Source organism: Sphingomonas sp. PAMC 26605, assembly GCF_000241485.1.
Taxonomy (GTDB): domain Bacteria; phylum Pseudomonadota; class Alphaproteobacteria; order Sphingomonadales; family Sphingomonadaceae; genus Sphingomonas.
In genome coordinates, this window is record NZ_JH584241.1 from 3,154,210 (window position 1) to 3,268,352 (window position 114,143).

The 114,143-nt window shown below is 67.4% G+C and carries 101 protein-coding genes (1 of these 101 running past the window's edge); 57 read left to right on the plus strand and 44 right to left on the minus strand.

Annotated features, from left to right (window positions below; genetic code table 11):
- The first annotated feature begins 71 nt into the window (after positions 1-71).
- The gene (locus tag RH90_RS14655) at positions 72-1,391 is read left to right on the plus strand and encodes a M28 family peptidase (RefSeq protein ID WP_010186541.1); all 1,320 of its coding nucleotides are present in this window, start codon (positions 72-74) and stop codon (positions 1,389-1,391) included.
- A 7-nt stretch (positions 1,392-1,398) separates the two neighbouring features.
- Here RH90_RS14655 and RH90_RS14660 read toward each other — a convergent pair whose 3' ends face one another.
- Together RH90_RS14660 and RH90_RS14665 are read right to left on the minus strand one after the other, a co-directional pair.
- Positions 1,399-2,244 carry an RcnB family protein gene (locus tag RH90_RS14660; protein ID WP_010186543.1) on the minus strand — a complete coding sequence of 282 codons (846 nt, stop codon included), beginning with the start codon at positions 2,242-2,244 and terminating at the stop codon, positions 1,399-1,401.
- 109 nt (positions 2,245-2,353) lie between these two features.
- Positions 2,354-2,839 carry a GAF domain-containing protein gene (locus RH90_RS14665; protein WP_010186545.1) on the minus strand — a complete coding sequence of 162 codons (486 nt, stop codon included), beginning with the start codon at positions 2,837-2,839 and terminating at the stop codon, positions 2,354-2,356.
- A gap of 86 nt (positions 2,840-2,925) precedes the next feature.
- Between RH90_RS14665 and arfB the strand changes: the two genes are divergently transcribed.
- Positions 2,926-3,348, plus strand: coding sequence for an alternative ribosome rescue aminoacyl-tRNA hydrolase ArfB (gene arfB, locus RH90_RS14670; RefSeq protein WP_010186547.1), 423 nt, complete (start codon positions 2,926-2,928; stop codon positions 3,346-3,348).
- Here the strand turns inward: arfB and RH90_RS14675 are convergent.
- Positions 3,345-5,834, minus strand: a complete 2,490-nt coding sequence (locus RH90_RS14675; RefSeq protein ID WP_010186548.1) for an ABC transporter permease — start codon at positions 5,832-5,834, stop codon at positions 3,345-3,347. The two genes, arfB and RH90_RS14675, sit on opposite strands and share 4 nt — an antisense overlap.
- Positions 5,831-6,532 (minus strand): ABC transporter ATP-binding protein, encoded by a 702-nt coding sequence (locus tag RH90_RS14680; protein ID WP_010186550.1) that lies wholly within the window; start codon positions 6,530-6,532, stop codon positions 5,831-5,833. Before RH90_RS14680 ends, RH90_RS14675 begins: the two co-directional genes overlap by 4 nt.
- Here RH90_RS14680 and RH90_RS14685 point away from each other — a divergent pair.
- On the plus strand, positions 6,523-7,203 hold the full coding sequence (locus RH90_RS14685; protein WP_081476949.1) for an arylesterase: 681 nt from the start codon (positions 6,523-6,525) through the stop codon (positions 7,201-7,203). The two genes, RH90_RS14680 and RH90_RS14685, sit on opposite strands and share 10 nt — an antisense overlap.
- On the plus strand, positions 7,200-7,457 hold the full coding sequence (locus tag RH90_RS14690; protein ID WP_010186552.1) for a hypothetical protein: 258 nt from the start codon (positions 7,200-7,202) through the stop codon (positions 7,455-7,457). Before RH90_RS14685 ends, RH90_RS14690 begins: the two co-directional genes overlap by 4 nt.
- A gap of 18 nt (positions 7,458-7,475) precedes the next feature.
- On the opposite strand, the gene RH90_RS14695 is transcribed toward RH90_RS14690, so the two are convergent.
- Positions 7,476-7,775: a putative quinol monooxygenase gene (locus RH90_RS14695; protein ID WP_010186553.1), complete on the minus strand. Its 300-nt coding sequence runs from the start codon at positions 7,773-7,775 to the stop codon at positions 7,476-7,478.
- Positions 7,776-7,923: 148 nt separating this feature from the next.
- Here RH90_RS14695 and RH90_RS14700 point away from each other — a divergent pair, with 148 nt between their 5' ends.
- The 3 genes from RH90_RS14700 to RH90_RS14710 all read left to right on the plus strand — a co-directional run bounded on the left by RH90_RS14700 (position 7,924) and on the right by RH90_RS14710 (position 9,584).
- A complete protein-coding gene (locus RH90_RS14700) occupies positions 7,924-8,949 on the plus strand; it encodes an alpha/beta fold hydrolase (protein WP_010186554.1) in 1,026 nt (341 codons plus the stop codon).
- Positions 8,950-9,048: 99 nt separating this feature from the next.
- A complete protein-coding gene (locus tag RH90_RS14705) occupies positions 9,049-9,270 on the plus strand; it encodes a hypothetical protein (protein ID WP_010186555.1) in 222 nt (73 codons plus the stop codon).
- 38 nt (positions 9,271-9,308) lie between these two features.
- A complete protein-coding gene (locus tag RH90_RS14710) occupies positions 9,309-9,584 on the plus strand; it encodes a hypothetical protein (protein ID WP_010186556.1) in 276 nt (91 codons plus the stop codon).
- On the opposite strand, the gene xth is transcribed toward RH90_RS14710, so the two are convergent.
- Genes xth through RH90_RS14730 form a run of 4 tightly spaced genes read right to left on the minus strand, consistent with a single transcriptional unit; the run spans position 9,577 to position 12,629 of the window.
- Entirely contained in the window at positions 9,577-10,377 is an 801-nt protein-coding gene (gene xth, locus RH90_RS14715) for an exodeoxyribonuclease III (protein WP_010186557.1), read from the minus strand. The genes RH90_RS14710 and xth overlap by 8 nt on opposite strands.
- Positions 10,374-11,741, minus strand: a complete 1,368-nt coding sequence (locus tag RH90_RS14720) for an ABC1 kinase family protein (protein WP_010186558.1) — start codon at positions 11,739-11,741, stop codon at positions 10,374-10,376. Before RH90_RS14720 ends, xth begins: the two co-directional genes overlap by 4 nt.
- 10 nt (positions 11,742-11,751) lie before the next feature.
- Positions 11,752-12,246 (minus strand): DUF427 domain-containing protein, encoded by a 495-nt coding sequence (locus RH90_RS14725; protein WP_010186559.1) that lies wholly within the window; start codon positions 12,244-12,246, stop codon positions 11,752-11,754.
- A complete protein-coding gene (locus RH90_RS14730) occupies positions 12,243-12,629 on the minus strand; it encodes a thiol-disulfide oxidoreductase DCC family protein (protein WP_010186560.1) in 387 nt (128 codons plus the stop codon). The genes RH90_RS14725 and RH90_RS14730 overlap by 4 nt, the downstream gene beginning before the upstream one ends.
- Before the next feature lie 172 nt (positions 12,630-12,801).
- Here RH90_RS14730 and RH90_RS14735 point away from each other — a divergent pair, with 172 nt between their 5' ends.
- The 4 genes from RH90_RS14735 to RH90_RS14750 all read left to right on the plus strand — a co-directional run bounded on the left by RH90_RS14735 (position 12,802) and on the right by RH90_RS14750 (position 18,326).
- Positions 12,802-13,761, plus strand: a complete 960-nt coding sequence (locus tag RH90_RS14735) for an SDR family oxidoreductase (protein WP_051124817.1) — start codon at positions 12,802-12,804, stop codon at positions 13,759-13,761.
- A gap of 14 nt (positions 13,762-13,775) precedes the next feature.
- Positions 13,776-14,300 carry a DUF4142 domain-containing protein gene (locus RH90_RS14740; protein WP_010186562.1) on the plus strand — a complete coding sequence of 175 codons (525 nt, stop codon included), beginning with the start codon at positions 13,776-13,778 and terminating at the stop codon, positions 14,298-14,300.
- A gap of 475 nt (positions 14,301-14,775) precedes the next feature.
- Entirely contained in the window at positions 14,776-17,355 is a 2,580-nt protein-coding gene (locus RH90_RS14745) for an HWE histidine kinase domain-containing protein (protein ID WP_010186563.1), read from the plus strand.
- A gap of 80 nt (positions 17,356-17,435) precedes the next feature.
- Positions 17,436-18,326, plus strand: a complete 891-nt coding sequence (locus RH90_RS14750) for a transporter (protein ID WP_157134604.1) — start codon at positions 17,436-17,438, stop codon at positions 18,324-18,326.
- On the opposite strand, the gene RH90_RS14755 is transcribed toward RH90_RS14750, so the two are convergent.
- Together RH90_RS14755 and mgtA are read right to left on the minus strand one after the other, a co-directional pair.
- Positions 18,323-20,761 carry a hybrid sensor histidine kinase/response regulator gene (locus RH90_RS14755; protein WP_010186567.1) on the minus strand — a complete coding sequence of 813 codons (2,439 nt, stop codon included), beginning with the start codon at positions 20,759-20,761 and terminating at the stop codon, positions 18,323-18,325. The genes RH90_RS14750 and RH90_RS14755 overlap by 4 nt on opposite strands.
- A 133-nt stretch (positions 20,762-20,894) precedes the next feature.
- On the minus strand, positions 20,895-23,459 hold the full coding sequence (mgtA, locus tag RH90_RS14760; RefSeq protein ID WP_051124819.1) for a magnesium-translocating P-type ATPase: 2,565 nt from the start codon (positions 23,457-23,459) through the stop codon (positions 20,895-20,897).
- Between the two features lie 225 nt (positions 23,460-23,684).
- On the opposite strand from mgtA, the gene RH90_RS14765 reads away from it, so the two are divergent.
- On the plus strand, positions 23,685-26,045 hold the full coding sequence (locus tag RH90_RS14765; RefSeq protein WP_010186570.1) for a phosphoketolase family protein: 2,361 nt from the start codon (positions 23,685-23,687) through the stop codon (positions 26,043-26,045).
- Positions 26,042-27,232, plus strand: a complete 1,191-nt coding sequence (locus RH90_RS14770; RefSeq protein ID WP_010186573.1) for an acetate/propionate family kinase — start codon at positions 26,042-26,044, stop codon at positions 27,230-27,232. The genes RH90_RS14765 and RH90_RS14770 overlap by 4 nt, the downstream gene beginning before the upstream one ends.
- 12 nt (positions 27,233-27,244) lie before the next feature.
- On the opposite strand, the gene RH90_RS14775 is transcribed toward RH90_RS14770, so the two are convergent.
- From RH90_RS14775 to cydD, 4 genes are all read right to left on the minus strand, one after another.
- Positions 27,245-27,898 carry an NAD(P)H-dependent oxidoreductase gene (locus RH90_RS14775; RefSeq protein WP_010186575.1) on the minus strand — a complete coding sequence of 218 codons (654 nt, stop codon included), beginning with the start codon at positions 27,896-27,898 and terminating at the stop codon, positions 27,245-27,247.
- Between the two features lie 72 nt (positions 27,899-27,970).
- Complete coding sequence (locus RH90_RS14780; protein WP_010186577.1) at positions 27,971-28,765, minus strand: universal stress protein; 795 nt, start codon at positions 28,763-28,765, stop codon at positions 27,971-27,973.
- A gap of 61 nt (positions 28,766-28,826) precedes the next feature.
- Positions 28,827-30,518 (minus strand): amino acid ABC transporter ATP-binding/permease protein, encoded by a 1,692-nt coding sequence (locus RH90_RS14785; RefSeq protein WP_010186579.1) that lies wholly within the window; start codon positions 30,516-30,518, stop codon positions 28,827-28,829.
- The gene (cydD, locus tag RH90_RS14790; RefSeq protein WP_010186581.1) at positions 30,515-32,173 is read right to left on the minus strand and encodes a thiol reductant ABC exporter subunit CydD; all 1,659 of its coding nucleotides are present in this window, start codon (positions 32,171-32,173) and stop codon (positions 30,515-30,517) included. Before cydD ends, RH90_RS14785 begins: the two co-directional genes overlap by 4 nt.
- A gap of 221 nt (positions 32,174-32,394) precedes the next feature.
- On the opposite strand from cydD, the gene RH90_RS14795 reads away from it, so the two are divergent.
- Both RH90_RS14795 and RH90_RS14800 read left to right on the plus strand, forming a co-directional pair.
- Positions 32,395-33,081: an NAD(P)H-dependent oxidoreductase gene (locus RH90_RS14795; protein ID WP_010186583.1), complete on the plus strand. Its 687-nt coding sequence runs from the start codon at positions 32,395-32,397 to the stop codon at positions 33,079-33,081.
- Positions 33,082-33,254: 173 nt separating this feature from the next.
- Positions 33,255-33,878, plus strand: coding sequence for a response regulator transcription factor (locus RH90_RS14800; RefSeq protein ID WP_010186586.1), 624 nt, complete (start codon positions 33,255-33,257; stop codon positions 33,876-33,878).
- A gap of 12 nt (positions 33,879-33,890) precedes the next feature.
- Here the strand turns inward: RH90_RS14800 and RH90_RS14805 are convergent, their stop codons facing one another.
- Complete coding sequence (locus RH90_RS14805; RefSeq protein WP_051124821.1) at positions 33,891-35,381, minus strand: hypothetical protein; 1,491 nt, start codon at positions 35,379-35,381, stop codon at positions 33,891-33,893.
- 147 nt (positions 35,382-35,528) lie between these two features.
- On the opposite strand from RH90_RS14805, the gene RH90_RS14810 reads away from it, so the two are divergent.
- From RH90_RS14810 to RH90_RS14825, 4 genes are all read left to right on the plus strand, one after another.
- The gene (locus RH90_RS14810) at positions 35,529-37,913 is read left to right on the plus strand and encodes a hypothetical protein (protein ID WP_029625345.1); all 2,385 of its coding nucleotides are present in this window, start codon (positions 35,529-35,531) and stop codon (positions 37,911-37,913) included.
- Positions 37,914-38,091: 178 nt separating this feature from the next.
- Positions 38,092-39,249: an HlyD family secretion protein gene (locus tag RH90_RS14815; protein ID WP_010186594.1), complete on the plus strand. Its 1,158-nt coding sequence runs from the start codon at positions 38,092-38,094 to the stop codon at positions 39,247-39,249.
- The gene (locus RH90_RS14820) at positions 39,246-40,763 is read left to right on the plus strand and encodes a DHA2 family efflux MFS transporter permease subunit (RefSeq protein ID WP_010186597.1); all 1,518 of its coding nucleotides are present in this window, start codon (positions 39,246-39,248) and stop codon (positions 40,761-40,763) included. Before RH90_RS14815 ends, RH90_RS14820 begins: the two co-directional genes overlap by 4 nt.
- A gap of 5 nt (positions 40,764-40,768) precedes the next feature.
- Positions 40,769-42,235: an efflux transporter outer membrane subunit gene (locus RH90_RS14825; protein ID WP_010186599.1), complete on the plus strand. Its 1,467-nt coding sequence runs from the start codon at positions 40,769-40,771 to the stop codon at positions 42,233-42,235.
- Positions 42,236-42,334: 99 nt separating this feature from the next.
- On the opposite strand, the gene RH90_RS23530 is transcribed toward RH90_RS14825, so the two are convergent.
- From RH90_RS23530 to RH90_RS14865, 8 genes are all read right to left on the minus strand, one after another.
- Positions 42,335-42,865, minus strand: a complete 531-nt coding sequence (locus RH90_RS23530) for a hypothetical protein (RefSeq protein ID WP_010186602.1) — start codon at positions 42,863-42,865, stop codon at positions 42,335-42,337.
- A 100-nt stretch (positions 42,866-42,965) separates the two neighbouring features.
- Entirely contained in the window at positions 42,966-44,267 is a 1,302-nt protein-coding gene (locus RH90_RS14835; protein ID WP_010186603.1) for an ABC transporter ATP-binding protein, read from the minus strand.
- A 10-nt stretch (positions 44,268-44,277) separates the two neighbouring features.
- Positions 44,278-45,012, minus strand: a complete 735-nt coding sequence (locus RH90_RS24310) for an ABC transporter permease subunit (RefSeq protein WP_037492824.1) — start codon at positions 45,010-45,012, stop codon at positions 44,278-44,280.
- A complete protein-coding gene (locus RH90_RS24315; protein WP_081476952.1) occupies positions 44,982-46,025 on the minus strand; it encodes an ABC transporter permease subunit in 1,044 nt (347 codons plus the stop codon). Before RH90_RS24315 ends, RH90_RS24310 begins: the two co-directional genes overlap by 31 nt.
- A 1-nt stretch (position 46,026) precedes the next feature.
- Positions 46,027-47,403 carry a carbohydrate porin gene (locus tag RH90_RS14850; protein WP_010186605.1) on the minus strand — a complete coding sequence of 459 codons (1,377 nt, stop codon included), beginning with the start codon at positions 47,401-47,403 and terminating at the stop codon, positions 46,027-46,029.
- A gap of 384 nt (positions 47,404-47,787) precedes the next feature.
- Positions 47,788-50,367, minus strand: coding sequence for an HWE histidine kinase domain-containing protein (locus RH90_RS14855; RefSeq protein WP_010186607.1), 2,580 nt, complete (start codon positions 50,365-50,367; stop codon positions 47,788-47,790).
- The gene (locus RH90_RS14860) at positions 50,360-50,917 is read right to left on the minus strand and encodes a biliverdin-producing heme oxygenase (protein WP_029625346.1); all 558 of its coding nucleotides are present in this window, start codon (positions 50,915-50,917) and stop codon (positions 50,360-50,362) included. Before RH90_RS14860 ends, RH90_RS14855 begins: the two co-directional genes overlap by 8 nt.
- Before the next feature lie 82 nt (positions 50,918-50,999).
- A complete protein-coding gene (locus RH90_RS14865; RefSeq protein ID WP_010186610.1) occupies positions 51,000-51,557 on the minus strand; it encodes a DNA-3-methyladenine glycosylase in 558 nt (185 codons plus the stop codon).
- 196 nt (positions 51,558-51,753) lie between these two features.
- Here RH90_RS14865 and RH90_RS14870 point away from each other — a divergent pair, with 196 nt between their 5' ends.
- Positions 51,754-52,956, plus strand: coding sequence for an MFS transporter (locus RH90_RS14870; RefSeq protein ID WP_010186612.1), 1,203 nt, complete (start codon positions 51,754-51,756; stop codon positions 52,954-52,956).
- A 9-nt stretch (positions 52,957-52,965) separates the two neighbouring features.
- Here the strand turns inward: RH90_RS14870 and RH90_RS14875 are convergent, their stop codons facing one another.
- From RH90_RS14875 to RH90_RS14890, 4 genes are read right to left on the minus strand one after another with little or no spacing between them, the layout of a single operon-like run.
- Positions 52,966-54,510 carry a DHA2 family efflux MFS transporter permease subunit gene (locus tag RH90_RS14875; RefSeq protein WP_010186614.1) on the minus strand — a complete coding sequence of 515 codons (1,545 nt, stop codon included), beginning with the start codon at positions 54,508-54,510 and terminating at the stop codon, positions 52,966-52,968.
- A gap of 43 nt (positions 54,511-54,553) precedes the next feature.
- The gene (locus tag RH90_RS14880) at positions 54,554-55,783 is read right to left on the minus strand and encodes an efflux RND transporter periplasmic adaptor subunit (RefSeq protein WP_010186617.1); all 1,230 of its coding nucleotides are present in this window, start codon (positions 55,781-55,783) and stop codon (positions 54,554-54,556) included.
- A complete protein-coding gene (locus tag RH90_RS14885; RefSeq protein WP_010186618.1) occupies positions 55,780-57,207 on the minus strand; it encodes an efflux transporter outer membrane subunit in 1,428 nt (475 codons plus the stop codon). Before RH90_RS14885 ends, RH90_RS14880 begins: the two co-directional genes overlap by 4 nt.
- A complete protein-coding gene (locus RH90_RS14890) occupies positions 57,204-57,776 on the minus strand; it encodes a MarR family winged helix-turn-helix transcriptional regulator (protein WP_232280367.1) in 573 nt (190 codons plus the stop codon). Before RH90_RS14890 ends, RH90_RS14885 begins: the two co-directional genes overlap by 4 nt.
- A 27-nt stretch (positions 57,777-57,803) precedes the next feature.
- Here RH90_RS14890 and RH90_RS14895 point away from each other — a divergent pair, with 27 nt between their 5' ends.
- The 5 genes from RH90_RS14895 (at position 57,804) to RH90_RS24320 (ending at position 63,433) form a co-directional block, all read left to right on the plus strand.
- Complete coding sequence (locus tag RH90_RS14895) at positions 57,804-59,057, plus strand: MFS transporter (protein WP_010186622.1); 1,254 nt, start codon at positions 57,804-57,806, stop codon at positions 59,055-59,057.
- A 163-nt stretch (positions 59,058-59,220) separates the two neighbouring features.
- Positions 59,221-60,264, plus strand: coding sequence for a rod shape-determining protein (locus RH90_RS14900; RefSeq protein WP_010186624.1), 1,044 nt, complete (start codon positions 59,221-59,223; stop codon positions 60,262-60,264).
- A gap of 84 nt (positions 60,265-60,348) precedes the next feature.
- Positions 60,349-60,621 (plus strand): DUF1488 family protein, encoded by a 273-nt coding sequence (locus RH90_RS14905; RefSeq protein WP_010186626.1) that lies wholly within the window; start codon positions 60,349-60,351, stop codon positions 60,619-60,621.
- A 110-nt stretch (positions 60,622-60,731) separates the two neighbouring features.
- Positions 60,732-63,038 (plus strand): M1 family metallopeptidase, encoded by a 2,307-nt coding sequence (locus RH90_RS14910; protein ID WP_232280368.1) that lies wholly within the window; start codon positions 60,732-60,734, stop codon positions 63,036-63,038.
- Positions 62,999-63,433, plus strand: coding sequence for a hypothetical protein (locus RH90_RS24320; protein WP_232280369.1), 435 nt, complete (start codon positions 62,999-63,001; stop codon positions 63,431-63,433). The genes RH90_RS14910 and RH90_RS24320 overlap by 40 nt, the downstream gene beginning before the upstream one ends.
- Before the next feature lie 75 nt (positions 63,434-63,508).
- On the opposite strand, the gene RH90_RS14915 is transcribed toward RH90_RS24320, so the two are convergent.
- The gene (locus tag RH90_RS14915; protein WP_010186628.1) at positions 63,509-64,828 is read right to left on the minus strand and encodes an MFS transporter; all 1,320 of its coding nucleotides are present in this window, start codon (positions 64,826-64,828) and stop codon (positions 63,509-63,511) included.
- A 122-nt stretch (positions 64,829-64,950) separates the two neighbouring features.
- On the opposite strand from RH90_RS14915, the gene cyoA reads away from it, so the two are divergent.
- The 20 genes from cyoA (at position 64,951) to RH90_RS15015 (ending at position 87,893) form a co-directional block, all read left to right on the plus strand.
- Complete coding sequence (gene cyoA, locus RH90_RS14920) at positions 64,951-66,063, plus strand: ubiquinol oxidase subunit II (protein WP_010186630.1); 1,113 nt, start codon at positions 64,951-64,953, stop codon at positions 66,061-66,063.
- Between the two features lie 13 nt (positions 66,064-66,076).
- Entirely contained in the window at positions 66,077-68,095 is a 2,019-nt protein-coding gene (cyoB, locus tag RH90_RS14925) for a cytochrome o ubiquinol oxidase subunit I (protein ID WP_029625347.1), read from the plus strand.
- Positions 68,092-68,730: a cytochrome o ubiquinol oxidase subunit III gene (cyoC, locus tag RH90_RS14930; RefSeq protein ID WP_010186633.1), complete on the plus strand. Its 639-nt coding sequence runs from the start codon at positions 68,092-68,094 to the stop codon at positions 68,728-68,730. Before cyoB ends, cyoC begins: the two co-directional genes overlap by 4 nt.
- Positions 68,727-69,143: a cytochrome o ubiquinol oxidase subunit IV gene (gene cyoD, locus RH90_RS14935; RefSeq protein ID WP_010186635.1), complete on the plus strand. Its 417-nt coding sequence runs from the start codon at positions 68,727-68,729 to the stop codon at positions 69,141-69,143. The genes cyoC and cyoD overlap by 4 nt, the downstream gene beginning before the upstream one ends.
- Positions 69,140-69,835 carry an SURF1 family protein gene (locus RH90_RS14940; RefSeq protein WP_010186637.1) on the plus strand — a complete coding sequence of 232 codons (696 nt, stop codon included), beginning with the start codon at positions 69,140-69,142 and terminating at the stop codon, positions 69,833-69,835. Before cyoD ends, RH90_RS14940 begins: the two co-directional genes overlap by 4 nt.
- Positions 69,832-71,115: an ATP-binding protein gene (locus RH90_RS14945; protein WP_010186639.1), complete on the plus strand. Its 1,284-nt coding sequence runs from the start codon at positions 69,832-69,834 to the stop codon at positions 71,113-71,115. Before RH90_RS14940 ends, RH90_RS14945 begins: the two co-directional genes overlap by 4 nt.
- Positions 71,112-71,654: a response regulator transcription factor gene (locus tag RH90_RS14950; RefSeq protein WP_010186641.1), complete on the plus strand. Its 543-nt coding sequence runs from the start codon at positions 71,112-71,114 to the stop codon at positions 71,652-71,654. The genes RH90_RS14945 and RH90_RS14950 overlap by 4 nt, the downstream gene beginning before the upstream one ends.
- Positions 71,655-71,727: 73 nt before the next feature.
- Complete coding sequence (locus tag RH90_RS14955) at positions 71,728-72,840, plus strand: NADH:flavin oxidoreductase/NADH oxidase (RefSeq protein WP_029625349.1); 1,113 nt, start codon at positions 71,728-71,730, stop codon at positions 72,838-72,840.
- A 55-nt stretch (positions 72,841-72,895) separates the two neighbouring features.
- Positions 72,896-74,305 (plus strand): alginate export family protein, encoded by a 1,410-nt coding sequence (locus RH90_RS14960; RefSeq protein WP_010186645.1) that lies wholly within the window; start codon positions 72,896-72,898, stop codon positions 74,303-74,305.
- Between the two features lie 98 nt (positions 74,306-74,403).
- Positions 74,404-75,018, plus strand: coding sequence for a TetR/AcrR family transcriptional regulator (locus RH90_RS14965; protein ID WP_010186646.1), 615 nt, complete (start codon positions 74,404-74,406; stop codon positions 75,016-75,018).
- Between the two features lie 321 nt (positions 75,019-75,339).
- Positions 75,340-75,735: a hypothetical protein gene (locus RH90_RS14970; RefSeq protein ID WP_010186647.1), complete on the plus strand. Its 396-nt coding sequence runs from the start codon at positions 75,340-75,342 to the stop codon at positions 75,733-75,735.
- A complete protein-coding gene (locus tag RH90_RS14975) occupies positions 75,732-77,003 on the plus strand; it encodes an efflux RND transporter periplasmic adaptor subunit (protein ID WP_010186648.1) in 1,272 nt (423 codons plus the stop codon). Before RH90_RS14970 ends, RH90_RS14975 begins: the two co-directional genes overlap by 4 nt.
- Before the next feature lie 217 nt (positions 77,004-77,220).
- The gene (locus RH90_RS14980; RefSeq protein WP_010186649.1) at positions 77,221-80,418 is read left to right on the plus strand and encodes an efflux RND transporter permease subunit; all 3,198 of its coding nucleotides are present in this window, start codon (positions 77,221-77,223) and stop codon (positions 80,416-80,418) included.
- A gap of 9 nt (positions 80,419-80,427) precedes the next feature.
- Entirely contained in the window at positions 80,428-81,831 is a 1,404-nt protein-coding gene (locus tag RH90_RS14985) for an efflux transporter outer membrane subunit (protein WP_010186650.1), read from the plus strand.
- Positions 81,832-82,067: 236 nt separating this feature from the next.
- The gene (locus RH90_RS14990; RefSeq protein ID WP_029625350.1) at positions 82,068-82,517 is read left to right on the plus strand and encodes a MarR family winged helix-turn-helix transcriptional regulator; all 450 of its coding nucleotides are present in this window, start codon (positions 82,068-82,070) and stop codon (positions 82,515-82,517) included.
- On the plus strand, positions 82,514-84,559 hold the full coding sequence (locus RH90_RS14995) for an FUSC family protein (RefSeq protein ID WP_010186654.1): 2,046 nt from the start codon (positions 82,514-82,516) through the stop codon (positions 84,557-84,559). The genes RH90_RS14990 and RH90_RS14995 overlap by 4 nt, the downstream gene beginning before the upstream one ends.
- Entirely contained in the window at positions 84,556-84,762 is a 207-nt protein-coding gene (locus RH90_RS15000; RefSeq protein WP_010186655.1) for a DUF1656 domain-containing protein, read from the plus strand. The genes RH90_RS14995 and RH90_RS15000 overlap by 4 nt, the downstream gene beginning before the upstream one ends.
- Entirely contained in the window at positions 84,759-85,643 is an 885-nt protein-coding gene (locus tag RH90_RS15005) for an efflux RND transporter periplasmic adaptor subunit (RefSeq protein ID WP_010186657.1), read from the plus strand. The genes RH90_RS15000 and RH90_RS15005 overlap by 4 nt, the downstream gene beginning before the upstream one ends.
- Positions 85,640-87,043: an efflux transporter outer membrane subunit gene (locus RH90_RS15010; protein ID WP_010186659.1), complete on the plus strand. Its 1,404-nt coding sequence runs from the start codon at positions 85,640-85,642 to the stop codon at positions 87,041-87,043. Before RH90_RS15005 ends, RH90_RS15010 begins: the two co-directional genes overlap by 4 nt.
- A 19-nt stretch (positions 87,044-87,062) precedes the next feature.
- The gene (locus RH90_RS15015; protein ID WP_029625351.1) at positions 87,063-87,893 is read left to right on the plus strand and encodes an aldo/keto reductase; all 831 of its coding nucleotides are present in this window, start codon (positions 87,063-87,065) and stop codon (positions 87,891-87,893) included.
- Here the strand turns inward: RH90_RS15015 and RH90_RS15020 are convergent.
- The 4 genes from RH90_RS15020 to RH90_RS15035 all read right to left on the minus strand — a co-directional run bounded on the left by RH90_RS15020 (position 87,890) and on the right by RH90_RS15035 (position 91,360).
- Positions 87,890-88,753 carry an exonuclease domain-containing protein gene (locus RH90_RS15020; protein WP_010186662.1) on the minus strand — a complete coding sequence of 288 codons (864 nt, stop codon included), beginning with the start codon at positions 88,751-88,753 and terminating at the stop codon, positions 87,890-87,892. The two genes, RH90_RS15015 and RH90_RS15020, sit on opposite strands and share 4 nt — an antisense overlap.
- A gap of 31 nt (positions 88,754-88,784) precedes the next feature.
- Positions 88,785-89,375, minus strand: a complete 591-nt coding sequence (locus RH90_RS15025) for an alpha-ketoglutarate-dependent dioxygenase AlkB (RefSeq protein WP_010186664.1) — start codon at positions 89,373-89,375, stop codon at positions 88,785-88,787.
- A 222-nt stretch (positions 89,376-89,597) separates the two neighbouring features.
- Positions 89,598-90,902: an OmpP1/FadL family transporter gene (locus RH90_RS15030; RefSeq protein ID WP_010186665.1), complete on the minus strand. Its 1,305-nt coding sequence runs from the start codon at positions 90,900-90,902 to the stop codon at positions 89,598-89,600.
- A 47-nt stretch (positions 90,903-90,949) separates the two neighbouring features.
- Complete coding sequence (locus tag RH90_RS15035) at positions 90,950-91,360, minus strand: DUF2147 domain-containing protein (RefSeq protein WP_010186667.1); 411 nt, start codon at positions 91,358-91,360, stop codon at positions 90,950-90,952.
- A gap of 348 nt (positions 91,361-91,708) precedes the next feature.
- On the opposite strand from RH90_RS15035, the gene RH90_RS15040 reads away from it, so the two are divergent.
- Complete coding sequence (locus RH90_RS15040; protein WP_010186671.1) at positions 91,709-92,143, plus strand: MerR family transcriptional regulator; 435 nt, start codon at positions 91,709-91,711, stop codon at positions 92,141-92,143.
- A 119-nt stretch (positions 92,144-92,262) separates the two neighbouring features.
- Here the strand turns inward: RH90_RS15040 and RH90_RS15045 are convergent, their stop codons facing one another.
- The 3 genes from RH90_RS15045 to RH90_RS15055 are packed head-to-tail and all read right to left on the minus strand — an operon-like array spanning position 92,263 to position 94,657.
- Positions 92,263-92,901, minus strand: coding sequence for a 2-dehydro-3-deoxy-6-phosphogalactonate aldolase (locus RH90_RS15045; protein ID WP_010186673.1), 639 nt, complete (start codon positions 92,899-92,901; stop codon positions 92,263-92,265).
- Positions 92,898-93,800 carry a 2-dehydro-3-deoxygalactonokinase gene (locus RH90_RS15050; protein WP_010186675.1) on the minus strand — a complete coding sequence of 301 codons (903 nt, stop codon included), beginning with the start codon at positions 93,798-93,800 and terminating at the stop codon, positions 92,898-92,900. The genes RH90_RS15045 and RH90_RS15050 overlap by 4 nt, the downstream gene beginning before the upstream one ends.
- On the minus strand, positions 93,797-94,657 hold the full coding sequence (locus RH90_RS15055; protein ID WP_198283414.1) for an SMP-30/gluconolactonase/LRE family protein: 861 nt from the start codon (positions 94,655-94,657) through the stop codon (positions 93,797-93,799). The genes RH90_RS15050 and RH90_RS15055 overlap by 4 nt, the downstream gene beginning before the upstream one ends.
- Before the next feature lie 250 nt (positions 94,658-94,907).
- On the opposite strand from RH90_RS15055, the gene RH90_RS15060 reads away from it, so the two are divergent.
- From RH90_RS15060 to RH90_RS15075, 4 genes are all read left to right on the plus strand, one after another.
- Entirely contained in the window at positions 94,908-95,645 is a 738-nt protein-coding gene (locus RH90_RS15060) for a glycosyltransferase family 2 protein (RefSeq protein WP_010186677.1), read from the plus strand.
- 73 nt (positions 95,646-95,718) lie between these two features.
- Positions 95,719-96,165, plus strand: a complete 447-nt coding sequence (locus RH90_RS15065; RefSeq protein ID WP_010186678.1) for a potassium channel family protein — start codon at positions 95,719-95,721, stop codon at positions 96,163-96,165.
- A 32-nt stretch (positions 96,166-96,197) separates the two neighbouring features.
- On the plus strand, positions 96,198-97,682 hold the full coding sequence (locus RH90_RS15070; RefSeq protein WP_010186679.1) for a PAS domain-containing sensor histidine kinase: 1,485 nt from the start codon (positions 96,198-96,200) through the stop codon (positions 97,680-97,682).
- 54 nt (positions 97,683-97,736) lie between these two features.
- The gene (locus tag RH90_RS15075; protein ID WP_010186680.1) at positions 97,737-98,123 is read left to right on the plus strand and encodes a response regulator; all 387 of its coding nucleotides are present in this window, start codon (positions 97,737-97,739) and stop codon (positions 98,121-98,123) included.
- A gap of 25 nt (positions 98,124-98,148) precedes the next feature.
- Here RH90_RS15075 and RH90_RS15080 read toward each other — a convergent pair whose 3' ends face one another.
- Complete coding sequence (locus tag RH90_RS15080; RefSeq protein ID WP_010186682.1) at positions 98,149-99,048, minus strand: LysR substrate-binding domain-containing protein; 900 nt, start codon at positions 99,046-99,048, stop codon at positions 98,149-98,151.
- 221 nt (positions 99,049-99,269) lie between these two features.
- Between RH90_RS15080 and RH90_RS15085 the strand changes: the two genes are divergently transcribed.
- The 6 genes from RH90_RS15085 (at position 99,270) to RH90_RS15110 (ending at position 107,954) form a co-directional block, all read left to right on the plus strand.
- A complete protein-coding gene (locus RH90_RS15085; RefSeq protein ID WP_010186684.1) occupies positions 99,270-101,996 on the plus strand; it encodes a TonB-dependent receptor in 2,727 nt (908 codons plus the stop codon).
- A gap of 65 nt (positions 101,997-102,061) precedes the next feature.
- Positions 102,062-104,074 carry a tetratricopeptide repeat-containing sulfotransferase family protein gene (locus RH90_RS15090; RefSeq protein ID WP_010186686.1) on the plus strand — a complete coding sequence of 671 codons (2,013 nt, stop codon included), beginning with the start codon at positions 102,062-102,064 and terminating at the stop codon, positions 104,072-104,074.
- An 85-nt stretch (positions 104,075-104,159) separates the two neighbouring features.
- Positions 104,160-105,293, plus strand: a complete 1,134-nt coding sequence (locus tag RH90_RS15095; protein ID WP_010186690.1) for a TIGR03364 family FAD-dependent oxidoreductase — start codon at positions 104,160-104,162, stop codon at positions 105,291-105,293.
- Positions 105,290-106,102 carry a phosphonoacetaldehyde hydrolase gene (phnX, locus tag RH90_RS15100; protein ID WP_010186691.1) on the plus strand — a complete coding sequence of 271 codons (813 nt, stop codon included), beginning with the start codon at positions 105,290-105,292 and terminating at the stop codon, positions 106,100-106,102. Before RH90_RS15095 ends, phnX begins: the two co-directional genes overlap by 4 nt.
- Positions 106,099-107,421 carry a DUF5690 family protein gene (locus RH90_RS15105; protein ID WP_010186692.1) on the plus strand — a complete coding sequence of 441 codons (1,323 nt, stop codon included), beginning with the start codon at positions 106,099-106,101 and terminating at the stop codon, positions 107,419-107,421. Before phnX ends, RH90_RS15105 begins: the two co-directional genes overlap by 4 nt.
- Positions 107,406-107,954, plus strand: coding sequence for an HD domain-containing protein (locus tag RH90_RS15110; protein ID WP_010186693.1), 549 nt, complete (start codon positions 107,406-107,408; stop codon positions 107,952-107,954). The genes RH90_RS15105 and RH90_RS15110 overlap by 16 nt, the downstream gene beginning before the upstream one ends.
- 1 nt (position 107,955) lies before the next feature.
- On the opposite strand, the gene RH90_RS15115 is transcribed toward RH90_RS15110, so the two are convergent.
- Complete coding sequence (locus tag RH90_RS15115) at positions 107,956-108,837, minus strand: aldo/keto reductase family oxidoreductase (RefSeq protein ID WP_010186694.1); 882 nt, start codon at positions 108,835-108,837, stop codon at positions 107,956-107,958.
- Positions 108,838-108,933: 96 nt separating this feature from the next.
- On the opposite strand from RH90_RS15115, the gene RH90_RS15120 reads away from it, so the two are divergent.
- The gene (locus RH90_RS15120; RefSeq protein WP_010186702.1) at positions 108,934-109,833 is read left to right on the plus strand and encodes a LysR substrate-binding domain-containing protein; all 900 of its coding nucleotides are present in this window, start codon (positions 108,934-108,936) and stop codon (positions 109,831-109,833) included.
- Positions 109,834-111,250: 1,417 nt separating this feature from the next.
- Here RH90_RS15120 and RH90_RS15130 read toward each other — a convergent pair.
- The 6 genes from RH90_RS15130 to bamA form a co-directional block, all read right to left on the minus strand.
- Positions 111,251-111,577, minus strand: coding sequence for a PilZ domain-containing protein (locus RH90_RS15130; protein WP_010186704.1), 327 nt, complete (start codon positions 111,575-111,577; stop codon positions 111,251-111,253).
- Positions 111,578-111,757: 180 nt separating this feature from the next.
- On the minus strand, positions 111,758-111,991 hold the full coding sequence (gene rpmE, locus RH90_RS15135) for a 50S ribosomal protein L31 (RefSeq protein ID WP_010186706.1): 234 nt from the start codon (positions 111,989-111,991) through the stop codon (positions 111,758-111,760).
- Positions 111,992-112,073: 82 nt separating this feature from the next.
- On the minus strand, positions 112,074-112,292 hold the full coding sequence (locus RH90_RS15140; protein ID WP_010186711.1) for a hypothetical protein: 219 nt from the start codon (positions 112,290-112,292) through the stop codon (positions 112,074-112,076).
- Entirely contained in the window at positions 112,292-112,768 is a 477-nt protein-coding gene (fabZ, locus tag RH90_RS15145; RefSeq protein WP_010186713.1) for a 3-hydroxyacyl-ACP dehydratase FabZ, read from the minus strand. The genes RH90_RS15140 and fabZ overlap by 1 nt, the downstream gene beginning before the upstream one ends.
- 8 nt (positions 112,769-112,776) lie before the next feature.
- On the minus strand, positions 112,777-113,508 hold the full coding sequence (locus RH90_RS15150; RefSeq protein WP_010186716.1) for an OmpH family outer membrane protein: 732 nt from the start codon (positions 113,506-113,508) through the stop codon (positions 112,777-112,779).
- Positions 113,508-114,143 carry the 3' end of an outer membrane protein assembly factor BamA gene (gene bamA / locus RH90_RS15155; RefSeq protein ID WP_010186717.1) on the minus strand. The gene runs 2,154 nt beyond the window's last position, so the window shows 636 of its 2,790 coding nt (coding positions 2,155-2,790); its start codon lies off the right edge, out of view — the gene reads right to left on this strand; it ends in the stop codon at positions 113,508-113,510. Before bamA ends, RH90_RS15150 begins: the two co-directional genes overlap by 1 nt.

Genomic DNA, 114,143 nt, shown 5'->3' on the forward strand with positions numbered 1-114,143 from the left:
CCCCCCAGCCCCTCCCTTTCAGGGAGGGGAGGCAACTTGCGTCGCGCCTTGTATCGCGCCACGATGCCGCGATGCGCACTCTCCCCACCGTCGCCGCGATGCTCGCGATCCTTGCCACCCCCGCTATCGCCAAGGACGCCGCCCAGCCCGCGCCCGATCCGGCCCGCCTCAAGGCAACCGTCGAGAAGCTTGTCAGCTTCGGCACGCGCCACACGCTATCCTCGCCTGACGACCCCGTCCGCGGAATCGGCGCCGCGCGCTCCTGGGTCGGCGGCGAGATGACGCGGATCGCCGATGCGTGCGACGGCTGCATCACCGTCGCCAATATCGCGCGCACCTTCACCAACGCGCGCGCGCCGGACGGAGTGAATGTGGTCGACGTGCTCGGCTTCCAGCAGGGGCTCGACCCCAAGCGTGTGATCATCGTCGGCGCGCATATCGACAGCCGGATCAGCAATGAGATGGATGCGACGCACGACGCCCCCGGCGCGAACGACGACGGATCGGGCGTCGCGCTGGTGCTCGAGACGGCACGGATCCTGTCGAAGCAGAAATTCCGCGCGACGATCGTTTACGCGGTCTTTTCGGGCGAGGAGCAGGGGCTGTTCGGCGGAACGCTGCTCGCCGACACCGCCAAGGCGCGCGGCTGGACGGTCTCGGCGATGCTCAACAACGACATCGTCGGCAATACCATGGGCCAGAACGGCGTGCGAGTCGCTAACCGGGTGCGGGTCTTTTCCGAAGGAATCCGCGCGATCGAGGACGGCCCCGCACAGCTGGCGCGGCGCGGCAATGGCGGCGAGGATGACGGCCCGTCGCGCAGCCTCGCCAAGGCGATCGACGGCGTCGCGGCCACGATCCCCGGCGGGCTCGACGTGTTCGTCGATCGCCGGCCCGATCGCTTCGGACGCGGCGGCGATCACGAGCCGTTCCTCAAGCTCGGCTATCCCGCGGTGCGCTTCTCGGTCGGCGCGGAGAATTGGACGCAGCAGCATCAGGATGTGCGCGTCGAGAACGGAATCCCGTATGGCGACACGATCGACAAGATGGACTTCCCCTATCTCGCCAAGGTCACCGCGATCAACGTGGCGACGATCCGCCGCCTCGCCGCCGCTCCCGCCGCACCCGACGGCGTGACGGTCGCCGGCGCGCTGAGCTTCGACACGACGGTCAAGTGGGAGCCGGTTGCCGGCGCGACCGCCTATCGCATCCACTGGCGCCGCAACGACACGCAGGACTGGCAGAAATCGCTCGATGTCTCCGCCGCCGCGACGAGCACGGTGCTCAAGGACATCAGCGTCGACGATCATTTCGTCGGTGTCAGCGCGGTCGGTGCGGACGGGTCGGAAAGCCTGGTGAGCTTCGCCGGACCCGAGCCGCGCCGCAAGTGAAACGCGCTTAGCTTCCGAGGACCGGCTGCTCGACCGGACGGCAGATCGGCTTGCGCCGGACCGGACGGTAATACCGCTTGCGCGCCGCATGATAGACCTGCCGCTCGCGCACCGTCTCGACATATTCGGTCGTCGTCGTGGTCACGACCGGCGCCGACTGGATCGTCACGACCGTGGTGGTCGCGCCGGGATAAGCGTAGCCATAGCCGCCGGCGTAACCCGACGTGGTCGAATAGGTCGTCACATTGCCGTTCTGCACGACCGGCGGCAGCGGCGCGGGATAGGGCTGCGGGGGATAGGGGCGTCCATAGCCGCCAGCCTGATCATAACCCCCAGAACCGTAGCCACGATCGTCATAGCCGCCGTTCCAATCGAGCCCGTCGATCGAATCGTACACGCGACCGCGCGAATCCAGCAGCACGGCATCGTCATAATAGCGATACCAGCCATAGCCCGCCGGCGGCGCGGACAGGCCGTAGCCGGCATAGTCGCCGATGAAGAAGTTGGGCGAGAACCAATAGCCGGGCATGCGATAGCCGCGCGACGGCCGGTGATAGGCGTTCCAGCCGCCCGGCGCGTTGAGACCGCCCTGCCAGCGACCGCCGATCGAGCCGCCCCAGCGATGGCGATCGGGCTGACTGACGGGGCGCTGGCCCGGATAGGGACGGCCGGGGGCGGGCATCGGCGGGCGCTGCATTTGCCCCTGCGGAGGCGGAGGTGCGGGCATGGTGTTGCCCGGGACGGGATAGGACGCGCCGGGGGCCGAGCCACCGCCGCGATACCGCTGCGCATCGGCCTGCCCCGCACCGAACGCAGTGACCAGCGTGAGAGTGGCCAAGATCAAGGGTCGCATCGTCAAGCCTCCGCAAACGGCACCGTACACAAAGGGTGTACGCCGCGTTAACCCGTCAGCTACCATTTCGATCGATGCGATTCTAGATTAACGGCTGTCCCGTTTCGGATCAGCCCGCGATGCGTGGCGCGAGCACCGCGACCAGCGCTTCGCAGCCCGCGGCATCGGCGGCATCGAAACGCGCCGGGCTCGGGCTGTCGAGGTCGAGCACGGCGATCAGCCGACCGGCATGGACGATCGGCACGACCAGCTCCGACCGACTCGCTGCATCGCAGGCGATATGGCCGGGAAAGGCGTGGACGTCCTCGACCAGCTGCGTGGTGCGCGTCCGCGCCGCCGCACCGCATACCCCGTCACCGATCGCAATCCGGATGCACGCCGGCTTGCCCAGAAAAGGCCCGACGACGAGCGTTTCGTCGATCAGCCGGTAGAACCCCGCCCAGTTGAGATCGGGGAGATATTGCCAGATCAACGCAGCGGCGTTCGCCATATTGGCAATCGCGTCGTGCTCGCCGTCGGTGAGCGCGTCGAGCGCGGCATGAAGGTCGCGATAGAGCTCGGTCTTCGAGCTTTGGTCGATCGTAAAGTCGTACATGCCCCGCCCCTACCCCGTTCGGCAGCGCGACGAAAGCGCCCGCCTGCGTGATCGACCGCGGCGCGCTAATCTTTTAGGGAAATCCGATGGCCGCCATCCCGATCACCCGCTCGATCAGCATCGACAGCGACGAACTGCAGGAATCGTTCACCCGCGCCGGCGGTCCGGGTGGGCAGCATGTCAACACGACCGACAGCGCCGTATTGCTGCGCTTCGACGTCGCGAACTCGCCGTCTTTGCCCGACGCGGTCAAAAACCGGCTCGCCGTCCTGGCAGGATCGCGGCTGACGCGCGAGGGTGTGCTCGTGCTGCGCAGCGAAGGCGCGCGCTCGCAACTGCTCAACCGGCAGGAGGTGCGGGAGCGCCTGATCGCGTTGCTCCGCGAGGCGACGATCGTTCCCAAGCGGCGTCGACCGACCAAACCCTCCAAGGCCGCCAAGGCCAAACGGCTCGACGGCAAGACCAAGCGCTCGACGGTCAAGTCGCTGCGCGGCAAGGTAACCGACTAAAGATCGCGCAAGGCGCTGGCGGGGCGCGCGCGGAGCGCCGGCAGGCTCCCGGCCAGCCCGGTTCCGAGCGTCAGCGCGACGCCCGCGCCGAGCGTCGCACCGACCACATCCCAGCGCGGCGCCCAGCCGATCTTGAAGATCTGCGTGACGACGTACCAGCCCGCCGCGGACCCCATCGCCAACGCCACCGCGACGAGCACCAGCGACAGGATCGCGTATTCGAGCGCCTGCGCGCCGAGCACCTGACGGCGGCTCCCGCCGAGCAGCTTGAGGATCACCGCGTCGTAGCGCCGGCTCGATCCCGAGGCCGCGACTGCGCCGATCAGCACCGCGACGCCCGCCGCGACCGTCACCGCCGCCGCCGCCCGGATCGCGAGCGCGACTTGCTGGAGCACGGCGCTGATCTGGCCGATGACGTCGCCGACACGGATCAGCGTGACCGACGGCAGGGCCGCCGCGACTTGCCGCGCGATCGCGCCGTCACTTGCGGGCGCGGCATAGACGCTGGCGAGCAGGCCATGCGGCGCTTCCTCGATATAGCCGGGCGAGAAGACGATCGCGAAATTGAGCCCGAGCCCGCCCCAGTCGATCTTGCGCAGCGCCGCGATCCGCGCCGGGACGTCGACGCCGAGCACCGACACCGTGATCATGTCGCCGACGTGCAGTCCGAGCGCCACCGCAGCCTTGTCCTCGAGCGAGACGAGCGGGGGCCCGTGATAGTTGGCCGGCCACCATCGCCCGGCGACGACGGCATTGCGTGGCGGCAAACGCGCAGCCCAAGTGATCGTCCGGTCGCCGCGCAGCACCCAGGCGTCGGCCGGCAGCGTCTTGATCGCGCTTACCGGCACACCGCGCAGTGCGACGATCGATCCGCGCAACGACGGCAGCGCCTCGATCGTCGCCATCGGCGCGGCGCTGCGCACGGCGCGGGCGAAGGTCACGGCGTCATCAGGCTGCAGGTCGATCGCGAAGAAGCGCGGCGCCTTCGCGGGCGCGGCGCCGTTGAGCTCTGCGCCCAGGCTCGAGTCGATCACCGCCAGCGCGACGAAGAGCGAGAAACCGAGCCCCAATGCGACGACGAGCCGATCGGTCTGCGCCCCGGGCCGGTGAAGATTGGCGACCGCAAGCCGCAGCAACGGACGGCGTGAACGCGGCAGCCGCGCCGCGATCGCCCGGATCGCGATGCCACATCCCCATAGGACGGCGATCAGCGCGAGGATCGCGCCGACAAAACCCAGCGCCAGCAGTCGGTCGGACGCGGTCCCGACGGCGAGGGCAATCAGCGCGCCGATCAACGCCACCATCCCGCCAAGCACGCCGGCTTGCGGCGGTCGTCGCGGCGCCAGCGTGTCGCGCAGCAGCGTCGCCGCCGGGACCGCGCGGGCGCGTGCAAGCGCAGGCAGAGCGAACAGCAGGGCGACGAGTACCGCAAGCCCCGCTGCGGTCGCCAGCGGTGCGGGATACAGCGCCAGCCGCGGCGGAACCGGCAAGGCCGCACCCGCGACTTCGGTGACGACCCATGGGAACGCCGCGCCGACGATGAGCCCGGCGCCGATGCCACCCACCGCAACGACGCCCAACTGGGCAAGGAAGATCGCGGCGATCGTTCCCGAGCGCGCACCAAGCACCTTCAATGTCGCGATGATCTTCGCTTTGCCAGCGAGATAGGCGGCGACTCCGCTGCCGACCCCTACCCCGGCTATCGCCAGCGCGGCGAGCCCGACCAGCAACAGGAACTGGCCAAGCTGCGCAATGCCGCGCCGCGCGCCACCCGCGGCCTCGCCGCGCATCTTGGCCGACCAACCCGCGCCGCGGAATGTGCGCAGCACGCCGTCACGCGCCGCGGCCGCGGCTTCGGGATGCGCGAGGAGCAGGCGGTAATGGCTTTCATACAGGCTGCCCGGCTGCACCAGAGCGGTGGCGTCGAGCCCGGCAAGATCGACCAGCACCGGCGGACCCAGCGCGAATCCGGCCCCAAGGCGGTCGGGCTCGTTGGCGATCACACCAATGATGCGCAGCCGTGCCTGCCCGAGGGTCAGCGTGTCGCCCGGCTTGACGCCAAGCCGATCGGCCAACGCTGGCGCGATCGCGATCTCACGCCCCGTCGGCCGTGTCGCCAGCGCGCCGGGCGCGAGGCGGAAGCGCCCGACCAACGGCCAGGCCGGATCGGTCGCGCGCAGGTCGACCAACGCCGGTGCGCCGCCCGCGCTTGCCATGCCGCGCAGCGAGACCGTTTCCGACACGCGCCCGAGCCGCGCGAAGGCGGCGAGCTCGTCGACCGTCGCGCGCCGCTGCGAGACGCTGAACTCGAGATCGCCGCCGAGGATTTGCCGGGCATCGCCATCGAGTGACGCGATCATGCTCGCCGCGAGACTGCCGATCCCGGCGAGCCCCGCCGTGCCGAGAAACAGGCAGATCGCGAGCAGCACCAGCCCCCGCCCGCCCCGCCGCAGATCGCGCAGCGCCAGCCGCCACACGATCGTCATGCGCCGCGGCGCTCCGCGACGATCCGCCCGTCGCCGAGCTCGATGACGCGCGCGCAGCGGGCCGCCAGCGCAGGATCATGGGTGATGATGAACAGCGTCGTCATGCGCGCACGATGCCGCGCGAAAAGCAGGTCCATGATCGCGGCGCCGGTCGTCGTGTCGAGATTGCCGGTCGGTTCGTCGGCGAAGATCAGCGCCGGGCGCCCGACCAGCGCGCGCGCGATCGCGACGCGCTGTTGTTCACCGCCCGACAGCTGCGCGGGATAGTGGCCAATCCGGTGCCCCAGCCCGACGGCGTCCAGTTCCGCCGCGGCGCGCGCGAAGGCGTCGCCGTCTCCTGCGAGCTCCAGCGGCACCGCGACATTTTCGAGCGCCGTCATCGTCGGGAGCAAGTGAAACGCCTGGAGCACGATCCCGATCCGGCCGCGTCGCGCCACCGCGAGCGCATCCTCGTCAAGCGCGGTGAAATCGAGCCCGGCGACGCGCACGCTGCCCCCGCTCGGGCGTTCCAGTCCGGCGAGCACAGCCATCAACGACGATTTTCCCGATCCTGATGGCCCGAGGAGCGCGACGCTGTCGCCCACAGCCACGGCGAGATCGATCCCGCGCAGGATCTCGACCCGCGCGGGCACGCGGCCGAGGGCCAGCGAAACATTGCGCGCGACGATCAGCGCGCTATCGACGGAGGATGGCATCATCTTTCTTCCTTGGGCGATATCGCTGGCGACGGCAAATCGCCGCGGCCGGGCTCGCCGTGTTCTGTGCTGTCGCGCCGGCCGGTCTGGCCGCCTCTCCCGAGGCGCCGCTGATCTGGGCGTTCGGCGACAGTCTCAGCGCGGGGTACGGCCTGCCCCCGGAGGCGGGCTTCACCACCAAGCTGGAGACCGCGCTGCGCCGCGCGGGGATCGCGGCGACGGTGCGCAACGGCGGGGTCGCCGGTGACACCGCGGCGCAGGCACGCGCGCGACTGCGCTGGGGGCTGCGCGGGCTCGGCGCGACGCCCGATCTGGTGATCGTCGAACTCGGCGCGAACGACATGCTGCGCGGCCTTCCCGTCGCGCAGGCCCAGGCGAACCTCGACGCGATCCTCACCGAATTGCGGGCGCGGCGCATTCCCGTGCTGCTCGCCGGGATGCGCGCCGCGCCCAATCTCGGCCCCGACTATGGCCGCGCCTTCGACGCGCTGTACCCCGCGCTCGCGAAAGCCCATGGCGTCCCGCGCTATCCCTTTTTCCTCGAGGGCGTCGCGGGCAACCGCGCCTTGCTCCAGGCCGACGGGATGCACCCCAATGCGCGCGGGGTCGATATCGTTGTCGGGCGGATCCTGCCAAGCGTGCGCAGCGCGCTCGCCCGGAGGCCAAGCCATTGAAGCTCGAAGACCAGTTCCTTCGCTATTTCGGCAGCAGTGATCTCGCCGCGGTCACTCTGGCAGCGCTCGAGGCCGGGATCGACCATATGCGCGTCGATTTCGGCCTTGAGCGTGACCACGACAGACGCTTCGGCCTGTGGACGCTGCTCCACATGCTCGGCGCTGCGCCCGACCTCGACATTGCTTTCGCGAGCGATACCGACCGAACCGCGGCACGGCGCTTCATCGAAATGACCGAACGCCACGAGGCGTGAAGCGCCGCGTCGCGGGGATCAGTCCGCCACGTCGATCGCACGGGTCACGATGATCTCGGGCCGCGCAGTCGCGGTCTCACGCGCGGCGACGCCGAGCGCCTTGAAATGGTCGGACGCCATGTGCTGCGCGACGGCTGCATCATCGGTATAGAGTTCGTTGAACACGAAGCGCTGCGCGCCTTCGGTCTCGCGCCACAATTCGTAGTGCAGCACGCCCGGCTCGGCGCGCGACGCGGCGACGCAGGTGCGCGCGGCAGCGATGAAGGCATCCTCCGCGCCCGGCTTGACGGTGACGAACGCGACGATCTTGACGGCCATGACTGCACTCCTGTGTCGAACCCGCGAGGTGGGGGCTCGCAGCGGGCAAAGCAAGCGCGCTCTAGTGCCGGAGCGGATCGCCGGCGGAACCTGCGGCGGCCCGGTTCATTGGACAGCAACCCGCTGCTCGCCAGGCCAGGAATTCCCCATGCGCCGTATTACCTCGCTCCTTGCGCTGCTCGCCGTGTCCGCATCGCCCGCCCTCGCGCGGCCGGCCGCGTCGCCAGAGCAGACCACCGCGCCGCTCGGCGCCGATCTCGAGCGCTTCGCCTATCCTTTCCCGGTGCATTGGTACGAAACCGAATCGCAGGGCATGCCGGTACGGATGGCCTATCTCGACGTCGCACCGACCGGCCCGGCAAAAAATCGGACGGTCGTCTTGCTTCACGGCAAGAACTTCTGCTCGGCGACCTGGCAGGACACGATCACCGCCCTCGCGGCGCAAGGGTATCGCGTCATCGCGCCCGACCAGATCGGTTTCTGCAAATCGTCGAAGCCTGCGGGCTATCAGTACAGCGTTGCCGCGCTCGCGACGTTGACGCGCGGCCTGCTCGATCGGGTCGGGGCGCATAAGGTGCTGCTGGTCGGGCATTCGACCGGCGGGGTGATCGCGCTGCGGTTCGCGCTGCTCTACCCGAAGAGCATCGATCGGCTCGTGCTGGTCAATCCGCTGGGGCTCAACGACACGCTCGCGCAAGGCGTGCCCTATACCGAGCTAGGCGCGCTGCGGGCGGAAGAGGCCAAGACCGATGCCGCATCGATCAAGGCCTATCAGCTCCGCAATTATTATCACGGAGAATGGCGTCCCGCTTATGATCGCTGGGTGGCGATGCTCGCCGGGCAATATGCCGGCCCCGATGGCGATCGCGTGCGCGACGCGCAGGCGCGCCTGTCGGACATGCTCGAGACACAACCCGTCGCCGCCGAGCTCGATCGGGTCAGCACGCCGGTGTCGCTGCTGATCGGTCAGCGCGACCGCACCGCGTTTCGTGCGAATAGCGCGCCCGAGTCGGTGCGCGGGCTGGTCCAGACCGTGCCGCAGGCGGCCGAGGCTGCGGTCCATCGCTTCCGCGAAGCCCGGCTCGTTCGCATCCCCGATGCGGGCCACGCGCCGCAAGTCGAGGATCCTGAAGCATTTGCGGCCCTGTTGCTGACCGAGCTTGCCCGGCCATGACCCCGAATAGGTCCAAAGCGTGACGATAATTTCACGCGACACCCCGTGCGCCGCACGGCAGAACGATCGATCCCAGTTCCGCTGTAAGGACCTTATCGCATGCGTATCATCTCCCTCCTCGCCGTCTCCGCCGCGCTCGCGTCGGCCTCGCCGGTTCTCGCCACGGGCTGCATCCGCGGCGCTGCGGCGGGCGGTGTCGCCGGGCATTTCGTCGGCAAGGGCCATGCCGTGATGGGCGCCGTCGCCGGCTGCGCGATCGCGCATCATCACTATGCCAAGCAGGCGCGCGCGCAAAAGGCCGCCGCGCGCGCGCAGCACTGAACGACCATCCCACCACCCCCGACGGGCGCTATTTCGTGGTGCGCGGGCGGCTGTGGCGACGGAGCAATCCGGCGCTCGACGCAGCGACGCGCACCACGCTCGTCGGCGCTTTGATGGATGCGCGTCGGGCGGTCGGCGTGGCGCTCCGCCTCAAGGACGAAGCCGCCGAGGAAAGCGCGCGGGCGTCGGTCGATGCCGCCAAGCGGGCGCTCGGCGAACGCGGCCCGGTGTGGTGGGACGACGGCGCGCCCGATTACACGCGGCATATGGCGCGCAACACGCCATATGCCGCGTGGTTCGAGGCGATCAGCTAGCGCGCGGCTTGGCTTTGGGCATGTCGGCAAGCTCGATCCACACCGGCGCGTGATCGCTCGTCTTGTCCCAGCCACGCACAGCGCGATCGACCTGCGCATCGACCAATCGCGCGGCAAGCGCCGGACTGAGCAGCAGATGGTCGATCCGCAGTCCGGCATCGCGCGCATAGGCGTTCCGGAAATAATCCCAGAAGGTATACATCGTCGCGTCGGGATGGAGCGAGCGCAGCGCATCGGTCCACCCTTGCCCGGTCAGCCGCGCGAACGCCGCGCGGATCTCGGGTGCGAAGAGTGCGTCATCGACCCAGCGTTCGGGTTTATAGACGTCGCGTTCGGTCGGCATGACGTTGAAATCGCCGGCGAGCAGGACCGGCAGGCCCGACTCGAGCAGGTCCGCGGCATGCGCGATGAGCGCGTCGAACCAGCGCAGCTTATAGTCGAACTTGGGCCCGGGCCGCGGATTGCCGTTGGGGAGGTACAGCCCGCCGATCAGCACGCCGTTGACCGCCGCTTCGATATACCGGCTCTGCCCGGGGTCGGGATCGTTCGGCAGGCCGCGGCGTGTTTCGTGGATTTCCCCGACCCGGCTGAGCAGAGCGACGCCGTTCCAGCTCTTCTGTCCGTGCCAGATCGCGTCATAGCCAAGTGCGCGGATCGCTGCTTTGGGGAATTTGTCCTGCGGCGCCTTGAGTTCCTGCAGCACGACGACGTCGGGCGTGCTTTCCTCGAGCCAGCGCAGCAGCACCGGCAAGCGCCCATTGACCCCGTTGACGTTGTAGGTCGCGATTTTCACGCCGCCTCGCTCGATGGGCGGTGCGCCCCGCCCTGCACCGCTCCCGCCAGGGCGCGGACGACCATGGCGTGGACATCGACCCGCGCCTTCAGTCGCGCGGCGAGCAAGGCGGTGCCGCTGATCTTGCGCTGGACGAACAGCGTATCGACCGGCGGCACGTGCCAGGTGTCGCGGTCCGCCGCCATCGCCATCCCCTGCTCGCGCAAGACCCCGACAAAGGCGCGATCGCCGAAATCGAACGGCCCCGTCCGGTTGAGTTCGACCAGGATCACGTCGATCATACGATCGACCAGCGCGCCATGCCGCGCCACCGCCGCCGCGCCGAGAAACCCCGCGGCGACGGCAGCTTCGCGCACCGCAGCACGGTCGCCCGCGAGCCCCGCTTCGAGCAATCGCCGGTACCCTTGCGCCGTCTCGCGTGCGACCGCGCGCGTCGCCCCGAAATCGAGCAGCACGAGCTTTCCCGACGCCGGCTGATAGCGATAATTCGCGAAGTTCGGGTCGGTCTGCATCAGCCCGAACGCGAACAATTCGCGCAATACCAGCGCGATCAGCGATTCCACCGCCGCGTCGCGGATCGCCTGATCGGACTCGACGAGCGACTCGATCGCCACCCCTTCCTCGAAGCTCATCGCCAGCACGTCGGACCCGCTGAATTCGCGGTCGAGCACCGGCACGACATAGGCAGGGCTATCCGCGAGCAGCGCGCCGAACCGCGCGAGCTGCTCGCCTTCGCGGATATAGTCCGCCTCTTCGTGGAGCTGCCGCTTCGCCTCGGCGAGCAACGGCGCGATATCGATCGTCTTGGGAAGCGCGCCCGAGACCCGCAGCAACGTCGCGACATTGTCGACATCTGCATCGATGCTGTCGCGGACACCGGGATATTGCACCTTGACCGCGAGATCGCGCCCGTCGGGAGTGCGCGCACGGTGCACCTGTCCGATCGACGCGGCGGCGAGCGGCCCCGCGTCGAACCGCGCGAAGCGGCGGCGCCAGTCCTTGCCCCAATGGCGCGCGAGCACTTGCTGGAGTTGGGCGGGGGGCATGTGGTGCGCATTGTTGCGCAAGCGCGCGAGGATCTGCGCCAGTTCGGGCGGAAGGAAATCGCCCGAATCCATCGATATCATCTGCCCGAGCTTCATCGCCGCGCCGCGCAGATGCGACAATTGATCGGCGACGCGCCCGATATTGGCGGGGGTGAGCAGCAAATCGCTCATCCGTGGTCGCTGCCCGTCGGCGATCCGCCGCGCGCCCTCGGCGATCACCCCGCCCGCGACCCCGCCGGCCAGACGCCCGAACACGCCGAGGCGCGCGATCCGCCCGCTCGGTACCGCTTTCCCGCGGGACGCTCGATCGTCGCTCATGCCGCTGCCCTTACCAAAATCTGCTGCCCGGCACGCCTTTGAACGGACCGGCGACGGCGGAGGTGATCCAACCGCCATAAAAGCCGCCCGGCTGCGGAACGACCGTCTCGCCGTCGACGCTGCAGCGGTCGAACGGCGCGGCATAGAAGGCGATATGATCGGCGAGCGCGGCGAAGGCGCTGGTCGGGCGCGGATAGCTCCAGCCGACCGCGGGTAGGACGGTGTCGTCGAGCACCACGTCCCAATAGGTCGCATCGCCCTTCCATTCGCAGAACGAGCTGCCCCGGCCGGGCCGCAGCGCGCTTTCGCGAATATCGCGTCGCGGGATGTAATAGCTCGGCGGATGGCTCGTCTCGAGTGTCCGGACGCTGGCGCGCGTGTCGGCGAGGATGATGCCGCGATGCGCGATCACGATATGCGCGGCACTCGGTTGCGCGATTGCCGGCCGCGGAAACGCCCAGACGCTCTCCTGTCCGGGCCGAGGCGGTATCGGATCGGGCTTCATCGACGTTCCCACCGCAAGACGAGACGCTGCAGCCGAGGCCGAATGCGCAGGAACAGACGATAGCCCGCTTCGAACCCCGCGAGCACCCCGCGATTGCGAGCGATCAGCCCGAGCGGACGCAGCAACGGGATCGCCCGCCACATCGCCGCGAACGCGGCTGCGCCCGAGAGCAGGGCACCGTTCTCGCGCGCATGGAAGCGTGCGAGCAGATCGGCCCGGTCGATCGGACAGGATGCAGGGGCACCGGCCGCGACATCGACGAAATCGATCCGGCGCGCGCGGTCAAGCCGGCGCAACCAGGCGATCTCGCGGGCGCACAGCGGGCATCCGCCGTCGTACCAGACGGTGACGCAGTGGGCGCGCGAGGGAGCGGAGGCGGTCATCTGGAGTGCCTAACGCCGATCCTGCCCGTCCGGGTGCAACGATGCGGCCGGCCGATGCGGGATGCTTGATGCAAATCTAGAAGAAAAACCTGATCGGCAGTGGCACCTCCATGAATTCCGCGGGTTACAGCCGACAAGGAGACCTGCTTTGACCGAGACGACGCGCCGCCAGATGCTTACCGCCGCAACGCTGGGAACGGCGGCCGTCCTCGGGACGAGCCCGGCGATCGCCGCCGAGGCGCAACCCGCAAAGCCCAAACAGAACCCGCGCGACAAATACCCCAAGCCGCCGTTCGAGGCGCAGCACCAGCCTTGGCCAGGCCTGGCCAGCCGCATGACCCCGCGCCCCGATCATGGCGAGACGAGTTATGTCGGCAGCGGCCGGTTGCGCGGTCGCAAGGCGCTGATCACCGGTGGCGACTCCGGCATGGGGCGTGCCGCCGCGATCGCCTTCGCGCGCGAGGGGGCCGATGTCGCGATCAACTATCTTCCCGCCGAGGAACCCGATGCGCGCGAAGTGATCGACCTGATCCACCGCGCCGGCCAGAAAGCCGTTCCGCTGCCCGGCGATCTCCGTTCCGCGCCTTTCTGTCGGCAGTTGGTCGATCGTGCGGTCAGCGCGCTGGGCGGGCTCGATATTCTCGTGTGCAATGCCGGCCGCCAACAGTCGATCGCCTCGATCCTCGACGTCACCGACGAGGAATTCGACGCGACGATGAAGACCAACATCTATGCCCCGTTCTGGACGATCAAGGCCGCCGTCCCGCATATGGAGCCGGGCTCGGTGATCATCGGGACCACATCCGAACAAGCCTATGATCCCTCGCCCGATCTTTACGCCTATGCGCAGACCAAGGCGGCGACGATGAATTACGTCAAGTCGCTCGCCAAGCAGCTCGGTGCCAAGGGCATTCGCGTGAATGGTGTCGCGCCGGGGCCGATCTGGACGCCGCTCCAGATCTCGGGCGGCGCATCGCAAGGCAAGGTCGTGACGTTCGGCGCGACCACCCCGCTCGGCCGTCCGGGTCAGCCCGCCGAGCTCGCCGGCATCTACGTTCGGCTGGCCGAAGATGACGGCAGCTTCACCACCGGCAACATCTACGGCGCCGGCGGCGGTCAGGGGCAACCATGAGGCGCGGTGCGGTGATGAACCGAATCCACCGATATGCCCTCGCAACCGCGATGCTGAGCGCGGCGACGCTCGGACCGGCGCTGGCGCAGGAGCCTGGCTCGCGGCAGACCCGCGACTTTGTCGACGCCATGGCGCATGCCGACGCGTTCGAGATCCTCGAGGCGCAGACCGCGCTCGCCCAAAGCGCGGACCCCGACGTCCGGGCATTCGCCACGAAGATGCTCGGCGACCATGTCGCGCTCGATCGTGCGCTTGCCGACGCGGCGGCCAAGGCGGGGCTGCGCCCGCCCGCCAAGGGTGTCGGTGCCGATCAGGCGCCGCTGCTGAACGGTCTCCAGAGCCTGACCGGTGCCGCGTTCGACCGGACCTATCTGCAGCACCAGCGGCAGGCGCATCAAGCTGCGCTGACCGAAGCCCAGGCCTATGCCGCATCGGGCGACGATCCCGATGTTCGGGCTTTGGCCGCACGCGCGGTTCAGACGATCGCCGCGCACCGCGCCATGGCCGAGCAGATGAGCGGTCAAACCCCCGCCCCCTGACCCGCGCGAGCGCGGTGAGATGCTTCCGATGCGGGCCGCGCGGACGATTCATTCGCCGCCCGCCCGGATCGCGGCGGAAAGCGCGCTACCTGTTCCATGCCAGCGGACTCCTTCCTAGTAGAAGTCCTTTTGAGCAAAATCCGGCGTCGCCGCTTATCCCCACAGGTGATTACCGAGCGTAAAAGACCGTTATACTTGCGCATAATATGCTATGATCGTGCGATGAACAGCGACACTGCTCTGCCGCTACGGCCCCGTCATCTCGCGAGGACTCCGGTAAAACGCGGCAACATCTTGTATTATGTCGATTTACTGCGATGTGCCGGATCGTTCGGCGTCGTTCGCGCGGTCGGCGGATCGCAGGTGTCGATAGCGCGAGAGTGTATCCGAGTCGCAGGCCTTCGCGCGGGTCGGGTGACGGCTCCGTCATTTGCCCCGATCGACCTTCTCCGGAAAGGGTGAGACGGGCAGCATCATGTCGGACAATCGCAATCTCCAAAACGATCTGACGGAGTGCGACCGCGAGCCGATCACGCGGCTCGATCAGATACAAGATTTCGCATTTCTGGTCGCGATGACGAACGACTGGACGATCGTCCGCGTTTCACAAAACGTGCAATCCTTCCTCCAGGTCGCGCCGGCCCAATTGCTGGGCTCGCGCTTCGACGTGTGGATCAGCAAGGCGGCGCTGCACGCGATACGGACGCGTCTGGCGACGCTCGCATCGAGCGGAAGCGAGCGTCTGTTCGATCTCGATCTCGTCGAAGGCGTACCTCCGCTCGATCTCGCCATTCATTTTCAGAACGATCTGCTGATCATCGAAGGCGAGTTCTCGCAAAAGGCTGGCGGTTTCGACGTCGCGCCGATGACCCGGGCGATGGTGGCACGCCTCGCCAAGGCGCCGAGTATCGAGCGGCTCCACACCGATGCCGCGCGTCAGGTGCTCGCGGTCACCGGCTTCGACCGGGTGATGATCTATCGCTTCGACGAACGCGGCGATGGCGAGGTCATCGCCGAATCGACCCGTGCGGGGGTCGAGAGCTTTCTCGGGCTGCATTATCCGGCGACCGACATCCCGCAACAAGCGCGTGCACTCTATCTGCTCAACCCCTTCCGCATCATCGCCGACGTGGCCGCCCCGCCGGTCGCGTTGCTTCCCCCGATCGATGCGGTGACGCCGCCGCTCGATCTGACGATGGCGATCAGCCGCTCGGTGTCGCCGGTACACCTCGAATATCTCGTCAACATGGATGTCGCTGCGTCGCTGTCGATCTCGATCGTCGTCGATGGTCAACTCTGGGGGCTCATCGCTTGCCACGCCGCCGCGCCGCGCCTGCCGAGCTTTGCAGTCCGGACCGGGGTCGAGCTGTTCGGCGCGATGTATTCGCTGAAGCTCGAGAGCCGGCTGCGCCGCCGCAACGATGAGGATGAGCAGAAAGGGCGCGGGCTTGCCGACCGCCTGATCACCATGATCGCGGGCGACGAGTCGCTGATGCACAATGCGATGTGGCTGCAGGACATGACGCGCGACATCATCGATTGCGACGGCATCGCGATCTATCGCGGCGGAACCGCCTATCTCCACGGTTCGACCCCGCCGGAGCAGCAGGTCGCGATGCTGGCATTTCATATGAACGCGGCATCACCGAGCCGGGTATTCGTCACCGACTGCCTCGCCGCGATCCACCCGCCGTGCGCGACCACTGCGGAGCGCGCGGCCGGGATGATGTCGATCCCGATTTCGCGCATACCCCGCGATTATATCATGCTGTTTCGCCGCGAGCGGCTCGAGCGGATCCGCTGGGGCGGCAACCCCACGAAAGAGGCGAACGTCGACGCCGGACCGCGCATCTCGCCGCGCAAGAGCTTCGCGGCGTTCGTGCAGGAAATCCGCGGACGCGCGATCGGCTTCTCGGAGCGCGAAGTGCGCATGGGGGAAGCGATCCGCCAGGCGCTGATCGAGGTGATTCTGCGCTATTCGGACGAAGCCGCCGCCGAGCGGCGCCGCGCGGCCGAGCGACAGGAATTGCTCATCGCCGAGCTCAACCACCGCGTGCGCAATATCCTCGCGCTGATCCGCAGCCTGATCACCAAGACCGGAGAGGCGACTCCCGCCGTCGCCAGCTATGTCGAGGCGTTGAGCGGACGCGTGCAGGCGCTTGCGCGCGCGCATGACCGCATCACGCGGCAGGAATGGGGTCCCGCGCCGCTCGCGGGCGTGTTCGAGGACGAAGTCGCCGCGCATCAGGGGACGCGCGAGCGGCTGCGCTTGATCGGCCCGCAGGTGCAGCTCCAGCCGCGCGCGATCTCGACGATGGCGCTCGTCGTCCACGAACTCGTCACCAATTCGTGCAAATATGGCGCGCTCTCGACGGCCGGGCGGATCGAGGTGACGACGCGCGTGGTCGAGGGCGAAGGCGTCTATCTTGAGTGGAAGGAGGTTGGCGGCCCGGCGGTGACGGCACCGACGCGACGCGGCTTTGGCTCGACGATCCTCGAACGCACCGTGCCGTTCGATCTGCAGGGAACCGCCGACCTCCATTATCGTCTTGCCGGGCTTGAAGCCGAATTCTTCATCCCCCAGCATAACGTCTATCTGCCGTCCGAGATTTTCGCGCCGGAGCCGAGCCTGGAACCGCGGTCGGCGCCGATCCACGGTGCTGCTCCTGTCGCTGACAGCGACCAGCCGCTCCGGGGGGCGCTCGTGCTGCTGCTAGAGGACAATATGCTGATCGCGCTCGAAGCCGAGGACATGCTCCGCGCGCTTGGCGCGAAAGACGTGCTCGTCGCCGCGACACTGAGCGACGCCGAGCATTTGATCGCGTCGCATACGTTCCAGTTCGCGATGCTCGATATCAATGTCGGGGGCGGCACCAGCTTCGAACTCGCGACCAAGCTCACCAGCCGGGGGACCCCGTTCATCTTCGCATCGGGCTATGGCGAGGGGCTCGCGCTCGAGCGGCGCGAGGGGAGCGAGATCGTCCTCCAGAAGCCGTATGAGCGCCGACATCTGGAGCGTGCGATCGAGCAGGTGCTGCATCCCGCCGGCGTTTGACCGCGCCGTGCGGCGAGGGATGCGCACACCGGAAGGATTGCGCCCTTGTTCTCGGCGGCGCGCATCGGCATGGAATGGCGATGACGATCCACCGTACCGCAACCGCCGCTTTGCTCCGCCACTGTGCTGTCGTGCTGGTGTCGCTCGCCGCGATCCCGAGCGGTGCGACCGCGCAGGAGCCGGCGCAAGGCGATCCGGCCCAAGGCACCGGCCCGCTTCCCGCCAATGTCGCGCCCGCCCCGACCCCGATCTGCACCGATCGTCCGACCAAGGCGAGCGTCGCCTGCACCGTTCCCGCCGGGGCGTTCCAGCTCGAGACCGACCTGATCGACTGGACGCGGCAGACGCTCGACGGCGTCCGGACCGATACCATCCTATATACCAATCCAACGCTGAAATATGGCGTCGGGCGGCACACCGATGTCGAGGTCAACATCGCGCCGTATGAAACGGTGCGGATGCGGAACGCCGATGGCAGCGTGACGACCGATGGCGGCGTCGGCGATCTGTTCGTGCGGGTGAAGCAGAAGCTGACGATCGACCGTTCGAAGACGCAGGTTTCGATCATCGGCTCGGTCAAGGCGCCGACCGCGGGATCGGTGGTCGGCAACGGCGCGTGGGAGGGCAGCCTCGCGCTCCCGGTCAACATCCCGCTCCCCGCCAAATTCACGCTGACCACCAGCCCCGAACTCGACATCTCGGCAAACCAGGGCGATGTCGACGGCTACCATCTGGAACTGGTCAATCTCATCAATCTGTCGCATCCGCTCGGCAAGGATGCGACGGTCTATGCTGAATTCTGGACCAAGGAGAGTTTCGAGCCGCGTCAGAACGGTCAGCAATATTCCGCCGATCTCGCCGCTTCGTACCAGTTGACCAAGACGCTCCAGCTCGACGCCGCCGCCTATTTCGGGCTCAATCGCGAAACGCCGGGGCTGCAGCTCTACACCGGCGTATCGGCGCGCTTCTAGCGCGCGAGCGTCGCCAGGCTGCGGAACAGCTCGTCGCGGCGAAACGGCTTGGTCAGTCGCGGCAGATCGGGTGCGATCCCTTCGCTTTCGGCATAGCCGGAGATGACGAGAACCGGGAGGCGCGGGTGCTGGCGGTGTACCGCACGGGCGAGATCGGATCCCGTCATGCCCGGCATCAGATGGTCGGTCACGACCAGATCGGGCACCAGCCCCGCGCGCACCAGCGCGAGCGCCGCCTCGGCCGACTCGGCCTCGACCACGTCATAGCCGATCTCCGCGAGCATCGCGGCGGTGCTCAGCCGTACGAACTCTTCGTCATCGACCAGCAAGGCCGTCCCGCGCGCTGCCTCGAGCAGCTCCGGCGTCGCGGCCGGGAGCGGCGCATGCAGGGCGCGACCCTGCGGCAACCACAGCTCGACCTGCGTGCCCGCCCCCGGCTCGCTGCGCAGCCGCAGCGCACCGCCGAGCTGCGACGCAAGGCCATGGACCATCGAGAGCCCGAGCCCGGTCCCCCTCCCCACCCCCTTGGTCGAAAAGAACGGCTCGATCGCGCGCGCCATCGTCTCGGCGCTCATTCCGGTTCCGGTATCGCTGACCGACAGGCAGATATAGCCGCCCGCGGCGAGCTCGGGATCCTGCTCGATCGTGGCGGGGGCTGCGTGGATGCGCAACGTTCCGCCATCGGGCATCGCGTCGCGCGCATTCACGGCCAGGTTGAGCAGCGCCATCTCGAGCTGGTTGGGATCGGCGTTCGCGGTCGGGAGATCCGCCGGCGTCTCGATCACGACGCGGATCTGCGGGCCGATCGTGCTGGCGACAAGGTCGCCCATTCCGCGCACCAAGGCCGCGACATCGACCGCGACCGCCTGGAGCGGTTGCCGACGCGCGAAGGCGAGCAGGCGCTGGACCAGCGTCCGCGCGCGTTCCGCCGACAGTGCCGCGCCTTCGATCAGCCGCTGCTCGCGCTCGCCGCCGATCCCCTTGCGCTGCAAGAGATCGAGCGCGCCGACGATCGGCGTCAGCAGATTGTTGAAATCGTGCGCCACGCCGCCGGTCAGCTGGCCCATCGCCTCCATCTTCTGCGCCTGTCGCAACGCTTCCTGCGCCGCGGTAAGGTCGGCTTGCGCGCGCAGCCGCGCGGTGACGTCGCGCGCATGGTGGAACGCGCCGATGATCCGCCCCTCGCCGTCGCGCAGCGGTGAATATTGAATTTCCCAACTCGGCGCGTCGATCTCCGGATTGCCGAATTCGGCCTCGACCGTAAAGCGCTCGCCCTGGAGAGCGCGCGTCATCAGCGCCTTCATCGCGTCACGCTGCTCGGGAACGAACAGCTCATGGAACACGTCTCCCAGCCGGGTGAAGAAGCCGTTCGCGCGGAAGAAGGCGTCGTTATGCGCCTGGTTGAAGGCGATCAGCCGATAGTCGGTATCGAACGCGCAGATCGCGGTGCTGTCCGATTGGATGATGTTCTCATGCAGCAGCAGCGCCTGGGTGCGCTCGACCACGGTGGCCTCGAGCGTCGCGTTGAGCTTGGCCAGCGCATCACGATCGGCACGGCGTTCGGTCACGTCCTGGACGACGCCCAGCAGCCGTGCGGGCGCGCCGTCCGCGTCATATTCGATTTCGGCGCGCCGCTCGATCCAGCGGATCTGCTGCGTGTCGGCGCGGCGCACGCGATATTCGATCTGCAAGGCCGCAAGCCGCGCCGCGCGATGGTCGGCGGGAGAGCCGACGGCGGCATCCTCGGGCAGGATCAGCGCCTCGATCCGCGACGCATCGACCGTGCCTTCGTTCGGAAGTCCGAACAGATGGTAGAATTCCGCCGAGGCGCTCACCGTGTTGGTTGCGAGATCGACCGCGAACACGCCGATATGCCCCGCTTCCTCGGCGCGGCGCAGGCTTTGCTCGGCTTGCGCCAGCGCGAGATCGACCTGACGCTTCGATTCGGCCTGGACGACGTTGGCGGTGGTCTCGTTGGTTAGGCACAATACCCCGCTAATCGCGCCGGCATCGTCGAACACGGGGGAGAAAGAGAAGGTCCACCACGTCTGTTCTGGGTCGCCCCAGCGCGCCATCGGCACCGGATGATCGACGACGCGATACGCGGTGCCGCCCAACGCGCCGAGAAACATCGGGGCGACCGCGGGATAGGCGTCGGCCCAGAGGGTGGGAAAATGCGCGCCCATCGCACCCGCGATCCGCGGGCCGAGGATCGGGGCGTAAGCGTCGTTGAAGAAGAAGGTCTGGCTATCGCCCCATACGAGGTAGACCGACTCGGGCGAGGACAGCAGAAAATCCAGCATCGTCGTCAACGCGACCGGCCATTCCGCACGCGGACCGAGCGGGTGCGATGCCCAATCGACCTGCGCCAACAACGCCGCAGCCGAAGCCGGTGCGGAGCCGGCGGGGTCGATCGACGAGCTCTCTTCCCTCACGCGTACCAACCGTGCCTCCGACCTTGCCCTGCACCGGCATGCTGTGGGCGACGACGGTTACCGCCGCCGCCGCCCGTCCCGCAACCACTTGTTCGCAAAAGTGAAGCAGAAAGCACCGGATTCCGCGAGTTCGTCACCCCGCCTGCCGCGCAACCGCATCGCGCACAGCGAGCGGCTTGAGCATTTCGGCCACCGCGAGATAGCCCAGGACGAGCGCGGCAAGCGCGCCGCACTCGGCGGCGCTGGGCGGCGCAAAGCCGAGCGCGGCGGCCCCGACGACAAAGGGCAGCATCACCGCCAGCCCGAGCCCAGCGAGCGCCGTCGCGACAAGCGCAGCCTGTGGTCGACTGCGCCACGCGGCACGGCGGGTGCGGATGACGAATACGACGAGGATCTGGGTCGCCATCGATTCGAGGAACCATGCCGCGCGAAAGGTCGGCACATCGACACGATAGACCCATAGCAACAGCGCGAAGGTCGCCACGTCGAAGATCGACGAAAGCGGCCCCATGATCGCGGTGAAGCGCAGCAATCCGGGCATGTCCCAGCCGTGCGGCCGCGCGAGATCGACATCGTCGGCGCGGTCGAACGGGATGCCGATCTGCGAACAGTCGTAGATCAGATTGTTGAGCAGGATTTGCACCGCGGTGAGCGGAAGGAACGGCAGCACGAGCGAGGCGAGCGCCATCGTCAGCATGTTGCCGAAATTCGAGCTCGTCCCCATGCGGATGTATTTGAGGATATTGGCGTAGGTCCGCCGCCCCTCGGCGACGCCATCGGCGAGCACGTCGAGATCGGGCGCGAGCAGGATCATGTCGGCCGCCTCGCGCGCGACATCGGTTGCGCCATCGACCGACAGGCCGACATCGGCAGCCCGGATCGCCGGGGCATCGTTGATCCCGTCACCGAGGAAGCCGACGGTATGCCCTGCGGCCTTCAGCGCGCGGACGATCCGAGTCTTCTGGTCGGGGCTGACGCGGGCGAAGACGTCGACGCTCGCCACCCGCGCGGCAAGCGCGGTATCGGACAGATCGGCGATCTCCTCTCCGGTCAGGACCCCAGCGAACGGAACCGCCAGCGCCGCGACGAGATGCTCGACCACGGCGGCCGCATCGCCCGAGATGACCTTGATGCGGATCCTCGTCGCCTCGAGCCGCGCGATCGCCGCGGCGGCGCTCGCCTTGGGCGGATCGACGAACAGGCAATAGCCGAGGAACACCAGGCCCGCCTCGTCGCGCGCGGCGATCCGCTCCTGGCCGGGTGCCGGCTTCCATGCCACGCCCAACGCGCGCAGCCCCTGCGTCGCCTGATCGCGCTGCATCGCCGCCAGCCGCGTGCGCAGCACCGCATCGAGCGGCACCAGCGCCCCGCTGGGATCCTGCGCGTGCGTGCACAGCGCGAGCAGCGTCTCGGGCGCGCCCTTGACGATCTCGATCCGCGCGCCCGCCTGCTCGGCCAGCACCGAGACGCGGCGGCGCTCGAAATCGAACGGGCATTCGTCGAGCTTGCGCCAACCGGCGATCCGCTCGGGCGTCGCATGGCGCAGCAAGGCGGCGTCGAGCGGGCTCTTCAACCCGGTCTCGAACGCTGCATTGACCGCGGCGAGTTCGACCACGCGCTCGTCGTCCGCCCCATCGATCCCGGGATGGCCGACCAGCGTGATCGAGGCTTCGGTCAGCGTTCCGGTCTTGTCGGTGCATAGAATGTCCATCTGGCCGAGATCGTGGATTGCCGACAGCCGCTTCACGATCACCTTGCGCGCCGCCATGCGCTGCGCGCCGCGCGCGAGCGAGACCGTCACGATCATCGGCAGCAATTCCGGCGTCAGGCCAACCGCGAGCGCGATCGCGAACAGGAACGACTGGAGCGGCGGACGCCCGAGCGCGAGGTGCGCGACCAGCACGAACAGCACGAGGAAGAGCGTCAGCCGCGCGATCAGCAGGCCGAGCTGGTGGATGCCGCGTTCGAACGCGGTCGGCGGTTCGGCGCCGCCAAGCGACGCCGCGATCGCGCCGAACCGCGTCCGCGCGCCCGTCGCGACGACGAGCATCGTCGCGGTGCCGGCGATCAGCGAGGTCCCGTGGAACAGCGCGTTGCTGGCGTCGCCCGGCGCGGTCGCGTCGGGAACGAGCGCGACCTGCTTTTCGACCGGATAGGGCTCGCCGGTGAGCAACGCCTCGTCGACCTGCGCGGCGTTGACCGCGAGCACCACGCCGTCCGCCGGAACCAGATCGCCCGCGCTGAGCAGCACCACGTCGCCCGCAACGATCTCGCTCGCCGGCCGCTCCGCCGCGACCCCGTCGCGCAGCACGTTGGCGTGGAGCGCGATCGAGCGTTTCAGCGCGGCGGCGGTCGCTTCGGCACGGTGTTCCTGCACCATGTCGAGCGCGGTCGAGACGATCACGACCGTGACGATGATCGCAAAGCTCGCCGCATCTCCCGTCGCGCCGGCAACCGCCGCGGCGACCAGCAGGATCGCGATCAACGGGTTGGCGAGCTTGCGAAGCAGGCCGCGCAGAACGCTGCTCCGCGCGGCGGTGCCCAGTTCGTTGCGGCCATCGCGCGCGAGCCGGCTGGCGGCGTCGATGCTGCCGAGCCCGGCGCGGCTGCTCCCGAGGCGCGCGAGCACCGCCTCGGGCGGATCGCGCCAGAAGGGCGGCGCTGCGACGACGGAGGCGATCCCTGGCTTCAGGCCCATTCGCTCGAGTCCTTGCGGTCCGGCCGGCGCGATCGTGCGGTGCGCGGACATTCCCGGGGCTATGCGGCGGATCCGGGCGAAGCGCGCTACGGGTTAGCCCGTATAGCGACGCCGGCCGCAAACCGCGACGAGCGCTGGGCCGGTCGCCGGATCACGCGCGCTTCCGCGCGCCGCCGCCGCCGCACCGGCAATCGGCCCTCCCCCGCGGCCGGCCCGGAGACGCGCATGTCCGATCCCCTTTCCCTCGAGCACGCCGCAGCGCTCGACGCCTATTGGCGCGCGGCGAACTATCTTTCGGTCGGGCAGATCTACCTGCGCGACAATCCGCTGCTCGAGCGGCCGCTCACCCGCGCCGACATCAAGCCGCGGCTGCTCGGCCATTGGGGTACGACCCCCGGGCTAAACTTCGTCTACGCCCATCTCAACCGGCTGATCGTCGCGAACGATCTCGACATGATCTATATCATCGGGCCAGGGCATGGCGGGCCGGGGCTCGTCGCCAACGCCTATCTCGAAGGCTCGTACACCGAACATTATCCCGCGATCGAGCGCAGCCGCAGCGGGATGGAGCGGCTGTTCCGGCAATTTTCCTGGCCGGGTGGCATCCCGAGCCATGTCTCGCCCGAATGCCCGGGCTCGATCCACGAAGGCGGCGAACTCGGCTATTCGCTCGCGCACGCCTATGGTGCGGCGTTCGACAATCCCGATCTGATCGTCGCCTGCGTCGTCGGCGACGGCGAGGCCGAGACCGGCCCGCTCGCGGCAAGCTGGCACAGCAACAAGTTCCTCAATCCCGCGCGCGATGGCGCGGTCCTGCCGATCCTCCATCTCAACGGCTTCAAGATCGCCAATCCGACGATCCTCGCGCGGATCGGTCGCGACGAGCTGACCGATCTGCTGCGCGGCTATGGCCACGAGCCGTATTTCGTCGAGGGCGACGATCCCGCCTTACTCCACCAGCAAATGGCGAGTACGCTCGACACGGTACTGCAGACCATCGAGGCGATTCAGGCGGAGGCCCGTGCCGCGCCCACTTCGCCGCCAAAGCGCCCGCGCTGGCCGATGATCGTGCTCAAGACGCCGAAGGGCTGGACGGGCCCGAAGCGCGTCGATGGCCTGCCGGTCGAAGGCACGTGGCGGGCGCATCAGGTGCCGATCGCCGATTTCGACAAGCCCGAGCATCTCGAACAGCTCGACGCGTGGCTGCGCAGCTACCACCCGGCCGAGCTGTTCGACGCGACCGGCAAGGTCCGTGCTGAAATCGCGGACCTCGCCCCGACCGGGCATCGCCGGATGAGCTCGAACCCGCATGCCAATGGCGGTGCGCTGCTCGAACCGCTGTCGCTCCCCGACTTTCGCGATTTTGCGGTCGGGCTCGACATGCCCGGCGCGGTCGAGGCCGAAGCGACGCGCGTGCTCGGCCACTATCTGCGCGAAGTGATGCGGCTCAACCTGGCGACCAAGAACTTCCGCATGTTCGGTCCCGACGAGACCGCCTCGAACCGGCTCGACTCGGTCTATGAGGTATCGGGCAAGGCGTGGATGGCCGACATCGAACCGGTCGATATCAACCTAAGCCCCGACGGGCGCGTGATGGAAGTGCTGAGCGAGCATCTCTGTCAGGGCTGGCTCGAGGGCTATCTGCTGACCGGGCGGCACGGCTTCTTCTCGTGTTACGAGGCTTTCGCGCACATCGTCGATTCGATGCTCAACCAGCACGCCAAATGGCTCAAGGTCAGCCGCAAGATCGCCTGGCGCCGCCCGATCGCCTCGCTCAACTATCTGCTCACCTCGCATGTCTGGCGTCAGGACCATAATGGCCTGTCGCATCAAGACCCGGGCTTCATCGATCAGGTCGCCAACAAGACCTCGGACATCGCGCGCATCTATCTCCCGCCCGACGCGAACTGTCTCCTGTCGGTGGCCGATCACTGCCTGCGCAGCCACGACTACGTCAATCTGATCGTCGCGGGGAAACAGCCCGAATGGCAATGGCTCGCGATCGACGAGGCGGTGCGGCATTGCACCGCCGGCGCCGGGATCTGGCATTGGGCGGGAGTCGACGACGCGAATCCCGATGTCGTGATGGCCTGCGCCGGCGACGTCCCTACGCTCGAGGCGCTTGCCGCGGTGATGTTGCTACGCGAACAGGTGCCCGACATCCGCATCCGTTTCGTCAACGTCGTCGATCTGATGGTGCTCGAACCGAGCAGCGAACATCCGCACGGGCTCGACGATCACGCCTTCGATGCGCTGTTCACCACCGATACGCCGGTGATCTTCGCCTTTCACGGCTTTCCCGCAACGATCCATACGCTGACCTATCGCCGCACCAACCATCCCAACATCCACGTCCGCGGCTTCAAGCAGGAGGGCACGACGACGACGCCGTTCGACATGGTCGTGCTCAACGATCTCGATCGCTATCGTCTGGCCCTCGACGCGATCGAGCGGATCCCGCGCCTCCACGCCGAGGTGCCCGCGGCGCGCGATCGCTATTGGGCCGCAATCGAGCGGCACAAGCTCCACATCGCCGAGCAGGGCGAGGATCTGCCCGAGATTCGCACCTGGCGCTGGTCGGCATGAGCGCGTCGCGCGTGCCTGCGGGCACGACGATCCTGACCTTCAACGGCGGATCGTCCTCGCTCAAGTTCGGGCTGTTCGACGTTGCCGGCGCATTGGCGGAACCGCTGCTGACGGGCGAAATCGAAACCGCAGGCGGCGGCGCGGTCCGGCTGCACGCGGCCGATCCCGCCGGTCGCGTGCGTGTCGACCATTCGCTGGGCACCGCGGCGCCGGATAGCTGGACGCGCCACGTCGTCGATCTGCTCGATCGCACGGCGCTACCGGCCCCCGCTGTCATCGGGCATCGCCTCGTCCATGGCGGCCCCGAACTGCTCGCGCCGGTCCGGATCGACGCCGCTGTGCTCGGACAGATCCAGGCGGCGGCGCGTTTCGCCCCGCTGCATATCCCCACCGCGCTCGCGACGATCCGCGCGACGCAGCAGCATTTCCCGAACTGTCCGCAGGTCGCCTGCTTCGATACCGGCTTCCACGCGACCATGCCCGCGGTCGCGAGCACGCTGCCGCTCCCCGCGGCGCTGCGCGCCCAGGGTCTAAGGCGCTACGGCTTCCACGGACTGTCGTGCGAGTCGATCGTGCGGCAGCTCGGACACGACGTACCGGAACGGCTGATCATCGCGCATCTCGGCAACGGTGCAAGCGTCACCGCGGTGCGCGCGGGCCGCTCGGTCGATACCAGCATGGGGCTGACCCCGACCGGCGGGTTGATCATGGGGCGCCGCACGGGCGATCTTGACCCCGGCGTCCTGCTTCATCTGCTGCGGAGCTGCGGCTATACCCCCGAAACGCTGGCGACGCTGGTCGATCGCGAAAGCGGGTTGCTCGGCGTGTCGGGAATCGACAGCGATCTGCGTCGGCTCAACGCCGCCGCGGCGACCCAGCCCGCCGCCGCGCTGGCGATCGCGATGTTCTGCCACGCGCTGGTCAAGACGATCGCCGCGATGGCGGGGTCGCTCGGCGGGGTCGACATGATCGTCTTTACCGGCGGGATCGGCGAACACGATCCGGGCGTCAGGGCGACCGCCTGCGCCGCGCTCGGCTGGATGGGCGTCGCGCTCGATCCGACGCGGAATAGGGCGGGCGCCGCCACGATCAGTGGCGACGCGTCACGTGTCGCGGTACGCGTGCTGCCCGCACGCGAAGATCGGGAGATCGCGCTCCACAGCGCCGCTGTGGTGGGGGCCGGATAGCGCCCGGCCTGCTCACTCGTCGGCGAGGACGAGCGGGGTCTTCGCATCGAGCCCCCGGACCATCGCGCGCGCCTGGCCATGAACCTCGTCGAGGTGACGGCGGGCCCAGGCCGGCTCCATGTCGGCGGTGATGTGCCCGAAATGGACATGCTGCGACGGCAGCATCGCGAACGCGCGTTCGATATAATGGTCGAACGCCTGCGTCAGCGCGCGCAGCTGGCCCATTTCATCGAGCCAGATCTCCTTCAACCCCGACGTCGTCAGGCTCAGCATCCGCTTTCCCGCGAGCACGCCCTTGGCGGTCCCGTCATAGACTTGCTGCGGGACAACGCCGCTGCCGAGCACGCGTTCGACATAGCCCTTGAGCATCGCCGGCGGCCCGCCGAACCAGATCGGATAGACCAGCACGAACACATCCGCGTCCTGCAGCACGGCGAGTTCGTCGGCGACATCGGCGAACAGACGTTCACCGGGTCCAGGCCGCTCGGCCGATTTGAGGACGGGATGGAACCCCATCGCGTAGAGATCGCGGACGATCACCTCATGGCCATGCTCGCGCACCGTCGCGCTATAGGCGGCAGCGATCGCCGCGTTGAAGCTGTCTTGCTCGGGATGGCACAGGATGACGACGTGACGCGGGGGCTTGGGCTGCGGGGTAGCGGGCATGAGCGATCTCCTTGCGCAAGGCCTACGCTCGCCTAAGGGACTGCGCGCTCCGTAATTCTACGGAGCGCGGTATCAATGGCTCAGCACCAAGGGGACCGCGCAGCTCGCGAGCATGCGCTTCGTCACCCCGCCAAAAGCCTCGAGCAAGCGACCGTGGGTATAGCCGCCCATCACGATGTAATCGGCGTTGAAGCGCGCGCATTCGGCCTCGATCAGGCGATCGGGCGCGGTCAGCCCGTCGTCGATCGTCCGTACGCTGGCATGAATGCCGTGCCGCGAGAGATATTCGGCTGCCTCGGCGGCTTCGGTGCGTTCGCCGCCGTCGTGCGCCATGAAGATCTCGACCGCACCGGCCAGCTTGAGCAAGGGCACGCAGGCGCGCAACGCCGCGGCAGCGGATGCCTGCCCATCCCAGGCGACGAGCACACGGTCGAACGCGAAGCGTTTGAGCGTTTCGGGTACTGCGACGATCGGGGTATGCGCGTGCATCAGGACGCGGCTCGCCACGTCGCGCATATCGGGGTCGCGATCATCGCTGAGCTTGCGGCTGAGCACGATCAAATCGGCCAGAGCGGCTGCATCGACCACTGAGTCGGCGAGCGTCCCGGTCGCGTCGGTCCAATCCCAGCGGACGTCCTCACGCGCCAGCCGCGACACCAATTCGGTCTTGTTCTCGGCTTCGCGCGTCCGCTCGTCCTCGAGCAGCGCGACCGCAGCGATGCCGTAATAATCGCCGTTGATCGTTGCGGGGATCGCCACGTCGAGGCACGACAGATGCCCGTCGAGCGCGCGGGTCAGATCAAGCGCCGCCTGCAGGCGGGATTCCTGGCCGGTATCGTCATGGACGAGCAAAAGAACGTTTTTCATTACGGCCTCCATCGAGCGTGGCTGGACGCTATCGGAGCGCAATAGCCGGCGGTATCGGGGATCATACGGATAGGGGCAGGCGGTTCGGCCGCTGGCGTGCCGTGGTGGCGTCGGCTGCGTCATCCGCTCCATCGAAGCGCGACACCAGCCAGGGCGAGGATGCGCCACCCACCGTCAGCTGCGTATCGCACGAGGCAGCGAGTGCCGGGCGATGGCTCACCAGCAACAGCCCCTGCCCGGTCGCGGCAAGCCGGTCGGCGAGTCGGCTGACGATCACGCGTTCGGTCGCGGCGTCGAGACCCTCGCTCGGCTCATCGAGCAGCAGCCAGGGCGCCGGACGGAGATAGGCGCGGGCGAGCGCGAGGCGGCGCCGCTCGCCGCCCGACAGGCGCGCGCCATTCTCGCCGATCCAGCAATCGAGCCCGTCCGGAAGCGCACGCACGCGCACGTCGAGCGCGGCATCGTGGAGCGCGCGCCAGAGCAGCGCCGAGTCGGCCTGCGGGCAGCCGAGCAGCAGATTGTCGCGCACGGTTCCGGACAGCAACGCGCTATCCTGCGGCGCCCAGGCGAAAAGCGCGCGCCGCCGGCTCGGCGCGATATCCGCAAGGTCATGGCCGTCGAGCCAGATCTGGCCGATCTCGGCCACTCGCAGCCCGACCAACGTCTCGAGCAGCCGCGTCTTGCCCGCGCCCGAGCAGCCGCCGATCCGCACCCGCGTGCCGGGAAGCAGCGCTTCGGCAGGCGCCTGGGCAAAGGTGATCGTCGCGGGCATGAGCGCAGGCGCTGGCGCCTCGATCGTCTGCGTATGGTCGAGCAACGCGTCGAGCCGGGCCGTCGCCTCGCGCACCGCCCCGCGCTGCGCCAGCCGCCGGACCAATGGGGCGGCGCCATCGAGCGTCATTACCGCCGCAAGCGCCGCAAGCGCCGCAATGGGTGCGCCCTGCCCCCGTGTAACGCCGAGAACCCCGACGGCGACGATCGCCAATGCGACCGCCTGCGCCAGCTCGAACCAGCCCAGCACGCCCGCCTGTGCCATGACTGCGTCCCCCAACGCATCGCTGCGCGCGGCGACGCGTTCCGCCGCCCAGGATTCGAGCCCGTAGCAGCGCAATTCGGCGACCGACGCGCCATGCTCGGCGATCTCGTCCTTCAGCGCGCCGGCCGCGCGCTGCACCGCCCGACCCGGTGCCTCGAGCGCAGTCGCGAGCCGGTCGGCGACGAGCAGCAGCACGGTCAGGCATCCAAGCGTCACGAGCGTTGCGGCCACCCCAGCGAATGCGGTCAGGCCCGCTCCGGCAAAAGCGGCAGCGGCGAGGCCCCATCCCGCGGACCGCATCGCAAAGCGCGTTTCGACCACCGCGACGTCCTGGACGATTCGCGCGGTCGCATCCCCGGTCGCGCAGGCGAGCGCGCGCGTCACGGGGGCCGCGACGATCGCGCGGAACACTGCGGGGCGGACCCGCGCGAGCGCGCCGAACGCGGCTTCATGACTGGCGAGCCGCTCGCCGTACCGCGCGCCGGTCCGCACGATCGCGAGCAAGCGGATCGTCGCGCCCGGCAGCATGTAATTGAATCCCTGCGCGATGATCGGTCCGGCGAGCCCGGCGGCAGCGGCGGCGGTGATGAACCATCCCGACAGACCGAGCAAAGCGACCGAGGCCGCCGCGACCAAGGCGGCATAGCCGGCCGCACGCAGCAACAGCGGCGCCTGGCGTTTGCGCTGCTCGCGCAGCAGGCGTTCGAGCGCGGTCACTCCGGCGCCGCCAGCGATACGCGACGGTCGGCGATCGCGGCGAGCGCGGCGCTGTGCGTGGCGATCAACGTGGTGCGTCCGTTGGCGAGGCGCCGGATCGTCGCGATCAGCGCCGCCTCGGCGTGCGGGTCGAGATGCGCGGTCGGTTCGTCGAGCAACAGGATCGAACTCGGTTTGAGGATCGCGCGGGCGAGCGCGATTCGCCGGATTTCGCCGCCCGACAGCCCACCACCGCGCGCATTGATCGGCGCATCGAGGCCGCGCGTCGCGAGCATTGGCCCCAGTCCGGCACGCTCGGCGGCGGATGCGATGTCGCGATCGGTCGCAGCGGGCCAGGCCAGCGCCAAATTGGCGCGCAGCGTCCCCGCGACCACCAACGGCGTTTGTCCGATCCAGGCCGCGCTTGCCGCGACCGACCCTTGGTCGCTCGGTTCCAGGCCGTCGACCAGGACCCGCCCGCCGCTGAGCGGCGCAAGCCCCAGCAACAGGTGCAACAGGCTGCTCTTTCCGCTCCCTGATGGCCCGACCAGCGCCACGATCGCGCCTGGCGCGAGATCGAACGAGAAATGCCGTACCGGCGGGGCGTCGTCCGTGCTGTAGCGGATCGTGACATCGTCGAACCGGATCCCGGGCGGGCGTTCGAATCTGCGCGCCGGAGCGTGCCCCTGCGGCGGCGCGAAAACGGCCTCGGGCAGGCGGTCGACCGCGGTCTGCGCGGCCTGCTTGTCGTGATAGGCCGCGGCGATCCGCCGCATCGGCAGATAGAATTCGGGCGCGAGCGCCAGAACGAAGAAGCCCCGGGCGAGATCGAGCTTCTCCGGCACGGGAAACGGCAACAGGCCGAGCAGGTTGAAGCCCGCATAGACCGCGACCAGCGCGACCGAAAGCGCCGCGAAGAATTCGAGCGCGCCCGACGACACGAACGCAATACGCAGCACCCGCATCGTCCGCCGCGCAAGTTCGTCCGAGGCGACGCCCAGACGCTCGGCCTCGCGCGCAGCACCGTCGAAGGCGAGCAGGATCGGCAGCGCCCGGATCCGATCCGCGAACAGCCCCGACAGCCGCGACAGCGCGGCGAACTGGCGGCGCGATTGCTCGGCCGCCGCGCCCCCTGCGAGAATCATCGCGGCGACGAACGGGATCAGCGTACCGATCAGGATGCCCGCCGCGATCGGGCTGGCGAGCGCCGTCGCGCCGATCACCAGCAGCGGCGCGAGGCTCGCTGCAGCGCGCGCCGGGAGGAAGCGCGCGACATAGCCGTCGAGCGCCTCGATCTCGTCCACCGCAGCCGCGAGCAGGGCTCCCGTCGTCGCTTGCCCGGCGGGTGCCCGACGCAGGACATGGTCGATCAGCGACGCGCGCACCGCGCACTTCGTGCGCCGCGCCGCGGCCGCCCCGATCCGCGCGGCCGACAGCCCGCAAACCCCGCGCGCAATCCCGGCGGCGAACAGCAGCGCCAGCCACGGTACCAGCGCCGCTCCCCCGGCGGAAAGGTGCACCACCGATCCCGCCAGTCCAGCGGCGAATCCGATTCCGGCGAGCGTATCGCCGAGCAGCAGGCCGCTGGCCGGCCATAGCCGAGCATCGGGGTCGAGCACGCGCTTCAGGCGGCGTGCCGCGCCATGCGGATCGGGGGCGGCAGAAAGCGTGGCCATCGCCGCGGCCTAGGCAGCGGCCGCGCGACGACGAATACGCAATTCCCCGTAGCACCGCGGGCCGTGGCATCCGTATCAATCCGGATAGCGCCGCCGTTGCCGAGCGCGCATCGCCAAGCCGAAAAGGACCATCGCATGGCGTACCCCCCCACCTTCCGGTCACCCGATCCCGCTGCGCGTACGGCGCGCCGCGCCGCCACGGCCTGCGAGCGAGGCGGACGATGACGATCGCGGCCCCCAGCGCGGACCCGTCCGCGATCCGCCACATCATCGTCCTCGGAACGCCGAGCGCGACCAGCTTCACGCATGCCGTTGCGGAGACCTATCGCGATGCGGTGCGCGATTGCGGGCAGCACGCGAGCCTCCGCGATCTCTACGCGATGCGATTCAATCCGCTGCTGGGACCGACCGAACGCCCGACCGTGTCGGGTCACGCGCTGCTCCCCGATGTCGCTGCCGAGCTCGCCTTGCTCGAGGGGGCCGCCGTGATCGCCTTCGTCTATCCGTTATGGGTCGGCATGCCGCCGGCGATCATCAAGGGCTATATCCACCGCGTCCTCGGCGCGGGCTTTCGCGAACCCGATCTGCTTTCGGGCACCCAAGTCTCGCTGTTGCATGGCAAGCGGTTGCTCGGGTTCAGCGCCTCCGCCTCAACCCGGCCGTGGCTCGAAGAACACGGCCAGTGGGCGTCGATCCGCCAAGGGATCGACAGTTATCTCGCGTCGGTTTTCGGGCTGGTCGACGGCGGCCACGTCCATTTCGATTCGATCGTCGAGGGCGTTCCCGAGCATTATGTGCGCGAATGTCTGGCCGAGGTCCGCGAAACCGCGCGGCGCACCTGCGCCGCTGTGCTGAGCGAGCGGCACGCGCGTCGCAACGACGCGCGGCGATTGCTGCTCGCCCAATGACCGACCCGACACGACGCGCGACCAGCAACGCCGACGAACGCGCCTGTAAGTGCCCGCCATCGGCGGCCCGTCTCGATGATGGTGCGAGCTGTATAAGTCCGCTATTGCAGGCCCGCGAAGTGGCGGGCGCCGCGCTTCCTCACTCCAGCGTCCGGTATCGCGGAGGCGAATCGATGGCAGAACCGAGACTTGTCCATATCATCGATGATGAGGAGGCGATCCGCCGGTCGGCGAGCTTCATGCTCAAGACATCGGGCTTCCGCGTCGAAACCTGGACGTCGGGCGTCGAGTTCCTGAAGGCTGGGCGCCATGCCGAGATGGGATGCGTGCTGCTCGATGTGCGCATGCCCGAGATGGATGGGCTGGAAGTTCAGCAGGCGATGGCCGAACGCGGCCTCGCCATGCCGGTCGTGGTGATGACCGGGCACGGCGATATCTCGATCGCGGTCCGCGCGATGAAAGCAGGCGCCATCGATTTCATCGAAAAGCCGTTCAGCAAGGCGCTGCTGCTCGAGGCGCTCGCCAGCGCATTCGAACGGATCGATCGCGCGGAGAGCGATGCTGCCCGGGCGGCGGGGGCCGCGGTCGCGATCGGCGGGCTGACGGTGCGCGAACGTGAGGTCCTTGCCGGCCTGGCGCAGGGACTGCCCAACAAGACGATCGCCTATGATTTCGGCATTTCGCCGCGCACGGTCGAGGTCCACCGTGCCAACATCATGACCAAGCTCCACGCGCGCAGCCTGTCCGAAGCGCTGCGGATCGCATTCGCGGCCGGCATGGGCAAAACGCCCGCCTGATTCGGCGACGCTCTAGGAATTCGGTCGGTCGCGGCGTTTGTAGACCGTGATCAATTCATGCCCCATCGGGCGCACCGCCACCACGCGATACGCGCGCGCCATCGCCGCGCCGACGATGTGCCGGATATCGGACCGCTCCCCCGAAAACGGCGGTCGCATCACGACGACCGCGGGATGCAGCGCGAGAATGCGGCGAACTTCCCGCGCCTGCTCGACTCCGGTCGCGCCGTTCTCGCGCGCGCGATTGAGGTGCGCCGGAACGACGTAGCGCGACACGCGGCAGCGCCCCGTGCCGGCATAGAGCATCGTCGTCCCGGAATAGACATAAAGGCACCCCGGCCCCCGCCCGACCGCGCGGCTGAGCGCGGCGAACGTCGCGGCATCGCCCCGCGCACGCAGGTTGACCAGCACGACGATCTGTCCGACCAGCGCGACGAGAATAAGGATCGCCGGGCCGATCCGCCGCCCGAAGCGCGGATTCGCGAAAAAGCCCGCAGCGCAGGCGCAGCCGGGTACGAGCACTGGCAGGCCGTAATGGTCGAACCAGGTACCGAACACGATCACGCCCAGTACCGCGACGGCGAACCAGGCGAAGAGGAACCGCCGTGCCGCTCCGTCCCCGCCAATTCGTACCTCGCGCACTTCGGCAGGTGCGCCGAAGGCCATTGCGACGAGCGGCGACAGCAGCAATACGAGCGTCCCGCCGTTGCGGATCATCTCGGCGGCCGGGTCGGCATTACGGTGCGCGATCGAGAGGAAATTGGCGAAGACGAAAGCATCCGCCTGTCCGATGGAAGTATAATAGCCAAGCGCCACCGCCGTCGGCGCCAACGACAGCGCGACCAGCCCCGCGCCATAGCTCAGCAGCGCAAGCGGGCTATGCCGGGCGCGCCACTCCTGCGCGAGAAGCCATAGACCGAAGAAGATTCCCTCGAACACCGCGCTGTATTTGATTTGCAGCGCGACGCCGACGAGCGCCATCGCGCCACAGCCGAGCGCCCGCCGCCGGCGCCGATCTCCGGCAGCGACAATCAGCGCAGCAGCGACCGCCATCGGCAGATTGTAGAAGATCGGCGACTGGCCGCCAACGCCGTTCAACAGGTTGGGCCACAGCACATAAGCCAGCGCCGCTGCCAATGCTCCCGCCCCCCACGCTGCGCGTCGCGCCAGCTGCGCGACGGTGAGCGCGGTGAGGATCAGCGACAGCGTCGCCAGCGCCTGATAGGCGAGCACGCCCCAGCGCAGCGGCAGCCAGGCGGCGGGCATATAGAGCAGGAACAAGCCGATCGGTTTGCGATCCCAAATATCGACATAGGGCAAGGCGCCGCGCCACATCGCGTGCGCGTTCACGTAATAGAATTCCTCGTCGACCTGGATCACCGGATCGCCGAAAGTCACCATCCGCGCGAGCAGCGCGACGAGCATGACGACGATCACCAGCGCCGGCCCCGCTCGATGCGGGACGAGGCGTCGGGTCGCAGTCGGGATGGACGTAACCGGCATGGCGCGCCCCGTAGAGCGGCCGCCGGCCTTTGTCACCGTCACCGACCGCCCGGCGCGTCCGGGGTTGCAGCCGCCCGGCTTCAGCCCCATTGTGGCCACACGCCAAGGGCATAGGCCGCGGCATCCACAAATCGGGCCTTGCACACCGTGTTGCGTTTCATTCCTTTCGCCGGCCTGCTCGCTGCCCTGCTCGCGCCATCCGCCCTCGGAGCGGCGGCGTCGTCGTTCGACCTGATCGGGCCACGACTCGACGTCACGGTGGTGCGCGACGGCATCACCCTCCCGCTCGAGCGCGTCCCCAATCTGGCGGAAGGCGACCATATCGCGATCAAGCTCGCCGCCCTTCCTGGGCACGACGAACATTATCGCCTGATCGCGGTGTTCCTGCGTGGCGCGGTCGATCGCCCTGGCAAGGACTGGTTCCGCGAGGCCGAAAGCTGGCGGCCCACCGATTCCGCGCTTTCGCTGGTCGTCCCAAAGGACGCGCAGCAGATGGCGCTGTTCATCGTGCCCGAGCGCGGCGGCGGGGCCGGCGCGGTGGTCAGCGCGGTGCGCAAGCAGCCCGGCGCCTTCGTCCGCGCCGCGCAGGAACTCAACCAGGCCTCGCTCGACCGGGCGCGGCTCGACACCTTCCTGCTGGAATTGCAGCGCGCCGAGCGTAAGAGCCCGGAAAGCCTCGCTAACGTCTCCCCGATCTTGACGCACAGCCTTGCGGTCAAGCTCAAGAGCGAATGCCTGCAGCAGCCAACCGAGGTCCAGTCGGCCTGCCTGACCGGCGACCGAGAAACGCTGCTGCTCGCCGACACGCACAGCTCGGCACTTGCCGACACGCTGGCGGGCGCACCGACCGATCTTGCCTTCCAGCTCAGTGCTACGCCACAGGCGGGCTATGGCTCGTACAGTTCGTATATCGGCGTCGTGCGCGATGTGTTCCGCCTGTTCGGGGCGTTCCAATCGACCCAGCTGCAATTCATTCCCGCACTCGGGCAGCAGCGCGACGGCCACGTCACGGTGCTGCTCAACACACCGGTGTCGTTCGCCAAACCGACCTCGGTGATGGTCGTCGCGCTCCCTGCGATCGAGGCACCCAAGCCCCCACCGCTGCGGCAACCGACCCCCAATACGATGCTGTGCGCGAGCCCGGGGCTGGTGCTGCCGGTCGAGGGGGCGCCGCTGGTCTATGCCACGGGCTATGCGCACGACATGGTGCTGCGGCTCAAGCGGCTCGATGGCACCCAGGCCGAGCTGCCGGTACGCGCCGACCCGAGCCTCGGCGGGTTCGTCGCGACCGGCGACATTCCGTTCGGACCATTCGGACCGGTGATTTCGGCACAATTGCACGGCGCTTGGGGTTTCGCATCGTTCGACGGCCCGAGCTATGTCCTGACCAAGCCTGGCGACGGGACGTGGAAGGCAACCGATCGAACCGCGCTGGTCGTTGGCCGTTCGAACGAGCTCCAACTGACCGGCGGGAGCGCCGGCTGCATCAGCCAGATCGGTCTCAAGCGCGGCGACGGACCGGTCGAGCCGCTCAGCTGGAAACAGGCGGACGCGCACAACGTTGTCACAACCGTCCCGCTCGAGCAGGCCGAACCCGGCACGGTCTCGATCGTGATCGAGCAGAAGGGCGTCGCGACGCCGACCGAACTGCCGCTGCGCACGCTGCAGCAGGCCGGCAGCGTCGATGATCTGAGCTTCCATGCCGGCGATGACCAGGCGACGCTGACCGGAACGCGACTCGATCAGGTGACCGGCGTGACCCTCGGCTCGCTGAGCTTCCAGCCCGGTGCGCTCACGCGAGTCGGCAAGCAGGATCGCGTCGCGCTTCAGGCGAACAATCCGGCGAGCGCGATGGCACTCGCCGCGGGCACGACCCTACCCGCCGACATCGGCTATCTTGGCGGGCGGCACAAGACGCTGAGCGTAACGGTCGCGCCACATCGCGTCGGCGCGACGCTGGTGCGCGTGACGGCGCGCGCGCCGGTGCGCGACGGCGTATTGCCGATCACTTTGCCGGACCCCGCGGTCTTTGCGCAGGACGCCCGGCTGAGCTTCGCGTTCCATCTCGACGATCCGGCGCCGCTGACGGGGCGCGAGAGCATCGAGGTCAGCACGCTCGACGGCCGCTTGAGCACGACGATCGCCGCCGGCAAGGGCTATGACCTGCAGGACGCGAAGACCGGAATCGTCTCGATCAACCCGGCCGAGGCGCTCGGGCCGACCGCTTATGGCCCGCTGCGCTTCCGCATCGCAAGCGACGGCGCGGGCTCGTCCTGGACGCCGCTCGCAACCGTGGTTCGGCTTCCGGAGATCCACGCGATCACCTGCGCCGCGCGCAAGACGTGCAAGCTCACGGGCAATCGCTTCTTCCTGATCGAGGCGGTCGGCGCCAACGCGGAAATGCAACCGAGTCAGGCGATCGCGGACGGTTTCGTCGCAACCGAGATTGCCACGCGGGCCGGCGCGGATGGACGGATCTTCCTGCGGCTGCGCGACGCGCCACAGGCGATCGCGACGGTTTCGGCACCGTAAGGGCGCAGCGGGCCTCCGAGTGCGCGTCCTCACGCCTTGCGATGCCCAGATCATAAGCATACACATTATCTGCTTGCATGTTATCGGCCGAGGCGGCAAAGCGCTCCGGCAGTCGCCTAGGGCGGCGCGCGCCCGACTCCTGTAGTCCGCAAACCCGCCGTTTCGAGAGCAGCGATTTATGAGCTTGGAAGATTCGCCAGGCCGTCCGGCCGATTACCCGACCCTCGAGGACTCGACGCCGATCGTCGAGCCCGCCCCCAGGGTCGAAGCCGTGGACCGTCAGCCGCGTGCGCGGCGTCGGCTGCGCACCCCGCTGCTGCTGGTCGCACCGATCATCGCGGTGATCGCGATCCTCTATTTCTACCTTGCCGGCGGTCGCTACGAAGCGACCGACAATGGCTATATCCAGTCCGGACTCGTCTCGGTCAGCGCCAATGTCAGTGGTCCGGTCGTCGCGATCGCGGTTCACAACAATCAGCGCGTCAAGGCGGGCGACGTCCTGTTCCGGATCGACCCCGCCCCGTATCAGGCGGCGGTCGATGAAGCGGAGGCCGAGCTTGCCAGCGCACGCACGCAGGTCGCTTCGGTCCGCGCGAGCTATCGCGAGGGCGAGGCATCGCTTCAGGCCGGCCGCGACAAGCTTGCGTATGCCGTGCGCGAAGCCGCGCGCCAGAAAGCCCTGCTCGCCGAAGGCATTTCGTCGCAGGCGCAATATGACCAGGCAGTGCTCGCTGCGCAGACCGCGCGCCAGCAGATCCAGACCTCGGTCCAGCAGAATGTCGGCGTCGCCGCAACCTTGACCGGCAGCGTCAGCGCGCCGACCGAGCGCCAGCCGTCGGTGCAGCGCGCGCAGGCCGCGCTCGAACGCGCGCAACTCAACCTCGGCTACACCGTCGTCCGCGCGGCGCAGGAGGGGATCGTCACCAAGGTCGATCAGCTCCAGCTCGGCAGCTACGTCTCGGCGGCCAAGCCGGTCTTCACGCTCGCGGGCACGCGGCTGTGGGTCGAGGGCAATTTCAAGGAAAACCAGCTCGACCATATGCGCGTCGGCCAGCGCGCGACCTTCAAGATCGATGCCTTTCCCGATCTCAAGCTGACCGGACGCGTCGCGAGCTTCAGCCCGGGCACCGGCAACAGCTTCGCCTTGCTCCCGCCTGAGAATGCGACGGGTAACTGGGTCAAGGTCGTCCAGCGTCTGCCGATCGAGTTCAGCGTCGACCAACTGCCACGCGACATTCCGCTCCATGCCGGGCTGAGCGTCGAGGTCACCGTCGATACCGGGTATCAGCGCCATCTGTTCGGCCCGGCGACGACGACGGCACCGGCGGCGCAATGAGCGACGGCTACCCGGCACCGGCCGCCCGAAATTTCATCACCGCGTCGGTGATGGCGGCGACGGTGATGAATTCGCTCGACAGCACGATCGCCAACGTCGCGCTGCCGCATATCCAGGGCAGCGTCTCGGCGTCGAGCGAGGAGATAACCTGGGTCCTCACCTCCTATATCGTTGCCGCTGCCATCATGACCCCGCTCACCGGCTGGCTCGCCGGGCGCTTCGGGCGCAAGACACTGATGCTGTGGTCGATCGTCGGCTTCACCGTCGTCTCGGGGCTGTGTGGCCTCGCCAACAGCCTCGGCGAACTGGTCGGCTTCCGGTTGCTGCAGGGCGTGTTCGGCGCCGCCCTGGTGCCGATGAGCCAGGCGATCCTGCTCGACATCAATCCGCCCGAGCGCCACGGGCCCGCCATGGCGGTGTGGGGGATGGGCGCGATCCTTGGCCCGATCATCGGGCCTGCTCTGGGCGGCTGGCTGACCGACAATCTCACGTGGCGCTGGGTGTTCTACATCAATCTGCCGATCGGGATCCTCGCGTTCGTCGGCCTTTCCGGCTTCCTGACCGAGACGAAGGACGCGGCGCGGCCGCGGCTCGACGTATTCGGCTTCGCGATGCTCGCGCTGGCGATCGGCGCATTCCAGCTGATGCTCGATCGCGGCCAGACCAAGGATTGGTTCAGTTCGCTCGAGATCTGCATCGAGGCCGGGCTGGCGGCATTCTTCGGTTACCTCTTCGTCGTCCACACGCTGACCGCAAAGAAACCGTTCATCGATGTCGGCATGTTCAAGGACCGCAACTTCCTGACGGGCTCGATCTTCGGCTTCTTTCTCGGCACCGTGCTGTTCGGCGTGCTCGCCTTGCTGCCGACGATGCTCGAAACGCTGTTGGGCTATCCCGTCGTCCTCACCGGGCTCGTCACCGCGCCGCGCGGGGTCGGCACGCTGATCTCGATGATCATCGTCGGGCGGATCATCAAGCGCGTCGACGCGCGCCTGTTGATTTTCCTCGGCTTCGGGCTCGCCGCGGTGTCGCTCTACATCATGGCGGGCTTTTCGCTGCAGATGAGCGAACGGCTGGTGATCGTCTCGGGCTTCGTCCAGGGGCTCGGCACCGGGCTCGTCTTCGTGCCCTTGACGACGATCGCGTTCGCGACGCTCGACGTGAAATATCGCAACGAGGGCGCCGCGATGTTCACGCTGACGCGGAACATCGGCTCGGCGGTCGGCATCTCGGTGCTTCAAGCGCTGACGATCCGCAACGCGGCAGCCGTGCATGCACGCCTGACCGAGGGGGTCCGCCCCGACAGCGCAGCGTTACCGCAAGGCTTCGACTTCGACCTCCCATCCGCCGTCGCCGCAATGAACGCGCAGATCACCCGACAGGCGTCGATGGTGTCCTATATCGACGCTTTCTGGCTGCTGTTCGTGCTGACGCTCGCGGTGATCCCGCTGCTGCTGCTGATGCGCGGCCCGCGCAAGGGCGCGGCCGACGGCCCAACGATCCATATGGACTGATGCCAATGCGCTTCCTCCCGCTCCTCCTCGCCGCGACCGCGCTCGCCGGGTGCACCGTCGGCCCCGATTTCGTGCGCCCGCAAGCGCCCTCGGCGACCGGCTATTCGCCGCCGAGCGAGCAGCGCGCGCCCGCCCGCGGCGCACCGTCGGTGACGCTCGGCGCGGGCCCGGCGCAGCGCTGGTGGACCGCGTTCGGCTCGCCCGAGATGGACGCGCTGGTCGATCGCGCGCTCGCTAACAATCACAGTCTGGCGGCAAGCAATGCGACGCTCGCCGCGGCGCGCGACGAACTGCGCGCGGTCGCCGGCAAAGCGTTGCCGCAGATCGATGCGAATGCCCGCCTCGATCAGGAACAGGTCAACCTCGCCGGCTTCGGCTTTTCAGGCAACAATCCGCTCGCGCCCGGGGGCAATCCCGAGTTCCATCTCTATTCGGTCGGCGGCGGGATCAGCTATGACCTCGACCTTTTCGGCGGGCTGCGCCGCCAGGTCGAGCAGAGCGCCGCGCAAGTCGAATCGCAGCAACGCCAGACCGAGGCCGCGCATCTCTCGATCGCGGGACAGGTGGTCAACCAGGTGCTGACCGTCGCCGCGATCCGCGCGCAAATCGCGACCGCCAACGCCTTGCTCGCCGACGACCTCCGCAACGTCGACCTGACGCAGAAGCGCCGTAAGGGCGGCGAAGGGACGCTGGTCGAGGTGCTCAACGCGCAGAGCCAATATACCGCCGACCGCGGTGACATCCCGCAGCTCGAACAACAGCTCGCCGAGGCGCGGCATCTGCTCGCGACGCTGGTCGGCATCGCGCCGTCGGAGCTCGGCGCGACCGAATTCGATATCGCCCGATTGACGCTGCCCGCAACGATCCCGGTCGCACTGCCATCCGAACTCGTCCATCGCCGCCCCGACATCCTGCAGGCCGAGGCCGATCTCCATGCGGCTTCCGCCGGCATCGGCGTCGCAACCGCACGGCTCTATCCCGACATCACGCTCGGTGCGACGCTGACGCAAGGCGCGCCGGGGATCGGCGATCTCGTCAAGAATGCGTTTCGCGGCTACGATATCTTCGCGGGCGTCACCGCGCCGATCTTCCACGGTGGCACGCTCAAGGCGCAGCGCGCCGCGGCGGTCAATCGCGCCAAGGCAAGCGAGGCGACCTATCAGCAGACGGTGCTGACCGCGTTCAATCAGGTCGCCGATCTGCTCTCCGCGATCCAGAGCGATGCGCGCTCGGTCGTCAACCAGCGCGAGTCGGTTTCGGTCGCCGAGCGGTCGCGGCATCTGTCGCAGCGGAGCTACCAGGTTGGAAATTCGGGCATTCTACAGGTGCTCGAGACCGAGCGCCTGTATCAGCGCGCGAGCAACGCCCTCGTTCTCGCGCAGGCACGCCAGTGTCTGAATGTCGCGCGCCTGTATGTCGCCACGGCCGGAGGATGGAGCGGCTCTGCCGCGGAGTCTCCGCGGGCTTCTTAGTCTCCGCCGGCGCGGGTCTGTGCATTGAAAACGGCCAGCACCGGCCTCGGTCGTTCCAGCGTCTCGGGACCAGGCTCGCGGCCTGGTCCCTGCCCGAGTTCAATCGCAAACGTCCTGATATTGCTGCACTTCGGGGTCCCAGACCGAGCCGCACGCCGCGCCTTCGTCGACATAGCTATCATCATAGCCATAGCCGCCGTATCCGTAGCCGCCGAACGCATAGCCGAGCGGAACGCCATAATAGCCGCCATAGCCGTAGCCATAACCCGGGTAGTACCCGCCGTAACCGCGACCTCCGCGATAGCCGCCGCCATGCGCATATTGCCCACCGCGATAGCCGCCGCGGAAGCCACCATCGCGTCCGCCGCCATTGTGGAAGCCACCCCCCGCAATCGGACGTCCGCCGAACGATCCACCGCCACGATAGCCGCCGCCATGGCCGCCGAACGCGCCACCACCGCCAAAGCTTCCGCCGCGGCCACCGCCGCCCCCGATATGCGCGCCACCGCCGCCGCCATGCGACCCGCCGCCACCATGACCGCCGCCGCCGCCGCGCTGGGCAATGGCGGGGGATGCCGCCAGCAGCGCAACGCCGGCGATCGAGCTAAACACTGTGTTGAGAATCTTCATCGACTTGTCCTCGGGCTGTGCCCCTTGACTCCCATATAGGGAGCCGGAGGGCCTGTTGTGAGGGGCATAGCCAATTGCGCGGCCTGGGCCGCGCCGTCGCTCAGGCCGGATCGTCGAGCGAAAACAGATCGCCATCGTCGTCGAATGCGAACAGTTCGGCATAGCGCCCCCATTCGGTGACGGTGCGGAGCGTCGTGGCAGCGAAATCGGGCGACATATGGTCTTCGAGCTCGTCGCGGAACCGCCGCGCCGGCGCCTGATGGCTGGGGCGCTCGTCGAGCACGACGCGGATGTGGCGGGCAAGCCGGACATGCGCTTCGAGCGTGCGGCGGAAATTGGCCTTGCGCTGATCGACATCCTGCTGCGCGAAGGCGGCGCCCTGCTTGGTCAGCACGGCGTCGCCATCATCGATATCGACGAATTGCAGCATCTGCAATGTCTCCACGATCGGGAAGAGGTCGTCGATCTCGAGCTGGAGCATATCGGCGAGAGTCGCGAGCGGCGCGCGGCCCTCGAACGGCGCTGCCTCGATCTCTTCGATCAGGCCGGCGAGGCTGTTGATCGAGACATCGGGCAACGGCCGGTCGAGACCATGCTCGGGCGGTGCGCCCGGAAGTGCTACGGGCACGACCGCACGCTGTGTCATACGCGCATAGATCTGCTCGACGAGGTCGCGGAACGCCGGATCGAGCCGGTCGCGCGGCTGCGGCAGATCGACGGTGAACTCGGCCGCGATCCGCCCGGGGTTCGACGAAAGGACGAGGATTCGGTCGCACATCAGCACCGCCTCCTCGATATTGTGCGTGACGATCAGCACCGAGGCAATGCCGAGCTTCCCCTCGCCCCACAGATCGAGCAGGTCGGTGCGCAGCGTCTCGGCGGTGAGCACGTCGAGCGCCGAGAAGGGCTCGTCCATCAGCAGCAGCGACGGCTCGACAACGAGCGCGCGCGCGAGCCCGACGCGCTGCCGCATTCCGCCCGACAATTCCTTCGGGAAGGCGTTCTCGAAGCCGTCGAGGCCGATCAGGTCGATCGCCGCCAGTGCGCGCGTGCGCCGCTCCTCGGCCGGGACGCGCTGTGCCTCGAGCCCCAATTCGACATTCTGCAGCACCGTCAGCCACGGGAACAAAGCGAACGACTGGAACACCATCGACACCGAGCGCGGCGCGCCTTCGGCATCGGGAACGAAGCGCAACTCGCCGCGCGTCGGGCGGACGAGGCCCGCGATCGAGCGCAACAGCGTCGACTTTCCCGACCCCGAGCGGCCGAGCAGCCCGACGATCTCGCCCTCGCGTACTTCCAGTGCGACGTCCTCGAGGATCGGCGGGCCGCCCTGCTCGCCGCCATAGCTGTGGCTGACATGCTCGAGCGTGACGACGGGGCGGGCAGTGTGCGGGATCATGGCAAGGTCCTCAGGACAGACGCAGACGGCGTTCGGACAGGCGATAGAGCGGGCGGAACAGCAAGCGGTTGATCGCGATGACGAACACCGACATCACCATGATGCCGAGCAGCACGCGCGCGCCGTCGCCGGCGGTGGTGGCATCGGCGATATAGCTGCCGAGCCCCTGCGCGCGCAGCCGCGTGCTGCCCCACGAGACAGCTTCGGCGACGATGCTCGCATTCCACGATCCGCCCGAGGCGGTGAGCGCACCGGTGACGTAATAGGGGAAGATCCCCGGCAGGATCAGCCGCCGCCACCATTGCCAGCCGCGCACCCCGAACATCTGCGCGGCCTCGCGCATATCGCTCGGAATTGCGCTCGCGCCGGCGATGACGTTGAACAGGATGTACCATTGCGTACCGAGCACCATCAGCGGCGACAACCAAACGTCGGGATCGGCATGGAAATGGACGATCGCGACGACCGCGATCGGGAAGAGCACATTGGCCGGGAACGCCGCGAGGAATTGCGCGACCGGCTGGATGCGCGAGGTCCAGCGCGGCCGCAGCCCGACCCACACGCCGATCGGCACCCACACGAAGCTCGCTAGGATGATCAATACGATCACCCGCAGTAAAGTAATCAGACCGAAGCGCAGCGCCGCCCATGCGTCGCCGAGCGTCAGCGTCTGGTGGAGGAAGTCGATTGCATAGCCCGTAGCGCCAAGCGCGGTCAGCGCGACCACCGCCGCCCACAGCCGCATCCCGCGTGCCGCCGGCGCGGCGGCCTTGGCGGCGCCCCCTGCCGCTGCTGCGCGATCGGGCGGCGGGCGGGTTCGAGCAGATAGACCAACCGCCCGAACCCGCGCAGCGGTGCGGTGACCGCCGGGAGCAATCGCGCGCGGCGGAACAGGTCGAACAGCCACGAACGCGGCGGGGCGACGCTCGCGGTCTGCTCGACGCGGAAGCGGTCGGCCCAGGCGATCACCGGCCGGAAGACGAGCTGGTCGTAGAGCAGGATGACGACCGCCATCGCGCCGACCGCGAGCGCGACCGCGGCGAGGTTGCGCTGCTCGATCGCGATCGCTAGCCACGAGCCGATCCCCGGCAGCATGATCTGGGTATGGCCGACGCTGATCGCCTCCGACGCGACGACGAAGAACCAGCCGCCCGACATCGACATCATCGCGTTCCACACCAGGCCTGGCGCGGCGAACGGCAGCTCGAGCCGGATCAGCTTGCGCAGCGGCGAAAGGCCGAACCCGCGCGCGACTTCGTCGAGATCGGCCGGGACCTGGCGCAGCGACTGGTACAGGCTGAACGCCATGTTCCACGCCTGGCTGGTGAAAATCGCGAAAATCGCGGCGCATTCGACGCCGACGCGGCTGCCCGGGAAGAGCCCCATGAACGCCGTGACGGTAAAGGTCATGAAGCCGAGCACCGGCACCGATTGGAGAATGTCGAGCGCGGGAATGATCACGAGCTCGGCGCGGCGGCTCTTGGCGGCGGCGGTCGCCGCGATCAGCGTGAAGACGAACGACGCCGCGAGCGCCGCGAACAAGCGCAACGTCGTGAGCAGGGCATAGCGCGGCAATTGCCACCAATCGAGCACGACCGGCTCGAGCCGAAGCTGCGCGAGCGGCTGGGTCGCGTCGCTGACCCCCGCGGCGACCGCCACCCCGGCCGCAACGAGGATGGCGAACAACGCCGCGTCGGGCCAGTCGAGCCGCAATTGCAGCCGGCGCGGCGAGAAGCCGAGAAAACCGGGCGTTTGCATGTCAGAACGCTCCATGCAGCCGCAGCGCGGCGATATTGGCCGGACCGCGGTCGCGATTGTAACCGGGGTTCACGATGTGCTGCGCGTCGAGCGTGGCATCGACGCCGCGCAGCACATGCACGTCGTAATAGAGCTCGGCGATCTGCTCGCAGCCCGCGTCGGGCAATCGCCCGTCGCCGACGAGCACGCCGATCCCGCCCGCCGCGAGATAGCGGCGATGCGCGGCCGAGATGCCGTTGACGACGAGCGCCATCCCGATCCGGTCTGACGGGCGTCCCCAGCCCTTGCCGGCCAACACCGCACCGACCTGCGCGGTGCGATCGATATCGGTGAAATCGTATGGCTCGATCGCGCCGTCCGACCAGCCGAGGCGACCGAACACGCCGAGCGTCGCCGTCACTTCCTGCTCGACATTGGCATAGCCGCCGATCCGCGTACTCCGGCGGCGGACCAGCGCAGTATCAACTGGGTCGCCGCTTGCCACACCAAGCGCCAGCGCCTGATCGAACCGTCCGAACTGCCCGCGGTTGCGGAACAGCCCGAGCCGGACCGCGCCCGCGCGCGCGCCGATCGTGTGACGATGCTCGATCTCGGCATCGAGCTGATACTGGCCGAAGCCGCGCTCGAGCGTTTCGCCATTGGGTATGCGCGACAGGTTGAACGCGCCGAAGCGTGCGGTCCACGCGCCGCGATAGGCCTCGAGCGCGGCGCCGGTCGAATAGCCCCAGGCGTCGGCGGCATAATCGAAGCTGCCAGCATCGACCACCGACCAGTTGAGGAAATCCGCGCGCGGATCGTGCGCATAGCGGTTCGTATCGAACACATCGCCCACACCGATCTTGCCGACGCTCAGCACCAGCCGATCAATCGGCCGCGACCCACCGAGCTGGTTCGACGTCGCCACCACCGCCTCGCGCGCGCTGCCGAGCCCGATCGTCTGGCGGAAGAACAGGCGCTGCAGGCGGACATAGGGATTGGTCTTGCCTACCTTATACGCCTCGGCGCTGGGAAAGCCCGCCGCGCCGAGCGTATTCGACAGCCCGAAGCCCTGGTCGATCTCGGGATTGGCCCAGAGCTCGGCGCCCTCCCATGGACGTACGCCGATATAGGCGGTGACGTCGGCGGTCTCCTTCACCTGCCGCGGCGCGAGGCTGTTGGGTCCCGAATAGGGTGCGGCGAAGCCCCCTACCCCCTGGACGACGAAGGTCGCCTGGCCGTGCAGCGCGAAGGTCTGGGCTTCGGGCGTCTGCGTGTCGCCCGGCTGGGTGTCGCGGGTCTGCGCGGTCGCGGAGCTGGCGAACAGCAGCGCGAGCCCGCCGATTGCCCACGCTGGCCGAAACGCGGCGCGGCGCGCGGACCGCGTCTCAGCGAAACGCACGAGCGAACGGGATGCGCGCGGGAGCGCGAAGCGTGATCATGGGCGAAATCCTTCGGTCTCGTGGTTCGAGCCCGCCGGATATCGCCTCAGGGCAGCGTCGCGCCGCCTGCGCCGACCCGGTCGGGCCCAGGATACCGGTCATCGACGCAGCAAAAGCCGAGGCTTCTACTGTCGCCGTCTCCGGACAAGGGGCTAGATCGGGGCATCGGGTTCCTGTGTTCGAAAAAGCAGTCGAAGCCTGGCAGCCGCGACTCGCGCGACTGCGTCCGCCTTCGCGCGCCGACTAGCAGCTTGTAATCCGCGCGCACAGGTCTTGATTTTGCAGGTGCGGTGAGACGGGTACGGCGCCGCCGCTTAGTGTCGCGACAGGCTCCCGCGGACGGATCACGCCAGGATCGCGGGCCCCAGAATGTCCTCCATCGCGCGCGCGACGTTTTCGATCGTGTAGGGCTTTTGCACGACCGTCCTGTCGCGGTGGCTCTCGGGCAATTTGGCCTGTTCGCCATAGCCGGTGGCGAACAGGAAGGGGATGCCGAGCTCGAGCAGCCGGTCCGCGATCGCGAAGCTGTTGCGGTCGCCGAGATTTATGTCGAGCATCGCGACCGCCGGCCGGCTGTGCGCGATCGCGTCGAGCGCGCCATCGACGGTCGCCGCGGTGGTGACGTTTTCGGCGCCCAGCCGCGTAACGATGTCCTCGGCGTCGAGCGCGATGATCAGGCTGTCCTCGACCAGCAGCACGTCGTGCCCGTCGAGCATCCGTTCCGGCGCGGCGGCGGGAAGGCCTGCCACGGGCCGCGCGCTGCGGATCGGTGGCGTGGCGCGGATCGCAGCCGGCGCTTCGGTGACGTGCCGCGCAGGGATGCGGAAGCGCGCCTCGACCCCGTCAGGGCGATAGTCGACGTCCGCCGTCCCACCGAGATCGTACGGCACCGAGCGATGGATGATCGTCGTGCCGAACCCCTTACGAGTCGGCAAAGCGACGGTCGGGCCGCCGGTCTCGCGCCAGAAGAACAACAGGTCCTCGGCCGTGTTGCGTTCCCAGCTGATCGCGACGTGCCCGTCGGGCACCGACAGGCTGCCATATTTGGTCGAGTTGGTGACGAGCTCGTGCAGCACCAGCGCCATCGTCGAATAGGCCTGCGGGTTGAGCAGCACCGGCGCGCCCTCCGACACGATCTTGTCATCGTCGGCGACGAAGGCTGCGGCCTCGGCATCGATCAGCGCCTGCATCGGCGCAGGCCCCCAATGGTCGTCGGTGATCTGGTTGTGCGCGCGCGCGAGCGCGTGAATCCGGCCATCGACGACCTTGACGAAATCCTGGACGACGTCCTCGGCCGGTTGCGACTGGCGGATCAGCCCGCGGATCACGCCGAGCACGTTGCGGACGCGGTGATTGAGCTCGGCGATCAGCAGCTCCTGCCGGGCATTGGCGTGTTGCCGCTCGGCCGAGGCTTCGTCCGCCAGCCGCAACACGACTTCGATCAGCGTCGCTCGGAGTGTCTCGGCGACACGGATTTCGGAGGCGGTGAAGGGCTGCGAGCGCCCCTGCACCAACTCCTTCCACTCGGCAAAACTCTCGCGTGGCGACAGGCGGGGGCCGTTCGCCCCATATTCCACGGGCTTGTGCGGATCGCCCGCCCAGCGCACCGAGCGAACGAGCTCGGAACGGAACAACACGACGTAATCGCGCGGCGCGCGCGAGATCGGGATCGCCAGCAGCCCTGCCGACTCGGCGGCGAACTCTTCGGCGCCGGGCAGGATCGACGCGATCCGGTCGGTCGCGAACACCTTGCCCGCGGTCGTGCCGTTGAGCGCGCGAACGATCCGACGGAAGGCATCGGCCGAAGGAGTTACGCCCGAAAAGGCATGGTTGCCGCCGATCCACACGCCGACGCCATCGGCCTTGATCGCGCGCGTCAGGATCTCGCCGAGCCAGTCGGGATCCTTGAGCAGCGTATCGTCGGAGGCGATCGCGCCAAGCAACTGGTCGGCGATATCGCGCGCGCCGCGCTCGAACTCGACGGTCGCCTGGCGTTCGCGGCTCTCGAGCCGCATCGCGAACATCTGCGCGAACAGTTCGCTGACCGAACGCCGCTCGAAGGTTGGGCAGCGGGCCGTGTAATGGTGACAGGCGAACAGCCCCCACAGCTTGCCATCGACCAGGATCGAGATCGACAGCGACGCCTGCACGCCCATGTTCTTGAGATATTCGATATGGATCGGCGAGACCGAGCGGAGCACCGACAGCGACAGATCGAGCGGGCGCCCGCCCGCGTCGCGCGCGGGAACGATCGGCACGGCCTGCTGGTCGACGTCGGCGATAAGGCGCAACAGGTTGCGCTTGTAGAGCAGACGTGCCTGGACCGGGATATCGCTGGCGGGATAGCGCAGCCCGAGAAATTTGCCGATGCCGGGCTTCACCGCCTCGGCGACGACCTCGCCCGAATCGTCGGCGGCGAAGCGATAGACCATCACCCGATCGAAGCCGATCAGCGCGCGGACCTGCCGTGCGCCTTCGCGGTAGAAGCTCTCCATGTCGGCGCATTGATCGAGCCGCGTGATCATCGAGCGGACCAGGCCGCTCGCATCGCCATATTCGCCCGACGCCGGTTCGGCCTCGATCACGACCTGGTCGCCCGAGACGTGGAGTGCGATATCGAACGCCGCGCCGCCAGGGAGCAAGACGATGTCGAACATGCGCTCGACCGCATCGGCGCCGCGCAACATCGCGGCACGATTGCGCAGATCGTGGATCACCGCGGACGGCAAGATTTCTGCCAGCGGCAGCCCGAGCAAATCCTCCGGGCTATGCCCGATGAATTGGGCGACGTTCGCCGATACCCGCGCGACGAGCCAGTCGGCGGTCAACGCCAACAGGAACCCGATCGGCTGGATCGCGCCCAGGATATGAATCGGTTCGCGATCGCAATTCGTCAGATCGACCGTTCCGAAATCGTCAGCCAAAGGTTCCGGTCCTTACCCATCGGTGTCCGCTGATTTCGAACAACGCAAACACGTTACGCGCCGCTTGCACCGCGACGGACCGCTTTAGCGCAGTATCGAGACGCGCGTCGAGCATCTGGAGCAAGTTGCGCCACGCGGCCGAATCGCCGCCCCCGAGAAAACGCGTCGGGAAATCGGACGGAACCGATCGCTTGAGCATCGTCCCGCCGAGGCGCGACCCTTCGAGCACGTAGAGACCGCCGAGCAGCGCCGCCTCGCTTTCGAAACGGATCGCCCCCGCGGGATCAGGTACGGCGAGCCCGAGCGTCGCGAGATCGGCGCGCAGCAGATCGGCGCGCTGGCGTGTTTCCCAGTCGGGCGCGATGTCGGCGATACCCGCATCGGCCAGCGCGCGCTCGACCGGGATATGCGCCGCCGCCTGTGCCCCGAGAAACGCCCCATAGTCCTGCCGGTCATCGAGCCGCACGTGCGAGAACAGGCGATCGACCCGCTCGTGCTGGTCGTGCGTCGCGGCTCGCAATTCCGCGCGCGCGGTGGTTTGGTCGGTCATCGCGGCAGTGTACTGGATATCGCGACAAATGTAACCGAGCTCGCTCCGCACCGGTTGCGCTCGTTTTGGCGTGCGATCGAGGTCACGCGGGCCTGCTCAAATAGCGCGATCCCGCGAGGCAGAAGCGCCAGGGTGTCGCCGCCGCCTTGCTGATCCCGATCCGCGGGCCTTCGACGATAGGCGGTGCGATCTCTGGCGCCTTCAACGCGAAGGGCGGCTGGTCGAGCGCCGCGCCGTTCAAGGTCGCATCGACTCCGAGAGCTTGCGCGAGGCGGCCCGGTCCGCGGCACAACAGCCGCTCGGACACGCCGCCGCGGCGGGCCTGCATGACGTCAAACCCGACCAAGGGTTCGATCGCGCGGATCAGAACCGCGCTGCCTGTCCGGTCGGCCGAGCAGACCATGTTAAGGCACCAATGCAGCCCGTAGCTGCGATACACATAGGCGCGCCCGACCGGTCCGAACATCGCCGCGTTGCGCGGCGTGACCCCGCCAAAGCTGTGCGACGCGGGATCGCCGGCATCATAGGCCTCGGTTTCGACGATCCGGCCGCCGACGCCATGGACGAGCAATTCGACGCCAATCAAGCCGCGCGCCACGCTCGCCGCGTCGTGCCGGAAGAAATCCTCGCTCAGAAACACTCGAAATGCTCCGCATTCGCCGGTTCGGTAACGAGTTGGTCGGGCAGGAAATGCGCTATCGGAAGGCAAGTTTGGAGTGGCATGGCTGGGCATGGCTTGTATGGGAGCCGCAGCGCGGATCAACCCCCAAGCGCGTTACGGAGAGGCTGCTGAATCGCCCGTCGCGACTATCGGCGACTGATCAAGGAGCCTTGCCATGCCTGCCCCCTCCCTGGCACCCGCGCGTGCAGCGAAATCACCGCACGTCGGTCTCGTCCACGCGGCGCTCGCCGTCGGAGGCTTCGCGATCGGCACGACCGAATTCGCGACGATGAGCTTGCTCCCCTATTTCGCGCGCGACCTTCATATCAGCGAGCCGACCGCCGGGCATGTCATCAGCGCCTACGCGCTCGGCGTCGTCGTCGGCGCACCGATGATCGCGATCCTGTCCGCGAAGCTCCCACGGCGCACGCTGCTGATCGGCTTGATGACGGTCTTCGCGATTGCCAACGCGCTCTCGGCGTTGGCGCCATCCTATCGCATGCTGCTCTTCGTCCGCTTCCTCAGCGGCCTGCCGCATGGCGCCTATTTCGGCGTGGCCTCGCTCGTCGCGGCGTCGCTCGTGCCGCCCGAACGCCGCACGCAAGCGGTCGGCCGGGTTATGCTTGGTCTGACGGTCGCGACGATCATCGGCGTGCCGGTGGCGACCTGGCTCGGCCAGGCGTTCGGCTGGCGCTTCGGGTTCGCGATCGTCGCCGGTCTCGCGCTGATCACGGCGGGACTTGCCATCGCGATCGTGCCGCACGATCGCCCGCAGGCCGGAGCAAGCCCGTTGCGCGAACTCGGTGCGCTGCGCCGCGGGCAAGTATGGCTGACGCTGGCGATCGGCGCGATCGGCTTTGGCGGGCTGTTCGCGGTCTACACCTATCTCACCGTGACGCTGAGCGCGGTGACGCGGGTCCCGCCCGCGCTGATCCCGATCGTCCTGGCAGTGTTCGGAGTCGGAATGACGGTCGGCAATCTCGTCGTCCCGCGCTTCGCCGACAAGCGCTTGATGCCGACCGGCGGCGTGTTGCTGCTGTTCATGGCGGTGTCGCTCGCGCTCTATACGCTTGCCGCGCACAGTTTCCTCGCGGTGACGCTCGACGTTTTCGCGATCGGGCTCGGCGGGGCGCTCGGCACGACCCTCCAGACGCGGCTGATGGACGTTGCGGGCGACGCGCAAACGCTGGCGGCGGCGCTCAACCATTCGGCCTTCAACGTCGCCAATGCGCTCGGGCCATGGCTCGGCGGAATGGCGATCGCGGGCGGGTTCGGCTGGACCTCGACCGGCTGGGTCGGCTGCGGGCTGGCGCTCGGCGGCTTCGCGGTGTGGTGCGTCGCGGTTGTCCTCGAGGCGCGCACGCGCCGAACCGGCTGACGCGGCGGATCAATCCGCCGCGATCGGTCCCTGCGGCGGCGATGCCTTGCGCGTCGCCCAGACGATCGCGGTCAGGCCGACGCACAACCAGGCCGAGATGCGGAACAGATCGGTCGAGGCGAGCAGGTACGCCTGCCCGACCATCTGCCGCGTAATTGCGCCCGCCGCCTGTGTATCGCTCAGGCCAAGCCGCGCGAGGCCGCCGACGGCCGCCTGATAGGCGCCCCCCTGCCCGACCGCTTCGGACAATCGGCTCTGGTGGAGCGCCTCGCGACGGTCCCACATCGTTGTGATGATCGAGGCGGCGAAACTGCCCGCGGTGATCCGCGCGAAGTTCGATACGCCCGTCGCCGACGGCAGCTTCTCGGGCGGGATGCGATCGAGTGAAATCGTCAGCATCGACAGGAAGAAGGTCGCCATCGCGACGCCCTGGACGAGTAGCGGCAGCATCAGATCGTAAAAGCTGGCGTTCGTCGTGTAGCCCGAGCGCAAATAATAGGAATAGCCGAACGCCGCGAACGACACCGTCGCCAGCACGCGCGCATCGACCTTGCCCGCGATCCGCGCGACGAACGGGGTGAGGATCACCGCGACCGCGCCCGAGGGCGCCGCGACCAGCCCCGCCCAGGTCGCGGTATAGCCCATCTGCGTCTGCAGCCACAGCGGGAGCAGCAGCGTGTTGGCGAAGAACACCGCATAGCCGAGGCAGAAGGCAAGCGTCCCGATCGCGAAGTTGCGGTTCTTGAACTGGGTGAGGTTGACCGCCGGATTGGCGTCGGTCAGCTCCCAGATCAGCCACACGACGAAGCCGATCGCCGCGACGATCGTGGCGATGACGATCCGGTCCGACGAGAACCAATCGTCGTTCTTGCCGAGATCGAGCACAATCTGCAATGCGCCGACCCACATCACCAGCAGGATCAGCCCGACCCCGTCGATCGGCAGTTTGCGCGTCGGCGTGTCGCGCTTGCCGAGCATCCGCCAGCAGATCAGCCCGGTGAACAGCCCGAACGGCACATTGATCAGGAAGATCCAGCTCCAGTGGTAATTGTCCGAGATATAGCCGCCGAGGATCGGCCCCATGATCGGCGCGACGAGCGTCGTCATCGACCAGATCGCGAGCGCGGTACCGCGCTTGTGCGCCGGGAAGATCGCGATCAGCAGCGCCTGGCTGCCCGGGATCATCGGCCCCGAGACCGCGCCCTGCAGCACGCGGAACCCGATCAGCGACGGCAGGCTCCACGCGATCCCGCACAGGAACGAAGCGATCGTGAACAGCATCACCGACATGCAGAAGGTCTTGACCACGCCGAAGCGGCCCATCAGCCAGCCGGTCAGCGGGACCGCGACGCCGTTGGCGACCGCGAAGGCGGTGACCACCCAGGTCGAATTGTCGCTCGACACGCCGAGATTGCCCGCGATCGTCGGCAGCGAGACGTTGGCGATCGTCGTGTCGAGCACCTGCATGAAGGTGCCCATCGCCAGCGCGAACGCGGTCAGCGCGAGCGGAAGGCCGGTGAGCGGCGCGGGCCCGGCGGCGGCTGGGGCCGACATCAGGCCAGCGCGATCATGGAGGCCAAGGCCATGGTCCGCGCCATCACCGGTTAGCCGCGATGATCTGCTGGATCTTCGCTTCGACCTGCGACCCGCCGGCATCGCTCGCGATGCCCTTATAGGCGGCGGTCGCGGGGGCGCCGACCATCGTCCCCGATTGATCAGCAGTATCGACCACGGTCGCGACCGACAGCCCGACCCGCAACGGGTTGCGCCGCAATTCGCGAGGGTCGAGCGCGATGCGCACCGGCACGCGCTGCGTGATCTTGATCCAGTTGCCGCTCGCATTCTGCGGCGGCAGCAGCGCAAAGGCGTTGCCACTCCCCGCGCCGAGCCCGACGACCTTGCCGTGGAACACCAGGCTCTTGCCATACATGTCGGCGGTCACCGTCGCGGGCTGGCCGACGCGCAGATCGCGCAGCTGGGTCTCGCGGAAATTGGCATCGACCCAGACGCGGTCGAGCGGCACGACCGCCATCAGCGGCATACCGGCTGCGACCTGCTGGCCGAGCTGGACGGTGCGCTGCGCGACCACGCCGTCGATCGGCGCGATGACATGCATGTGGCTGCGCATGATCGCGGCCTTGCGATAGGCGGCGATCGCCGCGAGCACCGCCGGGTTGTTCGACACCGTCGTGCCCGCGACACCGTTGCGCGACTGCGCCTGCTGGCTGCGCGCAAGCGCGAGCGTCGCGGCGGCGACCTTGACCTGATCGGCCGCGTGGCTGAGCTCCTCGCCCGAGATCGCCCCCTGCGCGGCGGCGCCGCGACGGCGCGCGAGATCGTTCTGCGCGCGCGCCAGTTCGGCTTGCGCTTGCACCACTGCGGCGCCGGTTTCCCCGAGCTTGGAGAAATCCGATCGCGTCGCGCGAACCGCACGCGCGAGTTCGGCTTCGGCCGAGGCCAGCCCGACATCGGCGGTCGCGGCGTCGAGATCGATCAGCGGCTGCCCGGTCTTCACCGTCTGGGTATTGTCGGCGTGGATCGCCAGCACCGTGCCCGCATCGCGCGCGGTGATCGAGACGACGTCGCCCGCGACATAGGCGTCGTCGGTTTCCTGCTCTGGCTTGGCGAGCAGGAAATGCATCACCCCCCAGACGATCGCCGCCAGTACCACCAGCACCGCGACGATCGTCAGCCCGCGGCGTCGCGCCTTCGGGTTGCCGGCGGGCGACCGCGCAGGGGTCGGTGCCGGATCCGGCGCGGGCTGCGGGGCCGCGGCTTCGGGTGTCGCCGCAACCTTTGGCGCGACGGGGGTAAGCGTGTCGGTCATTGGGTCGAGCCCTGTACAGCAACGGGAGAAGGAGCGGTGAAGCCGCCGCCGAGCGCGAGCACCAGCGCCACGCGCTGGAGCGCAGCGTCGGCGGCGAGATCGGCAGCGGCGGTCTGTGCGTCGAGCACGCGGATATCGTTGTCGACCAGACCGAGCTTGCTATCGAGCCCGCTCGACACGCGGATCGCGTTGAGCCGCCCCGTCTCGGCAAAGCCGCGGACGATTTCCCCCTGGCGCGCGCGATCGGCCTGGAGGCTGCCGATCCGAGCGATCGCATCGGCCGCTTCGCGCACCGCGCCGATCACGCGTGCGTTGTAATCCGCGGTCGCCAGATCGAGCGCGGCGGTCGCCCCGGCGAGATCAGCCTTGAGCCGGCCATTGTCGAAGATCGGCAGATGCACCGCGGGCCCGACCCCGGCCGTCCCGGCGTCGAGCGAGAACAGGTTGCCGAGCCCGATCGCCTGGAACCCGCCCAGCGCGGCGAGATTGACGTTGGGGTAGAACGCCTTGCGCGCCACCTGCCGCCCCGCCGCCGCCGCGGCGATCCGCGCCTGCGCGGCGGCGATATCGGCGCGCCGCGCGATCAGGTCGGCGGGCACTGCGCGCGGTAATGGCAAGGCCGCATCAAGCGTCAGCGCGCTCGCGTGAATGCCAGCGGCGTAATCGCCCCCACGACCGGCGAGCGCGGCGAGCGCATTCTTCGCCAGCACCTGCGCCGCCTCGGCGCGGAGCAGCGCCTGCTGCGCCTGCGCAACGAGCGTTATCGCGCCTTGCGCGTCGAGCGCGCTGGCGAGCTTGTTGCGGATCCGGACGTTGACCAGCCGCAGCGAATCCTGCCGCGTCGCGATCGTCCGCCGCGCGATCGCCGCCTGCGTCTCGGCGCGCGACAGGTTGATATAGGTCTGGACGACCGAGCCTGCCAAAGCGAGCCGCGCCGCGGCGACATCGAGCCCGGCCGCCTGCGTCGATGCGCGCGCGCCGTCGATCGCGGCCTTCTGACGCCCGAACAGATCGAGGTTCCAGTTCAGGCTGAGCTGCGTCGTCCCGACCGCGCGCACCGTCCCGGCATAAGGCGGGGGGATCGTGTAGATCCCGCTCAACCGCGCGACCTGCTCCTGCGAGTCGAGGGCGAGGTCGGGACCATTGTTCGCCCGCTGGGTCGATAGCAACGCGTCCGCCTGGCGCACGCGCGCGAGCGCCGCGTCGAGGCTGGGGTTGCCCGCGACCGCGTCGATGACCAGCCGATCGAGCTGCGGATCGCCGAAGCTGCGCCACCAGTCGGTCGCGATCACCGGCGCCGCGCTATCCGACAGCCCCAAAGCGGCGACCGGCACCGGCGCTAGCATCGGCTTGGACGCCGGGATCGCGCAGCCGGCCAGCAGCGCCGCCATGCCGACGATCGTCGCGTGACGCGCGCGTGTCATCGACTTACGCCTTCGCTGGTCTTGGTCAGCAAGGTGTCGCGCAGCTTCTGCATCATCGCGATCATCCTCTCGACTTCACCCTCGTCCCAATCGGCCAACCAAGCATTCCAGCAATTGATCACGCGCAGGCGCACGCGAAGCTCGAGCGCCGCGCCCTGTTCGGTGAGCGCGAGCTTCACCGCCCGACGATCCTCGGTGCAGCGTTCCCGCGTGATCCAGCCATTCGCCTCGAGCGAATCGACCAGACGGGTCATCGCGCCCTTGTCGTGCGCCATGTCCCGGGCGAGCTCGGCGCTGGTCGCCCCGCGACGAAACGAGAGCTGCGCCAGCGCCGACCATTGCGGGCCGGTCAGACCCTCGCTGGCGTAGACCGGCTCTAGCGCAAGCGAGCCGATCTGATGCACGCGGCGGGCGAGATAGCCGAGCGAGCAATCCGGCTCGAAATATTGGGGGGTATAGACAACCATAAAGGTTGCCATGGCAACAATTGCCTCGGCAGTCAATGGATTCGCCCAGGTGACGGAATTTTGAATCGGCCCGGCGGCCGCCGACGTCCATGCCTTCGACAAGCGCCGCAGAGGTGCCTAAGAAGCGCCATGACTCCTGCCTCGACCCGCCGAATCCTTCTTGCCAGCCTGATCGGCACCTCGGTCGAATTTTACGATTTCTACATCTATGCGACCGCCGCCGCGCTGGTGTTCGGTCCGCTTTTCTTCCCGGCAAGCGATCCGAACGTCCAGACGATCGCCGCTTATGCGAGCTTCGGCCTCGCCTTCTTCGCGCGCCCGCTCGGCGCGGCGCTGTTCGGCCATTTCGGCGACCGGTTGGGACGCAAATCGACGCTCGTCGCCTCGCTGATGCTGATGGGCGGGTCGACCGTCGCGATCGCCTTCCTGCCGACCTATGCCCAGGTCGGCTGGGTCGCGCCGCTGCTGCTGTGCGTGCTGCGCTTCGGCCAAGGGCTCGGGCTCGGCGGCGAATGGGGCGGCGCTTCGCTGCTCGCCGTGGAGAACGCGCCCAAAGGCCAGGAAAATCGCTGGGGAATGTTTCCACCGCTCGGCGCGCCGGTCGGCTTCATTGCCGCGAACGGGTTCTTTCTGTTGCTCGGCGCGACGCTCACGCCGGGGCAATTCACCGCCTGGGGCTGGCGCTTGCCCTTCCTTGCCAGCGCGGTGCTCGTACTGCTCGGGCTGTGGGTTCGCCTCAAGCTCAGCGAGACGCCGGCGTTTCGCGAAGCCGCGGCGCACCACGCAATTCCGCCGGTGCCGATCGCCGAACTCTTCCGTCACCATCTGCGCCCGACACTCGCCGGCACCGGCGCGGTGATCGCGTGTTTCGCCTTGTTCTATCTGACGACCGCCTTCGCGCTGAGCTATGGCACGACGACGCTCGGCCATGGCCGCCAGGCGTTTCTAGGGGTCGAGATCGCCGCGATCCTGTTCCTCGCGCTCGGCGTGATCGTCTCGTGCACGCTCGCCGACCGCGTCGGCGCGCGACCGATGCTGCGCTGGGGCTTTGTCGGCTGCGCGCTGTCGGGGCTGCTGATGGCGCCGATGCTCGGTGCGGCGTCGCTGTGGATCGTGTTCGCCTGGCTCGCGCTGTCGCTGTTCGCGATGGGCTTTGCCTACGGGCCGCTTGGCGGCTGGCTGCCGTCGCTGTTCGACGCAGGCGTGCGCTATACCGGCGTGTCGATCGCCTTCAACCTCGGCGGCATCCTCGGCGGCGCGCTCGCCCCGATCGCGGCGCAGAAGCTCGCGCAAACCGGCGGGCTGCCGCTCGTCGGCCTTTATCTGGTCGGCGCGGCGCTGTTGAGTTTCGGCGGTCTCGCGCTGCTCAAACCGGCGCGCTGAGCGCGCGCGCGGCCGTGCCGCCGCCCGCAACTTGGCGCGCGAAACGATCGTTGGGTCGGAAGCACGCTTGACCGCCGACGCGGCGGCACTCACGGAGTCGCCAAAGCCTGCGCCGCGAGGATTTCGCGGCGGCCAGACCACGCAAACAGTATCGAGACCTATCATGTGGCCGGCGCGGCTCTTCACTTTCTCTTCCAACGACATGGCGATCGACCTCGGCACCGTGAACACGCTCGTCTATCTCCGCGACAAGGGGATCGTGCTCGACGAACCCTCGGTCGTCGCGCTCGAGACGATCGACGGCGTGACGAAGCTGCGGGCGGTCGGTACCGACGCCAAGTTGATGATGGGCAAGACGCCCGAGGAAATCCGTACAATCCGCCCGATGCGCGACGGCGTGATCGCCGACATCGATGTCGCCGAGCAGATGATCAAGCACTTCATGGACAAGGCGCTCGGCGGCGCGAGCCGTATGCCGCGGCGCCACAAGGTGGTGATCTGCGTGCCGTCGAGCTCGACCCAGGTCGAACGCCGCGCGATCCGTCAGGCGGCGACCAATGCCGGCGCGGCCAACGTCCTGCTGATCGAGGAACCGCTCGCCGCGGCGATCGGCGCGGGGATGCCCGTCACCGAGCCGATCGGCAGCATGGTGGTCGATATCGGCGGCGGGACGACCGAGGTCGCGATCCTGTCGCTGCGCGGCCTCGCCTACAGCACCTCGGTGCGCGTCGGCGGCGACAAGATGGACGATGCGATCGCCTCGTACGTCCGCCGCAAATACAATCTGATGATCGGCGAAGCGACCGCCGAGCGCGTGAAGATGACGATCGGCATGGCGCGCAAACCCGAGGATGGCGTCGGGCTGACGATGCACGTTCGCGGGCGCGGCCTTGTCGGCGGGATCCCGACCGAGATCGAGATCAGCCAGGCCGAAGTCGCCGAGGCGCTCGGCGAGTTGGTCGCGCAGATCGTCGAGGCGGTGATGAACGCGCTCGAACAAACGCAGCCCGAGCTTGCCGCCGATATCGTCGACCACGGCATCGTCATGACCGGCGGCGGATCGCTGCTGCGCGAGCTCGACACGGTGCTCGCCGACGCGACCGGGCTCCCGGTGGTCGTTTCGGAAAACGCGCTGACCTGCGTCGTCACCGGTGCCGGTCGCGCGCTCGAGGACGCGATGTTCGGCGGGGTGCTGAGCGAAAACTGAAACCGCGCGGAACCTCCGGCAGCGACTTGCGCTTGATCAGCCGCGCGGGCACAGCGCCCGTTTCCCCGATTTGGAGCATTCCGCATGGCCGCCGACAAGATGGATATTCTGCACTCGAGCCTGCTCGACAATGACGACGAGCGCGTCGTCGAGTTCATGGGCGAAGTCGATGGCGAGGAGTATCAGTTCGCGGTGCAATATGCCGTGCTCGAAGCACTGAGCGGCGACGCCCCCGAGGACGACGCGATCGAGCAGTTCAACCGCTTCGAGGATTCGATCGCCGAGGCCGGCCTTGTCGCGCTGGCGCGCAACAGCGACCAGGCGATGATCGTGATCAGCGAGAACGATCTCGAATAGGCCGGAGCGCCATGCCGGGTTCGTCCGGCATGGCGCCCGCTATTGTAGCTGGCTTGCAGGAAGTGTCTTAGCTTCGTAAACCACGGGCTTCCTCGTGGAGTCACCGTCCGATGCGCGCTCGCCTGCTCTTGTCCACCGCAGCTTGGCTGCTCGCCCTCTCCGCGACGGCACACGCCGAAACCCCTATCGCCCCAGACCCGGCGGCGCCCAAGGGCAAGCTCCCCGACACCGCGCGCCCGACCGCCTATCGCCTGTCGTTCATCATCGATCCCGATCAGCCGCGTTTCAGCGGCCAGGACGAGATCGACATCACGGTCAAGGCGCCGATATCGGTGCTCTATCTCCACGGTCGTGACCTCAACGTCGCGCTCGTTACCGCCAAGGTCGGCGGCAAGGTCATCGCGGCGCGCTATACCCAGGTCGACAAGACCGGCGTCGTCCGTCTCGATTTCGCCTCGCCCTTGCCCGCCGGGGCCGCGACGCTGAGCTTCGTTTATGATGGCGCGTTCGGTGATGGCGCCTCGGGGCTCTACCGCGTCAAGGTCGCCGACAAATGGTATAGCTGGACGCAGTTCGAGTCGATCGACGCGCGCGCCGCGTTCCCGAGTTTCGACGAGCCCGGTTTCAAGACGCCGTTCACGCTGCGCGTCATCACCAAGGTCGGTGATCGCGTTACAGGCAATGCCCCCGAGACCGAGGTCCGGCCGCTGAAAGTCGATCCCCAGTCCGGCGCGGCAAAATTCCTGCGTGCGTCGGGCAAGCCCGTCCCGGCGGCGATGGACGAGCATATCTTCGCCCCTACCCGCCCGCTGCCGACCTATCTTGTCGCGATCCATACCGGTCCGTTCGTCCGCGTCGAGGGCACCGTCGCGCCCGACGCGGAGCGGAGCACCCCGCTTCCGCTCGGCGCGGTTGCGACGCAGGCGCAGAAGGACAAGATGGGCTATGTCATGGCCGAGAGCCCGCGCATCGTGCAACTGCTCGAAAAGTATTTCGGCGAGCCCTTCCCCTTCCCCAAGCTCGACCAGATCGGCTCGCCGATCATGCCCGGCGCTATGGAGAATGCCGGCGCCGACACCTATGGCGATGGCATCATCTACCTTCCGCCCAATGCCTCGACCGGCAACAAGCAGGAATTCGGGATGGTCGTCGCGCACGAGCTCGCGCACCAATGGTTCGGCGATCTCGTCACGCCCGCCTGGTGGGACGATATCTGGCTCAACGAGAGCTTCGCCAACTGGATGGGCTATCGCATCGGCAACGAATGGCGGCCCGAACTCAACATCGGCGTCGGCGGGCTCGCCGAGGGCTTCTCGGCGATGAACACCGATGCGCTCGAGGTCGGCCGCCCGATCCACCAGGCGATCGCGACCAATAACGACATCGATAGCGCGTTCGATTCGATCACGTACGGCAAGGGCGGCCAGGTGATCGCGATGATCGCGGCCTATCTCGGCGACGAGAAGTTCCGCGACGGCGTGCGGCTCCATCTCAAGCGCCACGCTTATGGCAATGCCACGTCGGAGCAATTCTTCCAGAGCCTCGCCGACAGCGCGAAGGACCCGCGCGTCCTCGCCGCGCTGAAGAGCTTCGTCGATCAGCCGGGGGTGCCCGTGGTCGATCTCACGCGCAACGGTACGCAGTTGACCGCGGCACAATCGCGCTATGCGTTTCTCGGATCGGCCCCGCGCGCCGAACAATGGACGCTTCCCTTCTGCTACCGCCCGATCGACGGCGCGCGCGTCTGCACGCTGATCGACCGGCCGAGCGTGACCTTCGCAGCACCGGTCGGCGCGTTCGTGCCCAATGCCGGCGGCACGGGCTATTATCGCTTCAACCTCGCGCCCGCCGACTGGCAGGCGCTGATCGCGCGATCGGCGGTCCTCACATCGGGCGAAGCACTGGCCGTGCAGGACAGCCTGTGGGCGGCGTTCCGTGCGGGCAAGGTGCCCGCCGGATTGTTGGTGACGGCGGCGAAGGCGATGGCCGCCAATCCCGATTCGAACGCCGCCGTCAGCGGCGGGGGACGCCTGTCCGGCTTGCACGACCGCGGGCTGATCGGCGATGCGCAGCTCCCCGCGTATCGCCGGCTGATCGGATCGCTCTACGCGCCGATGCTCGCCAGGATGGGCTTCGATCCAACCGCCGGCGCGCATGCCGGCGACACGCCCGATCGCCAGAAGCTGCGCCAATCGCTGGTGTCGCTCGTCGCCGAAGAGGCTGCGGACCGGACGATCGATGACCGCCTCGTCGCCGCGGCGACGCGCTATATCGGCGGGAGCCGCAGGCGCTCGACCCGGCGTATCTCGGTGCGGGCTTTTCCGCCTATGCCAGGCATGGCGGCCTGTCCGCCGCGCGCAAACTGGTCGAACTCGGCTTGTCGAGCGAGGATTCCGACGTCCGCGCATCGGCGCTAGCGGCGGCGGGATCGACCGGGCAGCGCGACGTGCAGGACTATCTGCTGGCGCTCAAAGATCCGCGGCTGCGCGGCTTCGACCGGTTGATGGTGATCCAGTCGCTCACCGGTACACCGGGAACGGTCGAGAGCGCGGGTGACTGGCTGCTCGCCCATTACGATGAGCTGCGCGCCGGCGGAAATGGCGTATTCATCACCAGCCGCCTGCCGGGCGCACTCGGCGCGCAATGCGGGGTCGATCGTGCCGCGAAGATCGAGAGCGTCCTCGGTCCCAAGGTCCGCGCCGCGGGTGCGGGCGTGCTCGATTTCGAGCGCGTGGTCGAATCGATCCGCCACTGCGGCGCCCTCCGAGACGCCAAGGCGGACGAGATCGCCGCGGCGATCGCGGCCAGCTGATACGAAAACGCTTCCCCGGCATTGGCCGGGGAAGCGTCTCGAGGCTTGTAGAATGTCGATGCCGGAACGAGCCGATCAGGTGCGGCTCGCGAGCTCCTTGTTGAGCCACAGCGCCAGCAGCGTGGCCAAGGCACCCGACAGCAGATACGCGCCGCCCGCGACGAGCCCGAAGTGCGACGACAGATACAGCGCGACGAGCGGCGCGAAGCCCGCGCCGACCAGCCAGGCGATGTCCGACGTCAGCGCCGCGCCGGTATAGCGCGATTCGCCCGCGAATTCCGAAGCGACCACGCCCGACGACTGGCCGAAAGAAATACCAAGCAACGCGAAGCCGAGCACCATGAAGATGACTTCGCCGAGTTCGCCCGCGCCGAGCAGCTGCGGCGCGAAGCCCGAGAACACCGCGATCGCCGCGGCCGAAGCGCCCAGCAGCGTACGCCGCCCGACCCGGTCCGCGAGATAGCCCGAAGCGACAATCGCGACGACGCCGATCGCCGCGCCGACGACTTCGATCGCGAGGAAGCGCTCCGGATTGCTGCGAGTGTAGAGGAACACCCACGACAGCGGGAACACCGTGACCATGTGGAACAGGGCGAAGCTCGCGAGCGGTGCAAAGGCGCCGAGCAGGATCGTGCGGCCCTGCTTGCGGACGGTTTCGATCACAGGCGCCGGAACAAGGTCGCGGCTCTCGAACATGTCCTGATAGTCCGACGTGCTGACGATCCGCAGCCGAGCGAACAGCGCCACGACGTTGATCGCGAACGCCACGAAGAAGGGATAGCGCCAGCCCCAGTCGAGGAAATCGGTCGCCGACAGCGTCGCGGTGAAATAGGCGAACAGGCCGGCGGCCACCATCAGGCCGAGCGGCGCGCCGAGCTGCGGGATCATCGCATACCAGCCGCGCTTGTTCTGCGGTGCATTGAGCGCGAGCAGCGACGACAGGCCATCCCAGCTGCCGCCGAGCGCGAGCCCCTGGCAAATGCGCAGGAAGGCGAGGATGATCGCCGCGTAACCGCCGACTTCGGCATGCCCCGGAAGGAAGCCGACCGCCACGGTCGAACCGCCGAGCAGGAACAGCGCGATCGTCAGCTTGGTGCCGCGGCCGTACAGATGGTCGATCGCGAGAAAGATCATCGAGCCGATCGGCCGTGCGACGAACGCCAGCGCGAACAGGCCGAACGAATAGAGCGTGCCGGTCAGCCGATCGACATACGGAAAGATCATCGTCGGGAAGACGAGCACCGAGGCGATCGCATAGACGAAGAAATCGAAGAACTCCGAGGTGCGCCCGATCACCACGCCGATCGCGATCTCGCCCGAGGAGACGTGCTCCTGGTTTATCCGGCTGGCATCGGCCTCTATCGCGCGCGACGTCGGGGTGTGGGTGGCTTGCATCGGTGTTCGAACTCCCGGCCATGATCGCCGTTTATCAGCTTCCCCTACGCTTGCTGCAGCGCAGCCAGGATTGGACAAAATGTCCAATGGGAGGCGCGCATCTGTGGGCGTAGCTGCGCGGCATGATCCGACCTCCCTCGCTCCTCCGCCCCGCAATCGCGGGCCTCGCGCTGTTCGCGCCCGCCTTGCTCGGGGGGTGCAGCACCGTCGTCCTGTCACCTGCGGGCGATGTTGCGCAGCAACAGGGCGACCTCGTCGTCATCGCTACCTTATTGATGTTGATCATCATCGTACCCGTGATGTCGCTGATCGCGATCTTCGCATGGCGCTATCGCCAGACCAACACCGAAGCGCCGTACAATCCCGAATGGCACCATTCGACCGCGCTCGAACTCGTTATCTGGGCGGTCCCGCTGTTGATCATCATCTGCCTCGGCGCTGTCACCTGGACCAGCACGCATCTACTCGACCCGTATCGCCCGATCGGCCGGATCGACGCGACTCGGCAGGTTGCGCTCAACGCCAAGCCGCTGCGTGTGCAGGTCGTCGCGCTCGACTGGAAGTGGCTATTCATCTATCCCGATTACGGGATCGCGACGGTCAACCAGCTCGCGGCGCCGGTCAATCAGCCGATCCAGTTCGACCTTACCTCGTCGGATGTGATGAACGCCTTCTACATCCCCAATCTCGCCGGCATGATCTATGCGATGCCCAGCATGACGACCAAGCTCAACGCGGTCGCCAACAAGCCCGGCAACTATGCCGGCTTCTCGTCGAACTTCAGCGGCGACGGCTTCTCGTACATGAAGTTCCGCTTCCTCGCGGGCTCGCAGGGTGATTTCGACGCCTGGATTGCGCGGGTCCGCGCAAGCGGCACGATGCTCGACCGCGCGACCTATCTGAAGGTTGCGAAGCCGAGCATGAACCATGCCCCGACCTTCTATGCGGGCGTCGCGCCCGGCCTGTTCAACGCCGCCGCCAACAATTGCGTCGCGCCGGGCCAGGTCTGCATGGACGCAATGATGCGCGCCGATGCCGGCCCGCATAATGGCGAGCACGGCGAAGGCCATGCCAAGAATGACGATGCGATGAAGATGTCGGCGATGCCGATGGCCGATTCGGGCAAGCCCCAGCCGGTCGAAGCAACCAAGACCACCGCCAAGAATTCAGCCCAAAGCACAGCGCGCCTCGCCGGCGCAGGTATGCCGATGCCCGGCGACCGGAGGACCTTCTGACATGATGCCCCCGATGAGTAACGTACACCCGGTCGTGAGCCCGATCCTCGGGCGCCTGACGCTCGACGCGCTCCCCTTGCATGAACTGCCCGTGCTGCTCGCCTTTGGCGGTGTCTCGGTCGGCGGTCTCGCACTGCTCGCGATCATCACCTATTTCAAGGCGTGGGGCTGGCTCTGGCGCGACTGGTTCACGAGCGTGGACCACAAGAAGATCGGCATCATGTATGTCATCCTCGCGCTGATCATGTTCCTGCGCGGCTTCTCCGACGCGCTGATGATGCGCGCGCAGCAGGCGATGTCGTTCGGGAGCAACACGGGCTACCTTCCGCCCGATCACTACAACCAGATCTTCACCGCGCACGGCGTGATCATGATCTTCTTCGTGGCGATGCCGCTCGTGGTGGGCCTGATGAACTTCGTCGTGCCGCTGCAGATCGGGGCGCGCGACGTGTCGTTCCCCTATCTCAACAATTTCAGCTTCTGGCTGACCGCGTCGGGGGCGATCATCACGATGATCTCGCTGTTCGTCGGCAACTATGCGCGCACCGGCTGGCTCGCGATGCCGCCGCTCTCGGGGATCGAGGCGAGCCCCGACGTAGGCGTCGACTATTATATCTGGGGGCTGCAGATCGCGGGACTTGGGACGCTGCTCTCCGGCGTCAACCTGCTCGCGACGATCGTCAAGATGCGCGCGCCCGGCATGACGCTGTTCAAGATGCCGATCTTCGTCTGGACCGCTTTGTGCACCAACACGCTGATCGTCGCCGCCTTCCCGGTGCTGACCGCAGTGCTCGCGATCCTGTCGCTCGACCGTCTGCTGGGGATGCAATTCTTCACCAACGGCCTCGGCGGCAACCCGATGATGTACGTCAACCTCATCTGGATCTGGGGTCACCCGGAGGTCTATATCCTCATCCTGCCGGCGTTCGGCATCTACTCGGAGGTCGTCGCGACCTTCTCGCAGAAGCGGCTCTTCGGCTACACCTCGATGGTCTATGCGACGATCGTCATCACGATCCTCGCCTATCTCGTCTGGCTCCACCACTTCTTCACGATGGGCTCGGGCGCGAGCGTCAACTCGTTCTTCGCGATCACCACGATGATCATCTCAATCCCGACGGGCGCGAAGATCTTCAACTGGCTGTTCACGATGTACCACGGCCGGATCCGCTACGAGCTGCCGATGATGTGGACGGTCGCCTTCATGCTGACCTTCACGATCGGTGGCATGACCGGCGTGCTGCTCGCCGTGCCGCCGGCCGACTTCGTGCTGCACAATTCGCTGTTCCTGGTGGCGCATTTCCACAACGTCATCATCGGCGGCACGCTGTTCGGGATGTTCGCCGGGATCAACTTCTGGTGGCCCAAGGCGTTCGGCTTCAAGCTCGACCGGGTGTGGGGCAAGCGCTCGTTCTGGCTTTGGGTGGTCGGTTTCTGGACCGCCTTTGCGCCGCTCTACGTGCTCGGCCTGATGGGTGTGACGCGGCGCCTCAGCCACTTCGACGATACGGCATATCAGCCGTACTTCATCGTCGCGGCGATCGGCGCGCTGATGATCGCGGGCGGGATCGCCTGCATGGCGATGCAGTTCTTCGTCAGCATCCGCGATCGCCACAGCACGCGTTTGCTCGACCTGACGGGCGATCCGTGGGACGGCCGCACGCTCGAATGGTCGACCTCGTCGCCGCCGCCGGACTACAACTTCGCGTTCACCCCGATCGTCTATGACAACGATGCGTTCTGGGACATGAAGACGCGCGGCTTCGAGCGTCCGACGACGGGCTTCAAGGCGATCCATATGCCAAAGAACGCCGCGGCCGGCGTCATCATCGGCCTTATCAGCGTCGGCTTCGGCTTCGCGATGATCTGGTACATCTGGTGGCTGGCGATCGCCTCGCTGGTGGCGATGCTCGGTGTGTCGATCTGGCATTCGTTCAATTACAAGCGCGATTTCCACATCCCGGTCGAGGACGTGATCCGCACCGAGGACGAGCGTACGCGCGTTCTCGCAGCGCAGAAGGTGGTGGCATGAGCGCCGAACTGACCTACGAGCCGACTGCCGACGGCGCGAAGCCGGTGTTCTTCGAGCTCGACGAGCATGATCATCCCGAGGGCGGCAGCACGATGCTGGGCTTCTGGATGTACCTGATGAGCGATTGCCTCATCTTCGCGGTGCTGTTCGCCTGCTACGGCGTGCTCGGGCACGGCTATGGCGGCGGCAAGGGGCCCAAGGAGCTGTTCGAGCTCCCGCTCGTCGCCTTCAACACCGCGATGCTGCTGTTCTCCTCGCTCACCTACGGCATCGCCATGCTGACGATGGAAAAGGGCAGCGTTCGCCAGGTGCAGTTCTGGCTGGTCGTCACCGGCCTGTTCGGCCTGACCTTTCTCGGCGTCGAGATGTACGAGTTCAGCAACCTGATCGCGGAGGGCAATGGCCCGTCGCGCAGCGCGTTCCTCTCGGCCTTCTTCACGCTGGTCGGCACGCACGGCTTCCACGTCACCTGCGGCCTGATCTGGCTGACCACGCTCGTCATCCAGGTGGGTACGCACGGCCTCGGCCAGGCGAACCGCCGGCGCCTGCAGTGCCTCAGCATGTTCTGGCATTTCCTCGACGTCATCTGGATCGGCGTCTTCACCATCGTCTATCTCATGGGAGTGCTCGGATGAGCGCCGATACGCACATCACCGCCCACGAATATGATGCTGGCGCCGACGGGCACCACGACGCGCATGGCGACGACATGCCGCATGGTTCGATGCGCGATTACATCATCGGCTTCGTACTTTCGGTCATCCTGACGGCGATCCCATTCGCGCTGGTGATGACGGGCGCGCTCGATCACACTTGGACCGCGATTCTGGTGCTCGGCTCGGCGCTGGTGCAGGTGTTCGTCCACATGATCTACTTCCTGCACATGAAGACGGGCAACGAGGGTGGCTGGTCGTTCATCGCGCTGTTGTTCACGCTGATCGTCATCGTCATCACGCTGTCGGGATCGATCTGGGTGATGTATCACATGAACGCCAACATGATGCCGATGAGCCCTTCCATGTCGTCCGAGACGATGCGCCAGCAATGAGACGATCCCCCGCGACACTGGCCGCGCTGCTGGTCGTCGCGGGGGTGTTGTGTGCCGGGCTGATCGGGCTCGGCGTGTGGCAGATCGAGCGGTTGCACTGGAAGGTCGCGCTGATCGAGACGGTCGGGGAGCGCGTCCACGCCGCGCCGACCCCGGCACCGGGGCTCGATCGCTGGCCCCAGATCACTGCTGAAAGCGATGGCTATCGCCATATTTGGGTCTCCGGGCGCTACCGCGACGACGCGACAGTGTTCGTCCAGGCGGTGACCGAGCGCGGTCCCGGATTTTGGGCGATGACGCCGATCGTGTCCGATCGCGGTTTCACCGTTCTCGTCAATCGCGGCTTCGTTCCCGATCGTCATGCGCCGCTCGTCGGCAGCGCGCGCGTTACCGGGCTGCTGCGCCCGAGCGAGCCCGGCGGCGCCTTCCTGCGCAAGAATGATCCCGCCGCGAACCGCTGGTTCTCACGCGACATCGCGGCGATCGCGGCGGCACGGCGGCTCGGCCCAGTCGCGCCCTATTTCATTGATGCCGATGCCGGGGCGCCGGAAAGCGTACCGGTCGCCGGGCTGACCGTCATCCGCTTCTCCAACAATCATCTGGTCTATGCGATGACCTGGTTCGCGCTTGCGGCGATGGTCGCGGGCGCCGCGGCAATGCTGGTGCGCAGCCAACGGCGCGGGTCGGCATGACCGCACCGCTCCCCCCGCTCGACACGACCGGACGCGACAACCTCCGGCAGTTGATCAACCTGCGCTGGCTCGCGGTCGGCGGGCAGTTCGCGACGATCCTGGTGGCGCAGTTCCTGATGGGGCTGACGCTCCCGCTGATCCCGATGCTGCTCGTCGTCGGCGGCCTGGTCCTGCTCAACGTGATCAGTCTCTCGCAACTGCCGCGCCGCGTCGCGATCTCGAACGGCGAGCTGTTCGCCAGCCTGTTGCTCGACGTCGGCGCGCTGACCGCTTTGCTCTATCAGAGCGGCGGCGCGACCAACCCGTTCATCGCGCTCTATCTCGTCCAGATCGTGCTCGGCGCGATCCTGCTCGAGGCGTGGTCGAGCTGGGCGCTGGTCGCAGTCACCATTGCGGCGTTCGCCTTGCTCGCCGAAGTCCATATGCCGCTGCTGCTGCCACAGCGCTTCTCCTATGACTGGAGCGACCTGTACGTCCTCGGCTCGCTGATCTGCTTTGTGCTGATCGCACTGCTGATCGTCGGCTTCGTGACGCGGATCAACCGCAACCTCAGGATGCGCGACGCGCGGCTCGCCACGATGCGCCAGCAAGCCGCCGAGGAAGATCATATCGTCCGCATGGGGCTGCTCGCGACCGGCGCGGCGCACGAGCTCGGCACGCCGCTCGCGTCGCTCTCGGTGATCGTCAACGATTGGGGGCACGCCCCCGCTCTGCGTGCCGTTCCCGGCCTTGCCGAGGAGATCGAGGACATGCGCGTCGCGCTGACGCGCTGCAAGACGATCGTCACCGGCATCCTGATGGCGGCGGGCGAAGCGCGCGGCGAGCATCCGACGATCACCAGCGTCCACAATTTCTGCAACGAGGTCGTCACCGAATGGCGCGTGCAGAATTCGGAGGAGGCGATCGTCTTTCGCAACCGCTTCGGTACCGATCGCGCGATCGTCGCCGATACCGCGGTCAAGCAGATGATCTGGAACCTGCTCGACAATGCCAAGGAAGCTTCTGGCCGTCCGATCACGCTCGAAGTATCGCGTGACGGGCCGTCGCTGCTCTTCGCGGTCAGCGATACCGGCCCCGGATTTGCGCCCGAGATGCTCGCCAATATCGGCAAGCCCTATCATTCGACGCGCGACCGGCTCGGGAGCGGGCTCGGCCTGTTCCTCGTCGTCAACGCGATGCGCAAGCTCGGCGGATCGGTCGAAGCACGCAACCGCGCGGGCGGCGGCGCGGTGGTGACCTTGACCTTGCCGCTGTCGGCATTGGAGTGGAACGGCGCATGAGCGACAAGCATCTGTTGATCGTCGAGGACGATACTGCCTTCGCCAAGACGCTGCGCCGCTCGTTCGAACGCCGGGGCTACGCCGTCGAGATCGCCTCCGATCAGTCGGCAGTGACGGCAGCACTGGCCGAACGCACCCCCGACTTCGCGGTGGTCGATCTCAAGCTCGGCGCAACGTCGGGCCTCGCCTGCGTCCAGGCGATCCACGCGCATGACGCCGCGACGCGGATCGTCGTACTGACCGGCTATGCCAGCATCGCGACCGCGGTCGAGGCGATCAAGCTCGGCGCGACCAACTATCTAGCCAAACCGTCGAACACCGACGATATCGAGGCTGCTTTCGGACAGACGGAAGGGTCCGCCGCCGGCAACGTCGACGCGCCGCTGACCAATCGCCCGACCTCGATCAAGACGCTCGAATGGGAGCATATCCACCAGACGCTGGCGGCGAACAATTTCAATATTTCGGAAACCGCGCGTCAGCTCGGGATGCATCGCCGCACGCTTGCGCGGAAGCTCGAGAAGCAGACCGTCAAATAAACTCGAACTTTGCGGGGACCGTGCGTCGAAACGCGGGCTCGTGCGTTGCAGCGACGTCTAAGGGGAGACGTTCATGCCGGGCCCAAGATTGTTCGAGCCGATCGAGGTCGGCACGCTGACGCTGCGCAATCGAATCGTGATTGCGCCGATGTGCCAATATTCGGCTACCGACGGAAAGGTCGGCGATTGGCATGTCATCCATCTTGGTCATCTGGCTTTGTCGGGCGCGGCGCTGCTGACGATCGAAGCTACTGCGGTCCTGCCCGAAGGGCGGATCAGCTATGGCGATGTCGGGCTGTGGGATGATGCAACCGAGGCAGCGCTCGGAAAGGTGATCGAAAGCGTCCGCCGGCATTCCGACATCAAGATCGGGATCCAGCTGTCGCATGCCGGCCGCAAGGCATCGACCGAGCTGCCGTGGCGCGGCGGCAAGCAGATCGCGCCGACCGCGGCCAACGGGTGGCAGACCGAAGCGCCCTCCGCCACCGCCTTCGCCGAGGGCGAGAATGCGCCGGTCGCGCTCGATCGCGACGGCCTCGTGCGCATTCGCGACGCCTTCGCGGTGGCCGCCACGCGCGCGGCACGGCTTGGGCTCGATCTGGTTCAGCTCCACGCTGCGCATGGCTATCTGCTCCACCAATTCCTGTCGCCTTTGTCGAACCGGCGCGACGACGAATACGGCGGCAGCCTCGAGAATCGCATGCGCTTCCCACTCGAAGTGTATGACGCGGTCCGCGCCGCCTTCCCGACCGACAAACCCGTCACGATGCGCATCTCGGGAACGGATTGGGTCGAGGGCGGCTGGGATATCGACGGCACCGTCGCCTTTGCCCGGGCGCTCGAAGCGCGTGGATGTGCCGGAATCCATGTGTCGAGCGGCGGGCTCGACCCGCGTCAGGCAATCCCGGTCGGCCCGAGCTACCAGGTCCCGCTCGCGCGCGCGGTCAAACAGGCGGTCGGCATTCCCGTCGTCGCGGTCGGCCTGATCACCGACTATGATCAGGCAGAAGCAATCGTCGGAACCGGCGACGCCGACCTGATCGCGCTGGCGCGCACGATCCTCTACGATCCGCGCTGGCCATGGCACGCGGCCGCGCATCTCGGCGGGCATGTCACCGCGCCCGAACAATATCTGCGCTCGCAACCGCGCCAGTACAGCACGCTGTTCGACGCGCCCAAGGCCTGACGCCGCTTACGCTACCCGCAAGACCGTCTCACCAAGACCGATCAAGGATGTCCCGATGAAGACGCTTTCATGGACTGCGGCCGCGCTTGGCCTGACGCTTGCCCCGCTTGGCGTACATGCCCAATCGTTGCCGGCGTCGCCCGCCTCCTCGACCGAAAAGCCCGGCAAGGAAGAAACGGCTCCGAAGAAGGACGAAACCGGGCTGATCATCACCGCCTCGAGCCGACTGCGCTACGAAACCGTCGACGGTCGCCCCCGCCCCGGCTTTGCCAGTGCCGAGGACGCGCTAGAGCTGCGCACCGGCGTCGCGGTCGAATATGGCCCCGGCCCGCTCGCGATCGGCGGCGAACTCGTCGACAGCCGCGCCTACCTCACCGGCAAGCAGACGCAGATCGGGCGCGACGACGTCAACGCAGTCGAGCTTCCGCAGGCCTATTTCAAGCTGCGTCTCGACGATGCTCTCGGCCATGGCACCGCGTTCAGCGTCGAGGGCGGGCGATTTCTCATCAACCTCGGTTCAGGGCGGCTGATCGCGACCGACGAATATCGCAACACCGTCAACGGATTCACCGGCCTGCGCGGCGATCTCAAGGCGGGCGACAAGCTCGTGGCGACGCTCTTCTACGTCCTGCCGCAGGAGCGCTTGCCCGACTCGATCGATGCGATCCGTGCCAACAAGGTCGTGTTCGATCGCGAGACCTTTCACGACGTGCTCTTCGGCGGCTATGTCCATCGCAAGAAAGCGTTCGGCGAGGCGCAGGTCGAATTCGCTTACTACCGCCTCGCCGAGCACGACTCGCCCGGTCGCAGCACCGCCGACCGCCGGCTCCACACGATCGACGCGCGCCTCTTCCGCGAACCCAAGGCGAGCAAGATCGATTATGATGTCGAGGCGGCGTATCAGTTCGGCCATGCCAGCTCCTCGACCCTTGCGACCGCGACCTCCGCGCGCGTGTCGTCGGGCTTCACCCATGCTGCGATCGGCTACAGCTTCGACACGCCGCTGAAGCCACGGATCGGGCTGTTCTACGATTATGCGAGCGGCGATGGCCGGAACGGCACGTTCAACCGCTTCGACACGCTGTTCGGCAGCCGGCGCGAGGATCTCGGGCCGTCGGGGACCTATGCTGGCCTCGCACGCGAGAATATCAGCGCGCCCGGCGTCCGCTTCGAGGCCAAGCCCGGCAAACGCGTCGAGGCGCTGCTCGACTATCGCGGCATCTGGCTCGCCTCGCGCTACGACCGCTTCTTCAACGTGACCGATGCAACCGGCCGCTCGGGCGATTTCGGCGGTCAGCAGGTCGAAGGGCGGCTGCGCTACTGGCTGGTGCCGAAGCATCTTCGTCTCGAGAGCAACTTCGCCTTGCTCTATAAGGGGGACTTTCTGAAGAACGCACCGACCGCGCTCGCTACCGACAAGGGCGTCGTGCGCTTCCTCGAATTCAACGTTCAAGCGAGCTTCTAGCGCGTGTCTGCTGGCGACGGCACCTCCGGCGTGCACCATCTCGGCGGATTTATGACAAGTCTGGACGTTTCGCGCGGACCGCCTATATACCGAACGGTATGAATAGCGCTTGCACAATCTCGCCCCCGAAAGGGCGTCCGCGCGAGTTCGATATCGACGAAGCGCTGAGCCAGGCTTTGCTGGTGTTCTGGCGCAACGGCTACGAAGCCGCATCGATGACCGAACTGACCAGCGCGATGGGGATAACCAAGCCCAGCCTGTACGCCGCGTTCGGCAACAAGGAGCAGCTGTTCCACAAGGCGCTCGACCTCTATGAACGCGAGAAGCTCGCTTACATGACCTCGGCGCTCGAAGCGCCGACCGCGCGCGGCGTGGCCGAGCGGTTGCTGCGCGGCTCGCTCGAAATGCAGATGAGCACGTGCGACCCCAAGGGCTGCCTCGGCGTGATCAGTGCCGCGACCTGCGGGGTCGAAGCCGAACCGATCAAGGCGGAGGTTGTCAAGCGGCGCGCGTCGTCGGAGGCGGCGCTGATCAAGCGCTTTGCCGCGGCGCAGGCCGTGGGGGAATTGCCCGAGGGCATGACCCCTGAAGCGCTCACGCGGTTTCTTTACGCGATCCTGCAAGGGATTGCGATCCAAGGCGGGTCGGGCGCGACCTGCGCCGAGCTGTCGCAGCTCGTCGAGACCAGCATGGCGGTTTGGCCGACCCAATAAAAACTTGTCGATAAATATTCGGACCGGTACAGAATGCAGTTGACGCACTGCATCAGCCCTTTATATACCGACTGGTATTGAAGCTGGATCCTGACCCGGACCCGGTACCGGCAAAAGGGTCTGCGCCCATGACCACCGAGATCACCTGACCCTCCGGCCCGTCGGCATTGCCGCCGGGCCTGCTCTTTACATTCCGAAGGTCGATCCGCGGGAAGCCTGCTTCTCGCAACGATCGGTCACGCCCATCGGCGGTACCGCGGACGACGCTCGTCCGTGATCGGTGCCGCTCGTCCGACCGCCAAACCCAAAGGGGGATTTTCCATGGCTTATCTGGACATCGACAATATGTTTGCAGCGCCCGTTGCCAGCCGCAGCCAATGCGCCCCGGGGACGAAGGCCGCAAGCTTCTCAGCGCTCGAATGGAGCGTCATCGCGCTCGCCCAGCGCGATACGCTCGGCAGCCTGAACACGCCGGGACGTCTGTCGCGCGCACTCGGCGGGCTGTTCGGCCGCGGCACCGCGTCGCGGCTTGCCGACCCCAAGCTCGAAGCGCTGCGCCGCGCCGCGGTCCATGCGCGGCACCGCGGTTTCGCTTTGCCCTCGTCCGAGATCGCCAATTTCCACGCGGTCGGCTTCAGCGAAGCGCAGCTCGAAACCCTCATCACCAGCGTTACCGGAATGCGCGTCGGCCGAACCGACCGGAGAATCTTTGCATGAACGTGATCACCCCCATCGAGGCGCGATCGGACCTTCGCGATGCGTCCGACGAGCCGCGTACACAGCACCGCGCACGCTGGCAAAAGCGCGCCTTGATCCTCGTGCCGATCGCGATCGCGGGGGTCGTCGGCGTCAAGCTGTTCGACCATTCCGATGCCGTCGCGGCGCTCCCGCCCCCTGCCCCCGTCACGATCGCGACGCCGCTGGTGCGCGAGATCAGCGAGTGGGACGATTATGTCGGCCGCTTCGCGCCGAGCCGCAGCGTCGAGGTCCGCCCGCGCGTTGCGGGCGAGGTCACCGGCGTGCATTTCCATGACGGCGACGTCGTCAAGCAGGGGCAATTGCTCTTCACGATCGACTCCCGCCCGTTCGCCGCGGCGCTCGCCGAAGCGCGCGCCAACGAAGCCAGTGCGCAGAGCGCGCTGGTGCTCGCCCGCACCGATCTCGGCCGGGCGACGCGTCTGATCGCCGACGATGCGGTGTCGGCCGGCGAGATCGATGCCCTGCGCGGCAAACTCCAGGCGGCGCAGGCCGGCTTGGCGGCGGCGCAGGCGCGTGTTCGTGCCCGCGCGCTCGACGTGTCGTTCACGCAGATCCGCGCGCCGATCGGCGGCCGCATTTCGGATCGGCGCGTCGATGCCGGCAATCAGGTCGCGGGCGGCGAAGGCACGGGCGGCACGGTGCTGACGACGATCAACGCGCTCGATCCGATCTACTTCACCTTCGACGGTTCGGAGGCACTGTTTCTCAAGACGCAGCGCAATCGCCAGCCCGGCGCCGTGGCGCCCGCGGTCGAGATCCAGCTGCAGGACGAGACGAGTCATCGCTGGAAGGGCAAGCTCGACTTCACCGACAACGGGCTCGACACGCACTCGGGCACGATCCGCGGTCGTGCCGTGCTCGCCAATCCGGGGCTGTTCCTGACGCCGGGAATGTTCGGCAACATGCGGCTCGCCAGCGCCGGGACCAGGCCCGCTTTGCTCGTCCCCGACGATGCGGTGCAGACCGATCAGGCGCGCAAGATCCTGCTGACGGTCGGTGCCGACAATGTCGTCACCGCCAAGGCGGTCGTGCTCGGCGCGGTGGTCGACGGGATGCGCGTGGTGCGCTCGGGGATCGGCCCGAAGGACCGGATCGTCATCACCGGCACGCAGATGGCGATGCCGGGCGCGAAGGTCGCGCCGACGCTGGGCAAGATCGCGGTGTCGGCAGATGCGGCGGCGCCTACCGCGCAGCCGATCGCGGGGGAGGCGACGCTGAGCCGGTAACGCCCCCGCCCCCGTCATCCCCGCGAACGCGGGGATCCCGCTTCTTCTTCTTCGACAACGGGGCCAGGCAGCGGGATCCCCGCTTTCGCGGGGATGACTGGGGGTTGGCGTTTGCCCCGACCCGATAGCCGTTCAAGTCTTCACTGCCGTTCGTCACTCCGGCTCCGCTCCTGGACGCCGTCCGGTGTCGTGCGCGCTCATTCGAGGGACATAGTCCATGCGCTTCTCGCGCTTCTTCATCACCCGGCCGATCTTCGCCGGCGTCATCGCGGTGGTCATCACCATCGTCGGCCTGATCGCCTATTTCAGCCTGCCGATCTCGCAATATCCCGACATCGTGCCGCCGACGGTGACGGTCAGCGCGACCTATCCGGGCGCCTCCGCCGAGACCGTCGCCGAGACCGTCGCCGCGCCGATCGAGCAGGAGATCAACGGCGTCGACAACATGCTGTACCAGTCGTCGCAATCGACCGGCGACGGTAAATTGGTAATCACCGTCACCTTCAAGATCGGCACCAATCTCGATGCCGCGCAGGTGCTGGTGCAGAACCGCGTCGCAGTCGCGGTGCCGCGACTACCCGAGGACGTGCAGCGGCTCGGCGTCGTCACGCGCAAGACCAGCCCCGACTTCCTGATGGTCGTCAATCTGATCTCGCCCGATAACTCGCTCGATCGCGGCTACATCTCCAATTACGCCCTTACGCAGGTGCGCGACCGCTTGAGCCGCATCGATGGCGTCGGCGACGTGCAGCTGTTCGGCAGCCGCGATTATTCGATGCGCATCTGGATCGACCCCGGCCGCGCCGCCGCGCTCGATCTCACCGCGGGCGAAATCGTCGCCGCCTTGCGCGCGCAGAACGTCCAGGTCGCGGCTGGCACGCTCGGCCAGCCGCCTTACGCCACCGGCAATGCCTTCCAGCTCAACGTCGAGACGCAGGGCCGCCTGACCGACCCCAAGCAGTTCGCCGATGTGGTGATCCGCACCGACAAGGACGGCCGCCAGGTCAAGGTGTCCGACGTCGCCCGCGTCGAACTCGGTGCGCAGGACTATGGCGCCAACACCTATATGAGCGGCAAGCCGACGGTCATCGCCGCTGTCTTCCAGCGCCCCGGCTCGAACGCGCTCGCCGCCGCGCAAGCGGTGTCGGCCGAGATGGAGACGATGTCGAAGAAGTTCCCCAAGGGGCTCGCCTATCGCGTCATCTACAACCCGACCGAATTCATCTCGCAATCGATCGACGCGGTGAAGCACACTTTGCTCGAGGCGATGATCCTCGTCGTGCTCGTCATCCTCGTCTTCCTGCAGAAATGGCGTGCGGCGATCATCCCGATCGTCGCGATCCCGGTCTCGCTGATCGGCACCTTCGCGGTGCTTGCGGCGGTCGGCTACTCGCTCAACAACCTCTCGCTGTTCGGTCTGGTGCTCGCGATCGGCATCGTCGTCGACGACGCGATCGTCGTGGTCGAGAATGTCGAGCGTAACCTCGAGCACGGGCTCTCGCCGCTCGAGGCGGCGCGCAAGTCGATGGACGAAGTGTCGGGCGCGCTCGTCGCGATTGTGCTCGTGCTCTGCGCGGTGTTCATCCCGACCGTCTTCCTCACCGGCCTGTCGGGCGCGTTCTACCGCCAGTTCGCGGTGACGATCTCGACCGCGACGATCATCTCGCTGCTGCTCTCGCTGACGCTGTCGCCGGCGCTCGCCGCGATGCTGCTCAAGCCGCATGCCCCGGCAGGCACGGGCAGCCGCGCCGCGCAGCTGGTGCGCCGCGCGGGCGACGCCTTCAACCGCGGGTTCGAGCGGATGAGCGACGGCTATGCACGGCTCACGCTGCGCCTCGTCAGCGCACCGCGCAAGATGATGCTCGCCTATGGCGCCTTGATCGCGCTGACCGCGGTGGTCTTCACGGTCACCCCGTCGGGCTTCGTACCAGCGCAGGATCAGGGCTACTTCCTCACGATCATCCAGCTGCCGCCGGGCTCGGCGGTCGATCGCACCGACGCCGTCATGCAGAAGGTGGCAAAACGCATCCTGCCGCTCGCCGGAGTCAAGGGCGCGGTGATGCTCGCGGGCTTCGACGGCCCGTCGCAGACGCTCGCACCCAACAGCGCGGCGGCCTATATCCCGCTCAAGAGCTTCGAGGAACGCGCGAAGCTCGGCGTCACGCTCGCCTCGATCATGGGCGAGGCGCGCAAAGCCACCGCCGACATCAACGAGGCGCGGCTGCTGATCGTCCCGCCACCGCTGATCCAGGGGATCGGCTCGGCGGGCGGCTATCGTCTGATGGTGCAGGACCTGCAGGGCCACGGCTATCAGGAGATGGGCAAGACCGCCTCCGGGCTGATCGGCCAGGCCAACACGACCAAGGGGCTGGCGCAGGTCTATACCTTCTTCGACACCGCCACACCGCGCATCTTCGCCGATGTCGACCGGACCAAGGCGAACATGCTCGGCGTGCCGCCAGAGCGTGTTTTCGAGGCGTTGCAGGTCTATCTCGGGTCGGCATTCGTCAACGACTTCAACCTGCTCGGCCGCACCTACCGCGTCACCGCTCAGGCCGACGCACCGTTCCGCAACACCACCGCCGATATCGCCAATCTGAAGACGCGGTCGAACACCGGGCAGATGGTGCCGATCGGATCGGTCTCGACCTTCCGTGACAAGACCGGGCCGTATCGCGTCGTGCGCTACAATCTGTTCCCGGCGGTCGAGGTCGATGGCGATACCGCCAAGGGGTCGTCGTCGGGCCAGTCGCTCGTCGCGATGGAAAAGCTCGCCGATACCGCACTGCCGACCGGCTATGCGCATGAGTGGACCGGGATCGCCTTCCAGCAGAAATCGGCCGGCAGCACCGCCGGGCTCGTCTTCGGCATGGCGGTGCTGTTCGTCTTCCTCGTGCTCGCCGCGCAATATGAGAGCCTGACGCTGCCGCTCGCGATCATCCTGATCGTGCCGATGTGCCTGCTCGCGGCGATGACCGGCGTGAACTTGCGGGGCATGGACAATAACGTCCTGACGCAGATCGGCCTCGTCGTGCTGATTGCGCTCGCCGCAAAGAACGCGATCCTGGTGGTCGAGTTCGCCAAACAGGCCGAGGAGGAAGACGGCCTGTCGCCGGTCGAGGCGGCGGTGCGCGCGGCGAAGGACCGGTTGCGGCCGATCCTGATGACGAGCTTCGCCTTCATCCTCGGCGCGGTGCCGCTGGTGATCGCCGAAGGGGCTGGCGCCGAGCTGCGCCAGGCGCTCGGCACTGCGGTGTTCTTCGGAATGATCGGCGTGACCGGCTTCGGCCTGCTCTTCACCCCCACTTTCTACGTCGTCGCACGCGCGCTGGCGAAGCGGCTCGAACGCCGCCGTCCGGACGCGAACGCGACGCATGGCCCCGCTGCCGCGCCTGCGCTGCAGCCAGCCGAATAGGAACGACCCATGAAAACCGTCCTGCTCACCAGCCTCTCCGCGCTCGCGCTCTCCGCTTGCGCCGCCGGGCCGAACTACGTCGCCCCCACGCCGCCGCCGACCGCCGCCGCGCCGTTCGTGACCACGAACCCGGCGACGGTCACCGCCGCTGCCGACCAGAATTGGTGGCGGATGTATCGCGATCCCGTGCTCGACGGGCTAGTCGCCGATGCACTGGCGGCGAACACCGACTTGCGCGTCGCGGTAGCGCGGCTCGACGCGGCGCGGGCATCGCTGCGCGGCGCCAAGACCGACCGCGAGCCGCAGGTTAATTTGGGCGCTAGCGGCAATTACGCGCGGGCATCCGAACTGCAGAGCCTGCCCGGCTATGCCCGCGAGCGCGCGACCTACGACGTCGGCCTCGACGTCAGCTACGAACTCGACCTTTCGGGCCGTGTTCGCCGCAATGTCGAGGCGGCGCGCGGCGATGTGGGCGCGGCGCAGGCCGACGCCGACGCGGTGCGCGTGTCGATCGTCGCCGCCACCACGCGTGCCTATGTCGATGCTGCGTCTTCGGCGGAACGGCTCGCGGTCGCGCGACGCATCGTAGATCTGCTCGAAAAGTCGACCACCCTCACCGGCAAGCGCGTCGATGCCGGCCGCGCGACGAAGCTCGATCAGGCGCGAATCGCCGCGCTGCGTGACCAGCGCGCCGCGCTCGTTCCGCAGATCGAGGGCGAGCGCCAAGCGGCGCTGTTCCGGCTGGCGACGCTTACCGGCCGAACTCCGCGCGACCTCCCGGTGACAGCGGGCGCGCGCAGCACGACGCCGCGGCTGAACCAGCCGATCCCGATCGGCGACGGCGCGGCATTGCTCGCGCGCCGCCCCGACGTCCGCGCTGCCGAACGCCGGCTCGGCGCGGCGACCGCGCGGATCGGGGTCGAGACCTCGCAGCTCTATCCGCAGATCTCGCTCGGCGGGTCGATCGGGTCGACCGCGACCACCGTCGGCGACATCTTCACCGGGGGGCCGGTGCGCTGGCTGCTAGGACCGCTGCTCAACTGGTCGCTCAACCAGTCGGCCGCACGTGCCCGGATCGCGGGCGCAAAGGCCGAGACGCGCGGCGCGCTTGCGACCTTCGACGGCAGCGTACTGACCGCGCTCGAGGAAACCGAAACCGCGTTGTCGAGCTACGCCCGTGAACTCGATCGGCGCACGCAGCTCCAATCGGCGCGCGACAATGCAGCGACCGCCGCGCGGATCACCCGCGCCCGCCAGCGCGAGGGCACGATCGATTTCCTCGAAGTGCTCGATGCCGAACGCACCTTCGCCGATAGCGACGCCGAACTGGCGGCCGCCGACGCGAGGATCGCTGACGCCCAAATCGACCTCTTCCGCGCGCTCGGAGGTGGCTGGCAAACCGCGCACGCCTGATCCCGCGGGCTCGATCTAGTCCATCCTAACCGCCATCGTCGCCGCGCGGGCACCTAGCATCCTCGTGACGGCCCGGCTCAGCCGCGGCCGATGGGATACGTCGATCGTCGGCGATCGACCGGCCGCGATCGAAAATTGCGTCCGCGTTGGACCCAAACCGATATCGTTTCGTTAGCGTCGCATTCCATCCTTCAGGGTTGCGGTCGCGCCATGCGTCATTACTTAGCACGCTAATGATGTCCGAACGATCTCTCGCCGAGGCGGCCTACGCCCGTACCTTGCTGCCGCTTGCCCGTATGTGGCGGCAGTCCGCCGATCGCGCACTGAGCGGCTTCGGCCTGTCGGCATCGGGCGGGTGGACGATCGTCCAGGTCGGGCGCCTCGGCGACGACGTGCGGCAGACCGACCTTGCCGCCGAGCTCGATGTCTCAGCGGCCTCGCTGGTCCGCATCGTCGATCAATTGGTGGCGGCCGGGCTCGTCGATCGCCAACGCGACGAGGTCGATGCACGGGTCAGCCGCGTACGGCTGACCGAGCGCGGACGCACCCTGGTGGCGAAGATCGAGACCGCGTTCGAGGCACTCCGTCGAGAGATGCTCGCCGACGTCGCCGACGCCGATCTCGTGATCGCGCTGCGTGTCGCCGAACAGCTCGAGGCGCGCTTCACCCGGAAGCGCAACCGATGACGCGCGATCGGTTTGGGTGGAAGGAGGCGCTGTTCTCGGTGAAATGCCTGATCGCGGCGGTGCTTGCCTATTACATCGCGTTGCAGATCGGCCTGACGCGTCCGTATTGGGCGGTGACGACATCCTACATCGTCGCGCAGCCGCTGGCGGGCGCCGCGCTCTCCAAGGCGGCGTTTCGGGTGATGGGGACTATCCTGGGCGCCGCCGCGGCGGTCGTGCTCGTGCCCAATCTGGTCAACGCGCCCGAATTGCTGTCGCTCGGACTCGCGCTGTGGCTCGGCGTCTGTCTCTACATCTCGCTGCTCGACCGTACGCCGCGCGCCTATGTCTTCCTCCTCGCCGGCTATACCGCGAGCATCATCGGTTTCCCCTCGGTCGAGGCGCCGGGCGCGATCTTCACGACTGCGATCCTGCGCGTCGAGGAAATCACGATCGGCATCCTGTGTGGCGCGCTGATCCACGGCTTCGTCTTCCCGCAGACCGTGACCGCGACGCTGCTCGTGCGCGTCAGCGCGATACTCGCCGATGCCGAGCGCTGGTCGCGCGATTCGCTCGCCGGGCTCGCCGACAGCCGGCTCGACCGCGACCGTCGGCGGTTAGCGCTCGATATCAATGAGCTGCACCAGCTCTCGATCCATCTGCCGTTCGACACCGCACGGCTCCAGCCGCGGGTCCGTACGCTGCGCGCGTTGCAGGCCGAGCTGTCGATGCTGCTTCCGCTGGCCAGCGCGGTCGACGACCGGATCCGCGAGCTGCTGCGTGGGGCCGATACGCCGCGGCCCGAAGCTTTGACGCTGATCGAAGACGTGCGCGAATGGCTCGCGACGGCGCAGCCGATGGCCGAGCGTAACGCCGCCGCCGATGCACTGATCGCGCGCGCGCGCGCGCTCGAGCCGCCGGTCGCCGAACCCCTGCTATGGCGCGATGCCTTGCGGCTCAGCCTGCTCGCGCGGCTCGCCGAGCTGATCGACGCGCATCGCAACGCGCGCGATCTGCTCGATCAGATGCGCTCACCCTTGCGCGCGCCGCTCAACCCCGGGGTTGCGCGGCTGTTGGCCCGCACCGCGCGCCGCCCGCTCCACCGCGACCGCGGGATCGCGCTGCGCGCTGCGGCGGGGACGGTCGCGACGATCCTGCTCGGTTGTATTTTCTGGATCGGGACCGGCTGGGCCGACGGCGCGGGCGCGGTGCTGATCGCAGGGGTATGCTGCGCGCTGTTCGGCAATAGCGACGACCCTGCGCCGGCGATCATGGCGTTCTTCTATGGTACGATCATTGGCCTGGTCATCGCCGCGGTCTACGCTTTCGCGATCCTGCCGCGGATCACCGACTTTCCGACGCTGATTGCCGCGCTTGCACCGGCATTGCTGATCGGCGGGGTTTTCCTGTCGCGACCCCGCACGACGCTAATCACGCTCGGCGCATTGCTCGGCGGGATCAACACCGTCGGTCTCAATGATCGCTACGGTGGCAGCTTCGACACATTCGTCAACGGCGGCGTCTCGCAGCTGATCGGCACGATCTTCGCGGTCGTCACCGTCGGGCTGTTCCAGACGATCGGCGCCGATACCGCCGCGCGACGGCTGATCCGCGCCGGGTGGCGCGAGTTGGCGCAGCGCAGCAACGCGGCGGGCGTGCCCGATACCGCCGGCTGGGTCGCGCGGATGCTCGACCGGATCGGCCTGCTCGCGCCGCGGCTCGCGTTGCAGGGCAAGGATCCGGGCAAGCCGCTGCTCGATGCGCTGAGCGACCTGCGCGTCGGCTTCGCAATCGGTGAATTGCGGCAGTTGCGGATCGACGGCACGTCCTACGATGCGGCACGCATTACGCCGGTGCTGAAGGGTGTCGGCGCGCATTATCGCGCGCTGCGGCCCGACCGCCCCGCCCCGCCCGCGCCGGTCCTGCTCGCCGACCTCGACAGCGCGATCGACGCGATGGCGGCCGACGCCGAGCCGGCGCGCGCCCGCGCGGGCGTGCTCGCGCTGACGTCGCTGCGCCGCAACCTCTTCCCCACAGCGCCAGCGTATGGCGTGGCGGCATGATCGGCGAAGTCTCGCTCGGCGGGGTGTTCGTGCCGACGATCCTGCTGCTGGCGATCGCCGCGCTCGTGCTGACGGGGGCGACGACGCGGCTGCTGTCGGCTTTCGGCGCCTATCGTTTCGTCGCCTATCGGCCGTTGGTCGATTTCGCGCTCTTCTTCCTCATTCTCGGACTTCTGTCCTTGCTTACCGGACCTTCGTTATGAAATCGCTGCTCGCCCCGCTCGGCCGTTCCGCCGTAACGATTGTCATCGTGTTGCTCGCGATCCTGGTCGCGGTGTGGCTGTGGCGCCGCTACGAGACCGATCCGTGGACCCGCGACGGGCATATCCGCGCCGATATCGTGCGGATCACCCCCGATGTCGGCGGGCTGATCACCCAGGTCGCGGTGCACGACAATCAGCGCGTCAAGGCCGGCGACGTGCTGTTCGTGGTCGACCGCCCGCGCTTCGAGCTGACGCTCGCGCAGAACGACGCGGCGATTCAAAGCGCGCGCGCGACCCTGCTCCAGGCGCGGCGCGAGGCGCAGCGCGATCTCGCGCTCGGCGATCTCGTCGCCAAGGAAACGCACGAGCAGAACGTCGCGCGTGTCGCCACGGCGAGCGCGGCACTGGCGCAGGCGCAGAGCGCACGCTCGACCGCCGCGCTCAACCTCGCGCGGACGACGGTGCGCGCGAGCGTCAACGGCACTGTGACCAACCTCGATCTGCACCCGGGCGACTATATCGCGGCGGGCGCGCAGGCGATGGCGCTGGTCGACGCCGATTCGATCCGCGTCGAGGGCTATTTCGAGGAGACCAAGCTCGGCAGCATCCACATCGGCGATCCGGTGACGGTCCATCTGATGGGCGAGCCGCGCCCGCTCAAGGGGCGGGTCGACAGCATCGCCGCGGGGATCAGCGACAATGAGCGCAGCGTCAGCGCCAACCAATTGCCGACGGTCAACCCGACCTTCACCTGGGTGCGGCTCGCGCAGCGCATCCCGGTGCGCGTCAAGCTGGTCGAGGTGCCACAGGGCGTCGCACTAATCGTCGGGCGCAGCGCGACGGTGACGGTCGTGCCGCCAGCTCCGCAGGTGCACCCATGACGCGCGGCCGGATCTTCGGCGTCGCGGCGCTGCTGCTAGCGGGCTGCACCACCGCCGGCCCGAACTATACGCTGCCCGATCACGCCGTGGTCAACCGGCCGAGCGCGCTCGGCGCGTTCGACAGCGGCAAGGAGAAGCGCTTCGCCGACGTTCCGCTGCCCGATCATTGGTGGCAGCTGTACGGCGACGCACGGCTCGACGGATTCGTCGCGGAAGGGCTCGCCGCCAACGCCGATCTGCGCGCCGCCGACGCCAACCTTCGCCGCGCCGATGCGGTAGTGGCGGAAGTCGCGGCGGGGCGCACGCTCTCGACCACCGTCGGCGGTGGCGCTTCGCTGTCGCGGCAGTATGGCACCGGGGGATCGCTGCCGGGGACGGTCGGGTACGATGTCGGCCTGTCGCTCACCTATCCGCTCGATCTGTCCGGTCAGATCCGCCGTGCGATCGAGGCGGCACAGGGCGATGCCGAAGCCGTCGCCGCCGCGCGCGACAATGTCCGAGTGACGGTCGCCGCCGAGATCGCGCGCAGCTATGCCGCGGCATGCACCGCCAATATGGTGCTCGCTGCCAACAACCGCGTGCTGGCGCTCCAGCGCCAGACGCTGGGCGTGACGCAGCGGTTGCAGCGCGGGGGACGCGGCACGGCGTTCGACGTGACGCGGGCGCAGAGCGCGGTCGACCAGAGCGCCGCGCTGGTGCCCGCGACGATCGCGACGCGCACCGCCGCGCTCTATCGGCTCGCGACGCTGATGGGACGCCCGCCGGCCGACTATCCCAGGGAGGTCGCCAGTTGCGCGACCGCGCCGACGATGCGCAAGCCGCTGCCGATCGGCGACGGCGCGGGCCTGATCGCGCGACGCCCCGATATCCGCGCTGCCGAACGCGCGCTCGCCGCCGCCACCGCGCGGATCGGCGTGGCGACCGCCAACCTGTATCCACAGGTCAACCTCGGCGGGTCGATCGGGCTGACCGGGCCGCTTTCGGCATTCGGTTCGAGCGACGCCTTCCATATCGGTCTGGGCCCGCTGATCAGCTGGAGCTTCCCCAACCGGCCGATCGTCCGCGCGCAGATCGCGCAAGCCGGGGCCGCCGCCGACGGCGCGCTGGCGCAGTTCGACTCGGTCACGCTCGAGGCGCTGCGCCAGACCGAGACCGCGCTCTCTGCCTATGCCCGCGAGGCCGACCGCAACGCCGCGCTCGCGCGCGCGCAATCGAGCGCGGCGACCGCCGCGAACCAGGCGGGGACGCTCTATCGCTTCGGTCGCACCGATTTCCTCTCGCTGCTCAGCGCGCAAGCGGCGCTCACCACAGCGCAAGCGAACCTTGCCGCCTCCGACGCGTTGCTGGTCGATCGGCAAGTCGATGTGTTCAAGGCCCTTGGCGGGGGCTGGCAATCGTGAACGGCCGCAGGAGCGACAGATGAGACAGGTTTCCCTTCCCGACGGCGCCATGGTGCCCGCGCTTGGCCAGGGCACATGGATGATGGGCGAGGACCGCTCGAAACGGAGCACAGAGATCGCGGCGCTGCGCGAGGGTATCGCGCTCGGCATGACGCTGATCGACACCGCCGAGATGTACGGCGAAGGCGAATCGGAGCGCCTCGTCGGCGAAGCGATTGCGGGGTTCCGCGAGCAGGTGTTCCTCGTCAGCAAGGCGTATCCGCAGAATGCCGGACGCGCGCGGTTGCGGGCGTCGTGCGAGGCGAGCCTCAAGCGGCTGGGGACCGATCGGCTCGACCTCTATCTGCTCCACTGGCGCGGTTCAGTCCCGCTGGCCGAAACCGTCGAGGCGATGGAAGCCTTGCGCGGCGCAGGCCTGATCGCGCGCTGGGGCGTCAGCAACCTCGATACCGAGGATATGGAGGAACTGGTGGACGCAGGTGGCGAAGGCTGCACGACCGATCAGATCCTCTACAATCTCACGCGGCGCGGGCCCGAGCACGCGTTGCTGCCGTGGCTCGCGGAACGCCGCATCCCGATCATGGCGTACAGCCCAGTCGAGCAAGGCCGTTTGCTCGAGAATCGGGCGCTGGCGACGATCGCCACTCGGCTCGGGGCGACACCCGCACAACTGGCGCTCGCCTGGGCGCTGCGGCGTGACGACGTGATCGCAATTCCCAAGGCCGGCAGCGTCGCGCACGTCCGCGACAATCGTGCCGCGCTCGATCTCGTGCTTGATCCGACAACGCTGGCAGCGCTCGACGCGACGTTCCCGCCGCCGCGATCACGCACGCCACTCGCGATGCTCTAAGCAGCGCGCCCGAGCGCGGCGAGCAGCGTCTGTTCGGAAACGATCCGGATCGGCTTACCGGCGCGGCGCAGCGCCTCGGCCTTCCCATATGCCGGGCTCGTGAACGTCGCGCGCGTGAAGCGATCGCCCCCGGCGACGACGAGCACGTTCGTGCTCGTACCGACCGAGGTCATCACCTTCGCTCCGAGCGCGGCGAGCCGGTGCGCCAAAGGCCCATCGCGCGGCTCGCCGACGATCGCGACCCGCTCGCCGAGCAGCGGCCCTGCTTCGGCCGGGGTCGGCGGCGGCCCCGGCTTGCGCGGCGGCGCGAGCCATTCGTCGAGCGAGATCCCGGTCTGCTCGATCGCCTTTACGATCACCCAGCCCGCCGCACGCGCATCGCTGAGCGCGTCGTGATGGCGATGCGCGATACCGAGATAGCGCGCAAGGCCGCCGAGCTTGTGGTTCTCGAGATCGGGCCAGGCGCGCTTGGCGACGCGGACGCTGTCGAGCCACATCGTCTCGATCAGCGGCCGATCGTGCTGGCGGCACGCCGCGGCGAGCGCGCTTTTGTCAAAAAAGGAATGCGCGACGGTCGTCCGCCCCGCGAGATACCGGTCGACGATCGCGTGAACGTCGCCGAAACGCGGCTGGCCGACGACATGGTGCGCGGCGATCCCGTGGATCTGGGTGTTGAATGCGTGGAACTCATCGCAGGGATCGAGCAGCGTTTCGTACTCGAAGATCTCGCGACCACCGCGAAATCCGACGATCCCGATCTGGCAGATGCTGCTCGCACGCGAGCAGGCTGTTTCGACGTCGATCACGACGAAATCGGGCGGCGGGGATTGGCATTCGGCAGACGACACGCCGTCCCGCATAGCAGTTTCTTGAGGGGATATGTCCAGCGACCTAGCGATCCCGCGACGCGATCAGCGCCCTGCCCTTTTCCGACAGGCTGCGAAAGGTGATCGACCAGCGCGGCGCGTCCATCTCGGCAATGCTGTGCTCCCACACATGCCGGGCCGGACCACTCAGGTGATAGGCGCCGCGTGGCGTCAGCGGCACATTCGCGCGCTCGAAGCGATCGTCGATTCGCCTACGGAAGCGCAGCGTCGCCGGCGCCCCGAGCGAAATGCCGAAAACATGCTCGAAATGCGGCCGGTCGCGATGCCAGCCGATGCCGGCGCCGACATCGTAGCGGATCACGAGCGCCTGAACGAGGTCACCCTCCGCCAGGCCGGCCATGATCTCGCCGCGGCGGCGCAGCGGGTCGAGCCAGTCCGGGATCGGAGCGGCCTCGCCCATCCCACCGGTATCGAAGTCGTAATGCCAGCCGAAACTGTGGGTCAGCCGCTTGCCGAGCCAGCCCTGAAAGCGGAACGGTTCCAAGTCCGTCGCATCGATAGCGGCGATCAGCGCCGCCGCCTCTGTTTGCGATACGAAATTCTCGACCGCGTGGAGACCCGGCAGGATCGGAGTATCGAACAGATCGCGCATCATCCATCCATAGACAAAAGGCCGCCCCTTGCGGGACGGCCTTTCCATTGTCGGCCTTGGCCGGCAAAAATTCAGGCGAGCGCGCCCTCGAGAGAGACCGAACTCGAACCCTGTGCCGACTGCGGCGTGAGACAATGAGACATTCGACCACCTCCTTTCCATTGTTGAACGATGGCAAGGAGATGGTGTCGTGTCGCCGAATTGCAAGATCTCAGGACGGCGGCGTCAGAAGCTGAAGCGGCCGCCGAGCGACAGGACGACGGCATGCGCGTTCTGCAGCAGGCCCTTGGTCAGGATCACCGTCTGCGCCGGAGTGCCGGCATAGGCTGCAGTCGCGCGATCGATCGTCGTGTCCTTGAAGTCGACATAGCTCGCCGCAGCATCGATCGTCATGTGCTTGTTCATCCGGTAGCTGCCGCCCGCCGAATAGGTCCAGCGGTTCGAGTCCGGCACCCGCGCGTCGCGCAGGCCGTCCTGCGTCGGCGTGACCGCGCGCTGCACGCCGGCACGGACCGTCGCCTTGGGGCTGACCGCATAATCGAAGCCGCCTGCCAGGCTCCAGCTGTCGCGATAATTCTCGGGCAAAGCGACGTTGAGCGGGGCGCCGAGGCGGATCGCATCGAACTTGCTCCAATTGTACGCGACGACCTGCGCGTTGAGCGTCAGTGCCTCGGTCGCGCGCAGGCGCCCGCCGACGATCACCTGGCCGGGCGTGTTGAACTGTGCGGTCACGCCCGAGAGCGAACGGTTCTGCGGTGCGAGCGGGCCGACCAGCCCGGCGACGGTGAGATCGCCGGTGAGCGTGTGCTTGATGCTCGATTTGTAGCTGATGCCGACGGTGACGAGCTTGTTGTGGAGCTGCACGCCTGCGGTCCAGCCGAAGTCCCAGCCGTCGCCGTGCAGCGCCTGGCTGCCGTCGGGAAGCGCCGCCGAGACGTTGGGGAGCGCGTTGCTGAGATAGGCATCGGTATATTCGACGTTGAGTGCGCCACCGACGCGCAGCCAGTCGGTCAGCGCGACGCCGATCGACGGCTGGATGTCGATCGTGCGCAGCCGCGTCTTGTCGGCGCTGTAGCGCGTCCAGCTGTTGGCGTCGTAATCGGTGGTGAAGCTGAACGGCGAGGTCACCGCAATACCCACCGCGATCCGGTCGTTGATCGGATAGGCGAACGATCCGCTCGGCAGCACGCCATTGTTGATCGGGTCGCGCGAGCGGGTCTGCCCGCCGATCGCGGTGAAGGGCTGGCCGGGGCGCGAGATCAGCGTGCCGTTGTCGATCACATCGCCCTTGGGCAGGAGCGCGGTGGCGCTGACCTGGACTTCGGCATCGGTGATCCCGGCGATCGCGGCGGGGTTCCACCACAGCGACGAAGGTCCGGTGTCGGCGACTTCGCCCGAGAACGAGCGGCCGGCGCCGACCGTGGTCTGCGACTGGAGATAGAAAGCATCGGCATGGGCGACGCCAGCGAAGCCGACGCTCGAGACGAGCGCGGACGCGGCCAGCAACGGGCCCTTGTAACGGATTGCCATGATATAGTCCTGATGTTTACGGTTTGGGGGAGAAAAAGCGGGCGCTTTCAGCGGACTCGGGTCCAGGTCTGCGTCTTGCAGAGCGGGAAGAAGACGCAGCCGCGCAGCTTGAGCTGATCGCTGCCGATCGGAGTGATGCGGCCGCTATAGGTGTGGCCGTCTTCGGCGTTGTAGACTTGGCCGTTCGCCCAGACACCGTCCTTGTCGGGCGCGAAGCCGCTGAGCATCAGCATCCCCTGAACGGGGCGCGTGCGCAGCTTCGCGTCGGAATTCTTGACGTCCTTGAGCGCAGGATTGGCGCGGATTGCGTCGGACGTGACGACCTTGCCGCAGATCGACGACCCGCAGTGGCTGATTTCGACGATGGCGTTGAGGGTCTCGGTCTTCCAGCGGCCGATCACGGTGTCGGCGGTCGCCGGCGCGCCGGCGAGCAAGGCGCCGATAAGCAACAGGGACATGATCTTCCTCTCCAAGCCGCATCGGTGTCGCGATGCCGTGATCATACGCCATGCTTCGGGACGCGCCCGCACGGTCGGTTCTTGCCGTCGCACCGTTTCGGCCCTATTCGCGAGCCCGTTGACGTATGCGGCAGTTCGATCCGCAGTAGATTCGTTCGGCGACAAGTCAAGCACTTGTCGGAGCCCCCGCGAACGCCCCTCGGCTCGCCCGCCAAGATCGCGCTTTCCCAACGCGAAGAAATCCGCAACACTCGCGCCAAGACGTTGATCGCACGAACTCGACAAAGGGGCGTGTCCGACGCTCGCCGGCGGCCGGCGAGGGTCTGCGTCGCAGGAGCGAAGACGTTGATGACAGAGCTGTCGCAGGACCTGACCGGGATCAACGAGGTTGCCCGGATGCTCGACATCACGCCGCGCACACTCCGTTTCTACGAAGACAAGGGACTGATCACGCCCTGTCGGGTCGGCGCGATCCGCGTCTATACACGGCGCGAGATCGCGCGGATGCGATTGATCCTGCGCGGCAAGCGACTCGGCTTCACGCTGCGCGACATCGTCGAGTTTCTCGATCTCTACGATGCCGACCCGCAGCATGTCGAACAGATGCGCGCGCTGGCCGGTCGGTGCCGGCAGCGGATCGATCGTCTCGCCGCGCAGCAAGAGGCGATCGCCGAAACGCTCGAGGAACTTGAGAAGATCGAACGCGAGGCGCTCGCGCGGGTCGTCAAACCGGTGCGGCGCCGTCAGGCAGCCGCGACCGACGCATCGCCGCGCGAGCTATAGACCGCGTCCCATTTGCCGGTTTCGTATCGCTTGGTCACTGCGGCGGCAGGCCGAGCGCGTGCGCGGGTCGAGCAGGGCCAATCGCGCGATCGCGACTCGCTATCCCGCGGCGCGCGCGCTCACAGAACGGTGCGTGTCGCCCGCCATGCCGCGATCAACGCCGCCGCCTTGGCGCCGACCCCCGCGGCATCGTCCCCCGGACGATAGAGGGCGCCGCCGACGCCGATCCCCTCGGCCCCCGCGGCGAGCCACTCGGCGAAATTCTCCGCCCCTGTCCCGCCCACGCCCCACACCGAAACGTCGCGCGGCAGCACTTCGCGGATCGCCTTGAGATAGGTCGGCCCGAGCGCAACCGCGGGGAACAGCTTGATCCGACGCGCGCCGGCGTCGATCGCACGGAACGCCTCGCTCGGCGTGACGAAGCCCGGCATCGGCTCGAGCCCGAGCGCGACCGCGCGCGCGATCAGCGCGGGATCGGTATTGGGGGTGACCATCAGCGTCGCGCCGGTCGCGGCGAGCGCCTCGACCCCAGCCATATCGAGCACGGTCCCCGCGCCGATCGCGGCGGTGTCGCCGAACGCCTGCTGGATCGCGGTGATGCTGGTGAACGGATCGGGCGAGTTGAGCGGCACCTCGATCATCCGCACCCCCGCGGCAACGAGCGCCGCGGCGACCGGGAGCGCCTCGTCGGGGCGGATGCCGCGCAGGATCGCGACGACCGGCGGAGCGCCGGCAGCGAGCAGATCGTCGATCGTCATCGTTCAGTCTCCCAAAGCGCGAGTCCCGCGAGCGCACAGGCGTCGCCGTCGAGCAAATGTGTATCGATCCCCGATGCGGCGAGCGCGCGCGCGTACCGTGCACAGAGCGCGGGATCGCCGATCAGGCCGACGCTTTCCCCCGCTGCCGACGCAATCTCGGCGATTTCGCGACCGATCAGCAGCCCCGAAAGGTAGCCAAGCGCCCAGGCCGGCGAACGGCCGTCGATCAGCTGGGCGCTGCGCGCCTCGAACAGCGCACCGAGCAGGAGATCGCCGTCGCGTGCCCGCGACAGTCCATGCGCGAAGCCGCGCCGTTCGCCGGCGGGATCGGCGTCGCCTGCGCCGGCGGCGCGCAACAGGGTCGAGCGATCGCGCAGCAGCGCGAACAGTTCCCCGGTGAAGAAAGTCTGGAATCCGACGATCCGCCCCTGCTCGATCGTCGCCCATTTGCTATGCGTCCCCGGCAGCGCGAGGCGATGCCGCCCCGTACGCAGCGCCGGATCGCGCGCGATCGCACCGAACAGCTGGGTTTCCTCGCCGCGCATCACGTCGGGCCCGCCCGACGGCGCGGTGCAGGCGAGCCCCGCCATGATAGTGACCGGCACGCCGTCGAGCGTCGCCTGCCCTGCCGCAGCGAGCCAGCCGGGAACGTCGGAGGGACACGCCGCATAGGGCACTTCGATCCAGCCGTTGCGCGACCCGACCATGCCGCACAGCGTAATGGAGTCCGGATCGCGCTCGGCGCACCACGGCACGATCGCGGCCCGCAGCGTTGCTTCGGCAGTCTGATCGAGCGCGCCAATTCCCGCGCCTTCGGCACGCGCGACAACCTCGCCCTGTTCGATCCGGAAAAGCCGCAAGCGGCTCGTCCCCCAGTCGCCGACGATACGGTAACTCATGCGGCGATCCGGACGGCGGGAAGCGGCAGCCCCGGTGCGGGCGCGTCGAACGCGAACAGCGCGCCCGCCAGCGGCTGCGCGGCCAGCGCTTCGTCTGACAGGCCAGCGCGGGCGGTGGTGATATACCCGGTGCGAAGCTCGGGACCTCCGAACGCCACCTTGGTGACGTTGCCGCACGGGACCGCGATCCGCTCGAGCAGCGCACCGTCGGGGTGATAGCGCCGCGCTTCCCAGCCGCCCCACAACCCGACCCACACGCACCCTTCGGCATCGATCGTTACGCCATCGGGATTGCCATGCGCTGGATCAATCGTCGCGAACAGCGTGCCGTCGCGCAGCACAGCATCGTCCGCGATGTCGAAGCGGTGGATCGTTCCGGCGAGCGTATCGACATGATACAGCAGCCGCCCGTCGGGGCTGATCGCGGGACCGTTGGTGATGGTGCATTCGCCCCCGACCGCGACGATCTCGACGCCGTCGAACAGATGCACCGCGCCGCTCGGGCGCGCCTCTTCATCATCCATCGTGCAGAACCACAGCCGTCCTGCGCCATCGACCGTCGCGTCGTTGGTGCGGTTGTGCGCGGGCATCGCGACGGTGGCGAGGGGGGCCTGCAGCGTCGCACCGTCGAATCGCTGCAACGCGGATCCGTTGCCGACCAGCAGATCCCCCGCGGTGGTCGGCACCACGAAGCTCGGCGCGCCGCCGACGGCGTAGCTGTCCCGCGTGTCGGATGCGGGATCGTAGCGGTGGATCATCCCGCGCTTGATATCGACGAACCAAAGCGCTTGCTCGATCCAGGCAGGCCCCTCCCCCAGCGTCGCTGCGACCGGCCAGACCAAACGACTATGCTGCACCAAATTCCGATCTTTCCGTTGTTTTCCCGAGATATCTGATCGATCCTATAATTCGCGTATCAGGATGCGGCAATCAGCGATCGACGGCTGGACCGCCGACGCGACGGGCCGGCTTATAGTCTCGGCGGTTTCCAGCGATCGAACGCTACGACGGGGCGGGTTTCTCAGAACCCGCACCGGATGATCGGATCGGCGGGTTTCGCACGATCTCCGCTGGCATTGCGGCGGATAATCGGGCACCTGCGCCGGCATGACCGGCCTGCCCCATGTTCGAACGCCGACAATCAGCCTGATTATTCCTGCCTATAACGAGGAGGATTATCTTCCGGCGTGCCTCGACGCGGTGATGCGCAACGTCGCGGGCAAGGCGTTCGAGATCATCGTGGTCGACAACAACAGCACCGATGGAACGCGCGCGGTGGTCGAACGCTACCCTGGCGTCAAATATGTGTTCGAGCCTAGCAAGGGCATCACGCGCGCACGCCAGCGCGGTTTCACGGAGTCGACCGGCGATATCCTCGCCTATGTCGATGCCGACACGCATCCGCCCGAGGGCTGGATCGAGCAGATCTGGGAACAGTTCGGCGCAAATCGCGAACTTGCCTGCTTGTCGGGCCCGTATAGTTTCTACGACCTGAGTGGGCTGCGCAACCGCGTCTCGACCGCGTGGTTCGTCGCGGCACGTTCGATCTACGGGATCACCGGGTATCTGATGGTCGGCGGCAATTTCGCGATCCCGCGCCATGTGCTCGAGAAAATGGGGGGATTCGACAGCTCGATCGAATTCTACGGCGAGGATGTCGACATTGCCAAGCGCGCCAAGAAGCAAGGCAAGGTGCTGTTCTCGCCGCGCTTCATCATGCCCACCTCGGGCCGCCGGATGCAGAAGCAGGGCTTCGCCAAGATCGCCGGGATCTACCTCGCCAATTACGCGTCAATCGTCCTGCGCGGCCGGCCGGCGACCAAGGGCTATGAGGATATTCGCTAGGCGCCACCGCCCGCGCGATTGCTCCGTAGAATCCCGAACTGCGCCGCCGCTCGGACTCGCCTTTGATCGCGCGGTGAACCTCCCGCTCGAACTTCTTGTCGCGACCGCGATGGTTGTGCTGACCGTCGGCGTCCATCTGGTCGGCATTGCCGGTCTGCTCACGCTGCTGCGCCACCATCGCGCGCGCAGCGGCCTTGCCAGCAGCATCGTTCGCGATGGCATCGGGATCGTCGGCGCCGCCACCGGTCTGTTCGTGCTTCATTCGATCGAGATCTGGAGCTATGCCGCGCTCTATTACGCGATCCGTGCGCTGCCCGACTTCGAGACCGCGCTCTATTTTTCGACCGCTACCTATGCGACGATCGGCTATGGCGACATTGTGCTCGCCCGCACCTGGCGGATCCTGGGCGCGATCGAGGGCGCCAACGGCGTCATCCTGCTCGGCTGGTCGACTGCCTTCTTCGTCGCCGTCGTCAGTCGGATCCGGTTCGTCGAAGGGGAGATAGGCACATTCCGGTAAGCGCCACCGACCCGCTCGCCGACGCCTTCGCTTTGTTCGTCAACAGCACGACCGATCGCGCGCAATTCCTGCTCGATCCTGCCGGCCTGGTGACGAGCTGGAATCGCGGCGCAGAAATCCTCACCGATTGGAGCGCGGAGGCGATTATCGGCCGACCGTTCGCGCTGTTCTATCCCCCCGCCGACGTCGAACGCGGCGTACCCGCGGCGGATCTCGCGCAAGCGCGGCATGACATCACCACGCGCAAGGAAGCGTGGCGCATCCGCCGCGACGGATCCGAATTTCTCGCGGATTCGACGCTCGTCGCGTTGCGCAATGCCGAGGGCGCACTGCTCGGCTATGGCCAGAGCGTCTACGACGTGACCGCCCGCCGCGCGGCCGAGGCAGCGCTCGCCGATAGCGAACAGCATGTCCGCTCGATCCTCGAGACCATTCCCGATGCCATGATCGTGATCGACGAGCGCGGCCGGATCCTGTCGTTCAGCGCCGCGGCCGAACGCCTGTTCGGCTATGCCGAGGTCGAACTGATCGGGCGGAACGTCAGCCTGCTGATGCCAGGTCCCGATCGCGACCGCCACGACAGCTATCTCAGCCACTACCTCACGACCGGCGAACGCCGGATCATCGGGATCGGCCGCGTCGTTGTCGGCAAGCGCCGCGACGGCAGCGCCTTTCCGATGGAACTCGCGGTCGGCGAGGCGAGCAGCACGGGGCGGCGGATCTTCACCGGCTTCATCCGCGACCTGACCGAGCAGCAGCGCAGCGAATTGCGGATGAAGGAACTCCAGTCCGAGCTGATTCATGTCTCCCGGCTGAGCGCGATGGGGACGATGGCCTCGACGCTCGCGCACGAACTCAACCAGCCGCTCACCGCGATCGCCAATTACATGGAGGCGAGCCGCGATCTGCTCTCGGTGCCAGACGACGATACGCTCGAACTGCTGCGCGAAGCGGTCGACCAGTCCGCCAGAGAAACGCTGCGCGCTGGCGAGATCGTCCGCGCGCTGCGCGATTTCGTGACGCGCCGCGAGGTCGAACGGCGCGTCGTCGCGCTGCGTCCGCTGATCGAGGAAGCCAGTGCGCTGGCATTGATCGGCGCGCGCGAGCGTGGCGTACGCGCCTTTTTCGACTTTGCCGACGATGCAGCGCACGCCTTGGTCGATCGCGTCCAGATCCAGCAAGTGGTCGTCAATCTGGTGCGCAACGCGGTCGAGGCGGTCGAAAGGTCGCAGGTCCGCGACGTGACGATTTCGGTCCGCGCGGCGGCCGCCGATATGCTCGAGGTGGTCGTCGCGGACACCGGTCCGGGAATCGATCCGGCGGTCGAGCAGCGGCTGTTCCAGGCCTTCGCCACCAGCAAGCAAAGCGGCATGGGACTGGGCCTGTCGATCTGTCGCACGATCGTCGAGACACATGGCGGGCGAATCTGGGCTGCGCCGCGTCAGCGTGGCGGGACGGCGTTCCATTTCACCATACGCAGCGCGGGCGAGACCGGAGATACCCGGACGATTACGTAAAGACGCTGCGGGGGCCCGACGGCAAGTAAGGGAACCCCTTTCGTGCGGATTCCCATGACCGACATTGCCGTCCTCGATCCGTCGCGTCTCTCCCGCCGGATCGTTTTGATCGACGCCGACGAAAGCGTCCGCCGCGCGCTGCAGCTGCTCCTGCATTGGCACGGCTATGACGTTCGCTCGTTCGGCACCGCGGCGCCCGTCCTCAAGGATGGATATGCCGACGCGGGCGATATCCTGATCACCGATCACGCTCCTCCCGACAGCACCGGCATCGCGGTGCTGCGGATCCTGCGCAGCCGGGGCTGGGCCGGACTGGCGATCCTGATGACCGCCACCCCTTCGCCGAACCAGGAACGCTGCGCGCGGGCGTCGGGCTTCAGTGCCGTCCTGCACAAGCCACTCCATCACCCCGAGTTGATCGCTGCACTCGCCCCGCGCTGACCGGATCCGCCCCGGTGCGGTACGCTCAAGCGGGAATGTTCAGCGTCTTCGTCTGCATTTCCCCGACGATCACGCGCAGCGCGCGGATCAAGGCGCTGCGTCGGCGCTCGTTCTGACATACGAGGTAGCTGCGCAGTTGATACGATCGGCCGGCGGTGTCGAGCGGACGGTAGACGATTCGGCTGTCGGGGGGGCATTCGGATTCGAAGAAGGCGCTGATGCCGAGCCCGAGCGCGATCCCCTCGCGGATCGTCTCGCGCGTCTGGAGCTCGATCGTCGCCAGCGGGACGATCCCGGCATCGTCGAGCGCGCGTTCGGTGAAGGCACGCGTCTTCGACGACGCCTCGCGGAGCAGGAGGGTCTCACCGGCGAAGGCTGTGATCGGCACCATTGCCGCCGCGGTGAGCGGATGCTCGCGCGGCAGCGCACACGCGAGCGTCTCGCAGGCCAATGGCTCATAACTGCAACCCGGATCGCCGGGCGGATCGCTCGCCAACGCGGCATCGACATGCGCTTCGCTCAGCCAGCGCATCACCTCACGGGCGTTGCCCATGCGGACCTGCACGCTGGTCTGCGGGTGATAGCGGCGAAGCAACTCGACCATTTGTGCGGCGTAGAACGGATTGTCCGATCCCAGCCGCAGCATCCCACCGGTCATCTCGGCGGTCTCGCCGAGGATCTCGTCGATGTCGGCGGCGGTCGCGAACAATTTGTGCGTGAGCGCGAGCAGGTCGCGCCCCGCCGCGGTGAGGCAGAGCGGCACCTTGCGGCTTTCGAACAGCATCACGCCGTAGCGCGCCTCGAGCGCCTTCAATTGCTGCGACAGCGTCGGTTGCGAGACGTTGAGCCGTCGCGCCGCCCGCGATACGCCGCCTTCCAGCGCGATCGCGTGGAAGGCGCGCAGATGCTGATAATTCACCGCCATGGAGCAGCGAATTATCGTACGGTCGTGACGCTGCCGTGACGGTTCGGCGACTTTCCGATAGGCACAGCCTATCCCTCGCATTCACGCAATGACTTGGCGGCAACACTTCGAAACAGACCAAAGCGCCGATCGGGGGGCTGAGATCGACTCGGCCCAAGCAGCGAGGTCGCGCACGGTGATACGCCGGCGCAGGCCGTCACTGTCGAAGCGAGGGGTCGCACATGCAAACGCGCTATCTTCTGTCCTGCGCCGTCGCCGCCATGCTCGGTGGCGCGACCGCGACACACGCCGCCGCGGCCGACCGGCCCGCGCCGCGCGACGCCGAGGCCGCCCAGGCGCGCCCGAGTGACCAGGGCACGCCGAGCGATCAGGCCGATGGCGACATCATCGTGACGGCGCAGCGCCGCGACGAGACGATCCAGAAGGTCCCGCTGACGATCCAGGCCTTCTCCGGTGACACGCTGTCGAAGCTCAACATCAAGTCGTTCGACGATCTTATCAAATACACGCCCAACGTCTCGCTCGGCACCAACGGGCCGGGCCAGGGCGCGATCTTCATCCGCGGCCTGAGCGCCGGTTTCGCCGGCGGCCAGTCGAGCGCCACGATCGCGAATTTCCCTAACGTAGCGTTATATCTCGACGATCAGTCGCTGCAGTTCCCGGCGCGCAACATCGACGTCTACGCCGCCGATCTCGAGCGCGTCGAAGTGCTCGAGGGGCCGCAGGGCACGCTGTTCGGCGGTGGCGCCGAAGCGGGTGCGGTTCGCTACATCACCAACAAGCCCAAGCTCGACCGGATCGAGGGGCATGCCGAAGGGATGTACGGCTTCACCTCGGGCGGCTCGGCCAACAACAGCGAAGTCATCACGCTCAACGTGCCGATCATCAAGGACAAACTCGCGGTCCGCGGCACTTTCTACAACGAGCGGCGCGGCGGCTATATCGACAACGTGTCGAGCACCTTCACGCGCTCGAACGACGATCCCGGCAATTATTATCTCAACATCAAGCCCAATGCCGGCGGGATCTGCCCCAACGGCAAGGGCACGACGACCGGCTTCTGCACCGTGACCGGCGCCGGGGCGCAAATCAACAACAACACCACCGCGCAGAACGACTTCAACCCGGTCACCTATACCGGCGGGCGGGTCGAGGCGCTGTGGGACATCGACGCCGACTGGAACGTGCTCGTCACCGAGAGCCTCCAGCATCTCGACGTGCTCGGCGTGTCGCAGCAATATCCGACCGGCTCGGACTTCCAGAAGCTCAACCCGCTCGAGATCACGACCTTCGTGCCGAGCTACGACCATGACCGTTTCGAGAGCACCGCCTGGACGATCCACGGCAAGGTTGCGGGGCTCAATCTCGTCTACACCGGCAGCTATCTCGACCGGAAGATCGACAACCAGGTCGACTACACCAATTATTCGCGCACCGCGTACGGCGTCTATTACACCTGCACCGGCGGCGCGACGGGCTGGGGCAAGGCCGCCGCGACCTGCTTCTCGCCGGCGACCTATTGGCACGACAAGGTCCACAACACGCATCTCACCAACGAATTCCGCATCAGCACGCCCGACACCGGCCGCATCCGCGCGATTGGCGGGGTGTTCCACGAGGAGTTCCGCGTCGAGGACGTGATGAACTTCGAATATAAGACGATCCCGTCCTGCACCACCGCCAACCTCGCGATCGCGCTGGCGGGCGGGCAGGTCTGCGCTGCCAACATCCGCACGATCGCGGGCGCCGACGTCAACGATCCGAGCGTGCGCGACGACAATGCCGGCTTCGGCGAGGACGTGAAGCGCGGCTACACCCAGATCGCGGCGTTCGGCTCGGTCGATTTCGACATCATCCCCAACGTGCTGACGATCACCGGGGGCACGCGCTATTACAATTACAAGGAATATGAGGTCGGCGCGCAATATGCCGTCCGCACGCCGAGCTGCCTCAACGTCCCCAACGGCCAGTGTGGCCCGAACAGCGGAACGTTCGACATCGGCACGCACAACGACCAGGTGACCTATCACGGCTTCAAGAGCCGCGGGAACATCACCTGGCACGTCAACCCGGCGACGATCGCCTATTTCACCTTCTCGCAAGGCTTCCGTCCCGGCGGCTTCAGCCGATCGCAGCGCGCGGTCGCGGTCGGTCCGGCCTCGGCGGCGGCGGGCGGGACGCCGCAATATATGACGCCCAACGGCTATGCACCCGACTCGCTCGACAATTACGAGATCGGCGTGAAGACCGCATTGTTCGACCGGCGGCTGCAGATCAATCTGTCGGCGTACAACATGAATTGGAAGAACGTCCAATTCCTGTTCTACAATCCGGCGCAGCTCGGCAACACGACGTTCGGCGTCAACGGCCCGAACTACAATATCAAGGGCGTCGAGCTCCAGCTCACCGCGCGCCCTCAGCGCGGGCTGACGATCAACGGCACGGCGACCTATAACGACAACAAGCAGACCAATTCGCCGTGCCTGGTCAGCAACATCTCCACCTCGCCGACCTTCGGCAAGTGCATCACGATGGTCAAGGGCGCGGCGTTCCAGAACCCGTTCGGCGAGATCGGTACAACCGCCGCGTTCTCGCCCAAGTTTCAGGGCACGGGGCGGATCCGCTATGAATGGGAAACCAACGGCTACAAGCCCTTCCTCCAAGCCGGGGTCAATTACACCGGTACGATGTACAACCAGCCCGCGACCTATCTCTCGGGCGAAGGCGTGGTTGTCCCCGCGACGACCTTCCTGCGCTACAGGCAGCCGGGCTATGCCACGGTCGATGCTTCGATCGGCGTTTCGCGCGGGCAATGGAATGCGCAACTGTTCGGCACCAATTTGAACAATTCGCACGCCAGCACCTTCACCTCCTCGACCGAGTTCATCAAGGCCGAGGTGCCGCTGCGGCCGCGCGTGTTCGGGCTGCGCATGGGGTATGACTTCTGACGATGGACGCGCTCCAGCCGATATGCGACGCGGCGAAGCGTCGCATATCGGCAGAGCGGAATGACATGATCCAGCACGACACCGCCGCCACCGTTCCGATCCTCGACTCGATCGCCCAATTGCGCGTGCTCCAGGCGTCGGGCGAGCATGGCGAAGTCCTGCGCCGAGCGGCGGAGCTCCTCGCGCCCTATCCCGAAAATCGGGACTTGCTGCTGATCGAGGCGGTCAGCCTGCGGATATCGGGGCGTATCGCCGAGGCGCTCGTCGCGCTGGACCGGTTCGCATCGCTGCACCCGACTTACAGCCAGATGCTGCAGGAACGCGGCCTGTGCCACGTCGCGCGGAAAGACGCCCCGGCTGCGATCGACGCGCTGCTGCGTGCGGTCACGCTCAACCCGGCCTTGCCGATGAGCTGGCGGATGCTAGAGGGCGTGTATCGCCTCACCCGCGATCCAGAGAATGCCGCGCTCGCCGCCGCGCATGTCGCAACGCTCGCCGCCTTGCCGCACGCGGTGATCGCCGCGACCGCGCTGTTCCACGACGGCGAGCTCGAACCCGCCGAGCAGATGATCCGCGCCTATCTCGTCGAACATGGCGACCAGATCGAGGCGATGCGGCTACTCGCCAAGATCGCGCTCGCGCGCGAGGTGCTAGACGATGCCGAGCTTTTGCTCGCCAGCGTCCTCGATCTCGCGCCCGATCACGCCCCGGCTCGGCGCGAATATGCGCAGTGCCTCGTCCAGCGTCACAAATTCCCCGCGGCCGGCGCCCAACTCGCGCTGCTCGGAGCGGACGGTCTATCGTCGCTCGACGATCGCCAGCTCGCCGCGACGGTCGCGATCGGGCTGGGCGACCATGCGGCGGCGATCGAACTCTACCGTGCAATGCTTGCAGAGGTACCCGAATCGGCCGATCTCCATCTCTGGCTCGGGCACGCGTTGAAAACCGTCGGCGACATTCCCGAAGCGATCGCCGCGTATCGCGCGGCGGCGGCGGCACGCGCCGATTTCGGCGATGCCTATTGGAGCCTCGCCAATCTCAAGACTTTCCGCTTCGAAACGGATGAGATCGCGCGGATGCGGACAGAGGAAGCGCGCGCCAAGACCCCACAAATCGACCGCATTCACCTATGCTTCGCCCTCGGCAAGGCGCTCGAGGACCGCGGCGAGATCGCCGAATCCTGGTCCTATTACGAACGCGGCAACGCTCTCCAGCGCGCCTCGAGCCGCTATCGCGGCGAGGTGCTCGAGGCTAACACCCAGGCGCAGAAAGCGGTCTGCACCCCCGCTTTTTTCGCAGGGCGCGCCGGCTGGGGGGCGCCCGACCGCGACCCGATCTTCATCGTCGGCCTGCCGCGCTCGGGCTCGACGCTGATCGAGCAGATCCTCGCCTCGCACAGCCAGGTCGAGGGGACGCAGGAACTCCCCGATATCCAGCGCATCGTCCACGACTTGCAGGGCCGCGACCCCGATCCCGAGCAACCGCTCTACCCCGCGTGCCTCGCCGATTTGTCACAGGCCCAGGTCGCGGCGCTCGGCCAGCGCTATCTCGACGAGACGCGCAGTTATCGCACCACCGGACGGCCGCTGTTCATCGACAAAATGCCCAACAATTTTCGCCATATCGGGCTGATCAAGCTGATCCTTCCCAACGCGCGGATCATCGACGCGCGGCGCGAGCCGATGGCGTGCTGCTTCAGCAATTTGAAGCAACTGTTCGCGCAAGGGCAGGAGTTTTCTTACAGTATTGCGGACATCGCGCGCTATTATCGCACCTACCTAGATCTGATGGCGCATTGGGATGCCGTACTTCCCGGCGAAATCCTGCGCGTCCATCACGAGGCGGTGGTCGACGATCTCGACGGCAACGTCCGCCGCATTCTCGCCTTTTGCGGGCTCGATTTCGAACCGGCGTGCCTCGCCTTCCACCAGAACCCGAGAAGCGTGCGGACCCCCAGTTCCGAACAGGTCCGCCAGCCGATCTTCCGCGACGGGCTCGATCAGTGGAAACGCTTCGCAGCCTGGCTCGGCCCGCTCGAAACCGCGCTCGGCGATGCGGTCACGCGCTACCGCTCATAGGGCGCGCCTATACCCGGCATAGCGGCAAAGCCTTGGCGCCGCGCGGCGCGCGCGGGCAAGCAGCCCGCGAAGACGGGAGGCCGCGGTGTCACACGAGACGTTCGATGTTGCGATAGTCGGCGCGGGGATCGTCGGGCTGGCGCATGCGCTCGCGGCGGCGCGGCGTGGTCAGAGCGTCGTGGTGATCGACCGCGACCAGAATGCCAACGGCGCCTCGATCCGCAATTTCGGCTTCGTCACGGTCACGGGTCAGGAGCAAGGCGCGGTATGGCGCCGCGCGCGCCGCGCGCGCGACATCTGGGCCGAGATCGCCGGGCCAGCGGGAATTGCGATCGAGCAGCGCGGCCTGGTGCTGGTGGCGCAGCGGCCCGAGGCGCGGGACGTTTGCGAAGCGTTCCTCGCGACCGACATGGCGGAGGGGTGTCGCTGGCTTGACGCCCCGGCGGCGCGCGTGCGGCTCGGGGCGGTGCGCCCTGCGCGGCTCGAAGGCGCGCTCGAAAGCGCGATCGAACTGCGCGTCGAATCGCGCAGCGCGATCCCCGCGCTCGCGTCGTGGCTGGCAAGCGAGCATGGTGTCACCTTCCAGCGCGGGGTCGCGGTGCGCGGTGTCGCGACCGGTCGCCTCGATACGTCGGCGGGCGCCGTTTCCGCGCGATCGATCATCGTCTGCCCGGGCGACGATCTCGCGACGCTGTTTCCCGAAGCGCTTAGCGGCGTGACGCGCTCGAAACTGCAGATGCTGCGGCTCGCCGCGCCGGGCTTCCGGCTGCCCGCGGCGATCATGTCCGATCTCGGGCTGACGCGCTATCTCGGCTATGCGGCTTTGCCTGAAGCCGCGGCGTTGCACGCTCGGCTCGAAGCCGAACAGCCCGCGCACCTCGCCAACGGCGTTCACCTGATCGTGACGCAGAGCGCCGACGGCAGCCTGATCGTCGGCGACAGCCACCATTATGCGCGCACCCCCGATCCCTTCGCAAGCGAGGCGGTCGACCAGCTCATCCTCGACGAATTCGCCGCGGTGTTCGGTGCGGTCCCGCCGGTGATCGAACGCTGGACCGGTACCTACGCCTCGGCCGCCGCGCACAGTCTCGTCACCGCTCCGGCCAAGCGCGTCCGGCTCGTCGTCGTGACCAGCGGCACCGGCGCCTCGACCGCCTTCGGCCTCGCCGAGGAGGTGATCGCCGAGCTTTTCTCCGACTCCGAGGACCCCCGCCAATGACTTTCGCGATCACCGCCGTCGTGTTCGATTGGGCCGGAACCATGATCGACCATGGTTCGCGCGCGCCCGTCATCGCCCTGCAGCGCGCCTTCGAGCAATCCGGTGTCGCGATCACCGAGGAAGAAGCGCGGATCGACATGGGACGCGCCAAGCGCGACCATATCCGCGCGCTGCTGGCGATGCCGCGGATCGCCGCGACCTGGCAGACGATCAGCGGCGCGATTCCCGCTGAGGACGATGTCGCCCGCCTGCACGACGCGGTCGAGCCGCTGATGCGCCGCGCGGCACGCGATTGCGCGACGCTGATCCCGGGGGCGGCCGACCTCGTCGCGCGGCTCCGTCGCGAAGGCGTCCGGATCGGGTCGTGCACCGGCTATACCCGCATGATGATGAGCGACATCCTGCCGGCCGCCGCCGCGCAAGGGTATGCGCCCGATGCCGTCATCTGCGCGGGCGAGACGCTCGCGGGACGCCCCTCGCCGCTGATGCTGTGGAAGGCGCTGGTCGAGCTTGGCGCATGGCCGGCGTGGCGCTGTGTCAAGGTCGACGACGCCGTGGTCGGTATCGGCGAAGGCAAGGCCGCGGGCGCCTGGACCGTTGGCGTCGCGGCGTCGGGCAATGGCGTGGGGCTCGATCAGCCGACGCTCGCGGCGCTTGCGCCAGCCGACCGCGCGGCGCGGGTGAGCGTCGCCGCCGCCGCGCTGCGCGCCGGGGGCGCCGATTACGTGATCGACAGCGTCGCGGACCTTTGGCCGGTCCTGCTCGAGATTGCCGCGCGGATCACCGCCGGCGAACGGCCAGCGACGTGAGCGAGCCGCGCGACAGCGCCGTCACCCGCTGGCTGCGCACCGCGCCGCCCGCGCTCTTCGCGCTCTATGGCGGTAGCGCTGCCTTTGCCGCCTATTTCGCGATGTATGCCTTCCGCAAGCCGTTCACCGCCGCGGCCTATGCGCATGTCGCCGGCTGGCCGTTCGCGATCGACTACAAGGTCATGCTCGTCATCGCCCAGGTCGCGGGCTACGCGCTGTCGAAGATCCTCGGCATCAAGATCGTCTCGGAGATGCCCCCTGCCCGCCGCGCCGCCGCGATCCTGCTGCTGATCGGCCTGTCCGAGATCGCCTTGGTCGGGCTGGCCGTGCTGCCGCCGCTCGCGGGTTTGATCGCGCTGTTCGCCAACGGGCTCGCGCTCGGAATGATTTGGGGACTGGTTTTCGGCTTTCTCGAAGGGCGGCGGCTGTCCGAAGTGCTCGGCGCGATGCTGTGCGCGAGCTTCATCCTGTCGTCGGGCGTGGTCAAGTCGGTCGGCGAAATCGTATTGCTGCGCGGCTGGGCCGATGAGCGCTGGATGCCCGCGACGACCGGCCTGCTGTTCGTACCGCTGCTGCTGGTCGCGGTCTGGGCGCTTGCGCAGCTTCCCCCGCCATCGGCCCGCGACGAAGCCGAGCGCCGGCCGCGCTCGCCGATGAACGCCCGCCAGCGCGCGGCGCTCTTCCGCGCGCACGCCCCGGCGCTGATCGCGCTGATCGGCGTCTATGTGCTGCTGACCGCGGTGCGCGATTTTCGCGACAATTTCGCCGCCGAGATCTGGCGCGAGCTCGGGCTTGGCGACGAGGCGGCGATCTTCACCTGGTCCGAGGTGCCGGTCGCGATCATCGTCCTCGCCGCGCTCGCCTTGCTGATCCGCGTGCGCGATAATGCAAATGCGGTATTATGGAATTTGCGGCTGATCGCGCTCGGTCTCGCACTGATGGGGCTTGCCACTGCGGCATTCCAGCTCGGCTGGCTCGGGCCGGTGGCGTGGATGATCGCGGTCGGCGCCGGGCTGTATCTCGCTTATACGCCGTTCAACGCTTTGCTGTTCGACCGGCTGATGGCCGCGACGGCGTTCGCGGGCAATGCCGGCTTCCTGATCTATCTCGCCGACGCGAGCGGCTATTGCGGCAGCGTGACCTTGTTGCTGGTGCGCAGCTTCGCGCATGTCACGCTGCCGTGGAGCACTTTCCTGGGCGGAATATGCTACACTACGTCGCTGCTCGGGCTGATCGCGACGCTGTGGGCGATGCGGCGGTTCGAGGCGACGCTCCGCATCCCCATCGAAGGAGGGCAGCAGACATGGGCGAGGGTGTAGTCGATGCGATCTTCGCGCTGTTCGACCGATTTGGCGATCAGCATTATGGCGAGGATGCAACGCAACGCGCACATGCGCTGCAGACCGCCGAACTGGCGCGCCGCGCGGGCTGTACGGAGGCGATGATCGCTGCGGCGCTGCTGCACGATATCGGGCAGTTCCTCGACGATGCCGGGAGCGCCGCCGAAACGCATGGCGCGGACGCGCAGCACGAGACGAAAGGCGCGGCCTATCTCGCGCGCCACTTCCCCGACAGCGTCACCGAACCGGTCCGCCTCCATGTCGTCGCCAAGCGCTATCTCTGCGCGGTCGACCCGACCTATCGCGACGCGCTGAGCCGTGCTTCGGTGTTGAGCTTGTCACTCCAGGGCGGAGCGATGACCCACGCCGAGGCGCGCTGCTTCGAAGCGACCCCGTTCTTCGCCGACGCGGTGCACATCCGCCGCTTCGACGATATGGGCAAGCAGCCCGCATGGAGCGTACCCACGCTCGAAACGCACCGCATGCGGCTCTTGGCGCTGCTCAGGCGCTAGCTCAAGCGTGCGCAGCCGGCGGCGCGATCTGCTCCAGCACCGCCAGCGCGTCGGGGCGCAGGACGATATCCGCCGCCGCCAGATTTTCGACGAGATGCGCGCGCGATGCGGTTCCCGGGATCAACAGGATGTTCGGAGAGCGCTGCAGCAGCCAGGCAAGCGCGACTTGCATCGGGGAGGCCTCGTGCGCGCGCGCGACCTCATCCAGAGCGGTCGATTGAAGCGGCGTGAAGCCGCCCAATGGGAAGAACGGCACATACGCAATCCCGTCAGCCGCCAATGCGTCGATCACCGCATCGTCATTGCGGTGCGCTAGGTTATAGTGGTTCTGGACGCAGACGATCTGAGCGATCCGGCGCCCCTCGGCGACCTGCGCCGCGGTCGCGTTGCTGAGGCCGATATGGCGTACCAGCCCCTGCTGCTGCAGCTCGGCGAGCACGCTCAGCGGCGCCTCGAGCGACCCTTCCGCCGGGCCGTGCGCATCGCCGAACATCAGGCGCAGGTTCACCACGTCGAGCACGTCGACGCCGAGGTTGCGTAGATTGTCATGGACTGCGGCGGTGAGATCCGCTTCCGAGAAGGCCGGGTTCCACGATGCGTCGTCACCCCGCCGCGCGCCGATCTTGGTGACGATCGTCAGCGTGTCGGGATAGGGCGAGAGCGCCTCGCGGATCAGCTGGTTGGTGATGTGTGGGCCGTAGAAATCGCTCGTGTCGATATGATCGACCCCCGCCTCGACCGCGGCGCGCAACACCGCGATCGCTTCGCCGCGATCCTTGGGCGGGCCGAACACCCCCGGCCCCGCCAATTGCATCGCGCCATAGCCGATCCGGTTCACGCTGCGTGCGCCGAGCAGGTAGCTGCCGGCTTGTTCGATCGTCATGCTGGACTCCTCATTCGATGATGACGGCGATGTAGCGCGCACCCTCCTGTATGATTAGACGAGACAATCGGCACGCCCCGTGCGACACCGCGCACAATGGCCAATCTCGAAGACCTTTCCGCCTTTCTTGCCGTGGCGCGCGCCGGCGGCTTTCGCGACGCGGCGCGCGGTGGCGGCGGGAGCGCGTCGGGATTGAGCGAGGCCGTGCGGCGGGTCGAGGCGAGCCTCGGCGTCCGCCTGCTGCATCGCACGACGCGGAGCGTCCTCCCGACCGAGGCGGGTGCCCAGTTGATCAGCCGCCTCACCCCGGCGCTCGCCGAGATCGCTGCCGCGCTCGATACCGTCAACGGTTTTCGCGATTCGCCGACGGGGACACTGCGGCTCAACGTTCCGATCAGCGCCTCGCGGATGTTCCTGCCCGCGATCGTGCCGCGCTTCCTCGCCGCTTTTCCCGACATCCGGCTCGAGATCACTGCGGAAGACGGCTTCGTCGACATCGTTGAAGCCGGCTTTGATGCCGGCATCCGCTATGGCGAGCGGCTCGAGCAGGACATGATCGCGGTGCCGATCGGCCCGCGCGAACAGCGTTTCGCCGCCGCCGCTGCACCGGCCTATCTCGCGCGGCACGGCGTTCCCGGCCACCCGCGCGATCTGCTCGGCCACGCGTGCCTCGGCGGTCGCCAGACGGGCGGGCGGCTCGCGCCTTGGGAATTCGAGCGCGCGGGGGAAATCGTGATGGTCGAACCGAGCGGTCCGCTCACCGTCGTCCATGCCGGCACCGATCTCGCGGTCGCGGCGGCGGCTGCCGGGACCGGGATCATCTTCCTGTTCGAAGACTGGCTGCGGCCGCATTTCGCGAGCGGGGCGCTGGTCCCGGTGCTCGAGGACTGGTGGCAGGCCTTTCCGGGGCCGTTCCTATACTATTCCGGCCGCCGCAATCCGCCCGTCCCGCTGCGCGCCTTCATCGATTTCACGCGGACGCGCGATGCGGCGTAGGTCGTGATTCGTAAAGCGGTCATTCCGCTTCCGACCCAACTGTGAACATTAATTAGGCGGGCGCTTTCAGGTCGGTTCCGCAGCAAGGGCAGAAACGAGGCGGAAGCGAACGCACAAATGGCTTTCCAAAGGAAGCGATCCGCCAGTGGCATGTCGGGCAGCGGGCCAGAAGTTGGGCATAGCAAAGCGACCCGATTAGAAGCGGAAAAACAATCCAAAACAGTATCGTTGCCGCCAACTCGTTGAAACTGGCTACGAGCACCGTGAGCGTCACGAGAGGCCAACACCCAAACGTCGCAAGATAGAAACGAGACAGTGGGCTCATACGAAATTGGTAGCGCCAACGAGATCGTCACGCAAACGGGCGACTACGCGGACGGCAGCTTCCCACCAGGCCAGGACCTTCCCACTCGGATCGGCATCGATCCGAAGGGGCCTGTCGGCTCTCGCCCATTTGCGGACAGTCCTTAAGTACCCGAGCGATTGCAATCGACCATATGCTGTGCGACTTTTGGGCATGCTTTTACTCCCGCTTGCCCTGTCTTTCATTGTCGGAACTCCCGATCATTTCACAGTGCAAGGGCGCCCGATTAATTTCACATATATGTCGGTGCCCGGCGGATGTCGCAAAGGATTGCCAAAGTTAAAGCGGCTTTGCTCGCTAAACCGAGATCCACCAATAAATGAAAAATATAATTTACAAGTTGCGTTTGGCGATTTCAACTACGACGGATTGGAAGATGTTGTCCTCCGTTATATATCTTCGTCAAACTGCGGATCGGGTGGCTGCTGGACCGACGTATATTACGCTGAAAAGAATGTCGGCTTCGGACTGGTTCTACATATAAACAGCGATGGTCGAGTCATAAAATGCCGCACCCGAGGCCGGTCGGGAGTGGCGTTCCCTGATGCCGGGCCACGATATGTCTGCTTCGGCATATCGTGAACGCGACCATGCGGACGCCAGCGCACATCGTATGAACGACCGTTATCCACCACTTTTCGCCGTTCGAGCGCGGCCAGCGCGACCACCAATCCCGAAAGCGGACCATCCGCTATCCGTGAAAAAGCGGACGGGCAGCTAACGACCAATTCAAGTCATTCATCGGGTGAGGGCAAGACGGTAATACAGCGCCTGGAGTAGAAACCTTCCCAGCCGACCGGCTCCGGATTGTCGGTCGCATAGCGTCGCTTCGCTTCAACGTGCTTTCGCGCAAACCACTGGTTGAACTGATCTAAATAGTCTTCACCTCTCCCCATCCGCCACCCGATCGAGCCTGCGTGAATGTCGGGGTGAGCGGTCCAAGGGGGGAACATTCGAGCAGGATACTTCGACCGGCCCTATGTCTGCAATCCACCCAATTTTTTGCCGTTCAGCCATGCGTTAGCCGCCCCCATTTGGTGAGGCGCGCCCTAGTCAAACGTGCTCTAGCGTCCGGTCGGTCAGGCGCGCGAACGCCACGTCGTCGAGCGGTTCGCCGAACTGGCACCCGGCCTGATATTCGTCGGCCCAGATGATCGTCGCGATGACCTGGCCGATCTTGGGCAAGGTCAGCCAGATCTTGGCGCCCTTGGTCATCGGCGAATAGGTGTGGATCCTGGCACCGTGCAGCGAAATGTCTGTCACCTTGCACAAGGCGCGGTCGAGCCCGCCGCGGCCCATCTTCGCGTCAAGCGACATCGGCGAACGCGGGCTGCGGCGACGCTCGGTCTTGACGGCGGGTTCGAATTCGGCGGCGATCATTGGCGGTTCCTTCCCGCGCCCTTCGCGAGAGACCCAAATCTATGCCGGTATCCTTAAGGCGCGGTTAGCGATGCTGCGTCCGCCGCATTTTCCAGTGCCCAACGCAGAACCGGCCCGCTCCCGATATGGGAACGAGCCGGCTCGATCCGCGCGGCGCCCGGAAGCGCCGTCGCCAAAAGCTTACTTCTTGCCGATCGACGACATCGCGCCGAAACGCTTGTTGAAGCGGGCGACCTGGCCGCCTGCGTCGAGCATCGTGCCGCGCCCGCCGGTCCAGGCCGGATGCGCCAGCGGATCGATGTCGAGCGTCATCAGATCGCCTTCCTTGCCCCAGGTGGTGCGGGTCTGGAACTGCGTGCCGTCGGTCATCTGCACCGTGATGGTGTGATAATCGGGGTGAATGCCTTTTTTCACGTCTTGAATCTCCGAAAGGCCGCTGGTTACCGACCAGCAGCGAAGTCGCGGCCCCTAGCAGGGCGCCGCGTGTTTTGCAAACTCATCCGCGCCGCAATCCCCACCAGCGGCGCAGCGCGATCAGCGACCAGATCGCCTCGACCCCACCGAACGGCCAGGCTCCCTGCAGGAAGCCGTAGGTCGAGCCGAGCACGCACGCCCCGGCAAAGCCGAGCACCCACCACGGCGAGCGCTCCTCAAACGCATAGCAGATCAGCATCGCCGATACGGCAAACAGCCCGAACCAGGTCAGCGCGTCCATTACGCCTTGGGTGGATCGGCGATCATCGCGGTGAAATTGGCCTCCGCGGCGAGTTGCCCGTCGATCGTCGCGCGGCCGGCGAACTTGCACACGCTCGAACGCTTCTGGACGAATTCGACCTCGAGCTTGAGCAGCACGCCCGGCTCGACGGGCTTGCGGAACTTCGCCCCGTCGATCGCCATGAAATAGACGAGCTTGCCCGAGCCCGCGAGCCCGAGCGATTCGACCGCGAGGATCCCGGCGGCCTGCGCCATCGCCTCGACGATCAGCACGCCCGGCATGATCGGACGCCCGGGGAAATGGCCCTGGAAGAACTGTTCGTTGATCGTCACCGCCTTGATCGCCGTGATCGACCGGTCGAGGATCAGTTCCTCGACACGGTCGACCAGCAGCATCGGGTAGCGGTGCGGCAGCGCCGCCATGACCCGCCCGATATCGAGCGGGCCAAGCGGGCCCCGAACGTCACCTTCGCTCATCGTGGCGCTCAGCGGCCCGACGGCGCCTTGGCGCCGGCAGCCGGTGCCGCGGCGGCACCGCCGGCCTGCTGTGCCTGGGCGCGGCGGACGGCCGAGAGATAGACGAGCTGCTGGAACTGCTGCTGCAGCTGCACCGTCTGCTGGCTCGGCTGCCAGTTGGCGGGCGGCGTGATCGACACGTTCGGCGTCGCCGCATCGAGCGCGGCCTTGATCGCGTCGGTCACATCGACGGCAGGCGCGCTGTACTGGACCGAATTGGCCGAGAGCAGCAGGCTGATCTTCTTCGAATCGACGACGCTCTTCACGGCTGCCGAATATTTCTGCGAGATCTGCTCGATCGCCCAGGCTTGCGCGCGCGTGGCAGGCGCGCTCAGACGTGCCGATTCGGCCTGCGCTGCCTTCTGCGCGGCTTCCATCTTGGCGAGGATCGGGTTGCGGGCGGCCTGTGCAGCGGCGATCTCTTCGTCCGAAATGCGCTTGTCCTTGTTGGTGTCGAGCGGCGCGCCGAGCGTCGCCATCTCGGCCTGCAGCGCCTGCTGGCGAGCGCTCGCCTGGTCGAGCTGCGCCTTGTAGGTCGTGCTGATCGACTGATTGGCGGCGTCGAGCGCCTTGGCGGTGAGGATCACCGTCTCGGGGTCGGAAATCGCAACGCCATTGGCCTGAGCCTGCGCGGAGTTCGCCATCGCGAGCGCCGGCAAAACCGCCGCGCAACCCAGCATGAGCTTCTGGTACGTCTTCATCAGAACTGTGTCCCTACGTTGAAAGTAACGAGTTTCGAGTCGTCGCTCTTATCCTTGAGCAACGCATAAGCAAGATCGATCCGCAGCGGGCCGAACGGCGAGTTCCAGTTGACGCCCGCACCGACCGAAATACGCGGCCGCGGCGAATCGCCACCGAAGGTTTCCTTGAACGGCGCGGTCGAGCTGGTCGAGGCGGTGTTGACCGAGGTACCCGAGCAGGCGCCGCCAATCGTCGCGGAATAGCCGACCGCGCAGGTCGTCGCCGACCCCGCGTTGGTCGCGTCGGTCGACGGCACGACGTACAGCGGGCTGCCGTTGGTGGCGAAGTTCTGCGTGATCAGCGGAAGATAGGTCACGCGCCCGGTGACCGGGTCGATCTGTGTCGGGAACTGGCTGCCCTGCAGCACCGGCGAGGTTACGCCGAACAAGGCACCCGCCTGAACGTAGATCGACGGCCGCAACCCCAGTTCGCGCGCACCCGCACCGAGCGGGATTTCGAGCTCGAGCTTGCCGAGATAATAAGCGCGGCCGCCGAGCGCATCGTCGGCGAGCAACTGCTTACGATCGGTGACCAGCGTCTGGTTGCCCGCCGCGTCGGTCGTATAGCTCTGCCGCTGGACGCGCGGGCCAACGCC

What these genes read in the sequence shown, in the direction of transcription:
- RH90_RS14655 (WP_010186541.1), top strand. Translation starts at nt 72, where the DNA reads ATGCGCACTCTCCCCACCGTCGCCGCGATGCTCGCGATCCTTGCCACC.
- RH90_RS14660 (WP_010186543.1), bottom strand. Translation starts at nt 2,244, where the DNA reads ATGCGACCCTTGATCTTGGCCACTCTCACGCTGGTCACTGCGTTCGGT.
- RH90_RS14665 (WP_010186545.1), bottom strand. Translation starts at nt 2,839, where the DNA reads ATGTACGACTTTACGATCGACCAAAGCTCGAAGACCGAGCTCTATCGC.
- arfB (WP_010186547.1), top strand. Translation starts at nt 2,926, where the DNA reads ATGGCCGCCATCCCGATCACCCGCTCGATCAGCATCGACAGCGACGAA.
- RH90_RS14675 (WP_010186548.1), bottom strand. Translation starts at nt 5,834, where the DNA reads ATGACGATCGTGTGGCGGCTGGCGCTGCGCGATCTGCGGCGGGGCGGG.
- RH90_RS14685 (WP_081476949.1), top strand. Translation starts at nt 6,523, where the DNA reads ATGGCATCATCTTTCTTCCTTGGGCGATATCGCTGGCGACGGCAAATC.
- RH90_RS14680 (WP_010186550.1), bottom strand. Translation starts at nt 6,532, where the DNA reads ATGATGCCATCCTCCGTCGATAGCGCGCTGATCGTCGCGCGCAATGTT.
- RH90_RS14695 (WP_010186553.1), bottom strand. Translation starts at nt 7,775, where the DNA reads ATGGCCGTCAAGATCGTCGCGTTCGTCACCGTCAAGCCGGGCGCGGAG.
- RH90_RS14700 (WP_010186554.1), top strand. Translation starts at nt 7,924, where the DNA reads ATGCGCCGTATTACCTCGCTCCTTGCGCTGCTCGCCGTGTCCGCATCG.
- RH90_RS14705 (WP_010186555.1), top strand. Translation starts at nt 9,049, where the DNA reads ATGCGTATCATCTCCCTCCTCGCCGTCTCCGCCGCGCTCGCGTCGGCC.
- RH90_RS14720 (WP_010186558.1), bottom strand. Translation starts at nt 11,741, where the DNA reads ATGAGCGACGATCGAGCGTCCCGCGGGAAAGCGGTACCGAGCGGGCGG.
- RH90_RS14725 (WP_010186559.1), bottom strand. Translation starts at nt 12,246, where the DNA reads ATGAAGCCCGATCCGATACCGCCTCGGCCCGGACAGGAGAGCGTCTGG.
- RH90_RS14730 (WP_010186560.1), bottom strand. Translation starts at nt 12,629, where the DNA reads ATGACCGCCTCCGCTCCCTCGCGCGCCCACTGCGTCACCGTCTGGTAC.
- RH90_RS14735 (WP_051124817.1), top strand. Translation starts at nt 12,802, where the DNA reads ATGCTTACCGCCGCAACGCTGGGAACGGCGGCCGTCCTCGGGACGAGC.
- RH90_RS14740 (WP_010186562.1), top strand. Translation starts at nt 13,776, where the DNA reads ATGAACCGAATCCACCGATATGCCCTCGCAACCGCGATGCTGAGCGCG.
- RH90_RS14745 (WP_010186563.1), top strand. Translation starts at nt 14,776, where the DNA reads ATGTCGGACAATCGCAATCTCCAAAACGATCTGACGGAGTGCGACCGC.
- RH90_RS14750 (WP_157134604.1), top strand. Translation starts at nt 17,436, where the DNA reads ATGACGATCCACCGTACCGCAACCGCCGCTTTGCTCCGCCACTGTGCT.
- mgtA (WP_051124819.1), bottom strand. Translation starts at nt 23,459, where the DNA reads ATGGGCCTGAAGCCAGGGATCGCCTCCGTCGTCGCAGCGCCGCCCTTC.
- RH90_RS14765 (WP_010186570.1), top strand. Translation starts at nt 23,685, where the DNA reads ATGTCCGATCCCCTTTCCCTCGAGCACGCCGCAGCGCTCGACGCCTAT.
- RH90_RS14770 (WP_010186573.1), top strand. Translation starts at nt 26,042, where the DNA reads ATGAGCGCGTCGCGCGTGCCTGCGGGCACGACGATCCTGACCTTCAAC.
- RH90_RS14775 (WP_010186575.1), bottom strand. Translation starts at nt 27,898, where the DNA reads ATGCCCGCTACCCCGCAGCCCAAGCCCCCGCGTCACGTCGTCATCCTG.
- RH90_RS14780 (WP_010186577.1), bottom strand. Translation starts at nt 28,765, where the DNA reads ATGAAAAACGTTCTTTTGCTCGTCCATGACGATACCGGCCAGGAATCC.
- cydD (WP_010186581.1), bottom strand. Translation starts at nt 32,173, where the DNA reads ATGGCCACGCTTTCTGCCGCCCCCGATCCGCATGGCGCGGCACGCCGC.
- RH90_RS14795 (WP_010186583.1), top strand. Translation starts at nt 32,395, where the DNA reads ATGACGATCGCGGCCCCCAGCGCGGACCCGTCCGCGATCCGCCACATC.
- RH90_RS14800 (WP_010186586.1), top strand. Translation starts at nt 33,255, where the DNA reads ATGGCAGAACCGAGACTTGTCCATATCATCGATGATGAGGAGGCGATC.
- RH90_RS14805 (WP_051124821.1), bottom strand. Translation starts at nt 35,381, where the DNA reads ATGCCGGTTACGTCCATCCCGACTGCGACCCGACGCCTCGTCCCGCAT.
- RH90_RS14815 (WP_010186594.1), top strand. Translation starts at nt 38,092, where the DNA reads ATGAGCTTGGAAGATTCGCCAGGCCGTCCGGCCGATTACCCGACCCTC.
- RH90_RS14820 (WP_010186597.1), top strand. Translation starts at nt 39,246, where the DNA reads ATGAGCGACGGCTACCCGGCACCGGCCGCCCGAAATTTCATCACCGCG.
- RH90_RS14825 (WP_010186599.1), top strand. Translation starts at nt 40,769, where the DNA reads ATGCGCTTCCTCCCGCTCCTCCTCGCCGCGACCGCGCTCGCCGGGTGC.
- RH90_RS23530 (WP_010186602.1), bottom strand. Translation starts at nt 42,865, where the DNA reads ATGAAGATTCTCAACACAGTGTTTAGCTCGATCGCCGGCGTTGCGCTG.
- RH90_RS14835 (WP_010186603.1), bottom strand. Translation starts at nt 44,267, where the DNA reads ATGATCCCGCACACTGCCCGCCCCGTCGTCACGCTCGAGCATGTCAGC.
- RH90_RS24310 (WP_037492824.1), bottom strand. Translation starts at nt 45,012, where the DNA reads ATGCGGCTGTGGGCGGCGGTGGTCGCGCTGACCGCGCTTGGCGCTACG.
- RH90_RS24315 (WP_081476952.1), bottom strand. Translation starts at nt 46,025, where the DNA reads ATGCAAACGCCCGGTTTTCTCGGCTTCTCGCCGCGCCGGCTGCAATTG.
- RH90_RS14860 (WP_029625346.1), bottom strand. Translation starts at nt 50,917, where the DNA reads ATGACCGACCAAACCACCGCGCGCGCGGAATTGCGAGCCGCGACGCAC.
- RH90_RS14870 (WP_010186612.1), top strand. Translation starts at nt 51,754, where the DNA reads ATGCCTGCCCCCTCCCTGGCACCCGCGCGTGCAGCGAAATCACCGCAC.
- RH90_RS14875 (WP_010186614.1), bottom strand. Translation starts at nt 54,510, where the DNA reads ATGTCGGCCCCAGCCGCCGCCGGGCCCGCGCCGCTCACCGGCCTTCCG.
- RH90_RS14880 (WP_010186617.1), bottom strand. Translation starts at nt 55,783, where the DNA reads ATGACCGACACGCTTACCCCCGTCGCGCCAAAGGTTGCGGCGACACCC.
- RH90_RS14885 (WP_010186618.1), bottom strand. Translation starts at nt 57,207, where the DNA reads ATGACACGCGCGCGTCACGCGACGATCGTCGGCATGGCGGCGCTGCTG.
- RH90_RS14895 (WP_010186622.1), top strand. Translation starts at nt 57,804, where the DNA reads ATGACTCCTGCCTCGACCCGCCGAATCCTTCTTGCCAGCCTGATCGGC.
- RH90_RS14900 (WP_010186624.1), top strand. Translation starts at nt 59,221, where the DNA reads ATGTGGCCGGCGCGGCTCTTCACTTTCTCTTCCAACGACATGGCGATC.
- RH90_RS14905 (WP_010186626.1), top strand. Translation starts at nt 60,349, where the DNA reads ATGGCCGCCGACAAGATGGATATTCTGCACTCGAGCCTGCTCGACAAT.
- RH90_RS14910 (WP_232280368.1), top strand. Translation starts at nt 60,732, where the DNA reads ATGCGCGCTCGCCTGCTCTTGTCCACCGCAGCTTGGCTGCTCGCCCTC.
- RH90_RS14915 (WP_010186628.1), bottom strand. Translation starts at nt 64,828, where the DNA reads ATGCAAGCCACCCACACCCCGACGTCGCGCGCGATAGAGGCCGATGCC.
- cyoA (WP_010186630.1), top strand. Translation starts at nt 64,951, where the DNA reads ATGATCCGACCTCCCTCGCTCCTCCGCCCCGCAATCGCGGGCCTCGCG.
- cyoB (WP_029625347.1), top strand. Translation starts at nt 66,077, where the DNA reads ATGAGTAACGTACACCCGGTCGTGAGCCCGATCCTCGGGCGCCTGACG.
- cyoC (WP_010186633.1), top strand. Translation starts at nt 68,092, where the DNA reads ATGAGCGCCGAACTGACCTACGAGCCGACTGCCGACGGCGCGAAGCCG.
- cyoD (WP_010186635.1), top strand. Translation starts at nt 68,727, where the DNA reads ATGAGCGCCGATACGCACATCACCGCCCACGAATATGATGCTGGCGCC.
- RH90_RS14940 (WP_010186637.1), top strand. Translation starts at nt 69,140, where the DNA reads ATGAGACGATCCCCCGCGACACTGGCCGCGCTGCTGGTCGTCGCGGGG.
- RH90_RS14945 (WP_010186639.1), top strand. Translation starts at nt 69,832, where the DNA reads ATGACCGCACCGCTCCCCCCGCTCGACACGACCGGACGCGACAACCTC.
- RH90_RS14950 (WP_010186641.1), top strand. Translation starts at nt 71,112, where the DNA reads ATGAGCGACAAGCATCTGTTGATCGTCGAGGACGATACTGCCTTCGCC.
- RH90_RS14955 (WP_029625349.1), top strand. Translation starts at nt 71,728, where the DNA reads ATGCCGGGCCCAAGATTGTTCGAGCCGATCGAGGTCGGCACGCTGACG.
- RH90_RS14960 (WP_010186645.1), top strand. Translation starts at nt 72,896, where the DNA reads ATGAAGACGCTTTCATGGACTGCGGCCGCGCTTGGCCTGACGCTTGCC.
- RH90_RS14965 (WP_010186646.1), top strand. Translation starts at nt 74,404, where the DNA reads ATGAATAGCGCTTGCACAATCTCGCCCCCGAAAGGGCGTCCGCGCGAG.
- RH90_RS14970 (WP_010186647.1), top strand. Translation starts at nt 75,340, where the DNA reads ATGGCTTATCTGGACATCGACAATATGTTTGCAGCGCCCGTTGCCAGC.
- RH90_RS14975 (WP_010186648.1), top strand. Translation starts at nt 75,732, where the DNA reads ATGAACGTGATCACCCCCATCGAGGCGCGATCGGACCTTCGCGATGCG.
- RH90_RS14980 (WP_010186649.1), top strand. Translation starts at nt 77,221, where the DNA reads ATGCGCTTCTCGCGCTTCTTCATCACCCGGCCGATCTTCGCCGGCGTC.
- RH90_RS14985 (WP_010186650.1), top strand. Translation starts at nt 80,428, where the DNA reads ATGAAAACCGTCCTGCTCACCAGCCTCTCCGCGCTCGCGCTCTCCGCT.
- RH90_RS14990 (WP_029625350.1), top strand. Translation starts at nt 82,068, where the DNA reads ATGTCCGAACGATCTCTCGCCGAGGCGGCCTACGCCCGTACCTTGCTG.
- RH90_RS14995 (WP_010186654.1), top strand. Translation starts at nt 82,514, where the DNA reads ATGACGCGCGATCGGTTTGGGTGGAAGGAGGCGCTGTTCTCGGTGAAA.
- RH90_RS15000 (WP_010186655.1), top strand. Translation starts at nt 84,556, where the DNA reads ATGATCGGCGAAGTCTCGCTCGGCGGGGTGTTCGTGCCGACGATCCTG.
- RH90_RS15005 (WP_010186657.1), top strand. Translation starts at nt 84,759, where the DNA reads ATGAAATCGCTGCTCGCCCCGCTCGGCCGTTCCGCCGTAACGATTGTC.
- RH90_RS15010 (WP_010186659.1), top strand. Translation starts at nt 85,640, where the DNA reads ATGACGCGCGGCCGGATCTTCGGCGTCGCGGCGCTGCTGCTAGCGGGC.
- RH90_RS15015 (WP_029625351.1), top strand. Translation starts at nt 87,063, where the DNA reads ATGAGACAGGTTTCCCTTCCCGACGGCGCCATGGTGCCCGCGCTTGGC.
- RH90_RS15020 (WP_010186662.1), bottom strand. Translation starts at nt 88,753, where the DNA reads ATGCGGGACGGCGTGTCGTCTGCCGAATGCCAATCCCCGCCGCCCGAT.
- RH90_RS15025 (WP_010186664.1), bottom strand. Translation starts at nt 89,375, where the DNA reads ATGATGCGCGATCTGTTCGATACTCCGATCCTGCCGGGTCTCCACGCG.
- RH90_RS15030 (WP_010186665.1), bottom strand. Translation starts at nt 90,902, where the DNA reads ATGGCAATCCGTTACAAGGGCCCGTTGCTGGCCGCGTCCGCGCTCGTC.
- RH90_RS15035 (WP_010186667.1), bottom strand. Translation starts at nt 91,360, where the DNA reads ATGTCCCTGTTGCTTATCGGCGCCTTGCTCGCCGGCGCGCCGGCGACC.
- RH90_RS15040 (WP_010186671.1), top strand. Translation starts at nt 91,709, where the DNA reads ATGACAGAGCTGTCGCAGGACCTGACCGGGATCAACGAGGTTGCCCGG.
- RH90_RS15045 (WP_010186673.1), bottom strand. Translation starts at nt 92,901, where the DNA reads ATGACGATCGACGATCTGCTCGCTGCCGGCGCTCCGCCGGTCGTCGCG.
- RH90_RS15050 (WP_010186675.1), bottom strand. Translation starts at nt 93,800, where the DNA reads ATGAGTTACCGTATCGTCGGCGACTGGGGGACGAGCCGCTTGCGGCTT.
- RH90_RS15060 (WP_010186677.1), top strand. Translation starts at nt 94,908, where the DNA reads ATGACCGGCCTGCCCCATGTTCGAACGCCGACAATCAGCCTGATTATT.
- RH90_RS15075 (WP_010186680.1), top strand. Translation starts at nt 97,737, where the DNA reads ATGACCGACATTGCCGTCCTCGATCCGTCGCGTCTCTCCCGCCGGATC.
- RH90_RS15080 (WP_010186682.1), bottom strand. Translation starts at nt 99,048, where the DNA reads ATGGCGGTGAATTATCAGCATCTGCGCGCCTTCCACGCGATCGCGCTG.
- RH90_RS15085 (WP_010186684.1), top strand. Translation starts at nt 99,270, where the DNA reads ATGCAAACGCGCTATCTTCTGTCCTGCGCCGTCGCCGCCATGCTCGGT.
- RH90_RS15090 (WP_010186686.1), top strand. Translation starts at nt 102,062, where the DNA reads ATGATCCAGCACGACACCGCCGCCACCGTTCCGATCCTCGACTCGATC.
- phnX (WP_010186691.1), top strand. Translation starts at nt 105,290, where the DNA reads ATGACTTTCGCGATCACCGCCGTCGTGTTCGATTGGGCCGGAACCATG.
- RH90_RS15110 (WP_010186693.1), top strand. Translation starts at nt 107,406, where the DNA reads ATGGGCGAGGGTGTAGTCGATGCGATCTTCGCGCTGTTCGACCGATTT.
- RH90_RS15115 (WP_010186694.1), bottom strand. Translation starts at nt 108,837, where the DNA reads ATGACGATCGAACAAGCCGGCAGCTACCTGCTCGGCGCACGCAGCGTG.
- RH90_RS15120 (WP_010186702.1), top strand. Translation starts at nt 108,934, where the DNA reads ATGGCCAATCTCGAAGACCTTTCCGCCTTTCTTGCCGTGGCGCGCGCC.
- RH90_RS15130 (WP_010186704.1), bottom strand. Translation starts at nt 111,577, where the DNA reads ATGATCGCCGCCGAATTCGAACCCGCCGTCAAGACCGAGCGTCGCCGC.
- RH90_RS15140 (WP_010186711.1), bottom strand. Translation starts at nt 112,292, where the DNA reads ATGGACGCGCTGACCTGGTTCGGGCTGTTTGCCGTATCGGCGATGCTG.
- fabZ (WP_010186713.1), bottom strand. Translation starts at nt 112,768, where the DNA reads ATGAGCGAAGGTGACGTTCGGGGCCCGCTTGGCCCGCTCGATATCGGG.
- RH90_RS15150 (WP_010186716.1), bottom strand. Translation starts at nt 113,508, where the DNA reads ATGAAGACGTACCAGAAGCTCATGCTGGGTTGCGCGGCGGTTTTGCCG.